This window comes from Martelella sp. HB161492 (assembly GCF_013184775.1).
GTDB lineage: Bacteria > Pseudomonadota > Alphaproteobacteria > Rhizobiales > Rhizobiaceae > Martelella.
Genome location: NZ_JAATVV010000006.1, coordinates 230,686 through 346,028, shown reverse-complemented (window position 1 = coordinate 346,028; position 115,343 = coordinate 230,686). Strand labels below are relative to the sequence as shown.

General features: G+C 60.3%; 97 protein-coding genes and 1 pseudogene (2 of these 98 only partly in view). 58 read left to right on the top strand and 40 right to left on the bottom strand.

Annotated elements, in window-relative coordinates; all coding sequences use genetic code 11:
- From HCK86_RS12465 to HCK86_RS12455, 3 genes are all read right to left on the bottom strand, one after another.
- Positions 1 to 248 carry the start of an ABC transporter permease gene (locus HCK86_RS12465; RefSeq protein WP_176084792.1) on the bottom strand. 736 nt of this gene lie to the left of the window's left edge, so 248 of the gene's 984 nt are visible here — the first part of the coding sequence; its start codon is at positions 246 to 248; the stop codon falls past the left edge of the window.
- Positions 245 to 1,756 (bottom strand): sugar ABC transporter ATP-binding protein, encoded by a 1,512-nt coding sequence (locus HCK86_RS12460; RefSeq protein WP_176084791.1) that lies wholly within the window; start codon positions 1,754 to 1,756, stop codon positions 245 to 247. The genes HCK86_RS12465 and HCK86_RS12460 overlap by 4 nt, the downstream gene beginning before the upstream one ends.
- Positions 1,757 to 2,551: 795 nt before the next feature.
- A complete protein-coding gene (locus tag HCK86_RS12455; RefSeq protein ID WP_176084790.1) occupies positions 2,552 to 4,567 on the bottom strand; it encodes a hypothetical protein in 2,016 nt (671 codons plus the stop codon).
- Positions 4,568 to 6,065: 1,498 nt separating this feature from the next.
- On the opposite strand from HCK86_RS12455, the gene HCK86_RS12450 reads away from it, so the two are divergent.
- On the top strand, positions 6,066 to 7,790 hold the full coding sequence (locus HCK86_RS12450) for a type I secretion system permease/ATPase (protein WP_176084789.1): 1,725 nt from the start codon (positions 6,066 to 6,068) through the stop codon (positions 7,788 to 7,790).
- 1 nt (position 7,791) lies between these two features.
- Positions 7,792 to 9,087 carry an HlyD family type I secretion periplasmic adaptor subunit gene (locus HCK86_RS12445; protein ID WP_176084788.1) on the top strand — a complete coding sequence of 432 codons (1,296 nt, stop codon included), beginning with the start codon at positions 7,792 to 7,794 and terminating at the stop codon, positions 9,085 to 9,087.
- 167 nt (positions 9,088 to 9,254) lie between these two features.
- Here the strand turns inward: HCK86_RS12445 and HCK86_RS24100 are convergent.
- A pseudogene (locus HCK86_RS24100) lies at positions 9,255 to 9,353 on the bottom strand (IS6 family transposase); the annotation flags it as partial.
- 29 nt (positions 9,354 to 9,382) lie between these two features.
- Positions 9,383 to 10,327 carry a LysR family transcriptional regulator gene (locus HCK86_RS12440; RefSeq protein ID WP_176084787.1) on the bottom strand — a complete coding sequence of 315 codons (945 nt, stop codon included), beginning with the start codon at positions 10,325 to 10,327 and terminating at the stop codon, positions 9,383 to 9,385.
- 133 nt (positions 10,328 to 10,460) lie between these two features.
- Between HCK86_RS12440 and HCK86_RS12435 the strand changes: the two genes are divergently transcribed.
- From HCK86_RS12435 to HCK86_RS12415, 5 genes are all read left to right on the top strand, one after another.
- The gene (locus HCK86_RS12435) at positions 10,461 to 11,432 is read left to right on the top strand and encodes an ABC transporter permease (RefSeq protein WP_176084786.1); all 972 of its coding nucleotides are present in this window, start codon (positions 10,461 to 10,463) and stop codon (positions 11,430 to 11,432) included.
- Positions 11,429 to 12,223, top strand: a complete 795-nt coding sequence (locus tag HCK86_RS12430; protein WP_176084785.1) for an ABC transporter permease — start codon at positions 11,429 to 11,431, stop codon at positions 12,221 to 12,223. Before HCK86_RS12435 ends, HCK86_RS12430 begins: the two co-directional genes overlap by 4 nt.
- Positions 12,224 to 12,259: 36 nt before the next feature.
- Positions 12,260 to 13,330, top strand: a complete 1,071-nt coding sequence (locus HCK86_RS12425; protein ID WP_176084784.1) for an extracellular solute-binding protein — start codon at positions 12,260 to 12,262, stop codon at positions 13,328 to 13,330.
- Positions 13,331 to 13,400: 70 nt separating this feature from the next.
- A complete protein-coding gene (locus HCK86_RS12420) occupies positions 13,401 to 14,522 on the top strand; it encodes an ABC transporter ATP-binding protein (protein WP_176084783.1) in 1,122 nt (373 codons plus the stop codon).
- Positions 14,522 to 15,208 (top strand): aspartate/glutamate racemase family protein, encoded by a 687-nt coding sequence (locus HCK86_RS12415; RefSeq protein ID WP_176084782.1) that lies wholly within the window; start codon positions 14,522 to 14,524, stop codon positions 15,206 to 15,208. The genes HCK86_RS12420 and HCK86_RS12415 overlap by 1 nt, the downstream gene beginning before the upstream one ends.
- A gap of 391 nt (positions 15,209 to 15,599) precedes the next feature.
- On the opposite strand, the gene HCK86_RS12410 is transcribed toward HCK86_RS12415, so the two are convergent.
- The 4 genes from HCK86_RS12410 to HCK86_RS12395 all read right to left on the bottom strand — a co-directional run bounded on the left by HCK86_RS12410 (position 15,600) and on the right by HCK86_RS12395 (position 21,713).
- Positions 15,600 to 16,835, bottom strand: coding sequence for an MFS transporter (locus HCK86_RS12410; protein ID WP_176084781.1), 1,236 nt, complete (start codon positions 16,833 to 16,835; stop codon positions 15,600 to 15,602).
- Positions 16,836 to 16,967: 132 nt separating this feature from the next.
- The gene (locus HCK86_RS12405) at positions 16,968 to 20,504 is read right to left on the bottom strand and encodes an AAA family ATPase (RefSeq protein WP_176084780.1); all 3,537 of its coding nucleotides are present in this window, start codon (positions 20,502 to 20,504) and stop codon (positions 16,968 to 16,970) included.
- A 398-nt stretch (positions 20,505 to 20,902) separates the two neighbouring features.
- Positions 20,903 to 21,229, bottom strand: a complete 327-nt coding sequence (locus tag HCK86_RS12400) for a carboxymuconolactone decarboxylase family protein (protein ID WP_176084779.1) — start codon at positions 21,227 to 21,229, stop codon at positions 20,903 to 20,905.
- Positions 21,230 to 21,359: 130 nt separating this feature from the next.
- Complete coding sequence (locus HCK86_RS12395; RefSeq protein WP_176084778.1) at positions 21,360 to 21,713, bottom strand: hypothetical protein; 354 nt, start codon at positions 21,711 to 21,713, stop codon at positions 21,360 to 21,362.
- A gap of 289 nt (positions 21,714 to 22,002) precedes the next feature.
- Between HCK86_RS12395 and HCK86_RS12390 the strand changes: the two genes are divergently transcribed.
- From HCK86_RS12390 to HCK86_RS12375, 4 genes are all read left to right on the top strand, one after another.
- Positions 22,003 to 24,297, top strand: a complete 2,295-nt coding sequence (locus tag HCK86_RS12390; RefSeq protein ID WP_176084777.1) for an FdhF/YdeP family oxidoreductase — start codon at positions 22,003 to 22,005, stop codon at positions 24,295 to 24,297.
- A gap of 52 nt (positions 24,298 to 24,349) precedes the next feature.
- Positions 24,350 to 24,988 carry a response regulator transcription factor gene (locus HCK86_RS12385; RefSeq protein ID WP_176084776.1) on the top strand — a complete coding sequence of 213 codons (639 nt, stop codon included), beginning with the start codon at positions 24,350 to 24,352 and terminating at the stop codon, positions 24,986 to 24,988.
- Between the two features lie 201 nt (positions 24,989 to 25,189).
- On the top strand, positions 25,190 to 26,167 hold the full coding sequence (locus HCK86_RS12380) for an MsnO8 family LLM class oxidoreductase (RefSeq protein WP_176084775.1): 978 nt from the start codon (positions 25,190 to 25,192) through the stop codon (positions 26,165 to 26,167).
- Between the two features lie 3 nt (positions 26,168 to 26,170).
- Positions 26,171 to 27,220, top strand: a complete 1,050-nt coding sequence (locus tag HCK86_RS12375; protein ID WP_176084774.1) for an MsnO8 family LLM class oxidoreductase — start codon at positions 26,171 to 26,173, stop codon at positions 27,218 to 27,220.
- A gap of 97 nt (positions 27,221 to 27,317) precedes the next feature.
- On the opposite strand, the gene HCK86_RS12370 is transcribed toward HCK86_RS12375, so the two are convergent.
- The 7 genes from HCK86_RS12370 to HCK86_RS12340 all read right to left on the bottom strand — a co-directional run bounded on the left by HCK86_RS12370 (position 27,318) and on the right by HCK86_RS12340 (position 34,686).
- Entirely contained in the window at positions 27,318 to 28,865 is a 1,548-nt protein-coding gene (locus HCK86_RS12370) for a Na+/H+ antiporter (protein WP_246739569.1), read from the bottom strand.
- Positions 28,866 to 28,911: 46 nt separating this feature from the next.
- On the bottom strand, positions 28,912 to 29,913 hold the full coding sequence (locus HCK86_RS12365) for an NAD(P)H-quinone oxidoreductase (RefSeq protein ID WP_176084773.1): 1,002 nt from the start codon (positions 29,911 to 29,913) through the stop codon (positions 28,912 to 28,914).
- Positions 29,910 to 30,461 (bottom strand): hypothetical protein, encoded by a 552-nt coding sequence (locus tag HCK86_RS12360; protein WP_176084772.1) that lies wholly within the window; start codon positions 30,459 to 30,461, stop codon positions 29,910 to 29,912. The genes HCK86_RS12365 and HCK86_RS12360 overlap by 4 nt, the downstream gene beginning before the upstream one ends.
- A 301-nt stretch (positions 30,462 to 30,762) precedes the next feature.
- Positions 30,763 to 31,131 (bottom strand): response regulator, encoded by a 369-nt coding sequence (locus HCK86_RS12355; RefSeq protein ID WP_176084771.1) that lies wholly within the window; start codon positions 31,129 to 31,131, stop codon positions 30,763 to 30,765.
- Positions 31,132 to 31,164: 33 nt separating this feature from the next.
- Positions 31,165 to 31,845: a response regulator transcription factor gene (locus HCK86_RS12350; protein ID WP_348641070.1), complete on the bottom strand. Its 681-nt coding sequence runs from the start codon at positions 31,843 to 31,845 to the stop codon at positions 31,165 to 31,167.
- Positions 31,838 to 33,397, bottom strand: a complete 1,560-nt coding sequence (locus HCK86_RS12345) for an ATP-binding protein (protein ID WP_246739568.1) — start codon at positions 33,395 to 33,397, stop codon at positions 31,838 to 31,840. The genes HCK86_RS12350 and HCK86_RS12345 overlap by 8 nt, the downstream gene beginning before the upstream one ends.
- A gap of 401 nt (positions 33,398 to 33,798) precedes the next feature.
- Complete coding sequence (locus HCK86_RS12340) at positions 33,799 to 34,686, bottom strand: aminoglycoside phosphotransferase family protein (protein ID WP_176084770.1); 888 nt, start codon at positions 34,684 to 34,686, stop codon at positions 33,799 to 33,801.
- A 345-nt stretch (positions 34,687 to 35,031) separates the two neighbouring features.
- Between HCK86_RS12340 and HCK86_RS12335 the strand changes: the two genes are divergently transcribed.
- From HCK86_RS12335 to HCK86_RS12310, 6 genes are all read left to right on the top strand, one after another.
- Entirely contained in the window at positions 35,032 to 35,874 is an 843-nt protein-coding gene (locus HCK86_RS12335; protein WP_246739582.1) for an alpha/beta hydrolase, read from the top strand.
- Between the two features lie 83 nt (positions 35,875 to 35,957).
- Positions 35,958 to 36,734, top strand: a complete 777-nt coding sequence (locus HCK86_RS12330; RefSeq protein WP_176084768.1) for a DUF1275 family protein — start codon at positions 35,958 to 35,960, stop codon at positions 36,732 to 36,734.
- A 22-nt stretch (positions 36,735 to 36,756) separates the two neighbouring features.
- On the top strand, positions 36,757 to 37,275 hold the full coding sequence (locus HCK86_RS12325; protein ID WP_176084767.1) for a DNA starvation/stationary phase protection protein: 519 nt from the start codon (positions 36,757 to 36,759) through the stop codon (positions 37,273 to 37,275).
- Positions 37,276 to 37,359: 84 nt separating this feature from the next.
- Complete coding sequence (locus tag HCK86_RS12320; RefSeq protein ID WP_176084557.1) at positions 37,360 to 37,671, top strand: hypothetical protein; 312 nt, start codon at positions 37,360 to 37,362, stop codon at positions 37,669 to 37,671.
- A gap of 88 nt (positions 37,672 to 37,759) precedes the next feature.
- Positions 37,760 to 38,335: an AraC family transcriptional regulator gene (locus HCK86_RS12315; RefSeq protein WP_176084766.1), complete on the top strand. Its 576-nt coding sequence runs from the start codon at positions 37,760 to 37,762 to the stop codon at positions 38,333 to 38,335.
- A gap of 84 nt (positions 38,336 to 38,419) precedes the next feature.
- The gene (locus HCK86_RS12310) at positions 38,420 to 38,602 is read left to right on the top strand and encodes a hypothetical protein (protein WP_176084765.1); all 183 of its coding nucleotides are present in this window, start codon (positions 38,420 to 38,422) and stop codon (positions 38,600 to 38,602) included.
- A 61-nt stretch (positions 38,603 to 38,663) separates the two neighbouring features.
- Here the strand turns inward: HCK86_RS12310 and HCK86_RS12305 are convergent, their stop codons facing one another.
- The 14 genes from HCK86_RS12305 to trxB all read right to left on the bottom strand — a co-directional run bounded on the left by HCK86_RS12305 (position 38,664) and on the right by trxB (position 53,333).
- Positions 38,664 to 38,909, bottom strand: coding sequence for a DUF2188 domain-containing protein (locus tag HCK86_RS12305; protein WP_176084764.1), 246 nt, complete (start codon positions 38,907 to 38,909; stop codon positions 38,664 to 38,666).
- A gap of 169 nt (positions 38,910 to 39,078) precedes the next feature.
- Positions 39,079 to 39,987: an AraC family transcriptional regulator gene (locus HCK86_RS12300; protein WP_176084763.1), complete on the bottom strand. Its 909-nt coding sequence runs from the start codon at positions 39,985 to 39,987 to the stop codon at positions 39,079 to 39,081.
- Positions 39,988 to 40,524: 537 nt separating this feature from the next.
- Positions 40,525 to 41,604, bottom strand: coding sequence for an ABC transporter ATP-binding protein (locus HCK86_RS12295; protein ID WP_176084762.1), 1,080 nt, complete (start codon positions 41,602 to 41,604; stop codon positions 40,525 to 40,527).
- Positions 41,605 to 41,650: 46 nt separating this feature from the next.
- Complete coding sequence (locus HCK86_RS12290) at positions 41,651 to 42,448, bottom strand: ABC transporter permease (RefSeq protein WP_176084761.1); 798 nt, start codon at positions 42,446 to 42,448, stop codon at positions 41,651 to 41,653.
- Positions 42,445 to 43,284, bottom strand: a complete 840-nt coding sequence (locus HCK86_RS12285; RefSeq protein WP_176084760.1) for an ABC transporter permease — start codon at positions 43,282 to 43,284, stop codon at positions 42,445 to 42,447. The genes HCK86_RS12290 and HCK86_RS12285 overlap by 4 nt, the downstream gene beginning before the upstream one ends.
- A gap of 108 nt (positions 43,285 to 43,392) precedes the next feature.
- Entirely contained in the window at positions 43,393 to 44,436 is a 1,044-nt protein-coding gene (locus HCK86_RS12280; protein ID WP_176084759.1) for an extracellular solute-binding protein, read from the bottom strand.
- A 29-nt stretch (positions 44,437 to 44,465) separates the two neighbouring features.
- Positions 44,466 to 45,275, bottom strand: coding sequence for a creatininase family protein (locus HCK86_RS12275; protein ID WP_176084758.1), 810 nt, complete (start codon positions 45,273 to 45,275; stop codon positions 44,466 to 44,468).
- Between the two features lie 96 nt (positions 45,276 to 45,371).
- Complete coding sequence (locus tag HCK86_RS12270; protein ID WP_176084757.1) at positions 45,372 to 46,901, bottom strand: amidohydrolase; 1,530 nt, start codon at positions 46,899 to 46,901, stop codon at positions 45,372 to 45,374.
- 306 nt (positions 46,902 to 47,207) lie between these two features.
- Positions 47,208 to 48,866, bottom strand: coding sequence for a GMC family oxidoreductase (locus HCK86_RS12265; RefSeq protein ID WP_176084756.1), 1,659 nt, complete (start codon positions 48,864 to 48,866; stop codon positions 47,208 to 47,210).
- An 80-nt stretch (positions 48,867 to 48,946) separates the two neighbouring features.
- On the bottom strand, positions 48,947 to 49,894 hold the full coding sequence (locus tag HCK86_RS12260; protein WP_176084755.1) for a sugar phosphate isomerase/epimerase: 948 nt from the start codon (positions 49,892 to 49,894) through the stop codon (positions 48,947 to 48,949).
- A gap of 228 nt (positions 49,895 to 50,122) precedes the next feature.
- Positions 50,123 to 51,232 (bottom strand): LacI family DNA-binding transcriptional regulator, encoded by a 1,110-nt coding sequence (locus tag HCK86_RS12255; protein ID WP_176084754.1) that lies wholly within the window; start codon positions 51,230 to 51,232, stop codon positions 50,123 to 50,125.
- Positions 51,233 to 51,593: 361 nt separating this feature from the next.
- Positions 51,594 to 52,025: an OsmC family protein gene (locus HCK86_RS12250; protein ID WP_176084753.1), complete on the bottom strand. Its 432-nt coding sequence runs from the start codon at positions 52,023 to 52,025 to the stop codon at positions 51,594 to 51,596.
- 12 nt (positions 52,026 to 52,037) lie between these two features.
- Entirely contained in the window at positions 52,038 to 52,361 is a 324-nt protein-coding gene (locus tag HCK86_RS12245) for a thioredoxin family protein (protein ID WP_176084752.1), read from the bottom strand.
- A 27-nt stretch (positions 52,362 to 52,388) separates the two neighbouring features.
- Entirely contained in the window at positions 52,389 to 53,333 is a 945-nt protein-coding gene (gene trxB / locus HCK86_RS12240; protein ID WP_246739567.1) for a thioredoxin-disulfide reductase, read from the bottom strand.
- Positions 53,334 to 53,542: 209 nt separating this feature from the next.
- Here trxB and HCK86_RS12235 point away from each other — a divergent pair, with 209 nt between their 5' ends.
- From HCK86_RS12235 to HCK86_RS12220, 4 genes are all read left to right on the top strand, one after another.
- Positions 53,543 to 54,193 carry a metalloregulator ArsR/SmtB family transcription factor gene (locus HCK86_RS12235; protein ID WP_176084751.1) on the top strand — a complete coding sequence of 217 codons (651 nt, stop codon included), beginning with the start codon at positions 53,543 to 53,545 and terminating at the stop codon, positions 54,191 to 54,193.
- Positions 54,194 to 54,434: 241 nt separating this feature from the next.
- Positions 54,435 to 54,932 carry a DUF2938 family protein gene (locus HCK86_RS12230; protein WP_176084750.1) on the top strand — a complete coding sequence of 166 codons (498 nt, stop codon included), beginning with the start codon at positions 54,435 to 54,437 and terminating at the stop codon, positions 54,930 to 54,932.
- Positions 54,933 to 55,156: 224 nt separating this feature from the next.
- Complete coding sequence (locus HCK86_RS12225; RefSeq protein ID WP_176084749.1) at positions 55,157 to 55,819, top strand: thioredoxin domain-containing protein; 663 nt, start codon at positions 55,157 to 55,159, stop codon at positions 55,817 to 55,819.
- Between the two features lie 119 nt (positions 55,820 to 55,938).
- Positions 55,939 to 56,835 (top strand): LysR family transcriptional regulator, encoded by an 897-nt coding sequence (locus HCK86_RS12220; protein ID WP_176084748.1) that lies wholly within the window; start codon positions 55,939 to 55,941, stop codon positions 56,833 to 56,835.
- A 17-nt stretch (positions 56,836 to 56,852) separates the two neighbouring features.
- On the opposite strand, the gene HCK86_RS12215 is transcribed toward HCK86_RS12220, so the two are convergent.
- A complete protein-coding gene (locus tag HCK86_RS12215) occupies positions 56,853 to 58,070 on the bottom strand; it encodes an MFS transporter (RefSeq protein WP_176084747.1) in 1,218 nt (405 codons plus the stop codon).
- Positions 58,071 to 58,341: 271 nt separating this feature from the next.
- On the bottom strand, positions 58,342 to 59,601 hold the full coding sequence (locus tag HCK86_RS12210) for a YbfB/YjiJ family MFS transporter (RefSeq protein ID WP_176084746.1): 1,260 nt from the start codon (positions 59,599 to 59,601) through the stop codon (positions 58,342 to 58,344).
- Between the two features lie 466 nt (positions 59,602 to 60,067).
- Here HCK86_RS12210 and HCK86_RS12205 point away from each other — a divergent pair, with 466 nt between their 5' ends.
- From HCK86_RS12205 to HCK86_RS12165, 9 genes are all read left to right on the top strand, one after another.
- Positions 60,068 to 63,121, top strand: coding sequence for an autotransporter outer membrane beta-barrel domain-containing protein (locus HCK86_RS12205; protein WP_176084745.1), 3,054 nt, complete (start codon positions 60,068 to 60,070; stop codon positions 63,119 to 63,121).
- 479 nt (positions 63,122 to 63,600) lie between these two features.
- Positions 63,601 to 64,623 (top strand): ABC transporter ATP-binding protein, encoded by a 1,023-nt coding sequence (locus HCK86_RS12200; RefSeq protein WP_176084744.1) that lies wholly within the window; start codon positions 63,601 to 63,603, stop codon positions 64,621 to 64,623.
- Entirely contained in the window at positions 64,620 to 65,705 is a 1,086-nt protein-coding gene (locus HCK86_RS12195) for an oligopeptide/dipeptide ABC transporter ATP-binding protein (RefSeq protein ID WP_176084743.1), read from the top strand. The genes HCK86_RS12200 and HCK86_RS12195 overlap by 4 nt, the downstream gene beginning before the upstream one ends.
- Before the next feature lie 48 nt (positions 65,706 to 65,753).
- Positions 65,754 to 67,241: an ABC transporter substrate-binding protein gene (locus HCK86_RS12190; RefSeq protein ID WP_176084742.1), complete on the top strand. Its 1,488-nt coding sequence runs from the start codon at positions 65,754 to 65,756 to the stop codon at positions 67,239 to 67,241.
- A 60-nt stretch (positions 67,242 to 67,301) separates the two neighbouring features.
- Entirely contained in the window at positions 67,302 to 68,246 is a 945-nt protein-coding gene (locus tag HCK86_RS12185; protein WP_176084741.1) for an ABC transporter permease, read from the top strand.
- On the top strand, positions 68,246 to 69,139 hold the full coding sequence (locus HCK86_RS12180; RefSeq protein ID WP_176084740.1) for an ABC transporter permease: 894 nt from the start codon (positions 68,246 to 68,248) through the stop codon (positions 69,137 to 69,139). The genes HCK86_RS12185 and HCK86_RS12180 overlap by 1 nt, the downstream gene beginning before the upstream one ends.
- A gap of 22 nt (positions 69,140 to 69,161) precedes the next feature.
- The gene (locus tag HCK86_RS12175) at positions 69,162 to 70,577 is read left to right on the top strand and encodes an amidohydrolase family protein (RefSeq protein ID WP_176084739.1); all 1,416 of its coding nucleotides are present in this window, start codon (positions 69,162 to 69,164) and stop codon (positions 70,575 to 70,577) included.
- Between the two features lie 88 nt (positions 70,578 to 70,665).
- Positions 70,666 to 71,862, top strand: coding sequence for an MFS transporter (locus tag HCK86_RS12170; RefSeq protein ID WP_176084738.1), 1,197 nt, complete (start codon positions 70,666 to 70,668; stop codon positions 71,860 to 71,862).
- Between the two features lie 46 nt (positions 71,863 to 71,908).
- On the top strand, positions 71,909 to 72,814 hold the full coding sequence (locus tag HCK86_RS12165) for an IclR family transcriptional regulator (protein ID WP_176084737.1): 906 nt from the start codon (positions 71,909 to 71,911) through the stop codon (positions 72,812 to 72,814).
- 216 nt (positions 72,815 to 73,030) lie between these two features.
- Here the strand turns inward: HCK86_RS12165 and HCK86_RS12160 are convergent, their stop codons facing one another.
- The 5 genes from HCK86_RS12160 to HCK86_RS12140 all read right to left on the bottom strand — a co-directional run bounded on the left by HCK86_RS12160 (position 73,031) and on the right by HCK86_RS12140 (position 80,231).
- Positions 73,031 to 73,384: a RidA family protein gene (locus tag HCK86_RS12160; protein WP_176084736.1), complete on the bottom strand. Its 354-nt coding sequence runs from the start codon at positions 73,382 to 73,384 to the stop codon at positions 73,031 to 73,033.
- The gene (locus HCK86_RS12155) at positions 73,381 to 76,008 is read right to left on the bottom strand and encodes a dipeptide ABC transporter ATP-binding protein (RefSeq protein ID WP_176084735.1); all 2,628 of its coding nucleotides are present in this window, start codon (positions 76,006 to 76,008) and stop codon (positions 73,381 to 73,383) included. The genes HCK86_RS12160 and HCK86_RS12155 overlap by 4 nt, the downstream gene beginning before the upstream one ends.
- Positions 75,995 to 76,981 carry an ABC transporter permease gene (locus HCK86_RS12150; RefSeq protein WP_176084734.1) on the bottom strand — a complete coding sequence of 329 codons (987 nt, stop codon included), beginning with the start codon at positions 76,979 to 76,981 and terminating at the stop codon, positions 75,995 to 75,997. The genes HCK86_RS12155 and HCK86_RS12150 overlap by 14 nt, the downstream gene beginning before the upstream one ends.
- A gap of 36 nt (positions 76,982 to 77,017) precedes the next feature.
- A complete protein-coding gene (locus HCK86_RS12145) occupies positions 77,018 to 78,511 on the bottom strand; it encodes an ABC transporter substrate-binding protein (RefSeq protein ID WP_176084733.1) in 1,494 nt (497 codons plus the stop codon).
- 73 nt (positions 78,512 to 78,584) lie between these two features.
- A complete protein-coding gene (locus tag HCK86_RS12140) occupies positions 78,585 to 80,231 on the bottom strand; it encodes an ABC transporter family substrate-binding protein (protein WP_176084732.1) in 1,647 nt (548 codons plus the stop codon).
- A 158-nt stretch (positions 80,232 to 80,389) separates the two neighbouring features.
- On the opposite strand from HCK86_RS12140, the gene HCK86_RS12135 reads away from it, so the two are divergent.
- The 10 genes from HCK86_RS12135 to HCK86_RS12090 all read left to right on the top strand — a co-directional run bounded on the left by HCK86_RS12135 (position 80,390) and on the right by HCK86_RS12090 (position 90,662).
- Positions 80,390 to 81,715 (top strand): aminotransferase class I/II-fold pyridoxal phosphate-dependent enzyme, encoded by a 1,326-nt coding sequence (locus tag HCK86_RS12135; RefSeq protein ID WP_176084731.1) that lies wholly within the window; start codon positions 80,390 to 80,392, stop codon positions 81,713 to 81,715.
- A 276-nt stretch (positions 81,716 to 81,991) separates the two neighbouring features.
- A complete protein-coding gene (locus HCK86_RS12130; RefSeq protein WP_176084730.1) occupies positions 81,992 to 82,708 on the top strand; it encodes a TetR family transcriptional regulator in 717 nt (238 codons plus the stop codon).
- 35 nt (positions 82,709 to 82,743) lie between these two features.
- Positions 82,744 to 84,249, top strand: a complete 1,506-nt coding sequence (locus HCK86_RS12125; RefSeq protein WP_176084840.1) for an ABC transporter substrate-binding protein — start codon at positions 82,744 to 82,746, stop codon at positions 84,247 to 84,249.
- 16 nt (positions 84,250 to 84,265) lie between these two features.
- Complete coding sequence (locus HCK86_RS12120) at positions 84,266 to 85,261, top strand: ABC transporter ATP-binding protein (RefSeq protein WP_176084729.1); 996 nt, start codon at positions 84,266 to 84,268, stop codon at positions 85,259 to 85,261.
- A gap of 2 nt (positions 85,262 to 85,263) precedes the next feature.
- A complete protein-coding gene (locus tag HCK86_RS12115; protein WP_246739566.1) occupies positions 85,264 to 86,274 on the top strand; it encodes an oligopeptide/dipeptide ABC transporter ATP-binding protein in 1,011 nt (336 codons plus the stop codon).
- Positions 86,274 to 87,212 carry an ABC transporter permease gene (locus HCK86_RS12110; protein ID WP_176084728.1) on the top strand — a complete coding sequence of 313 codons (939 nt, stop codon included), beginning with the start codon at positions 86,274 to 86,276 and terminating at the stop codon, positions 87,210 to 87,212. Before HCK86_RS12115 ends, HCK86_RS12110 begins: the two co-directional genes overlap by 1 nt.
- Positions 87,209 to 88,099 carry an ABC transporter permease gene (locus HCK86_RS12105; RefSeq protein WP_176084727.1) on the top strand — a complete coding sequence of 297 codons (891 nt, stop codon included), beginning with the start codon at positions 87,209 to 87,211 and terminating at the stop codon, positions 88,097 to 88,099. The genes HCK86_RS12110 and HCK86_RS12105 overlap by 4 nt, the downstream gene beginning before the upstream one ends.
- 71 nt (positions 88,100 to 88,170) lie before the next feature.
- A complete protein-coding gene (locus HCK86_RS12100; RefSeq protein ID WP_176084726.1) occupies positions 88,171 to 89,181 on the top strand; it encodes a fumarylacetoacetate hydrolase family protein in 1,011 nt (336 codons plus the stop codon).
- A 7-nt stretch (positions 89,182 to 89,188) separates the two neighbouring features.
- A complete protein-coding gene (locus tag HCK86_RS12095; RefSeq protein ID WP_176084725.1) occupies positions 89,189 to 89,908 on the top strand; it encodes an RraA family protein in 720 nt (239 codons plus the stop codon).
- A gap of 4 nt (positions 89,909 to 89,912) precedes the next feature.
- Positions 89,913 to 90,662 carry an alpha/beta hydrolase gene (locus HCK86_RS12090; protein ID WP_176084724.1) on the top strand — a complete coding sequence of 250 codons (750 nt, stop codon included), beginning with the start codon at positions 89,913 to 89,915 and terminating at the stop codon, positions 90,660 to 90,662.
- A gap of 34 nt (positions 90,663 to 90,696) precedes the next feature.
- On the opposite strand, the gene HCK86_RS12085 is transcribed toward HCK86_RS12090, so the two are convergent.
- Entirely contained in the window at positions 90,697 to 91,383 is a 687-nt protein-coding gene (locus HCK86_RS12085) for a TetR/AcrR family transcriptional regulator (protein ID WP_176084723.1), read from the bottom strand.
- 121 nt (positions 91,384 to 91,504) lie between these two features.
- On the opposite strand from HCK86_RS12085, the gene HCK86_RS12080 reads away from it, so the two are divergent.
- The 9 genes from HCK86_RS12080 (at position 91,505) to HCK86_RS12040 (ending at position 99,553) form a co-directional block, all read left to right on the top strand.
- On the top strand, positions 91,505 to 92,443 hold the full coding sequence (locus HCK86_RS12080; protein ID WP_210259901.1) for a polysaccharide deacetylase family protein: 939 nt from the start codon (positions 91,505 to 91,507) through the stop codon (positions 92,441 to 92,443).
- Positions 92,443 to 93,372: a polysaccharide deacetylase family protein gene (locus HCK86_RS12075; protein WP_176084722.1), complete on the top strand. Its 930-nt coding sequence runs from the start codon at positions 92,443 to 92,445 to the stop codon at positions 93,370 to 93,372. Before HCK86_RS12080 ends, HCK86_RS12075 begins: the two co-directional genes overlap by 1 nt.
- Before the next feature lie 28 nt (positions 93,373 to 93,400).
- Positions 93,401 to 94,822, top strand: coding sequence for an MFS transporter (locus HCK86_RS12070; protein ID WP_176084721.1), 1,422 nt, complete (start codon positions 93,401 to 93,403; stop codon positions 94,820 to 94,822).
- Between the two features lie 3 nt (positions 94,823 to 94,825).
- Positions 94,826 to 96,304, top strand: a complete 1,479-nt coding sequence (locus tag HCK86_RS12065; RefSeq protein ID WP_176084720.1) for an amidase — start codon at positions 94,826 to 94,828, stop codon at positions 96,302 to 96,304.
- Positions 96,301 to 96,501 (top strand): hypothetical protein, encoded by a 201-nt coding sequence (locus HCK86_RS12060; RefSeq protein ID WP_176084719.1) that lies wholly within the window; start codon positions 96,301 to 96,303, stop codon positions 96,499 to 96,501. The genes HCK86_RS12065 and HCK86_RS12060 overlap by 4 nt, the downstream gene beginning before the upstream one ends.
- An 83-nt stretch (positions 96,502 to 96,584) precedes the next feature.
- Positions 96,585 to 97,421 (top strand): transporter substrate-binding domain-containing protein, encoded by an 837-nt coding sequence (locus HCK86_RS12055; RefSeq protein ID WP_176084718.1) that lies wholly within the window; start codon positions 96,585 to 96,587, stop codon positions 97,419 to 97,421.
- Between the two features lie 31 nt (positions 97,422 to 97,452).
- Entirely contained in the window at positions 97,453 to 98,199 is a 747-nt protein-coding gene (locus tag HCK86_RS12050) for an amino acid ABC transporter ATP-binding protein (protein ID WP_176084717.1), read from the top strand.
- A 5-nt stretch (positions 98,200 to 98,204) separates the two neighbouring features.
- Complete coding sequence (locus tag HCK86_RS12045; protein WP_176084716.1) at positions 98,205 to 98,888, top strand: amino acid ABC transporter permease; 684 nt, start codon at positions 98,205 to 98,207, stop codon at positions 98,886 to 98,888.
- A complete protein-coding gene (locus HCK86_RS12040) occupies positions 98,885 to 99,553 on the top strand; it encodes an amino acid ABC transporter permease (protein WP_176084715.1) in 669 nt (222 codons plus the stop codon). Before HCK86_RS12045 ends, HCK86_RS12040 begins: the two co-directional genes overlap by 4 nt.
- 81 nt (positions 99,554 to 99,634) lie before the next feature.
- On the opposite strand, the gene HCK86_RS24220 is transcribed toward HCK86_RS12040, so the two are convergent.
- Entirely contained in the window at positions 99,635 to 99,757 is a 123-nt protein-coding gene (locus HCK86_RS24220) for a hypothetical protein (RefSeq protein ID WP_281409602.1), read from the bottom strand.
- Positions 99,758 to 99,972: 215 nt separating this feature from the next.
- Here HCK86_RS24220 and HCK86_RS12035 point away from each other — a divergent pair, with 215 nt between their 5' ends.
- The 9 genes from HCK86_RS12035 to cysG all read left to right on the top strand — a co-directional run bounded on the left by HCK86_RS12035 (position 99,973) and on the right by cysG (position 114,642).
- On the top strand, positions 99,973 to 103,962 hold the full coding sequence (locus HCK86_RS12035) for a molybdopterin-dependent oxidoreductase (RefSeq protein ID WP_176084714.1): 3,990 nt from the start codon (positions 99,973 to 99,975) through the stop codon (positions 103,960 to 103,962).
- 33 nt (positions 103,963 to 103,995) lie between these two features.
- Complete coding sequence (locus HCK86_RS12030; protein ID WP_176084713.1) at positions 103,996 to 104,592, top strand: ANTAR domain-containing response regulator; 597 nt, start codon at positions 103,996 to 103,998, stop codon at positions 104,590 to 104,592.
- Positions 104,589 to 105,806 (top strand): CmpA/NrtA family ABC transporter substrate-binding protein, encoded by a 1,218-nt coding sequence (locus tag HCK86_RS12025; RefSeq protein ID WP_176084712.1) that lies wholly within the window; start codon positions 104,589 to 104,591, stop codon positions 105,804 to 105,806. The genes HCK86_RS12030 and HCK86_RS12025 overlap by 4 nt, the downstream gene beginning before the upstream one ends.
- A gap of 265 nt (positions 105,807 to 106,071) precedes the next feature.
- Complete coding sequence (locus HCK86_RS12020) at positions 106,072 to 107,445, top strand: CmpA/NrtA family ABC transporter substrate-binding protein (protein WP_176084711.1); 1,374 nt, start codon at positions 106,072 to 106,074, stop codon at positions 107,443 to 107,445.
- A 40-nt stretch (positions 107,446 to 107,485) separates the two neighbouring features.
- Complete coding sequence (locus tag HCK86_RS12015) at positions 107,486 to 108,562, top strand: ABC transporter permease (RefSeq protein WP_176084710.1); 1,077 nt, start codon at positions 107,486 to 107,488, stop codon at positions 108,560 to 108,562.
- Between the two features lie 11 nt (positions 108,563 to 108,573).
- A complete protein-coding gene (locus HCK86_RS12010) occupies positions 108,574 to 110,337 on the top strand; it encodes a nitrate ABC transporter ATP-binding protein (protein WP_176084709.1) in 1,764 nt (587 codons plus the stop codon).
- Positions 110,338 to 110,340: 3 nt separating this feature from the next.
- On the top strand, positions 110,341 to 112,788 hold the full coding sequence (nirB, locus tag HCK86_RS12005) for a nitrite reductase large subunit NirB (protein WP_176084708.1): 2,448 nt from the start codon (positions 110,341 to 110,343) through the stop codon (positions 112,786 to 112,788).
- A 10-nt stretch (positions 112,789 to 112,798) separates the two neighbouring features.
- Positions 112,799 to 113,134, top strand: a complete 336-nt coding sequence (gene nirD, locus HCK86_RS12000) for a nitrite reductase small subunit NirD (protein ID WP_176084707.1) — start codon at positions 112,799 to 112,801, stop codon at positions 113,132 to 113,134.
- Positions 113,135 to 113,157: 23 nt separating this feature from the next.
- Positions 113,158 to 114,642 (top strand): siroheme synthase CysG, encoded by a 1,485-nt coding sequence (gene cysG, locus HCK86_RS11995; RefSeq protein ID WP_246739565.1) that lies wholly within the window; start codon positions 113,158 to 113,160, stop codon positions 114,640 to 114,642.
- A 158-nt stretch (positions 114,643 to 114,800) separates the two neighbouring features.
- On the opposite strand, the gene HCK86_RS11990 is transcribed toward cysG, so the two are convergent.
- Positions 114,801 to 115,343, bottom strand: the 3' portion of a protein-coding gene (locus HCK86_RS11990; RefSeq protein ID WP_176084706.1) for an oxidoreductase. The gene runs 285 nt beyond the window's last position; 543 of the gene's 828 nt are visible here — the last part of the coding sequence; its start codon lies off the right edge, out of view — the gene reads right to left on this strand; the stop codon is at positions 114,801 to 114,803.

The window sequence follows — 115,343 nt, the reverse complement described above, 5'->3', positions numbered from 1 at the left end:
GACAGGACAAACAAATTGCCCGACAGGGTGATCAGGGCCAGGCCGATTGCAACAACGCCCACCGGAGCACCGGTGTAGAGAATGGCGCTGATGTTGCTGGCCGAGGCAAAATTCGGCACGGTGAGAGCGGCCAGAATGATCATCGCCAACAGGATGAGCTGAATGACGGTCGCATGCATTCTTGCCGGTGAAAATGCGGTCATGCTGCGGCCCTTGGTGAAGACGGAAGTGCTCGAAGCAGATGTCATTGGACGGTCTCCTGTCGGCCGTGCAGAATGTCTTTCAGAATTTCATCGGAATCCGTCTCGTCATGCGGCAGATCGCGCACGATCCTGCCGCGATAGACGGTGACGATGCGGTCCGCGAGTTCCATGACCTCTTCGAGGTCCGTCGAGTAGAAGGCGATCGCCAGTCCCTCGCTCGCCAGCGCCTGCAGCCGGGCATAGATTTCTGCGCGTGCGCCGACATCGACGCCGCGTGTCGGTTCATTGAGAAGCAGCAGCTGCGGTTCGGTTGCCGCTGCTTTTGCCAGCGACACCTTCTGCTGATTGCCGCCGCTCAGGGTCGAAACCTGATGCGAAAGTCGTTTCTCATCAATCTGGAAGGCACGTGCCAGCGGCAGGGCCCGGCTCTTGCTGAGGCTTGAAGAGATCAGGCCGAACGGGCTGATCCTGTTCAGGATTTGCGCGGTGATGTTGATCTCGATGCTGGCCGTGAGGAACACTCCCCGCCCGGCGCGATCTTCCGCGACATAGGCAATGCCATTGCGATAGGCATCGGCGATGCTGCGGAGGGAAAGAGGCGTTCCATTCAGGCTCAGTCCGCCCTGAGATGGCTTGTGAAGACCGGCCATGGTTTCAAGAATGGTATCGGCACCCGAGCCAAGCTGGCCGACGATGGCGAGGATTTCACCCGGGCGAACCGAAAAGTCGACCGGGCCGAACCCGCCTGCCACGCCAAGGGTGCGGGCTTCAATTCGGGCCGGGGCTTCGGACGGGCTGACCCGTCCCGCACTCTTGGCTACATGCTCGACATCACGGCCGATCATGGCGCGAACCAGTGACTGTGGATCGAGGTCTTCGGTGTTTTTCGTAAAGATATGTTCGCCATTGCGGAAGACGGTAATACGGTCGGTCAGAGCAAAGATCTCCGCCAGGCGATGGCTGACGATAACAATCGTGGTGCCGCGGTCCCGCAACTGGCGCAGCACCGCGAAGACCTTGTTGATCTCGGCATCGGAGAGTGTTGCGGTCGGCTCATCAAGCAGCAGCACCTGCGACTGGCTTGCCAGGCCGCGCGCAATTTCGATCAGCTGCTGTTCGGCAAGTGTCAGGGTTCCGGCCGGCGTCCGGTGATCGACATGGTCAAGCCCGACGAGAGCCAGAAGCGCCTTCGTTTCCTGCGCGAGCCGGCCGCGAAGATAAAGGCCTGCCGTGGTTTTCCTGCGATTCAGCATGATATTGTCGAGCACTGAGAGGTGCGGGATGACCGACAATTCCTGGTGAACAATCGACAGGAGCGCGGGGTCCGGGCGTTCGCCGAAGGCAATCGCAATGCCGTCGATTGACAGACTTCCCTCATTGGGAATGACGATGCCGCCGAGAATCTTGATCAGAGTGCTTTTGCCGGCGCCGTTCTCGCCGCAAAGGCCGAGAATTTCACCCTTGCGCAATTCGAAACTGGCATCTTTCAGCGCGGCGACACCGCCATATCGCTTGCTGATACCCGCAGCCACCAGGATTGGTTCATGTGTCATGCAGACCCCTCGAACGGTCGCGGGGCTCTCTGAGGTCTTTTTCAGCCCGGCCCCGGGTTCATCGCCACACATTCAGCGATGTGTCGATCTGTCCTCATTAAGCGGGTTGGGCGGGCGGCGTGCTCTACGAATATTGCCAAGTTTTCGCCTCGGCGTGCCAAAAATGGCCAAGACCGAATGCCGAGACAGCGGCCCGACGTCGGGCCAGCAGTGCGCCTTGATGGCGAAGGTCATGTCGTCACGCGGCCCCTTTTGTTTCCGGATCATCATTGAACGGAAGGCTTTGGGGCCAAGATCTTGGGAGGCTGCAAGTCGGGGCAGCCTTCCATCCGCATGGAAATCGGGTAATCGCGCCCGAAAGAGCATTGCGTAGCCCTTAGAGCGCCGTGCATCCATTCGGATGCACCAAGGACGCTCTAACTTATTGAAACTACGCATCGTGCTTGTCGAAAATCGATTCCGACTTTCGGGCCGATGCTGTAGACACCGAATGCATGGCAGGGGCCGCATGGGGCGATATGAACTGGTTGCGGTGCGATCGTCATCATGCTGCGACAGCTGAAGCTGCACGGCATGGCACAGGCCGTCGGCGAGCTGACCGGGCAGACGCCGTCCGCCTGTGGGCCGATCCTGCGGCCGAGATGACCGCATGATCAGAAGCGCAAGTGCCCATCTGCGGCAAAGCGCAGAGACATTGGCAATGCCATCGATCCCTTGAGATCAGGCCTGCGGCAGCGCATGAAAAAGCCGTGCGGCCGGTTGCGGCCGCACGGCATGGTCTTTCAGGTCTGATGATCAGGCGAACATGAAATCGCTTTCCGTCAGATGCTGGTTTTCCTGCAACTGGATGGTGATTTCGCTACAGTTTCCGTTGTCCAGAACAGCGCAATAGCCCAAACCGTAAACCTCGCGATATTCAATATGGTCCCGAAGAGTATCCCAGCTGTTGAAGATACCATCTAGGCTTTCTAGGCCTTGCAGCCTTATCGTGTCTTCGCCTTGTGCAAAATCGGTGATGGTGTCATGGCCAAAACCATTGAAGGGGTTCTCTAGGATCTCGTCGATGGTTTGGGCATCTGGAGACCGCGTGAAGACGAACACATCATTGCCGGCGCCGCCCGTGAGCGTGTCATTACCGCGACCGCCGTTGATCGTGTCGTTACCGCCACCGCCGTTGATCGTGTCGTTACCGGAGTCGCCATAGATCCTGTCGTCGCCATTGCCGCCAGAAACAGTGTCGTTGCCATCGCCGGCATAAATGAAATCAGTGCCCCATGTGCCGTAGATGATGTCATTGCCGCCGTAAGCGAAGATTTCGCTGCCGCCGGTTGCTGCATGTTTATTTGCCTGGCACTCCCCATTGCTGTCCTGCAGCCAGTCACTCGGTTTGCCGCCGAAGATCAGTTCGCTTCCGTCGCAGCCGACAACGACAGTATTTGCGCCGCAATCGTGACCGTCGTAGATGGAGCCTCCCATTTTGACGCCGTTTTCGCCCAGAACATAGTATGTGTCGCCATTGCGCATCGTGTTGATCATAGCAGTCAGGTCATCATGATTGCCAAGGCGATCGTCAAACAGAGATTTGATACTGTCTGAAGTCAGCTGAATTTTGTCGTTTTCACCGTCACCTTGGGTCATCATGTAGATCGCGCCGTCAACTTTCTTCACGACAATCGTTGAAGCGATCGTGCTGTTGAGGATCTGATTTTTTAGCACTTCTGTATCATAGCCCGCGCGCAACGTCTCACCATGCGCAGCTGCGATATCTTTGATATCGGTCAAGATGCCTTTGTCGAGCTGGATGACGGAGACAATATTTTGCTCGTCATTTCTGAACACCAGATTGAAGGTGTCGTTTAGGCCCTGCCCTTCTTCGTTGGTATAAGGCTGAGGACCATCGCTCGCATTGCAGAAGGCCTGGATCAGCTGATCATGCTGAAGATCAAAATCGAGGATCCGTACATTGCTGTCTAGGTCGCTGTTGTTCCCTTCCGACTTACCTGCGAAAGCATAGTTGAGGCTGCGGGAAACCTCTCGCGTTCCGAAGTTGATGGCATTGATAATATAGCCCATCCCCTTACTGGCCAACCCGGTACCGGGGCTTAAGCCAAGCGCATCCTGAATCACATCGAGAGCGAATGTAACCGTTCCCAACCCTGTATGATTAGAGATGGGTGGCTGAAAGGGTTCGTCCTGAAGGGTGATGACGAATGTATCGTCGCCGGCGCCGCCCGTGACGGCGATCCGGCCTGGATGTGCATTGGTGTTTTGTGTGACGACGATATAGTCGTCCCCGGCGCCGCCGTCGATATCCGCATAGCCGCCGTCGTGGCAATATATGCTGTCATTGCCATCACCGCCGTCCACCGTCGTATGATGGGACTTGTCATGCGAGCCCCTAAATCTGGCTATGTCGTCTCCTGTTCCCAAATCTACATGGACAAAGGGAATTTTCCAGGAGCCCAGACCGTCGTAGATATCATTGCCTGCCCCCAAATCGAACGCACAAGCATAACTGCAGTCATTGTCCTCGAAATGTACTTCATCTCCCCCAGAGGATCCGATGAATTTGAATAGAATTCGGGTGCCGTTTTTCCATTCATCATAATAGGGGTTTGTATCGCTATTGACTGTGTCACTGTATTCCGTGTGGTCAATATAAACCTTTGCCTTGTCATGCTCCCGCGTGACCTTGCCGTCTGCATAAGTCGAATGTCCCAAATCGAGATCAGTAATCTCTAGGTCTCCGTCAAAATGCATCGTAAAAAAGTCAGTTCCGTTGTCGTATTCAAGATCTGTGTGTCCTGACATTTTAACCTCCCTGTTGCTCACAATTCCTCTTGCGAGCCATCTGTTTGCTTCCACTCCTGCCTAGACGAACGCAGTGTGCGTCTGCGGCTTGCCCGTTGAAGTGGCAGCGCCGGAGTGGAGAGGAGGGCGCTGCCTGGCGTGACACGGCTTCCGGGCCCCGGCCTTGCCGGTGCCCGATGCGTGTCCCACCGATTGATGCCGGCATATTGCTTTGGGCCGGCTGGCCTGTTGCGGCGGCCGGCTTCAGCCGGGCGCAACAGATCGTTCTGACAAGCGCCGTCATGGGCGCTGCCGGATGCTCCCGCTTCAGGGGACTGGCTTGCGATGGTCAGGGCGGATGCGACAGACTTTGCCTGTGACGACGCGAATGCGCCTGCGCATGACTGTCCGCTGGCAAAGGCGCTGCCGCCACGGCCCGTTGCAGTGGCCCGGTATTCGGATCAGGCTCTGCGAACAGAGTATCAATGAGTATTGATCTTTTGTGGGTCATGTATAACCTCACTTTCCGGAAGCCGGAACAACATCACCCTTTGCCTGGCGATTTGTGAATACAAGGCTGTCGGAGCGTCTGAAGCCCTTCCGGTCGGGGTGCTCTGCAGGCTGTTCATGCGACCTGCTCAACCCTTTTTCCAGGTCTTTATATAGGTATAAAATAATAGAGCGTCAATTATATTGACGATATAAATTTGCAGTACCTGTATTTGGGGGGGCATCCCCCGGAGGCATGGGCCCGGGCGTCATTGCATTTTCCGGTCTGGGCTGTACCGACAAAGCCTCTCTGCCATCGATACGATTTCTGTCGACGTGCTTCCATCTCGATCTGCTTGTCCAGAAAATAAATAACGACATGATAATAAACGATAAATATAGTTCGCCTCTCACTATCCACCTGTGAAAGGCCGGCCGACAGCGCCCTTGCATTGTCTGATCGCCGCCGACATCCGCCCTGGCCGGATGGCTTGGCGACCGTGCATGCCGGCGATGACTTTGTCCTGTCTCCGGGTTCAGGCGGAAGATTCATCACGGGCAATGACAGCGAGTTCCGGCGCCGGTTCGGGCAGATTTCCCTCTGGCCCTGATTGCCGGCAAGGCGCAGCCGGTGTCGTTGGGCCGGCCGCTGCCGCTGCGCGGCCGACAGGGCGCGGCGGCAATCTGAGGCGGATGCGGGGTATGATGCAGCATGTCTTTGTAAATATTCAACTTAATGTATAAAATGAATGTATATTATATAATAGCTATTTTTGACACATTTAGAACATTTTTTATTCCTATTTATTGATCATGTCAGGTCGATGTTAAATATAAGTCGCGAAAAAGCGTTTTCGCGCCGATCTGAACTGAATTCGACAGGACCGATGACGGCATAAGCGATGTCGCCCGGTGCTGCGATCGACGGACTGGTGCCCGGCCCCGGGGCATTCAGAGCCTTTCGCTGGCATTCAGGCGGATGAACCATCCGTTCCGGCAATCGGGTCCCGTCCGAGACGAGGGCCTTTTCATGTTCACGAACAAGCAAACGAAAAATCATGAGCTTCGCGCCGCCATCGCCGCCTCGCGCGAGGCCTTTGGCGGTGTGGCGGTGTTCAGCGCCGTGGTCAATGTGCTGGCGCTGACCGGAACCCTGTTCATGCTGCAGGTCTATGACCGCGTCATTCCCGGCCGTTCGATGGCGACGCTGACAGCGCTTTTTATTCTCATCGTGCTCCTCTACGCGCTGATGGGTGTTCTCGACAACGCCCGCGGACGGGTTCTGGCCCGGATCGGGGCGCGGTTTCAGGACCGGCTCGACGCCAGGGTGTTTCGCGTCGTGCTGGAACGGTCACGGGTTCCGGCAATCCGGCAGAAACCGGCGGCAGCGCTTGACAGCCTCGCCGTGATCCAGGCGTTTCTGGCCTCGCCCGTGCCTGGTGCGCTGTGCGACCTGCCATGGGTCCCCTTCTTTCTGGCGATCATGTTCGGCTTCAACTTTTGGCTCGGCCTTCTCGGTGTTGCCGGGCTTGTCATTGTTGCCGTGCTTGGCATTGCCAATCAGTGGCTGACAGCACGCAGGAATGCGGAGGCTGCCCGATTGAAGCAGGAGGCGGAATCGGCCACCGAGCGTGCCCGCAAGCAGGTGGAAACCCTTCGCGGACTGGGCATGACGGGTCCCTTTCAGGAGCGCTGGCGGTCACTGCGCACCAAAGCGCTGGAAGCCAGCCTGGCCACGTCCGATGTTTCGGGCAGGCTGCTGTCTGCCTCAAAGGCGATCCGTCAGTTGTTGCAGTCATCGGCGCTGGCGCTGGGGGCTGTTCTGGTTCTGGCGGGCAATTTCCACGCCGGTGCGATGATTGCCTGTTCCATTCTGCTGGGTCGTGCGCTTGCGCCTGTCGAGCAGGTGATCGGGCAATGGGCTCTGGTCCAGCGTGCCGGCCGCTCCTGGCAGACATTGTCCCTGCTGCTCGAGGAGGTCGGCGATCAGGCGGAACGCATGCCATTGCCGCGGCCGCAGGCCCGCCTTGATGTCGAGGCGATATCGGTTGTCCCGCCCGGTGAGCGCAAGCCCGTTCTCACCAATGTCAACTTTTCGCTGGCGGCAGGCCGGGCACTTGCGGTGATCGGGCCGTCGGCGGCGGGAAAGTCGTCGCTTGCCCGCGCTGTTACGGGGCTGTGGCCGGCAGGCGCCGGCGTCATCCGGCTTGGCGGCGCCGATATCCGTGAATATGACGAAGACACGCTTGGTCGCTATTTGGGCTATTTGCCGCAGAGCGTGGTTCTGTTTCCCGGAACAGTGGCTGAAAATATTGCCCGCTTTACCCCTGACGCCGATCCGGCGGCCATTGTGCTTGCCGCCGAAAAGGCCGGGGCGCATGAGATGATCCTCGGTCTGCCGATGGGCTACGATACACCGCTGACGGAAGGCGATGGGATCATGTCCGGCGGCCAGCGCCAGCGTCTCGGGCTGGCGCGCGCGCTGTTCGGCGATCCCTTGCTGCTCGTGCTCGACGAGCCTAATGCCAGCCTCGATGATGAGGGGTTGATGGCTCTCAACGGCGCCATTTCCTCCGCCAAGGAGGATGGCAGGGCCGTCATCATCATGTCGCACCGCCCCTCGGCGCTTGCCGCCTGCGACGATGTTCTCGTTCTCGAGCGGGGCCAGCAGCGCGCTTTCGGCCCGCGCGACGAGGTGCTTCAGCGTTTTGCTCGCGCCCCGGTTCAAAATGCAGTTGCTACGGGAGGGCACTGAGATGTCCGATAAATGGTCTTCCAGGCGAATTTTGCGGTTCGGTTTTCTGGCTCTGGCCCTGGCCGCCGGTGGTATTGTCGTGTGGGGCTTTTCCACCGAGATCGGCGGTGCGGTGATCGCTTCAGGGCAGGTGGAGGTTCAGGCGCGCCGTCAGGTCATCCAGCATCCCGATGGCGGTGTCGTGGCGGAAATCGATGTTCATGATGGCGAAAAGGTGAAGGCCGGTCAGCAGCTCATCCTGCTGGACGATACGATGCTCAGCGGCCAGCGCCAGATTCTCAGGCGCCAGATCTTCGAGGCTGAGGCCAGTCTGGCCCGGGCGCAGGCTCAGGTTCTCAGTCAGGAGACCTTGACATTTTCCAGCGATCTTCAGGCTGAAGCCGATGCGGATCCCGATCTTCAGTCGGTTCTTGACGGCGAGCAGAAGCTATTTGCCGTCACGGCGGAATCGAATGATCTGCTGAAGCAGCAGCTGGCACGGCAGCAGGAGCAGGCCGATGCGATGATCGCAGCCTCGGAGGAAGAGGTTGCGGCTCTGCGAAGGGCACTCGATGTCGCGCATGAAGAGCTTGAGCGCTATCAGGGCCTGCTTGATCGTGGCCTGACCCCTGCCAATGTCGTATCAAGCCTGAAACAGCAGTCGGCATCGCTGGAAGCGCAGATTGCCGATCTGAAGGTGACAATTGCTGAGACTGAAGGCAATCTTGCCAGCGATAAGGTTCAGCTTCTGCGGGTCACCTCCGATGCGCGCAAGTCGGCGCAGTCCGAAGTTGCGCAGATCCGTCCGCAGCTGGCGGAGCTGAAGGAGCATCTTGCCGTTATCAATACGGAATATGGCCGGCTTTCGCTGCGTGCACCGATGGATGGCACGGTCTATGACATGAAAATGTTCACCGTCGGCGGCGTCATTCAGCCGGGTGCCGAAGTGGCAGCCATCGCTGCGGCGGATGAGCCCTTCGTGCTTGCCGTCAAAGTGTCGCCGGCTTCGATCGACCGTGTTCATGTCGGGCAGGATGTGATCTTGAAGTTTCCGAACTTTGACAGCCGGACGACGCCGGAATTCAGCGGCACAGTGCGCATGATTTCCGCCGACACGCTTGTCGAGGAAAAGAGCGGTTCGACCTATTTCCGGGTTGAAATTGCGCTGGATCCGGCTTCGCTGACAACGGCCCGGACGCTGGGGCTTATGCCTGGCATGCCCGTACAGGCCTTCGTTCAGACGGGCGTGCGCAGCCCGGTGACCTATCTTCTGAAGCCGCTCACGGACTATTTCGACCTGGCCTTCCGGGAGGAATAGTCGCTCTGTTGCAGATCGTCATCGCGGCAGAGAGAAAGCCGTCTTTTCGGTGTCAGGCGGTCTGACCTTCGAGATTTTGGGCGACGAACGCGCCGGCTTCGGTCGGCGCGTTCGGTTCAGTGGCGCATGCATGTTCAACAATGCCGACCTCTCCATGGTGTCACCCGTCAAAAAGCACGCATGAGGTCGAAACCATTGCGCGTCGCACAGGCTGTTTTCAGGGTCTTGAACCCGCGCTCTGGCTTGATCGGCAGTTTCAGCTTTCCATCCGCGACCATGCCGGTCTCGGACAGGTTCACTGCGGGGCGTCGGTCCGGTCTGGCCTCGCCCTTGCGAGCGAGGCTTCGATCTCTTCCTTCATCGCCTCGGCGACCATCCGTCCGATGCGGGAGGTGGTCTTGCGGGCGTCGATGGCAACGGTCAGCGTTTGCGGATCGGCGCCTTCATCCCGGACCGGCCGGAACAGCAATTGCCCGGCGGCAAGTTCGGGCGCGGCGTCGAGTTCGGAGGTGAAGGCGACATGGCGGCCATTGCCGGCGAGCTGCTTGACGAGCTGAAGCGAATTGGTGACCACCGCCTTTTGCGGATCGGTGAACAGCCAGCCGTAATGCGCGTCGAGGTAACGCCGGATCAGCAGCGCCTTGCTTTGCAGCGCGATCGGATAGCTCGTCGCCTCCTGGAGGCTGACCGAGGACCGCCGTGCCAGCGGATGGGATGGCGCGATCACGCAGCCGAAGGGCAGTTCCGTGGTCCAGACGAAATGGATGTCGCGGCGCGGCGTCAGGTTGAAGATTGCCGCGATATCGGCGTCGCCGGCAAGAAGCGCGGTCAGCGCGTCGTCGGGACTTGCGATCTCGACCTCGAGCGAAATCCGCGGTTGCTCGCGCGACAGGCGTTCGATCAGGTTCGGCAGGAAGCCATTGGCATGGCTGTCCATGGCGACGATGCGGATATGGCCCTGATCGACACCCTGCAGCTGCCTGATTTCGGTGACGGCCCTGCGTTCGTCTGATCGCCAGCGCCGCGCCAGCGTCACCAGCGCGTCGCCGGCCGCCGTCAGCCGCATGCCGCGCGGCAGGCGTTCGAAAAGCTCGACGCCGAGATCCTGTTCGAGAAGGAGAATCTGACGGTCGATCGCCGAGGCGGCAACGTTGAGTTCCTTCGCTGCCTTCTGGATCGAACCCGAACGGGCGACCTGATCGGCATAGCGAAGCGAGGCTGGAACGAGGGAAGCGCGCATCTGAGCATCCTAATTTTTCGAATGCACTATTGCTCAATCTGTTCTGGACGGCAACGCTCTTTTCGCTGATCATCTGTTTCAACGACAGCAAGACATACCCCGTCACCCTTCAGGAAGAACCCAGGATAGGCCGATGACCAATGGCACCAGCCATGACGCGCCCGCGACCTCCGCCCTGACCGGCCTCACAAGCGCCGGATCTGCAGGCAAGGGCGTGGCCGCCCGCAGCCGGGCCGGCGTCTTCGCCGGGACGAGCCGCACGGGTCTGCTGCTCGTCGCGCCCGCCGTCCTGTTTCTCGGTGTGTGGTTCTTGTGGCCGGTATTCTCGATGATCTGGCTCAGCGTCTCGGCCCATACCATCGACGGTGTCACGGTCGAGGGGTTGACGATCGAGAACTATGTCCGCCTGTTTTCGACCGACCTTTATGTGCGCATCCTGATCCGAACGGTTCGGATCGCGCTCATGACCAGCCTGTTTGCTGCGCTCTTTGCCTATCCGCTGGCGATCGCGATCGCGCGGGGCGGTCCGCAGCTGGCGCGTATCGTCACGATCACCATCCTGTCGCCGCTGCTCGTCAATGTGGTGATCCGCTCCTATGGCTGGCAGACCATCCTCAACAAGACCGGCGCGCTTGCCTGGGTGCTGAAGCTGGTCGGGATCAGCAATCCGCCGGTCCTGCTCTACACCGAATGGGCGGTGCTGATCGCCTGCGTTCACGTCTACCTGCCATTCATGGTGATGCCGCTCGCTTCCGCGATCGCGCGTATCGACCGCACGGTGGAAGAGGCAGCGCGGGTTGCAGGCGCGTCGGCGGCGACCGTGTTTCGCCGGGTCACGTTTCCGCTCAGCCTGCCAGGCCTTGCGACCGGGGCCTCGCTGGTGTTCTCGCTGAGCGCGGCGGCCTATGTGACACCGCAGATCCTCGGCGGAAATTTCTCACCGCTGCTCGGCACGCTGGTCGAACAGCAGATCCTGACGCTTAACGACTGGCCCTTCGGCGCGGCGATCTCGACCATGCTGATCGCCATGGTTCTGGCCTCGAACCTACTCTTCCTCAAGATTGTCAACCGGCGTTTCGCCTCATGGACGGCAGGTGCGCGATGAACGAGACTGTCAGCCCGCTTCTTAAGATCGTTGTCGCGGTCATACTGGCCCTTGTGGTGGCGCCTCTGATCGTACCGCTTTTGATGTCGGTTTCCGATACGCCCTATATCGTGTTTCCGCCGCAGAGCTTCACGCTCAAATGGTATGGCGTCGTGCTCGCCAATGCGGATGCACGCGGCAGTTTCCTGTATTCGCTCGAACTTGCCGCGATCGTCACCACGCTCTCGCTCGCTCTTGGCATTCCCTGCGCCGCCGGTCTGACGCGCTACCGCCTGCCGGGCCAGGATGGCGTGCTCGGCCTGATCCTGTCGCCGCTGATCGTGCCGCTGATCGTCACCGGGGTCGCGCTGCTGCAACTCTTCTCCATGCTCGGCTCACGCGCCACGCTGATGCAGATGGTCATCGGCCACATGGTGGTCTGCCTGCCCTATGTCATTCGCTCGGTCTCGGCGAGCTTCGTGCTGGTCGACCGCAATCTCGAGGATGCCGCCGCCGTTCTCGGCGCGCCGCCGCGCACCGTTGCAGCCCGGGTGATCTGGCCGCAGGTGCGACCGGGCATCATCGCCGGAGGCATCTTCGCCTTCATCGTTTCCTTCGACGATTACCCGATCTCGATGTGGCTCGCCGACGGCAACCACTTTCCGATCCCGCTCTACCTCTACACCGTCATCGAGCGCTCCTTCGATCCGTCGATCGCCGCCATTGCCTCGCTGATGATCTTCTTCGCTCTCGTTCTCGTGCTTTTCATCGAGAAAATACTCGGCATCAGTCTTGCCAGGCTGGCGAGCTGATCCCGTTTTCGACCAAACCAAAAAGGGGAACTGAACATGACCAACATATCCAGACGTACCTTCGGCAAGCTCGCACTCGGGACGGCCGCTCTCGCCGCGCCGATGAGCTTCGTGCGCAACGGCTTTGCGGCCGGCAAGGAAATCCAGATCGGCATCTGGGGTGGCTCGCAGGGCGAATTCGTCCGCAAGGAGATCATCCCGGCCTTCGAAAAGGATTTCGACTGCAAGGTCACCCCGGAAGAGGGCTTCACCCTCGCCAATGTCGGCAAGATGCGCGCCACCAAGGACAATCCGAAATATTCGGTGATGTTCATCGATGACGTCGCGATCCCGATCTGCAAGACCGAGGGGCTGATCGAGCAGCTTCCGGCCGACCAGATGCCGGCACTCGCCAATCTCTATCCGCGCTTCGGTTTCGACGGCTGGGGAACGGCGCTGGCGATCTCGGTCGCCAGCATGTTCCACAACACCTCGGTCACGCCGCCGGCGAGCTATGCCGAGCTGTGGGGGCCGGACTATAAGGGCCAGCTGAAGCTCGTTAGCCCGAAGAACACCCCGTCCGTGTTCTTCCTGATCGTCGCCGCCGCGGTCAAATCCGGCAAACCCTTCGCCGAGGCGCAGTATCTGATCGACGACAGTTTCGACAAGGTCGCCGAGCTGAAGCCGAATGTGATGAACCTGTTCGACAACGGCCCGCAGGCGGCGGCCGAGATCGCCCAGGGCCAGGCCGAGATCGGCCTTTTGGAACTGTCGAAATACATCTATCCCTATACGGCCAAGGGCGCGCCGGTGACCATGAGCTTCCCCAAGGAAGGCAGCTTCGCCGGCAATAATTGCCAGGTCCTGGTCAAGGATTGCCCGAACCGTGATGTTGCCGTCGCCTTTATGAACCGGATGCTGGAACCCTCGGTGCAGAAGGCCTTCTCCGAATATGCCCTGACCGCGCCGCCGGTCTCCGGCATCGAATTTTCCGAGGAGACCCTGAAATATATTGCCTATCCGGTCGAGGAAATGGACAAGCGCGGCCTCTTCACCCCGGACTGGGAATATATCAACGCCAACCGTTCCGCCTGGACGGAAAAACTCAACGCCATCTTCGCCGTCTGAGGCGATCCGGCGCAATAGCGCCGGCCCGTCGTCGGGCCGGTGTCCAAGGCATCAAGAGAGGGTGTGAGCGATGGCTGCAATCATGGAAGAAGAGCGGCGCGGCGCCGAGATAAGGCTTACCGGTCTCAGCCGCAGCTATGGCGACAACAAGGTCGTCGCCGATGTCGATCTGGTCGCCGGCGGCGGCGAGGTTCTGGCGCTGCTCGGGCCTTCGGGCTGCGGCAAGACCACGACCCTGCGCATGATTGCCGGCCTGGTGAGGCCGACATCGGGCGAGGTCGCGATCGACGGGGTTGCGGTCACGGCGTTGCCCGTCCACCAGCGCAATCTCGGCATGCTGTTTCAGAACTACGCCCTGTTTCCGCATCTGAACGTGCTCGACAACGTCGCCTTCGGGCTGACCATGCGCGGCATGGCGAAAGGCGAAGCGGCCGCAAGGGCCCGCCAGGCGCTGGCGCAGGTCAGGCTTTCCGGCTTCGAGGAGCGCATGCCCGCGGCCCTTTCCGGCGGGCAGCAACAGCGTGTCGCGCTCGCCCGCGCGATCGTCTACCATCCGCGCGCCCTGCTTCTCGACGAGCCCTTTGCGGCGCTCGACAAGAAGCTGCGGGAGGAGATGCAGATCGAGGTGCGTCAGCTTGCCAATGAACTCGGCCTGACGACGATCATCGTCACCCACGACCAGGAGGAGGCGCTGGTGCTGGCCGACCGGATCGCGGTGATGAAGGGCGGACGGATCGAACAGGTCGCCGACGCCCGGGCGATCTACGAGCGGCCGGCCACCCATTTCGTCGCCGACTTCATCGGAAGCTCCAATTTCCTGGAAGCCACGATTGTCGAACTGAGCTGGGGGCGAACGACGCTGCGCGATCGCGCCGGCGTGTTGCTCGAAAGCGCGATCGCCCACGATGCCGGGCGCGGCGAACAGGTTACCCTTGCCGTGCGCCCGGAAAACGTGCTGCTCAGCCCGGCGGGCGATGTTGAAAACGGGCCGGGGCAGGAAAGCAATGTCTTTTCCGGCAAGGTGCTGCGCACCGTGTTCAAGGGTCAGACGCTTTCGGTCTGGCTGGAACGACCCGACGGCGGCGAATTCATCGCGACGCTTTCCGGTGGAACCGGGCCCGGCCCCGGGCCGGGAGAAAAATGGACCGTGCGCTTCTCGCCCGAGCGCAGCCTGATCGTGCGGAACCACTGATGGAACGGGCGCAGCCAGACCGCAGGGCGATCGGCGTCATTCTGCCGTCCTCGAACCGGATCGTCGAACGGGTGACCCATCAGGTCCTGCGCGATCATCCCGAAATCGATGCGTGTTTTACCCGGGTGCCCTATGCCGGCGCCGCCGATGGCGGCTATGACCATGATGTTCTCCTCGCCGCCGCCGCCCTGCTCGGCGAGGCGCGCGTTGACGTGATCGTCTGGAACGCCACGCGCGGCGCCTTTCTCGGCTTCGATCACGATCGCCGCCTGTGCGCGGCGATCCGGCGGCGCACCGGTACGGACTGCCTGACGGCCGCGCTTTCGACCGCCGACTATCTCCGGCGGCGCGGCCTGACGCGGATCGGCCTCGTTGCCCAGGGAAAGGCCGAGGAAGTGACCCGGCTGACGGCGACCTTCGCCGCGGAAAAGATCACGATCGCAGCTGGCAGCCATCTCGGCGTGACCGAGAATTTCGACGCGGCGCTGGTGTCGCTCGAAGCGCTGGAGAGGCAGGCGGTGCGGCTCGCGGAGAAAGGCGGGCTTGACGCCATCCTGATCTGGAGCACCAATCTGCCCGGCCATGTCGTCACCGCCAGGCTTTCCGCCAGTCTCGCCATGCCGGTTCTCGACCCGACTGAAATTGCGATCATGCATGCGCTTGATCAGCTCAATGCTGAAAAATAGCTGACGATCTGGTGTTGCGCGCCGAGATCCTGTGGCACTTCGAACCCGTCCGTCGAGATAGGTGGGGGCGGCGCAGACCACGTAATCGAGCGCACAAAGCCTTCTTGCTTTCAGTCGGGAGTCTGAAAGCGCGCCGCCACGGATGACGCAGTCGACACCTTCGCCGATGCGCTGGTTGTCCTTTCGACGAGCTTTATGCCGAGACGCGCCTCGAGATCCCGGATCAGCTTGCTGACCGAGGAGCACGGCAGATTGAGGCACATCAGCCGACATTTTCCGCCCGGCCCTGCTTTGCCACTCAAACCGGGGCCAAGCTTTTGTTCGGGTATCTGAATTGCCGTGTGGATCGATATCATGACGAGGGAAACGCCGGTCCTGACCCCCTCGCGGTTCACGTCTTTTCATGCGCGCCGTCGGATGCCAGACGCTGGTGCATGCGGATCCAGAAGATCGCTGCCGAGACCAGTGCCAGCGCGATGACGACACCGCCATAAATCATGGCGGTCCTTTCGAGACCAAAATGCGGGACGGCAAGCCCTGCGACGATCACGGGAAGGGAAAAGGCGAGATAGCTTTCGATGTAGAAGGTCGAGAGCAGGCCGGCCCTGTCGTCGGCCTCGGCGCGCGGCAGCAATTCACGGAAGGCGCCGGAAAAGGAGGCTCCGAAACCGACCCCGGCGAGTGCGACACCGGCAAACATGAGCGGGACCGAGGGCAGGGACATGGCGCCAAGGGCGAGTGCCATGCCGATGGCGAGTGCGCTGGCACCGGCAATCAGCGCCCGTTCTGCGGCAATCCTGCCGAGCGCTGCAACAGCGATTGCTGCACCAGCCATCAGCGTGGCGACAACGAGCGTTCCTGTCAGGGGCGCATGTCGTCCCTCGGCAAGCTCCACAAGGGCAGGCATCAGCGAGAAGTTCAGTCCACCAAGCGCCCAGCCGGCAATATTGACCGGTGAGACATGAAGAAAGCTGCGCTGTGCAGGCTTGGGCAGCTTGAGTTCCGGCAGCAGTGAGTGAAGCGCACCCGGGCGACGTTTCGTTGTTTCGGGCATCCAGAAAATGACAATGGCCTGAAGCGCGGAGAGGGCCAGCAGAATGAGATAGACAAGTTCTGTCGGCGCCGGCGCGAAACGCACGAGCAGACCTGAGCCGATTGCGCCGAAGAACAGGCCGACAAAGGCGGTGACGCTGTTGATGATCGGTCCGAACCGGCGGTCGGTGTCAAGGATCGCCGCCCCGAGCGCCGTTGTGGCCATGCCTGTGCCAAAGCCCTGAACCGTGCGGGCCACGCCGAGTTCCAGCGCGGAATGCGCGGTGACGAAGAGCAGCATGGCCAGAACATTGGTTGCTGTCGCAACGAAGATGACAGGGCGACGCCCGACGAAATCCGAGAGTGCTCCGACCGTCAGCAGCGCTGCAAGCAGGCTGAGCGCATAGGCGGCGAAAATGAGCGTCAAAGCCCCCGGACCGAGCCGGAACGCGCTCTGGTAATGCAGGTAAAGCGGTGTCGGCGCTGCAGCGCTTGCAAGGAATGTTGCCGCCGTCACACCGCTATAGATTGTCATCACACGGTTGGATAGCTGAAACCGCCGCCGGGCGGGCGGATCAATCGAAAGGCAGGTCATCGTGAACTCCATTTTCTGCTTGGCGTGACCCACATTTGACGGCCGCCAGGAAAATGGTCTTGTCAGGATATCTGGAAAATGGACGGTTTTGTCGAAACCACCATGCGTTTGGCGCAAGGCCTGCGTGGGTAGTCAGGGCGCCGGAGGGTCCTCACCAGCACTTTGCGGCATGGCTGTCAGCGGCAGGCTCAGAACCATGGTCGTCCCGGCTGCACTGCTTTGGCCGATGCCAAGGCTGCCGCCATGAATTTCAGCGATCGTCTTGCAGATCGAAAGCCCCATGCCGAGACCGCTGTCCTTGGTGGAGAAGAATGGATCGAAAATCCTGTCCCGCACCGCCTCTGCAATGCCGCTGCCAGTGTCGCTGACCAGGAGCCTGATATCGGATCCGTGAATTTCCGAGGCAACTGCCAGAGCGCGGCGCCCGGATTTGGCCCGCATCGCGTCCAGCGCATTCGTCATCAGATTGAGGACAATCTGCTGGATCTGGATGGAATCGGCAAACAGCCCGCCATCAGCGGCAAGCGCGCATGTGATCGTCACGCCTTCTGCCCTTTCATCGCGTTCGACGATCGGCAGGACCTGGTTGACGATCGCGCTCAGATCGACAAATTCGAGATTGGCGGGGGACTGCTTGGCCAGGGAGCGCAGCGCCATGACAATGCCGCTCGCGCGCATGCCGGCCTGTTCGATCCGGGCGAAATTGCTGGCGGCCTTATCAAGCTGCGGTGGCTTGTGCTGCAGCCAGCGCGCGCCTGAATTTGCATAGGTTACAATGGCCGAGAGCGGCTGGTTGACCTCGTGAACGATGGCGGCGGCCATGCTGCCGAGAATGGTGACATGTGCGTTCCGGATCAGGTCGGCACGGGCATCCATCTGCGCCGCCCGGTGCTGTTCCTGTGCATCCGGTTTGCGCTTGTCGTCGCAATCGGTGGCGAAAAGCGCGGTGAATTCCAGCTGGATCTGCTCGGATTTGGGCTGCGCACCCCATCGCCTGTAATAATGCTGCGCCTGACGCAGATGCAGGCGGGCGGCGGAGAAAAGGCCAGTCTCAAAGGAAAGCCGCCCGGCGCGTTCATGCGCGAATGCGATTTCATGCAGAAATCCGGCATTGCCAGCGGCTTCGATCGCCTGCTCGTAGCAGCGGAGTGCATGGATCGTCTCGCCGTTGGCGCGGTGGGTTTCCGCATCGAGAAGGGCCTGTTTGCTGGCGAAGGTCAGCGGATTGCCGCGCGCAAGCCCTGCGATCACCGCACGGTCTGCGCCCGGATCGCACCCCAGCATGATCTGGCAGAGTGCGGCATGGAAATGGAGATCGGCAATGTGAATATGGCCCGGAGTGGTCCAGGTCCATTTGCGGGCCTGCGTCAGGAAATGTGATGCCGTTTCGAGCCGGCCATGATGAAAGGCGGCAATTCCATCAAAAAGCGGCCCCCAGAAGCTGAGCGGCGACATTTCCGATCCCGACCGGATCAGTGCGGCATCGCCGGCTGCCGCTGCTGTGATGTCGGTGCCTGCGAGCTTCTCGACGAAACGCTGCTGCAATTCAAGGATCTTGATGACATCGTCAAACCCCACGCCGCGCGCCAGCTCCAGTCCGCGCTCGATCTCGCTGCCGACTGTCCTGAGTGGCGCGCCCATGGCCAGAAGGTCGGAAACCACATGGTTGGCGGCATAGCAGGCCATGCTGACATCGCCGCTGCGCTTGCCATGATCATAGGCCTCCCTGGCGCGCATCAGCGCATAGGAAAGCGGTTTCAGCCAGACGCTGACCTGATCCAGCGCAACCAGAGCCGAGGTGCGATAGGCCTGAAATGAACGGGCCTTGGAAAGCGCAACGGCGGCTTCGGCCAGGCCGAGCGCCGTTTCATAGGCCGCATATTCGCCGGCAACGCAGACACCGCACCAGGCGAGGCCGTAGCAACTGGCTTCGCAGACGCCATAGCGCGCGGAAAGTTCCACGATCTTTGCGACATGCAGGCATTTCAGGCCATCATCGGAAAAGAACGAGGATTGCAGGGTTGCCAGCAGATCCATCGCCACGATGATCTTCTCGTCGGTCAGAAGGGGCGCGTTTTCGAAGCCATCCGCCACGAGTGCGTCATAGGCGGCGATGGCGGCGCTGAATGCTGCTGCGATCTCTGGTTCGTCAGGCTTGCGCGACAGGTGGATATCGAGGCAAGCAAGGCCATCAAGCGCAAGACTGATGGCCCGTTCATAGGCGCCTCTCAAGATCAGCACCCCGGCCTTCAGGCGCAGGGCGCGCGCCTGATCGAGGGGCGATCGGGCGAGGGCTGCAAGTCTTTCGAGCGCGTCATCATGGATGGCCGCGCCCTTGATTTCCACCAGTATGGCACAGCGCAGCAGTTCGAAAGTCCATTGCAAAGGCCCTTGCGGTTCACTCTCACCGAGAAGCGAAAGTCCCTTCTCGGCATAGCAAAGTGCCGCATCCAGAGAGCCGGCCGCCTTGACCACCTGCGCTGCCTTGAGCAGGACGGCAAGCATGGCCCCGGAATGGCCGCGCAAGGCAGGAGCGTCGGCGGCATTGACGATATGTCCTGCGGCAGCAAGCTGCTGTGCGATCGGCGGATTTTCCGCCTCGATCATGCTGCAGGCAATCATGGCATGAAGCCTGGCGCGCTGATCGCAGGCAAGCCCGGTCAGAACATGTTCGCGCAGCCTGTGATGCTGAAACTGGATGGCTCCACCCTCTATTCGGACAAGGCCGTTCTGGATGGCCGGGAACAGCAGATCATCAAGTCTCTGGTCGGAAATCCGGCCAGCCGCGGCCAGCAGGCGCTGGTCGCTCGAAGCGCCGATACAGGCAGCAAGCTGCAGGATCTGTCGGGTCTCCTCCGGCAATTGGTCAAAATGGCCGGACATGAGTGTTTGAATGTCCCAGTTCTTCTGCGCAGACAGAAGGACGGTCAGGTCCTGCCGCCCTTCCTTTCGAGAGAGATCCCGCAGGATCAGGCGAATGTGAAAGGGATTGCCACTGGCCACGGACTGAACGAGGCGCGCCACCGGTTTCAGCCCATCGCCAAAGCGCTGCGATGACATCATGTCTTCCACCGCATTGGGCGGCAGGCTCAAAAGGTCCAGCCGGGTGGTGCGACTGGCTGCATGTTCCAGCATGGAGCCGGGCTGGCCGCTGACGATGCCCTGTCCGTCATCCGTGCGGATGGCGCCGATCAACAGGATATTCTTCATCCCGTCTGCAGCAAATGCGCGCAAAAACGCTGCCGATGCCGTATCAAGCCACTGAAGGTCATCAATGAAAATCACAAGCGGAGCAGCGGCAGAGGCCTTTGCCTGAATGGCCTCGGTCAGGCGGGCGCTGAGTTGCGCCGGCGAATCCGACAGGCTCGCATCCGGCGAAAGGGCCAATCCCTCCATTTCCCCTGGCTGGCAGATGCTCTCCAGAATCCTGAAGACCGGGCCGTAGGGAACATGGCTGGACATGTCTTCAGTCCTGGCGGCGGCAAAACGGGTCGTAACCCCGGCGCTGGCAAAGGCCTTTACCAGTGCAGTTTTGCCGATACCCGTTGGCCCCCGGACCAGCACAACTTCGCCGTCGCCGGTCTGGCTTACGCGTTCTAAAGCCTCCTGCAGCATGGCAAGTTCGGTTTCGCGCCCGAAAATCTGCCGGTCTCCAAAGAAGTAGGTCATTCCATTCCGGTCTGGTTGCGTGAACAGAGCTGAAGAGACACTCCCTGTTGCACCGCGTCAACCAAATCCCTACTGCGGCTGAAACTCTTGATGCCTATTGTACAAAAGACAAACATTTCCTTCAAAAAGTGCCAGATTGCGGACAAACTCATGTGCGCGGGGTGGAACAGCTGCCCCTCCGTCGTCATCCCCGTGCTCGTCACGGGGATCCAGGCTCTTCATAGCATTGGATTATAAGAGTCTTTTGCCGTGCAGATGCGCGGCGGATGGATATCTGTGTCAAGCACAGATATGACGCCAGTGGGGATTGGAAAGCTTTGTCGACAGTCTGACATCTTCTTCAAAAATAGCGTCCGTCGCTTCTTCGGAAAAACGGATTGCTCCGACCGGGCATGACCTCACGCAGCATCAAGCATGCCCAGCGTCTGTCTTGCGACAGACGAGGCGCTGATTGCGGCCGGAAAGCCACCATAGAAAGCGAGATGGGTGATGACTTCGCTCAGTTCCTGTTTTGATGCACCGTTTTTGACAGCGCGCCGAAGATGGGCGGCAAGTTCTTCCGGCCGGTTCAGCACAATCAGTGCTGCGACAGTGATCAGGCTGCGATCGTGTTTCGACAGCCCTTCGCGCTCCCAGACCTTGCTGAACAACGGGTCGTCAATGAAATCGGCCAGTGCCGGCGTGAAGGCGCGCGCCATGTCGCGGGGACGGATCGGTTCTGTCATAACAATGCTCCTGTCTTTGGTGCAGTGCAAAAGTGCGGCCAGGTCCGGATGACCGGCAGCAGCGGTCTTCCGGGCCTTTTTCGTTGGTTCGGATCTGCGGCACGTCGCACGCGCCGGGGCTTCCGTCTGTTCAGCGCAGCCAGAAGGTCATGCTGCCATCGGCGGCCCGTTGCGCATTGACGACGTCGTTGACGTCGATGCCACGTTCATCCATGCGCAGCATCAGCGGTTCGTTGGCGCGGATGGCGGCCTGGACCAGCTGGACAGACCCGGCCGAGAGCGGAAGGCCGTCAACATCGGCAAAGTCATCGTCATTGTTGGTATCGGACAGGCTCCTGACGTTGAAGTTCTGATCGAAGGTTGCCAGCGTCTCATCGAGATGGGCTGGCCAGTTCATGGCGGCGCCATCGGCGGCGTAGGATGCGCCGGCAAAGGACATGGTTGCAAAGGCCGAGGCAATAAGGATTTTCGAGATGCGGTTCATGATATTCTCCTGTGGGTCGATCGGGTTTGCCGCCCCGTTCTGCCGGACGGCCTCAACACTGGCCGCCTGTTGTGCGGCAGGGGAAAGATATGTTCCGTGGCGGCGTCCGAATATCATACGGATGTGGATCGCGACCTGGACCTAGGTCTGTGCCGGTACATCCGGTTCAGGCATTTCGCCGGTCCGGTGGCCGGTGTCAGCCCGGTCGCTTATGACCTACATCTTTGTATAGCTTTGCCATGTGCCGTCGCCTGCTAGGCTCGGGCTTCACTAACGTGTGGAGAGTGCCATGACGAAGAAGCGCCCGGACGGTATCAAGGCCTATCACGAACCCGCAGGTGGCTGGGGGGCGCTGAAGGCGGTTGCCGCGACGCTTGCACGCCAGCAGGTGGAAGTGCAGGGAACCGCAACCCTTCTGAAGGCGAACCAGCCGGAAGGTTTTGATTGTCCGGGATGCGCCTGGCCGGACCCGAAACACACCTCATCCTTCGAGTTTTGTGAAAATGGCGCCAAGGCCATTACCTGGGAATCGACGGCAAAGCGGGTGACGGCGGATTTCTTCGCCACCCACAAGGTCGCAGAGCTCTGGCAATGGAGCGACCATGCGCTCGAAGATCAGGGCCGCCTGACGCATCCAATGATCTACGATGCCGAAAGCGATCGCTATGAGCCGATCGAATGGGAAGACGCCTTCGCCCTGATCGGCAAGGAACTGAATGCGCTGGAAAGCCCGCATCAGGCGGAATTCTACACATCCGGGCGCGCGTCCAACGAGGCGGCCTTTCTGTTTCAGACCTTCGTGCGTGCCTTCGGCACCAATAATTTCCCCGACTGTTCCAACATGTGCCATGAGGCGACAAGCGTCGGCCTGCCGCAGTCCATCGGTGTTGGCAAGGGAACCGTGACGCTTGAGGATTTCGACCAAGCGGATGCGATCTTCAGCTTCGGCCATAATCCCGGTACCAATCATCCCCGCATGATGACGACGCTGCATGAGGCTTCCCGCCGGGGCGTGCCGATCGTGGTCTTCAACCCGTTCCGGGAGAGGGCGCTGGAGAAATTTGCCGCGCCGCAGAACCCGGTCGAGATGGCGACCTTCTCCTCGACCGCAATTGCGTCATCCTATCATCAGGTGAAAACGGGCGGAGATCTGGCCGCGCTCAAGGGCATGATGAAGCTGATCTTCGAGCGTGATGACGCGGATCGCGCCAAGGGCGGTCCGGGCGTTCTCGATCATGATTTCATCGCCGGCCACACGACCGGCATCGATACGCTGCGCGATGATATCGGGCGGACCAGCTGGGAGGATATTCTCAGCTACTCCGGCCTCACCCATCATGCGATCAGCTGCGCGGTTGATGTCTATCTCAACGCCAAAAACGTGATCCTGTGCTATGGCATGGGCCTCACCCAGCACGCTCATGGCACCTGTAATGTTCAGCAGGCGGCCAATCTGCTGATGCTGCGCGGCAATATCGGGCGGCCCGGCGCCGGCATCTGCCCGGTGCGCGGTCACTCCAATGTGCAGGGTGATCGCACGGTCGGCATCACCGAAATTCCCAATGACAGCCTGCTCGATGGCATGGAGCGTGCCTTTGGTTTTCGGCCGACGGCGGAGAAGGGGCATAATGCCATTGAGGCGGTCGAGGCGATTGTCGATGGCCGCTCAAAAGCGCTGGTCTGTCTCGGTGGCAATCTTGCCGTGGCCATGTCCGATCCCGCCTTGACCTTTGCGGGCATGCGCAGGCTCGATCTTGCGGTCCACATCGCCACCAAGCTCAATCGCTCGCATCTGCTGACGGCGAAGACCAGTATCGTCCTGCCATGCCTCGGCCGTACCGATCTCGATACCCAGGCCAGCGGGCCGCAGGCGGTGACGGTTGAAGATTCCATGTCCATGGTCCACGCCTCGCGCGGCTTCCTCAATCCGCCTGGCCCGCGGCTCAAATCTGAACCGGCCATCCTTGCCGGCATCGCCGCGGCGACGCTGGGGGAAAAATACGGGATCGACTGGGCCGGGCTGGTTGCCGATTACGACCGCATTCGCGACAAGATCGAGATCGTCTTTCCTGACTTTTTGGATTTCAACCGCAAGATCCGCGTGCCGGGTGGCTTCCGCCTCCATGTTCCGGCCTCTAGGCGCGAATGGCGGACCAAATCCGGCAGAGCCAATTTCCTTGTCGCCTCCGGTCTCGATGAGGATCCGCGTCTGAATGATCCCGAAACACTGGTTCTGGCGACGATGCGCAGCCATGATCAGTACAATACGACGGTCTATGGGATGGATGATCGTTATCGCGGCGTCTTCGGCCGGCGCGACGTCATCTTCATCAGTGAGGCCGATCTGCAGGCGCGCGGTCTTGCCGATGGCGATCTGATCGACGTCGTTGCGATTGCTGACGGCGGGCCAGGGCGGGCGGTGCGTGGCTATACCGCCGTTGCCTATGATCTGCCGCAGGGTTCGGTTGGCGGCTATTATCCCGAAATGAACGCGATCGTGCCGCTCAGCCATTTCGATCGCCGATCCGGCACGCCGGCCTATAAGGGCGTGCCTGTTCAAATCATTCGCTCTGAAACCGCGTAATCGTGCCCATGGCATTGACGGCATACTGCAGAACGTTGGAAAGTCCGGCGTGATGGTTCGTTCTTCTCAGTCCAGCAAACGTCCCCCGGAACCGGTCGTCCATATCATTGATGACGATGCGTCGCTGCGCGAGTCACTGGTCGATTTCTTTGCCGCGCTGGATATGCCGGTTGTCGCATTTGCTAACACCGCGTCCTTTCTTGCCGAAGCGACGCCTGAGGCAGGCTGCATTCTGCTCGATATCCGCTTGCCGGGGCTGAACGGTCTTGAACTGCAGGCGCATCTGAACGAGCGGGGCAGGAAAATGCCGATCATCTTCATGACCGGCTTCGGCGATATCCCGATGACCGTTCAGGCGATGAAAGCTGGCGCTTCCGATTTTCTGACCAAGCCCTTCAGCGACAGGGATCTGCTGGAGGCGGTCCGTGTCGCCTTTGCCCGGGATGCCGAACGGCGTGCGGCGGTCGCACAAAGCGAGGCCCATCACAGCCGCTATCACGCGCTGACACCACGGGAGCAGGAGGTCATGCGGCTGGTGGTGCACGGCCTGATGAACAAGCAGATCGCCTATGAACTCGGGATTTCCGAAGTCACGGTCAAGCTGCATCGCGGCAATGTCATGCGCAAGATGGATGTCCGCTCGCTGGCGGATCTGGTGCGGATCGCCGAAGGTCTGGCGCTCGGCAAATAGGCAGGCTGTACACGCCTGGAGCAACCATAGGTGCAGCTCGGCTAAACCCTCGTATAGTTATGGCGGACCGCTGGCGCGCATAAACTTCACCACAGCATCTCCCGGCTCATCCGGGCTGCCCCGGCGACCATCCCCTGCTGAAACCGGCCACGTTCTGCCGGTTTCAGACCGGCAGTCGCCACCTTCCTGAAAGGATATGTGGTGAAAATCTCGATACTTGAACAATCAGCCCTGTCAGAAGACAGTACGGCTGCAGATGCCATCCAGAATACTGTCTGGCTCGCCCGCGAGGCGGATTATCTCGGCTATGAGCGGTTTTGGCTTTCCGAACATCACAATATGCGCATCCTTCAGGGGGCATCGCCTGAGGTTCTGCTCGCCGCGGTCGGCGCGAAGACGGATCGGATCCGTCTCGGCTCGGGCGGTGTGATGCTGCCCAATTACAGCGCCTACAAGGTTGCCGAGAACTTCCGCGTGCTTGAAGCTCTGTTCCCGGGGCGTATCGATTGCGGTATCGGCCGGGCGAGCGGCGGTGATCCTCAGGCAACGCTCTTTCTCAATCCGCCAAAGGGGATCGATTTTCCCGATCAGGTTGCCCAGCTGGAGCGGTTCTTCCACGGTGGCTATCCCCAAACCACCGCCATGCCTGATGTCACCGGCGCGCCGCCTCTCTGGCTTCTTTCGGCCGGCGGCCATCCCGACAGCGGCCGGCTGGCCGCCGAAAGAGGGATGGGGCTGGCGATCGCGCTGTTCATCAATCCCGCAGCGACAGAAGCGGCGGTCCGACGCTATCGTGAGACTTTCCGGCCCTCGCCGGAATTTCCTGAGCCGCGGGTACTCATCGCGCTGAATTGTGTCACCGCCGATACGACAGAAAAGCTCGCTGACATGAAGAAGGCGTCGGATTATTTCCGGCTCATGCGCGACAGCGGTACCTATCCGCAGGCGGTTCCGGCCCCCGATGGCCTGAGGACGCTTGTGTTTTCGGACCGACAGGCGACCTATCTCGGCATGATTGCCAATCGCGAGGTGACAGGGCTGATCGATGACGTTGCTGCCGGGATCCGTGCGCGCGCGGCGGCCTATGACGCCGATGAGGTCATGCTCACCATGATGACCTTCGATATCGAGGACAAGGTCCGCGCCTTCCACCAGATTGCCGACCGGCTTGTGGCGTAGACCATGAACAAGACGCTTACACTTTCCATTCTCGACATTGGCCCGATCCGTTCCAACCAGTCCGCCTCCGACTGCTTCAGTTCCATGCTCGAACTGGCCAGACTTGGCGACGCAATCGGCTATCATCGCTACTGGCTGGCCGAGCACCACAATGTCGCTGCGGTTGCCGCCAGCCAGACGGCAAGCTTCGCGCCGGTTGTCGGGGCATCGACGCAGCGGATCCGGATCGGAGGCTGCGTCTTGCTGGCGCATTATCCGCCCTTTCTGGTCGCCGAACAGATGGGGCTCGTCGAAGCCTGCTTTCCCGGCCGGGTCGATCTTGGCATCGGACGGTCAACCGGCACGGACTGGGCGACAGGGTCGCTGTTGCGCGGTGGCACTGAAATGAAATCCGACGAGGCCTATCTCGGGGACCTTGCCAGCCTGATCGCAATGAACAGGCCGGACGGTCTGAAGGTGATGGAGGGCGGCCGTGCGCTGTCCTTCAAAGCTGTTGCCTCTGCCGGCAGCGCTGCGGATATCTGGATCCTGGGAACATCGTCCTATTCGGCCGCCATGGCCGCAGAACTGGGATTGCCCTACGCCTTCGGCTATCATATCCGCGCGGAAGGCGCCAAAGAGGCGATCGGGCTCTATCGGGAACGCTTCAGGCCGAGCCCTTATCTGGCGGCGCCGAAAGTCCTTGTTTCGGTGATCGTCGTGGTCGGCAGCAGTGACGCGGAGGCTGAGCGTCTGGCAAGGCCGCAGCTCTTTTTCATGTCCGCATTCCGATCCGGAGAGCCGGTTCAGCCGCAGATGCTGGCGGAAGACGCCGATGGGCGCGCATTCCCAGACCGCTATTCAGAACTGGTGCGCATGTTCAGGCGCTCGTGGATCATCGGCTCACCGGATCGCGTTGCGGACGATATTGCCCGCCTGGCGCAGGCGCTCGACGTCTCCGAGATCATGATCAATCCCGTGGCCGCGGCCTTTGCTGATCAGGACGTGCGGCGCGCGCCCAACCGCGAATTTGCGATCAGCGCGCTTGCTGAGCATTTTCCGCAATCAGCATAGGTGCTCTCGGACCGGAACGGGAGACAGAGGCTGCCCGAAACGCCTTTCGGGCGGCCTCTTGTTGCGCCCCGGAAAAGCGGGCGGAATGGCCGGTCGCTCAGGCCCCGCCCTTCCACGCGGCATCGTCGCGCTGCCGCAGAATGGCGATTTCCTGCAGATCCAGATCCTCCTCGATACGCTCCATGACGCTGTCGGAGATTTGGCCACGGCGATACAGCCGCAGCATTTCCCTGCGCCCCACGCTGAGCGCCGCGAGCCGGGCTTCGAAATCTCCTTTGCCGGGGAGGGCGGTCTTGGCGCCCCGCGCTGAGGGCCGCTGCTGCGCGGCATGATCGGCGAATGCCCTGCGCTGTTTCAATGCGATCTTCCGGCGCGCCAGTGCCTCTTCTCTGGCGCGGGTCGAACTGGTCTGCCTTGTGATGGAGGGAAACAGGCCGATGAGCAGCGGCAGCGTTGTCGCCTGCACCAGCACCGTCACCAGGATCACGCCGAAAGCCGATGCCAGGATGAGATTTCGGCCGGGAAAGCTCAGCGGCAGGGACAGCGCCGCGGCGAGCGTCACCACGCCGCGCATGCCGGCCCAGCTGACAATGATGGTCATCGGCAGCGAAGGGCGTTCTTTCGAAGAAACGCCGAACCGCTGGAGAACGGAAAGGCAGAGGTCTGATCCCACAAGCCAGACAAACCGGGCAACGATAACGCTCAGCACGACGCCTGCGACCGGCAGGGCCAGACGATGAAGCCCGTCAGCGACGGTGGAAAAACCCGCGAGAGCCTGCCGCAGCGCCATACCGATCAGCACGAAGAGCAGCGATTCCAGCAGAAAGACGAGCACCCGCCAGAAGGCTTCGGCGCGCATGCGGGTTCGAGCCGAATAGATTTCGTGCTGCTGCCAGCCCAGCATCAATCCGGTGGTCACCGTTGCCAGAACACCCGAAAAACCCAGCCGGTCCGACAGCATGTAGGAAACGGTCGCCAGAAGCAGTGTGCCGGTGACGATCAGCTCGCTATTGCCGAAACGCCGGAGCAGGTTCAGGGCGATCCAGCCGAAACCAAAGCCGAAGGCGATGCCGCCAATCGCGATATGAAGAAAGGAGCCAATCGCCTCGGGCAGGCTGAAGGTTCCACTGATGGCTGAGGTGACGGCAAAGTGAAACAGGACCAGGCCGCTGGCATCATTGATCAGGCTCTCGCCGGTCAGGACGGTTGAGACCCGGTTGGGAAGATTGAGCCGGTCCAGCACCGCCTTGACGGCGACGGCATCGGGCGGGGAAACGACGGCACCCAGGGTGAAGGCCGTGGACCAGGGCAGGTCCGGCCGTATCCAGTGAACGACGCAGGCTGTTGCGAGTGTTGTGAAGACAACGGCGCCGACGGCAAGTGAGGTAATGGCGGCAAAATACTGTTTGAAATCCAGCCAGACCGTCTGATAGGCGCTGCTGAGAAGGATCGGCGGCAGGAAAACCACCATCACCAGATCGGGATCAAAGGTGACGACGGGCAGCGTCGGGATGAAAGCCAGCGCCAAGCCGCCGAGGATCAGCGCCGCGGCGGCAGGCAGGCGGAAATAGCGGGCAACCAGCACCAGTGCGAGGACCGCCATCAGCAGGACAACCAGAACGTCGTAATCCTGCTCGATGGACATGGAACGGGCCTCGCTGTCGACGGGTGAGGAAGGGGCGGGCGGCCTTTCAGGGGCCGCAGGCCTCATGGTCGATCGTCAGGACGATCTTGCCGAAACCGTGTCCGGCCTCCATCGCCTGATGGGCTCTGGCGGCCTGATCGAGCGGGAAGCTCTGCCAGATGACGGGTTTGAGACGCCCATCGGCAAACATCGGCAGGCCGTTTTCGGCAAAGCGGCGCACCATTGCGCGCTTCTCCTCCATGCTTCTTGATTTCATCACCGTGCCGATGATGCGCAGGTGGTTGTGGAGCAGTAGGGCCAGCGGAATTTCGGCCGTGTCCTCACCACTGAGCAGCCCGACCTGGACCAGCCGTCCGCCGGGGCGAAGACTGCGAAGATTGCGGCTGAGATAGCCGCCACCGACGAAATCGACGATCACATCGACGCCCAGACCACCCGTCAGCGCGTGAAGGCCTGCCTCGAAATCCTCGGTCCGGTAATCGAAGACCGCCTCGGCGCCAAGTGCCATCACCTGCTGTCGCCGGTCCTGTGATGCCGTGGCGAACACCCGCGTGCCGAGCGCGTGGGCGATCTGGACGGCGGCCGAGCCGATACCGCCGGCGGCGGCATGAATGAGGACCGAACAGCCGGGGCTAAGTTCGCCCAGATGGACAAGCGCCTCCCAGGCGGTGACAAAGGATTCCATCACCGCTGCGGCTTCGATGAAGCCGAAACCGTCAGGGATCGCGACCGCCATGCCACGATCGACCCGCGCATACTGGGCATAGGCACCGCCGCCGACGATCGCCATGATCCGGGCACCCGGCATCATATCCGTCACGCTATTTCCGGTCATCAAAACCTCTCCTGCAACTTCCAGCCCCATCAGCGGGCTTTCGCCATAGGTCTGTCCGCCGTAATAGCCCTGACGCTGAAGCAGATCGGCCCGGTTGACGCCAAGCGCTTTCACCTTCACCAGCAGGTCATCCGGACGGATTTCCGGTTCGGGGACGTCAGCAAGGCGGAGCACATCCGCCCCGCCAAACTGATCGAACGTGATCGCCTTCACTTTGCCGATGCCTTTGCCCGGGCCTTGCGGGCGATGCTTTCGGCAAAGAGCGGTGTTTCGCGGTGGTTATGGTCACCGCTGGCGGCCTGACGGGCGGCGGATGCCTCTTCGAAGGTCTGGCCATGGGCTTCGATGAAGGTCATGAAAACATCGGTCGGGTGGCTTGTGACGCGATTGGTGTAGCGCGTGCGGTTGCCGTCAATGGCCTCGGCGATCAGTTCCCAGATCACATTGACCTGCGTGCGTTCGCCGGTGGGGGTGAACACGTCGGAGATGGAATTCATCCGGCAATAGGAGGGTGTGGCCTCTTCGGCAACATAATGCTGGATCACCAGTCCGGTTCCGATTTTCTCGACATTGATCGACATCCGCCGGCCGTCATCGGTGAAGGTTGCGCCGCAGGAAATGTGATCGGGCGGGCAGCAGCGCTGATATTCCGCTTCCGGCAGGTTGAAGAGCCAGTCTGCGATATCGATCTGATCGAGGGGAATGTCGAGGTCGTGCGAATAGGCCGAAAACGACAGCTGCTTGTCGGTGAGAGCTTTCATGGTCTTGTCCTTTCCCTGGGGATGGCAGAAGCGGGACGCCGGCCGGTTCTGGCGACATCTCATCTTGCTTGCCTTTGATTGGTGGCGCCCGCTCTGTTGTTCGGGCTGTGTTGAGATTGGCACCGGAAAGGAGCTGCCTCAATCATACCTGAAGCAGCCAGACCTATGCTTTGGTTTGTGATGCGCTGAGGTGAAAGCCGCCGCCGGGAAGACATCGAAAAAGGGGGATGAAGGCGCACGCGCCTGCAGCCGCGATCGCGCCCATTGGCGGCTCACGGGCGAAAATCCTGTCAGCTGTGCGCTAGGCCTCGATGGCCTTTTCGATGAAGCTGATCAGAACGGTCAGATCGACAGGCTTGCCCAGAAAGGCGATCGCGCCGCCCTCGAGTGCAGCGGTTCGCGTACGTTCGTCGTGGTAGGAGGTCATGAAGATCATCGGTGGACGATCGCGCTCCTGATTGAGCCGGCTTTGCAGTTCCAGCCCGCTCAGACCGGGCATCTTGACGTCAACCACCATGCAATCGACCGACGCGCGTGGCTGGAAGCCGAGAAAGGCTTCTGCCGATGCGAAGAGGCAGCTTTCATAGCCAAGCGATTTCACCAGGTCATCGAGAGCTTCCCGGATGGCCAGATCATCATCGACGATTGCGATTAGCGCAGACTGGGTCAAGATAGTGCGACTTTCATGCCGTGCGCGCCGAGGTCAGACGGCGCGTATTACTGATGGTTTTGACGTTGGCGGAGCAAGACCGTGACTTGCCTGTTCGGCGTTGCGGACCAGCTCGGCGACGGATTTGACCTGCATTTTCCGCATGACATTACCGCGGTGCAGCTTGACCGTGATCTCGCTGATTCCAAGCTCGAAGGCGATCTGCTTGTTCATCAGGCCCTGTACGACCCGTTCCATGACCTCGCGTTCGCGTGGTGTCAGCGTTTCGAAGCGGCTGTTGACCTCCTGATGGCGGTCCCGTTCGCGGCGGCTGGCGGCATCGCGTTCCACCGCGGCCAGGACAGCATCAAGAATATCCTGATCACGGAACGGTTTTGCCAGAAAGTCGACCGCGCCGGCCTTCATCGCCTGCACACTCATGGAAATATCGCCATAGCCCGTCATGAAAATGATCGGATGAGTGCTGCCCTCCTGCGCCAACTGCGACTGGAAGTCGAGACCGCTGACGCCGGGAAGCCTGACATCAAGAACGATGCAACCCGGTTGTGACAGATCTGCCTCGGCGAGAAAGGCATCCGGACTGGCAAAGGCCTGCGCGGCAATCTGGACGGACTGGAACAGGTCGACCAGTGATTCCCGCATGGAGAGGTCATCATCGACAATATAGACGACGGGCCCCCCGGCTTTTGGCTGCGCATTCTTTCGTTCACGCACTGGCTGTCTCCTTCGGCAACGTGATTTCGAACAGAGCGCCGCCGTCCGGATGGTTCCGTCCGGTGATGGTGCCCCCCCTTGCTTCGATCGTATTCCGGCAGATCGAAAGACCTATCCCCATGCCATCCAGTCTGGTCGTGAAGAAAGGCGTAAACAGCTTCTGCATTGCTTCCGGGCTCAATCCTTGTCCCGTGTCGTGCAGCGTTATCGAGATGGTGTCGCGCTCGGCATCCGCATGCAGCGATATCGCCAGAGCCCGGCGATCCGGTGATGTAGCCTTTATGGCCTGAATGGCATTGGAAATGAGATTGATCAGCACCTGCTGGAGTTCGAGGCGGCCGCTGCTTATGACCGGCACGGCGGCATCATGCGTGAATTCCACCGTGATCGCTTCACGCTGAAGATCATATTTCATCAATGTCAGCGTATCATCGACGAGCCGGATCAGGTCGAGGGCCTGGGTTTCGCCGGGTTGCGAAAACAGCATCGACCGCGTGTTCCTGAGAATATCGCTTGTGCGCTGGCTGTCCCGTGCAATCCGCTCGGCGGAACGCCTGGCAGCCTCCATGTCCGGTGGGTCGCGATCGAGCCAGCGCAGCAGCGTCTGGGCGTTGACGGCAATGGCGCCGAGCGGCTGGTTGAGTTCATGGGCAAGCGAGGCGGAGAGCGCGCCGACCGTCGCCGCGCGCGAGGCACGGGCCAGTTCTTCCTGGGCCTTGGCCAGCGCGTGTCTGGCCTGTTCGCGCTGGGTGATGTCGACCATGCTGACCACTACCCGGTCATAAGCGACCTGTTCTTCGGGAAAGCTGATGCTCAGAAGAACGATCTTCGGCTCGCCGACATCATTCAGGACCTCTGCATTGTCCTCGAAATAGCTGGCGCCATTCATGATCGCCTGCAGCAGCGATACGAAGGTTTCGCTGTTGAGCGGAATAAAGTCGTGCATGGTGGCGTCGGAGGCACTGGTTGCCGATGAGCCGAGAAGGTCGATTGCCGCATCATTGGCGGCGACGATCTCGATCATGCCGATGCAGCGATTGATGAATTGGGGATCCTGTCTGGCAACGGTGCGGACATCGCCGAAGCCTCTGGCTTTCAGGTCCATCAGATAGGTGCGGAGTTTCGAATAGTCGCGCTCCCACAGCGCCACGCGGGTGCGTTCGAAGATGGAACGATAGCGCCCCTCGCTCAGTCTGAGGGCGGCATTCGTCTCGAGCAGCGCGAATCTGGCGCGGTCATTGCGCAGCAGCAGCGTGGTCGTCAGCCCGAGGGCCACCAGCGCGACGCCGAGGCGCAGAAAGGTCTGAAAGGTCGGATCGCTGGCATGGGTGAGAAAGAAGGAAACGAGCGCAAGAACCAGAAAGATGACGGAGAAACGGATGAGGCCGGTGCGGCTGACGGCCTGGGAGGCGAGCAGAAGCGCAATGGCATAGAGAACGGCGATCGCGCCCTCGATATCGGTGAAGGTGTCGACGGTAAAGATCACCGCTGCAACCAGCACCGTTGAGGTGGCAAACAGGCGTTCGTGGCGGCCTGCCTGTTGCTGTGCCAATGTCCACTCCAATCCCTGCATCATCAATGGTCTTGCCTTTCCCTTTCAAGCCTATCGGTTACGGCAGCCCGGCGGACCTATACAAAGGTCTAGTCAAATGCGTCACGCTGCGTTGAGGGCTTCACGCCACCGCTTGAGGCTTGTGCAGGAAGGCCGCCTTTCCTAGGGGGAAGAAAGGCGGCCTTCGCGCAAATTGCGGATCCGTCCTGATCCGGAGGGAGGGGAACCCGGATCAGGGTAACGTTTCCCGCGATCACCCCGTCGGCGGCACGATCGGGGCAACAGCGACAAGGCTACAGCTTTTCCTGCAAGATGCGCCCTATACGTGGGTTTAGGCACGCTGGACATGGGTTTGGGCCGAAGGCGGTTCGGGGCCTGAGCGAGTTTCAGGCTGCCCGGCGCTAAACAAGGAGATCAAGTCTCGACAGGGTGAGCCTGCACTGCCGGCAAAGCGGTTCGTTCCTGCCGCCGCGATAATAACTCAGGGCGATGACAGCGCCGTAGAGCGCCCAGGCCTTGCCGCGCAACCAGTCTCCGTCACCTGCTTCCAGGGTGTTTCTGAATTGATGCCGGGCTGATGGGCTGACCCAGAACCATGCTGCCGCATAGTCGGCCGCAGGGTCGCCGACGGCGGAAAGCCCCCAGTCGATCACGGCGGAAAGCCTGCCATCAAGGGCGAGAAGGTTATCGGCCTTCAGATCGCCGTGCAGCCAGACGGGCTGACCGCGGTGGGTTTCCGCCAGTGCCGTGTCCCAGAGACGCCGCGCCGGGCCTGTATCGATTTCATCGGCAAGGATAGTGATGGCGGCAAGTGTGCGCTCGGACATCTCGGCCAGTGGGACACCGCGCGACATGTTGGCTGTGCCGGACCTCGGTGCACCGATGGTTGCCTTTTGATGCAGCGAGTTCAGAAAAGCGGCCAGCGCCACCGCCGCCGCATCGGCATCCGCAATGTTTTCAGGCGTGGCAGGTGTGCCGTCAATCCAGTCGAATATCCCGAAGGGGCAGTCCATGCCCAGATCTGCATGCCCCCGGTATCGCAATGTCGGTGTCGCAAGAGGCAGGTCGCTGAGATGCGCAAGCCAGTCGAGTTCCTTGGTGATCAGCGGGATGGCCGCCGCCCGGCGCGGAATGCGCAGAACAAGGGTTTGGCCGATACGGTAAAGAGCGTTGTCAGTCCCGGTTGTGTTGATCTGCTGCACCGGTCTACCCGCCCATAGCGGCGTGTGCCTGCCAAGCAGGTCATGAATCAGCGCGTCGGTTACGGCAAGGTCATCCTCATGCATCATGCCGATCCTAAAGCAGATCAGTATTGCTGCAATATGACCCGATCAGCGCTTCAGCCCGAACGTCCGGTGATCAACACAAAACATTACGATTGTCCAAACCGCGCGCGTTTTTGACAATCGCCAGTTCGCGCTCCCGGCTAGCGTTCCACCTGTCAGTCCAGCCGATGGGCTCGCCGCCATTCAAAGGAGACGCAGGTGAACAATGCAACGCAGTTTTTCCTCTCACGCCGGCAGGTGCTGATTGCCAGTGCCTCCGTCTCCACCGTTGCGGCCTTGCCGACATTTGCGATGGCGCAGGAGCCTCAGAACCAAACAGCGCAGAACCAACCCGAAGGAGCGAGCCAGATGGCCGAGAGCTTTATCACCACCAAAGATGGCGTCGAGATTTTCTACAAGGATTGGGGGCCGAAGGATGCCCAGCCGATCATGTTCCACCATGGCTGGCCGCTTTCCAGCGATGACTGGGATGCGCAGATGATGTTCTTCGTCAACAGGGGCTTCCGTGTTGTCGCCCATGACCGTCGCGGCCACGGTCGCTCGGCGCAGGTGAGTGACGGACACGATATGGCGCATTATGCCGCCGATGCCGCAGCCGTCACGGAAGCGCTCGATCTGAGGAATGCCGTTCACATCGGCCACTCCACCGGCGGCGGCGAAGCGCTTGCCTATGTGGCCCGCTACGGCCAGCCGCAGGGCCGCGTTGCCGGCCTCGTCATGGTGGCGGCCGTGCCGCCGATCATGGTCAAGACCGAAAGCAATCCCGGCGGCACGCCGATCGAAGTCTTCGATGATTTCCGCAAGCAGCTTGCGGCGAACCGGGCGCAATTCTTCCTCGATGTCGCTTCCGGCCCGTTTTATGGCTTCAACCGGCCCGATGCGAAGGTCTATCCGGGCGTGATCAACAACTGGTGGCGTCAGGGCATGAATGGCAGCATCAAGGCCCATTACGAGGGCATCAAGGCCTTTTCGGAGACCGACCAGACAGCCGATCTGAAGGCCATCACCGTGCCGACGCTGATCCTGCAGGGCGATGACGACCAGATCGTGCCCTACAAGGATGCCTCCGAGCTCCAGGCAAAGCTGGTGCCGGGCTCGACACTGAAGATCTATCCGGGCTTCCCGCACGGCATGCTGACAACCCATGCCGAGGTTCTCAATCCTGACATTCTGACCTTCATTCAGGATTGATCGTAGAGGCCGCTTCCATGGCGGGGCATTGCCGTCATGGAAGCAGGGCCGACAGCCTTACCCGCTTCTGATGGAGTCATTCCATGTCCCGGTCTTCGATCGCATCGGTGCTGAGCTTCAATGGCGGCTATGTCGACACGATGGGCTTTGTCGCCCTGAACGGGCTCTTCACCGCCCATGTCACCGGCAATTTCGTGACCCTGGGTGCTACCCTCGCAAACGGGACCGGTGGCGTGCTGGCCAAGCTTCTGGCGCTGCCGGTTTTTTGTATCACCGTGCTGCTGGCGCGCGCTTTCGGCGACTGGATGCAGAGGCGCAGGATTCAGGCGGTACCGGTCTTTCTGGCGCTCAAATGCGCGCTGTTTCTGCTCGCCGCGCTCCTCGCTGTCGTGCTGCCGCTGCATGATCGCGCCGGCGACGCATCCGTGCCGCTGGGCATGGTTCTGGTGGTGGCGATGGCGATCCAGAATGCGCTGCATCGCACGCATCTGACCGATCAGCCGCCGACGACGCTTCTGACCGGAACCACAACGCAGATCATGCTGGACCTTTCCGACGTCCTCTTCGGCGACAGAACGAAGGGGCTGCCCATCTATCCGCGGCTCATGCCGCTGATCCGGGCGCTCGTTCTGTTCGCCGCCGGATGTGCGGTTGCGGCGCTGGCATACCGGGTGTCGCACCGGTTCTGCTTCTTCATTCCGCCGCTCACCATTGCCGCAGCCTTGATGCTCAGCTGGCGCGAAGAGAGGCCGGTTCCACACAAAGCCCGCCCGGCCGCCGAAGCGGATGACAGGGTCGACGAGGCCCTGCGGGAGAGCTTTCCGGCCAGTGATCCGCCGGCAAGCGGGCGTTTTGACTAAATCTCAACAAGGAGACCGAAAGATGGATAGTAATACTGCCGCACGTCGCAGCGCATCGCTTCACACGCCGTCGGGGCTTGGCGTCGAGGCTGCAAGGGATATCACCGCCGGTGCGAACGCACTGCTGGCCGATATTTTTGCCGTGTTCCTGAAAACCAAGAATTTTCATTGGCATATGTCCGGCGCCAGTTTCCGCGACTGGCATCTGATGCTCGATGATCACGCCGATGATCTGCTGGCCATGACCGACCCGCTTGCCGAGCGCGTGCGCAAGCTCGGCGGTCTGACGCTGACCTCGATCGGCGATATCGCCGCAAAGCAGCGGATCGCCGACAATGACGCCGAATTCGTCCATCCGCACGAAATGCTGGCGGAGCTGCGATCCGACAACGCCGATCTGGCCGCCCGCATGCGCGCGCTTCATGGCGTCTGCGACGAACATGGTGACGTCGCCACGGCGAGCCTTCTGGAGAACTGGATCGACGAGACCGAAAAACGCATCTGGTTCCTGTTCGAAATCCTGCGCGCCACCAACGCCTGACGGTGCCAGACTGCCGGACGGATGCGCTCCCCTCCGCGTCCGTCCGGTCTTTTTGGGTCGGCGGGCACCGCATCCGGACCGCAAATGGCGGATTTTGGGCTGAGCAAGGAACAGTTGCCGGCGGTTGTCGAGCCGGACGGCCATATTCTGGTGCGTCCCGACCTGATGACGCTTGTCGATCAGCTCGGCATCGCCGAAGAACCGGCGGCCGGGACGGTCTCGGCGTCGCGACCAGGCATCTTCGCGATCGGCGATGTCAGAAACGGCTCAGTCAAGCGCGTCGCCTCCGCCGTTGGCGAAGGCCTTGCTGGCCGTGGTGCAAGCCACGGCCTTTCTGGCGCGACCCGCAGACCTATACGCGGGTATAAGGCCGGACAAACGAATGTCTGGCATTGACGAACACGAGTGTAATTCAGTCGACTGCTACTCTCGGTCACCATCGGAGCATCGAATTTGCCGATCAACCATCTCCGAGGAACTGACCATGACCTATCCCGATCCAACGCTGACGTCGTTTGCCACAGTTGAGGCAATCTTTGCCGATCCCGCCTCCGCGGGCGTTTCCAAGCTTATCGGTCAGGCGCTGCTGCTGAACGGAAACGATCGCGGCAAGGCTCTGACCTGCCTGAACCAGGCGCAGCAGATCATGGCGAAAGGCCCGGACGAGGCGGCGGACAGAACGCCGGCGGCGAAGCCGGTGGTCGCTGCAAGGGGCGGCCTTGCACCTTGGCAGGTCTCCAAGGTAAGGCGTCATATCGAGGAAAACATCGACGAAACGATTACACTCGTCAAACTGGCAGGCCTTCTCGGGCTGAGTGTCAGTTATTTTTCATCCGTTTTCAAAGTGAGTTTCGGTGTTTCGCCCCATGCCTTCATTATCGCCCGGCGGGTCGAAAAGGCGAAAAGAAGCATCGCGCTGACAGATGCACCGCTTTCGGAAATCGCCCTTGACTGCGGCCTGTCCGATCAGGCCCATCTTTCGCGTATTTTTCGCCGTCACACCGGCGTGACGCCGACAGACTGGCGGCGTGCTTCGATCCTGGCCGCACAGCCTCGATGATTTCAGGACAACGTTGCTGACTGCCCGCTGTGAGACGGCCACGCCGTCCGGGCGCCTGTTTCATACCCCAAAGGAACTTGATCCATGACCAAGAATGACACGCAGCTTCCACTTCGCGACGGCATTGAAAGCCTGGCGGAACCGGTCGACCTTGAACGGATACTGCCCGGTGAGAAGTTTCGCCGTCCCCGGACCATCAAATTGACGCTCCCCGTTGCCCTTGGCGGGCTTCTGGTCGCCATGACCAATGACATGCAGCAAAAATGAACCGGCCGGCCGGACCGCAGGCCCTGAAAGCCCGCGGCCCGGTTCGCAATCGTCGGCCAGGTCATTCGATATCGTCAACAACAATGGTCTCGGGCCGATCGCCACCATCGGCATATTCGCGATGCCATTCGCCATCTTCCGTTTCATAAAGAATATGGGCATCCCTGCCGCCGGCGCGCTGCTTGGCGGCAGCCGAACGCGCCGCCGCAAGGGCAGCCTTATGCGTGGGGAATGTCTCCGACCAAGCCTCCTCCATCCGGTAGGCATAGCCATCAGCGTGCAGGCCGACATGATAGATAACGGTCATCAGCGTGTCCTTCCCGTTCGTGTCTGGGCTATCCGGCGCGGAAGCCTTGTCGGAAAGCAGACTGCAACGCCCGCCGCATGTCTTGTCAAAAGTGATTTTTCCGCTCGCCGCTGCAGATATTTCAGACCTCAGGTCAAACGCATGAATTGCCGGGGCCTGTGGCTTTCTCTCAGGCGGTTCGCCGCCAGAGGCCCGGTGTTGCACCGGTCGCTCTGGTAAAGACGCGGGTGAAGTGGCTTTGATCGGAAAAGCCGCAGGCTAAGGCGATTTCGGCAAGTGAGAGCGTCGAGGAGCGCAGCAGTTCGCAGGCCCGCGAGACGCGCGCATTCAGCAGCCACTGATAGGGTGTCATGCCGGTCGTCTCACGGAAGGCATGGATGAAATAGCCGCGCGACAGATTGCAGGCGCGCGCGACCTCGAGAACCGAGATGTCGCCATGCAGATTCTCGCTCAGAAGGTTCTTTGCCAGGACCTCGTGTGCCCGGGACAGTTTCCTGCCGGGAGCTGCTCTACGCGTCGCGCCGCCGTAACGCTGGACGATATGCGTGCCGATGGCTGTGGCCAGCTGATCGACAAACAGCTTGCTGCTCTCGCCTGGATTCTCGATCGCGGGGGCCATGGCCTTGACCAGGCTGGCAAGGACGGTATCGGTTTCCGCTGTCTTGAGCTGAAGCTCGGTCACCGTGGCAAGATCGCTCTCCTGAGCGATATTTTGCAGTGCGGCAGGTGAAATCTCCAGAAGCAGGAAGTCAAACGGGCCGGCGAGATCCGCCTTGTAGGGATCGGCCAGATTGCGGATGTAGAGCCCGTCTTGCGGAAAGACGAAGCTGGCAGCGTGATGCGCGTGAAAGATCCGCCGCCTGTGTCCGCTGGCCATGGATACCCCGATGGCAAAACCGCGATTGCTCGCATCTGTCGCGACCTGGCTGAGGTGCTCATCTTCGGCACTCTTGCGGAAGAAGCTGATATCGCCACCACGAAGGCTCTGGTTTGTCGAGAGTTGGCTGAACGGGCAGCCAAACGAGTCAATGGTCTTTCCCTGATGCGGCGCAGTGGCTGAAGCCAGATTCTGGAGCATTGTCTCTTCCTCGACGGGTAACGTCAGAAAATGAAGGCGTCGTGTCTTTGGCGATTCGGCAGGCAGCTCAAGGTCATTGCCGGGTTCATGACCCAAGCAGCCATTCTTTGAAATGAGAACATCAGAAAAGGCCAACAAGCACGCTGTCTGGACGGCCACGCCAGATTCCAGCAACAATGACAGGAAACACGAGTTATTTGCTCAGGTCAAATCACCAGGGTGTTGATGAGATGCTTTCACGCAGATTTGCCGCCCGCTTGGCCACAACGGTCAGTCCGACCTGGCCTTGTCGGAAAAAAAGTGGCAGCGCGCCGGAAATGGCGCATGCACTGAGCGGCGAGGGAAATCCCGAATTTGCCACCACGACAAAGGTGGCCGGCGCGCGAACGTTGTCGTTTATCGGGAAGACGGCAAAAGCGGCTGATCGCCAAAGCCGTCTCGCATGGGACTGCTTTGGCATTTTTTTCGCGTTCTCTTTGGCGCCGGTGAGATCATGCTGGTCTTGGGGACCGGGGCCGCATCAAAGACCTGTCGTTGTCATCCCAGCCGGCGTCCGTCTTCTGTGTCGAAGATCGGAGGCAAGGTTTGCAGGTAGATATGACCCGGTGTTGACGGAAGGGTGTCGGAGCGCCCGAGCCGAACGATCAGTTTCTGCGTTCCGACATCGACATGAACGAGCCGCTCGGCCCCCAGATATTCGACCGTTCTGATGGCGCAGGGCAGTGAGGCAAGGGCGCCTTCGGCAGAAAAGCTCAGCTCTTCCGGCCGCAGACCCAGGTGATATTTCCGGCGCTTGATCTCGGCGAGCTTCTGACTGAGGTGAGACCCGGCGTCCCAGTTTGTGTCTTCGAGCCGGTAGCCGCCGTCGACGCGACGGGTGACTTCGAGCAATGAAGCAGGTGGTGAGCCGACAAATGTCGAGACGAAAGCATGTTGCGGCTGTTCGTAGATCGCCTGAGGTGCATCGTGCTGAAGCACGTGACCATTGTTGAGCACTACGATGCGATCGGCGAGCGTCATGGCTTCGGCCTGGTCGTGGGTGACCATGATCGTCGTCAGCCCGGTGCGATTGTGAAGCTCGAGAAGCTCGGCGCGGACGCTGGTGCGCAACACGGCGTCGAGATTGCTCAGCGGCTCATCCAGCAACAGAAGTTGCGGCTTGATCGCCAGCGCACGGGCAAGAGCCACACGCTGCTGCTGGCCGCCGGACAGCTCTGAGGGCATCCTTTCTCCCAGATGCGTGAGTTTCACCAGATCAAGAGCCTCTTTGACATTAGCGGCAATCTCGGTCTTGGCGACCTTGCGCATACGCAGCCCATAGCCGACATTCTCGGCAACGGACATATGCGGAAACAGGGCATAATTCTGGAAGACCAGACCGATACCGCGCCGGTTGGCCGGGACATCGGTGATCGTTTTTCCGTTCAGTTTCAACATTCCGCCATTTGGCTGCAGCAGACCGGAGATCATCCGCAACAGGGTCGTCTTGCCGCAGCCGCTCGGGCCAAGCAGAGCCAGAAACTCGCCTTTCTGAACGTCCAGTGAGACGGAATGGAGCACTTTGGTGTCACCATAGGCCTTCCACATATTCTCGATGGAAAGATAAGTGTCGCTCACGTTCTTTGTCCTTTATCGCAGTGCTGATATGTGGCGGGTGAGAGAATTAGAGGCGGCTTGACCAACGAAACATCCGTTCGCCGATAAGAACCAAAGCAACGGCGACCACCACGAACATGGCGCTGAGTGCCACCGTTGTCGGATCAATGCCCTGGCTGCGCATTTCCGAATAGACCCTTACGGGATAAGTCAGATAGCGCGAGCCGGCGATCAGGACCGATACCGTGACTTCATTGAATGAGGTGAGGAAGGTGAAAACCGCACTTGTGAGGAGGCCCGGCCAGATCAGAGGCAGGGTGATTGTTCGCAGGACCTGGCTTTGAGAGGCGCCGAGGCTGAGTGCAGCACCTTCAAGTGTTTCATCGAGCTGGCTGAAGGTCGTCATCATGATCCTGACGGCGAAGGGCAGACAGAGTGTCGTATGGGCCAGGACAAGGCCGATCAGCGAGCCGCCGATACCGATCCGCGCGTAGATCTGCGTCAGGCCGACGGCCCAGACGATATGCGGAAGCGCCAGAGGAGCAAGGAGCAGGCCCTCGGTCGCTGCCTTGCCGCGAAACTCACTCTTGATGAGCGCGCGCGCCGACAAGGCGCCGATGATGACGGCAAGCGCGGTGGAAATCGTTCCGACGATCATGCTGACTCGCAACGCCGCTGCATATTCCGGTCTGCTAAAGGCGGCAACATACCATCGCAGGGAATAGCCTCGCGGCGGAAAGCGGAACGCTTCTGAAGCATTGAAGGAGGAGAGGAAGATGACAAAGATCGGCGTCAGAACGACGATGAAGCCAATGATGATGATGGCGATCCAGACAAGATCGATCAAGCGACCGTGTAGTTTCATTTCTGGGCTCCCGACCAACGCTTCAGCGCGAATGTGACAAGGGCAAGAATGATCAGCATGACCACCGCCAGAGCAGAGGCGAACGGCCAGTCATTGACCATGGCCACCTGTTGATACATCACGGTCCCGAATGTCGGTGTCTTGCCCTGACCGAGAATTTGCGGCGTCACAAAGGACGTCACGGCGGCAAAGAATACCAGCACGCAGCCCGCCAGAATGCCGGGCATGGCAAGCGGCAGGATAACGGTTCTCCAGATCTGGAACCCGTTTGCGCCGAGGGAGTGGGCTGCCAATTCCATGTCGCGGGGCAAGCGGCTGAGTGTCGTCACCAGCGGCAGGACCATGAGCGGCAGAAAGGCCTGAACCAGGCCGATCAAGACGCCGGTCTCGTTGCCGAGAAAATGGATCGAGCTGTGAATGAGACCGAGCGATTTCAGCGCACCGTTGACAAGCCCGAGAAGGCTGAGAAGATTGACCAGACCCAGTGTCTGCACCAGCGCACCGCTGATCATCGGTGTCAGGATCAGAATAATGAGCAGGCCGCGCGCCTTTCGCGCCCGGTGGGAAATCCAGCGTGCAATCGGCAGGCCGAAAGCGAGGCAGATGGCAACCGTTGCCAGGCCGATCAGAAGCGTGCGCCAGACCACTGACAGAAAGAAGCGGTCAGTCAGAATACGAATGTAGTTCTTGAGCGTGAAACTCGGATCGAGGAGCAGCGAGCCTTCCTTTTGCGACCAGAAGCTGGTGACTGTCAGAAAGGCGAAAGGCAGTATGAAAACGGCGAGCGTCAGGGCAATGCCCGGCAGCAGAAAAATCGTCGTCTTGGCTTTTGTCATATATTTGATCCCTGAAACCGCGATGCCTTTGCCAGAGGCCGGATCGTCGCGACCATGAGTGCCGCGACGATCTTTGTTTCCGCCGAAGGGGGCGGCGGGAAATCCGGCTCAGTTGCCGAGAATTTCCTTGTTCCAGCGATCGGTCCAGTCGCTGCTGTGGCTCATGACATAGGGCCAGTCGAGCTGCACAAGGCTGTTCACTTCTTCGGGCGTATCGATGACCTTTTCGGAGATCTCGGGCGACAGCTTGACGTTCTTGTTGGTCGGCCCAAAGAACAGCTTGTTGGCATAGGCCGTCTGCGTGTCGACATTCAGGGCCAGTGCGGCGAAGCGCTTGGCGAGCTCGGGCTGCGGGCTGTTGGCGACGATGCAGAGCATGTCACGCACCAGAACCGGGCCTGGATCCGTCGGGAAATGGAAGGCGACATTGTCATAGTTGGGCAACGATGCCATCGCGTAGCCGCCGATGATCGGCGCAGCGGCAATCTCACCGGAATCGACAAGGCTCAGCAATTCGTCGAGATTGCCGTAGGTCAGCGGAACCGGGGTCAGTTCCTTCAGTTTGGCGAAGGCTGCATCCGGATCATGCTCATCGGTTCCTGCGAGGCGAGCGGCAATCGCCAGAAGGCCGTTGGCTTCAGCTCCGGGGAAGGGCGGCAGGGCAATCTTGCCCTTGAACTGCGGATCCCAGAGGTCTGACCATTCTGCCGGCTTCTTGATCATGTCCTTGTTGTAGACAATGCCCAGCCCGTTCAGCGACATGGCATAGCAGCCCTGGTTCATGCCGGGCCAGATGTCCTTGTAGAAGGATGCGTTTTCATCTGGTGCAACCACGATGCCGTCTTTTTCAGCCTGGGGAGCCTGGAAAATGTTGAGGAAGGCGACATCCATGGTCGGATTGTCTTTCTCGGCATAGAGCTTTGCAAAACGATCGCCGGTTCCACCGAGAAGAAGTTCAACCTTGGCGCCCGTTTCCTGCTCAAGAGGGCCGACAACATGGTCGCGGATCAGCTTTTCAATATCGCCACCCCAGACGCCGACCACCAGGGTCTTGCCTTTGAAATCCTGGTCGGCGAAGGCGCTCTGGCCGACAAGTGCAGCACTGGCGGCGCCGACGATCACGAGTGATTTGAGAAGTTTCGCTATTTTCAATTTCGTTCACCTCTTGAAGATTGTTGTTCTCAGTTTTTCGGCTTGCTTTTGAGAAGATCGTTCGCCGATGCGATCTCGGCCAGAATGCCCGCCAGGGCTTTGGCTGCATGATTGACCAGCATGTGACCCGCTTCCGGCGTGGCTGCGCGTGCATCACCGCAGGCACCGAATGGGTTGAGGTCCTGGCTCATCCAGCCATAGCCGGCCGTGCGTGATCCGCCGGGGCCGGCGCCAAGATGCTGGAAGCGCTCTTCGTATCCGATGGCGTTGGAAACGAAATCACGGATCTCAACCTGACTGACCAGTTCGGGGTGAAGCGCCATCATGATCGAGGTTTCAATCGCGCCGGCATGAATGTCGAATTCAAGATGCGGGAGATTGAAGAGCCCTGAGGGGATCCCGGCATCGCCACGACTGGAAAAGGCGACGAGCATGTCATGACGCGCGCGCATTTCGAGCGCCAACGGATAGAGCAGAGACTTGTTGCCACCATGGGTGTTGTAGATGAGGACGCGGCTGATGCCGGCGGCGTGCACGCGCTCCAGTATCACTGTCAGATAGTCAAGCAGAAGCTGGGTCGACTGCGATAATGTTCCTGCGAATTTGAGGTGTTCCGTTGAAACGCCAACGGCTTGCTCGGGAAGGACCAGCGCGGTAACACTCTCATCAAGAAAGCTTCCTGCCCGGTGAATGATGCCACGATTGATCAATGTGTCGGTACCGACCGGCAGATGCGGTCCGTGCTGTTCAATGGCCGCGATCGGCAGGATAGCCACCGCATTGGTCGGCAAGTGGTCGAATTCTCGGGTTGAGAGATCCATCCAGTTCATCAAGGGCATGTCGATTTCCACATCCGGTTCCGATTGTATTGGCGTATTCAGTGTTGTGGTGTCCGAGGGGCCGTCAGTGCCGTGCTCCGCCGCATTGTCTCCGTCTCAGCGCACGGCCTTGCTCGCAGGTTGGAGGCGAACGCGTGGTCCAAGACCGATTTCCCGCTCGGTCGCCTTCGCATACATCTGGTCGAGAAACGGGCGGACGGTGGCTGCGTGGCGGGTCATTTGCGGGCATTCTTCACGCAGGAACCGGTCGGCGGCTTCGGCGATTTCCCCGCGCAGCGCCTCCTCGTCGACACAGCAGAGCTTTCGATCCTTCATGACGACCTTTCCGGCGATAATGCTGGTCTGAACCGCTTCCGAACTGGCGCTGAAGGCAATCTGCTGGACCGGATCGTGAAGCGGCATCAGGCCCCATTCATGGCGGTCGAGAAGAATGATATCGGCCTGCTTGCCCACCTCGATTGATCCGACGGCATCGCCCATCAGTCCCGAGCGGGCGCCGCCATGCGTGGCCATCTGCATGACGTCATGGGCACCAATCCATTCGGAATAGTCAAAAGTGCCGATCTTGTGAACCATCGACGCGGCCTTGAAGGCCTGGAACATGTCTGCCGTATCAGCCGAGGCAACGCCGTCGCAGCCAAGTGCGACATTGACACCGGACCGCAAAAGCGTTCTGACCGGTGACACGCCGGAGCCAAGCTTGAGATTGGCCAGCGGATTATGCGTGATCGAACAACCGGCGTCGCCCATCATCTCGATGTCGCTCTCGGTGAGCCAGATGGCATGATTCATCGTCAGGCGGTGCGTGAGGCAACCGACATCTGCAAGAAAACCGACGAGGGTCTTGCCGTATTTCTCTTGCCCCGTGACGGCCTGGGTCTTGGTTTCCAGAACATGGCAATGGATTGGCAGGTCGAGGGAGCGCGAAAGATCAGCCACCGCGCCAAGCAATTCCGGCGAGCAGCGTTGCGGGCCGCAGGGTCCCAGAATGATCCGCATATTATCCTTTTCATGCCAGCTGTCGCGGAGCTGGTGAAAAAGCGCGATCTGGTCCTTGGGGCCGGGCACGGGCAGAGCATCGAGCGTCTGCACCAGTGCTTCAGGCATGATGTTGCGCAGGAAGGGCAGGCTGTCGCAATAGCCTTCGTCCCACATGGACGCTGTGATCCAGCCACGCAGACCGAGATCCCGATAGGCTGAGGCCGTCGCGTCAACAGCGTCGGGCGTGAAGGCGAGGTTGAGGACGTCGTCTTGAAGCGTGGTGACCCCGGAGCGGATGGAGACGATACCGACCAGCATGGCGCGCAGATATTTGTCCCGCCAGGTCATGTGCGGGACATGGGCCGGCGGATAGACTTCCGAAAGCCAGATTTCGAGCGGCAGATTGTCGTAGCGCCCCATCTCGAAACCCTCGTTCGAATGCATATGGGCGTCGATGAGGCCGGGCATCACGATGCGGTTGGCCGCATCTATGGTTTCAAGGTCCGGAAGCGCTGAAGCCTGTTGGGAAAGGTCTGCTCCGACGGCTGCGATCGTGTCACCACAGATAAGAACGTCGCCCCGCTCCAGCACCGTTTGATGAATGTCATTTGTGACGATGTAGCCATGGCGGATCAATCGGTTCATGCGCTTCCCTTTTGAACGTCAGGATTGGTGGTCAATGCGGTTCAATTGGGACAATGGAGGATCTCAATCCGTCCGGCAGAACGCCTGCGGCCATGGCCATCGCCTGGCAGCCGCTTTGTCTCCTGTTTCAAGTGTAGCAATTTTCTGGCATTATTGAAGTCAAAAAATTGCGTTTTAGTAATTATTTTTGCGCAAAAATAGCGCAATGTTTTGTCATCTTGCCCAGAAAACGTCCAGATTGCCCCTGTTGCGCTCCAGCGCGCCCAGGCAAGATGTCGAAGATCCGTGATGGCCGGTGGCGTCGTGCTAGTGCAGCCGGCCGGCCCGAAGCTCTTCACCAAGATGGCGGCAGGCCCGCAGTGTCAGTGCCATCACGGTCAAAGTCGTGCCGGCAACGCCACAGGTCGGAAAGGCACTGGCGTCGGTGACGAAGAGGTTCTTGACGTCCCAGCTCTGGTTCCACCGGTTCAGCACCGATGTCTTCGGGTCTTCCCCCATGCGGGCGCCGCCGGATTCATGAATTGCCGAGCCCATGGTCACCGTGCGCTTGAACATCAGGCGAAACATCAACCGGTAGAAGAGCGGCAGATCGGGATAGGCGCCACGTCCGGTTTCTTTCAGCCCGAGCGGTGAGCCGACGAATTCCAGACGTCCGCCGACCCCGGTGACGATCTCTTCCAGCGTGGCTATTTGCTGCTTGAGCAGGGCGCGGTCTGCCTCGCTCATGCGGCAGGTGATGTGCGCGATCGGAATGCCGAAGGCATCGCGCCGTCTGGCATTGATCGTTATGTGATTGTCGGGCGAAGGCATCATCATGCCGAAGCCGAAAAAGTCGAGCCGCGCCGGTGCGCTGGCTGCAACCGGCTTGCGGCCAACGCTGATCTGGTAGTCAAAACGGTTTGTGGCATAGCCGTTCTCGCCGACGAAACGGGGAATGAAAACACCACTGAGCGGGGCGTAAAACGGATCTGGCGGCAGGCTGTCATCACCTGAAAATCCGGTCATGTCGGGATATTCGCCGGACGCGATGCAGGGGAGCTGGTCCATGAAATAGCGCCCGAGAAGGCCTGACCCATTGGCAAGTCCGGCGGGATGTTCAGTCGATGCTGAGTTCAGCAGCAGGCGAAGGCTTTCGATCGGGGAGGCGCATAGAACAACGGCGGCGGCACGGATGGTCCGTCTGCTCTTGTCATGGCGGTCGATCAGCTCGGCACCCGTTGCAAGGCCGGTTTCTGCGTCCGTGAGAATGCGGCTTGCGATCTGATTGTAGAGTACGGTGAGGTTGCCGCTTGCCAGAGCCTTTTGCATGGGTTTGGCAATGCGTGAGGGGTCCGGTGCCATATAGCGCCAGGACGTGACGCGTCGCCCTGGCCATTTGCCTTCAACGCGCAGCTTGAAGCTTTCTTCCGCCGGGGTGATCTTTGCGGGTCCGGCAAAATCCCCATCCGGCTGGGTCGGCACGCCGTCCGGATTGCCGTAGACTCCAAGTGTTCGCTCGACCTCACTGTAAAAAGGGGCGATTTCATCGTAGCTGACCGGCCAGTCGACGCCGTCGCCACTGCGAGAGTGCAGGCGAAAATCATCGTCCGACCAGCGCATCAATACCCGGCCGAAGGTGTGCAGTCGGCCCCCGGCCTGCCTGCCCCGAATCCAGTGAAACGGTGCATCGGCCGGGGTCGTATAATTGTTCTGGCGATCATTGACAAAAAGGTGGGCCATGCTCTCGGAGAAAAATGCCGCCCGGGACTGAATATGCTGCCCTTTCACGGTTGCCCTTGCCCGTTCCCAGAAGTTGATCGGGTCTGGCGGTTCCTTGGCTTTGTCCGGGTCCAGGTCTTTCGGTCCGATTTCGGGTCCGGCCTCCACGAGGACGACTTTCAGGCCTTGCGCCGTGAGCTCTTGAGCCGCGAAGGAGCCGGCAGCTCCCGATCCTATGACCATAGCGTCGAAGCGTGTCTCGTTCATTTGGTGTCTCCTGCATGGCGCAGACATACGCCGCGCCAAAGATCCGGCACGGCGAGGCGCTGAACTGGGAATGTTTCTGCTTAATTCTGGCTGGCAAGCGTCTGAAAGAACGCGATGCCCTTGCGAATGGCGGCGGCCGGGTCAGCTGCGGCATCGAGCTCAAGAATGTGCCAGTTTAGCGCGTGGCGGTCGCGCATTCTTGAAAGCCAGGCCTTCCAATCGACCCGGCCGGCGCCGAAATCACAGAAATAGGGCTGATGGCGCAGGAAGATGTCGGCATCAATGGGCGTGTCTGCGGGCATCGGCCCGATGGCATCTTTCCAGTGTGTGAGAACAATGCGCTCACGATAGCGATCGATGACCGAAACAGGATCGCCACCCATAATGAGGATATGCGATGAATCCGGGCAGAAATGAACATAGGCCGGATCGGTCAGCATCATCATCAGATCAATGTCACGGGGCATGGCGAAGATTGAATGCGATTCGGTATGCAGGGCGAGGCGGACGCCGTGGTCGGCCACGGCAACGCCGAGCTTGTTAACAAAATCGGCGACGACCTGCGCGGCAGCAAGGTCGTAGATGCGGGCCGGGCGGTCACCAAGCGTTTGTCGCATCGTCAGTCCGGCTGCCATGACATCGGCGCCGCTGGCGCTGAGAAATTCCGCGTAGCGTCTGGCCCGCTCCAGGAGTCGCTCTGTGGTTGCCCTGTCCGATAGGTCATGTCCTTCTGCCAGGTCTGAGAAGAAACCACTTGCCACCGAAAGGTTTCGCGACCCGAGCGCCTCGGCAAAGCGTGTCACGGAGCCGAATGTCGAAACCGCTTCGCTCCAGTGAAAGGGCGAAAAGGTCAGCTCTATCCCCGTGACACCCGATGCAGCGGCCGTGTCGAGTGCTTTGTCCCAAAAGGCGGCGGGATCGGCGCGGGCGATATCGCGAATGCCGGCCTCGCTGTCACAGCCCCAAAAACCTGGATGGTTGAGTGTCACGAAATCAACGCCGAAGCGGAAATCTGGTTGGCTGGTCATCGTTGTGGCGCTTTCACAATGCGGTCTGTGAGACGGATCGGTGCCCCAGACAGTCCGGTCGACACGTCAGAAAATTCGAAGTCAGCGCAATATCCGGATAAGGATGCGTCAAAGTCAATACGCTAATAAAAATTTGCGCTAAATTTGCGCAATTTTTTATGAAAAGCATGCTGGAACCGACCACAATCGGTGTGGTCGGACACGGTGCTGCGGATGCTGGCAGATGGTTCAGCTTCTGGCGGCTTGGGTTTCACGCGATCGTGCCGGCATGGGCGGCGCAACAGTTTCCCCGGGGGTGAGCGCGACCGGCACGATCACATCGCTGGTTGCGCCATTCAGGTCCGCCATCCGTTCGACCATCAGCTTCATGGAGTTGCGGGCCATGGTTGCGAGCGGCGTACGCACGGTGGTCAGCCGTGGCGAGATGAGCGATGCAGCCTCGATATCATCAAAGCCAACCACAGACAGGTCCCCGGGCACGGAGACTTTTTGCTGTCTTGCCGCCATCATAATGCCGATGGCAATGCGGTCGCTCGCGGCGAAGACCGCGGTCGGTGGATTTGTCAGTTCAACGAGATGCGGGAGGATGGCCTGACCGTATTGCTCACTGAACTCACCCATGCGCACAATCTGCCCGTCCGGATCGATGCCGGCACGGGCAAGAGCATCGCGCCAGCCCCGGAGCCGTTCTTTCGTCGAATGCAGCTCGGCGATGCCGCCGACAAAGGCGATTTGCTGGTGACCATGGTGGATGAGGTGGGAGGTTGCCTGATAAGCGCCAGAATAGTTGTCGACCATGACGCAATCAACAGGGAGATCGCCCTGGAACTTGTCGTCGAATATGATGACGGGCACCCCTTTTGCGATGATCGAACGCAACAGCTGCGGTGCAATCAGCTGTCCTGACGTGATAATGCCATTTGCAACGCCTGAGGCGAAAAGCTGCATGCACTTTGCCTGCTGAACCGGGCTCTCGAGCGCCGAGGTGACCAGTACATCCATGTCATAGCTTGCAGCCGCCTTGACGACTTCGTCCATGATGGTGCCAGAATAGCCGTCGGCTGAATTCGGGATGATCAGCCCGATCACAAGCCTCTTTGGCGGCGCCGTCGTATCACCTGACATAAGGGGCTTGGCGCTATCGTAGCCGACATGCTTCATGGCTGCTCGGATTCGTTGCTCCGTTTCAGCCCGCAATGAGATATCGTCGCGCAAAAATCGCGAAACCGTCGAGACCGATACGTCGGCCAGTTCCGCTATGGCCCGTAAAGTCGGACGCTTCATCGTTTTCACCTCGTCGTTAACAACGGGCATATACGTTGCGCCAGGTTTGCGCAACAAGAGGTGTCGAAATGAAACGAACAGTGCGATGCCGTGGAACGTCTCTGTTGACCAGGGGGAGCTTACGGAGTCGGTACCCTCACCCAGCGGCGGTGCCTATCCGCATCGGCAACGCGCCTTTTCGGAGCCGAAAATGGGTCATCCGGCAACTGGAAGAACGGATCAGAACGCGTGAATGCCGTCGCCAGTTGAAGCGGGGCCTCCGGCTCTGTGCGCAGGCTACGATCTGGTTCTGCCGGATGGGGTGGCGGCGGGACCGCGATGTCGTGGTCGCGGCCCCGGCTGGGCTCTTCAAAAATGGATATGAAGGGCCGGACAATTGGCGCGCCGATAGATGATCTGACGCGCCCAGCGCGGATCAGGGCGCAATCGAGATATTTGCCTTGGCATGGATCGAAACGCCCGCCTTGCGCGCCAGGTTGCCGACAGCGCAAATCTTGTCCGCAGTCTCGACGGCGCGCTGCGCAGCTTTGATATCCGCGTCGCTTGCGGCCTGTTTCAACTGAAGGAGGGCTGTGTGTTCAATCGAGAAGGCCTCGTCGGTCGCGACCGCCGACGTCTCCACGGCAAGTGTTTCGACGGGGATTTTCTTGTTTGCCGTGATGGCGCGCAGGGTCGCTGTGAAACATGCCAGCGTGGAAGCCGTGTAGAGCTGCTTCGGATCGGCGCCCGCGCCGCTGCCGCCGAGGTCTGCCGGAATGCCGATGGTAACATCCCAGCCGTCGCCGGAAATCTTGCCCTGACCCTTGAAATCACCCTGCCATGCAGCGGTCAGTTTCATCTCTGCCATTGTCTTGTCCTTTCAGGCTGCTGCCTTGATTGCGGCGGTATAGCGTTCCTTCGGGTTGAGCCCGACAACGCCTTGAACCGGCTTGCCATCCTTGAAGATGATCACCGTTGGAACGGAGCGGATGCCAAAGGCGCCGGCAATTTCAGGCGCGACATCGATGTCGACTTCTGCAAAGGCGGCATCATCCTTCAGTTCTGCCGCAACATCGTTGTAGATCGGCTCCAGGGCGATGCAGGGCCTGCACCAGGTTGCCCAGAAACGAAGCACCTTCACCGAGCCGGTGCCTTCCATGAAGCTGTTGAAATTATTGCTGTCGAGTTTGGTAACGTTGGACATGAATGTCTCCTTGGCGTTTCGGTATTGTCACGCAGCGTGCTGATCCGGCAGGCCGGCAAGATATTGCTCGGCCTCAAGGGCTGCCATGCATCCCTGGCCTGCAGCCGTTACCGCCTGGCGAAACCGGTCGTCGGCGACGTCGCCAGCGGCAAAGACGCCCGGTATCGTGGTCGCCGTGCTGTCGGGAGTGGTGCTGATATATCCGCCTGGTTTCAGTGCCAGCTGACCGGCGAAGAGAGCGGTTGCCGGACTGTGGCCGATGGCAATGAAGACGCCATCGGTGGCGATCTCTTTCAGATCGCCGTTGCGGGTATCGCGAAGCTGAACACCGGTGACGATCCGGGGCGTCTCAGTCCCGGTGATCTCGGCAATTTCTGCGTTCCAGATCACCTCGATCTTCGGATGGGCAAAAAGACGTTCCTGCATGACTTTCTCTGCGCGCAGACTGTTGCGGCGATGAACCAGAATCACCCGGCCAGCGATGCCTGCAAGAAACAGCGCTTCTTCGACGGCGGTATTGCCTCCGCCCACGACCACCACTGTCCGTCCCCGGTAGAAAAATCCGTCACATGTGGCACAGGCAGAAACGCCACCGCCCTGGTAAAGGGTTTCAGACGGCAGGCCCAGCCAGCGCGCTTTGGCGCCGGTGGCAATGATCAGGGCAGAGGCGGTATATTCAGCGCCGCTGTCACAATGGAGCCGGAGCTCCACATCAAGGTCGGCCCTGGTAACAAGGTCCGAGACGATCTCTGTTCCCATCCTGACCGCCTGATCGCGCATCTGCTCAACGAGCCATGGCCCCTGAATGGCGTCGGCGAAACCGGGATAGTTTTCAACATCCGTGGTGATCGTGAGCTGACCGCCCGGTTCCAGTCCCGTCAGAAGCAAAGGAGACAGCCCTGCGCGCGCGGCGTAGATGGCAGCGGTGTAGCCGGCCGGACCGGCGCCGATAATGATTAGCTTTCTGTGCATGACCTTGCCGTTCATTGTGCTAAAGGTCATATATGCGCTTGGCAGAGCGGTTTAAGTTCTATTTCAATATCAATATATATTCTGAAATAGAATTAATTGGCGCGTCATATCTTGCCGAGCCGGTCCAGAAGGGCGCCTTACGCAATCAGGACCTGACGCCTCCAGGCGGGACGTGAGATTAAGATATCGAGATAACAGCAGCAGAGCAGATGAGCGACTTCAATCTGAAATTCTATCAGGACCTGAGTGAACACGCCAAAGCGCTGGCAAACGCACACCGGTTGCTTTTGCTGGATCATCTTGGTCAGGGAGAAAGGTCTGTTGAGCGTTTGGCCGAGATCTCCGGACTGTCCGTTGCCAATACCTCGCAGCACCTGCAGCAGTTGCGCCGCAGCGGTTTCGTCCAGTCACGCCGGGATGGCAAGCATGTTCTGTATCGTTTGGCCGAGGGTCCGGTGATGGATGTCATTCAGGCAATGCGACACTATGCAGCCTTTCAGCGTGCGCTTCAGGACGATCTTCGCCAGGACAGTATTGCCTCCCCTGAAACACTGGAGGCAATTTCCCGCGACGCACTGATCGAACTCCTGAACACTGGCAGTGTGACGCTTCTCGATGTCCGTCCGGAAGAAGAATACCGTCTCGGACACCTGCCGGGGGCGACCAACATTCCGGTCGCCGATCTGGCGCATCGTATCGCCGAACTGGACACCGGACGGCAGGTGATTGCCTATTGCCGTGGCCCTTATTGTGTCCTGTCTTCCCAGGCAGCGCTGCTGCTTGCCAGGCAAGGCTTTCATGTTCGACGGTTTCCAGATGGTGTCGCCGAATGGCAGGCCGCCGGGCTGCCAACCGAATAGTCGTCGTCTGTTTCTCTTTTTGACAGGTTTCTAGCGCAAGCGAGCCACTCCAGTCCATCTGTGCCGCAGGAGCCTTGAATGCTGCAGCTTGCCAGATGGCTCTTGCAGTACGATCAATCATTCAATAAAATATTTGAATGATTGACTTATGGCGATCGTGACGATTCCCGGCCGCTAAGGCAGAAGGCAGAAAGATCTGCCCATCGGCCAGGCCTGAACAAAGCAGAGGACAGAAACGGGCATGAGTGATGTAATCCTCTTTTCACTGGTTGTCGGAATTGGCGCGACAATTGCGCTTGATATCTGGGTCATGATCGTCAAGTGGGTGACCGGAATCCTGCCGACCAACTGGGGCGTTGTCGCCCGCTGGCTGATCGGCTTGACCCAGGGGCAATTCATCCTGAACGGCGCCGACACCACACCGCCCAGTGCCGGACAGCGTGCCCTTGGCTGGGCTTTTCATTACGTCATCGGCATCAGTTACGCCGTTTTGCTTCTGCTGTTCTGGGGCAGCGGCTTCATTCACCACCCGACCGTCTGGCCTGTCGTCATTATCGGCTTTCTCGCCAGCACGCTCGCAGGCATGTTTATTCTCTTTCCCGGTCTCGGGGCCGGCGTCATGGCGCATAAACTCCCCAACCAGGCCGTCATGCTGCTCTACCTCGTTGTGGCCCATGCCATTTTCGCGGCGGCCCAATATGGCCTCGCCAGCTGGGTTGCCAGCGCTCTATCTTATTGAATCTGCGCATTTTTCGCGTTGCGGAGCAGAACGCAGTCCGAAGGCCGCTTCAATCTGTCACGCTTGCGACCCTATTATTCAATAAGATAGTTGAATGACGGGTTGGCGACTGCTTTCGAGGCCATCAGCTATGGTCTGGACTCCTTCACCTTGCGATGGCGCTTTGCTCCCGGTTCAGATCAATTGCACCGCTCAGGCAAGCGATCGCAACGAAAGGATCAGCTATGATCACCATTCACGGCAGCTTCTGCGATTTTTCCAAATACCGATTTCCTGCGATCCTGACCGCGCTGGGCCTGATGGTGCTCGCATCACAGGCGATTGCCGGTGATGCCGATCTTTCCGCGGCCGCCGGGCGGGCGGATCGGCCAGAGGGGAGCAGCACCGCCGCTGTCACGCTGGTCGAGTATTCGTCCCCCACCTGCAGCCATTGCGTCGCGTACCGGACCACGGTGGCACCGCGCATCAACGAGGCGTTCGTGCAGACCGGGAAAATCCGCTATCTGTTTCGTCCCTTCGTCCGCAACAATGTCGACATGGCGATTTTCATGCTGGCTGAAGGGCAGAGTGCAGAGAATTACGACCAGTTCGTCGCCTCCTTCTATGCGCATTATGACGATCTGATCAATGCTCAGGACCTTAACCAGACACTGAGGTCGATTGCCGCGGAAAATGGTATATCGGATGCGGAATTTGACCGTCTGGTCACCAATGAGGACGCGTTTCAGGCGCTTCGCAGCCTGACGGATCAGGCCGTCGATGATTTCGACGTCCAGGGAACGCCATCCTTCTTCATCAATGGCGCAAAAATTGTCGGCGGCATTCCCTACGACGAGATGAAAGCACATCTGGACGATGCCATTGCCAAGGCGAATGCAGCGGACTGACCTTCGACCGCTCGCGTTCGGGCGCTGCATCCATTGCCGTATCCACGCATGACGGCTATATTAATTCCAGAACTGAATTGAAAGAAATTCCATTCTGGACTTTATGGAGCGCGGATATATTGGAAATCAAGGAGCTGCGCTGTTTCATACGCGTTGCCGAAACGCTGAATTTCAACAGGGCTGCCGAGCTTTTGAACATGTCTCAGCCTGTTGTCACCAAGACCGTTGCACAGCTTGAGCACAAGCTCGGCGTGAAGCTTTTCGAGCGCACGACACGGCGGGTTTCACTGACAGCGTCAGGTGTTGTCTTGCGACGCGAGGCCGACGGCTTGCTCAGGCATCTCGATGAAGTGCAGCGGGCGGTGCGACATGCGATTGCAGAAAAGAGCGGTCGCTTTTCCATTGGCGTCACGCCGCTGGCGATGCAGACGGTTTTCCCGCAGGTGATCCGCGGCTTTCGCGTTTCGCATCCCGAGATCGAGGTCTCAATTCGCGAGCTGCCGACGGATGCCCAGTGTCAGGCCTTGCTGGCGGCGGATATTGATGCCGGCTTTCTGCTGGCACCGGCAAGTGACCCGGAACTCGACATGCGCGAGATCCATGCGCAGAAAATGCGCCTGGCTGTTCCCGCCTGCCATCCGCACATGAAGGGCTATGCCGGTGGCCCGCTTCCGCTTTCCGCTTTCGCCAGCGACACCTTTATCATCCCGCCGCGCGCTCAGAATCCAGGTGTTCATGACGAGATCATTCGCGCCTGCGCCGTTTCCGGATTTCGGCCGCGTGTCAAGGACTGCACGGAGGGGCAGACCTGTCTCTGCCTGGTCGAGGCGGGCATGGGGGTCAGCTTCGTCAGCAATCGGATCGATTGTGCGACCAGTGATGACATGCATATTGTCGATCTGGAAGAACCGGCGCCCGTCCTCAGTGTTGCTCTGGCCTGGCGGCGCAACGATCCTTCCCCTTTGCTTGAGACCCTCCGCGCATTGGCCGTGGATGCAGAAAAGGCGGCCGCATAAGGACCGCCCCTTCCTTTTCAGGCCGTTGCGAGATCGTCGGGGCATTCGCCGCCATTGCCATCACGCAACCGGGCACAATGGCGTCTGTCGATCGTGGCGCTGACAAGTGCCAGCAGCAGTCCGGCGAGAACGACAATGCCTGCTACCGGGCCGGTCATTGCCAGTCCCAGATGATTGACGACCATGCCGCCACCGCCGGCGCCAAGGGCGATGCCAAGATTGAAGGCCGATATATTCATGCTTGACGTCGCATTGATGGCGCGCGGTGCAATCAGCGCGGCCTGCCTGACGGCATAAAGCTGCAGGATTGAGACAGAGCCGAAAGCAACAATGCCCCAAAGGATGACCAGAGGCGTAACAGTCCAAAGATTGCCTGAAAGTGGGATCAGGGCAAGGAGAGCGGCAGCCATGATGGCATAGATGCCGAGCAGAACCGGCATGGCGCCCGTTCTGTCAGCAATGCGCGCGCAGATCAGGTTGCCGATCGCCACGGCGACACCGTAGAAAAACAGCAAGGTTCCGATGCCGTTTGGCGTCATGCCCGTGAAGGTTTCCAGGATCGGAGACAGATAGGTAAAGGCGACGAAGGAACCGCCATAGCCGACGCAGGTGATGGCGAAAAGCAATGTCAGACGTGGTTTGAAGACCACCGACAGCTGCTCTGCAAAAGACGCGGAGACGGGGCGTTCCAGATCTGCCGGAAGCAATGCGATGAGCGCGACGAAGGATAGGAGCCCAATCCCCGTCACAGCAAAGAAAGTCGCACGCCATCCAAATGCGTTGGCGATGAACGCGCCTGCGGGAACACCGGAAATCAGTGCGAGCGTGATCCCGGTGAACATGGTGGCGATCGCTTGCCCCGCCTTGTCCTTCGGCACGAGTTGAGCCGCGACCACGGTTGCGATCGAATAGAAGACCCCTTGAACAATGCCGGAGAGGATCCGCCCGAAAAGCAGAATGGAAAAGCTGGGTGCCAGCGCCGAGACCAGGTTCGCCGCCATGAACAGCCCCATCAGGGCCAGCACAAGCTTCTTGCGGTCGAGGCGGCCGGTAAGCGCCGTCAGCAAGGGGGCGGCGACCGCAACAGCCAGAGCATAGATGCTGACGGTCAGGCCGGCGGTGGCAAGGCTGACATTCGTATCCTTGGCAATCTGAGGCAGAATGCCGACGATGACGAATTCTGCCATGCCAATAGCAAGGGCGGCCGCAGTCAGCGCCCAGACTCCGATAGGCATTGTAGGTTCTCCGTTTTGTTGATGCGCGCCGGCACGGCGCGCTTTGGCACATCGGATCGAAAATCGGAATCGATTTACGAAAAGAACGATGCGTCGATTCCATAAGATCGAGCGTCCTGCTGCGTCCAAAAGGACGCACGGCGCTCTAGGTCGGAGTTCCTATCGTGCTTCGTGATCGCTGATAAATTCCAATTTGAAATTATTTTTAATGCATTTTTCCGTTGAGATTCGATCGTTCTTGCTCTCAAAGACGATGGAGCAAACGGCCGCTTCAGAGAGCGGTGTCGCGAATTGGCCATTTCCAGGCCAGGAACAGAAAGATTGCCGCACCCGTCAAAAGTGCTGCTGCGGCAATTCCCAAAGATGTAGCAAAGCCAGCTTGCTGCGTAGGTGAGAAGCCTAAAATTGCATCGACAAGGGGAGGGCCGGCGATCTGCCCGATACTGAACAGCGCGGTCAGCATTCCCATATAGCGCGCCGCATGATGCGGGCGAAGTCGCGTGACCTCACGCATTGTGTAGAAGTTGATCGCATTGAAGGGGAGCCCGGCCAATATGCTGCTGACGAAGAAGCCGGAGACGGTGGGCACGACCATGGCTCCAAAGACGCCCAGGGCCTCGATCACGTAGCAGAATGTCAGGGCGAGTCGCGGATCGCGCAGCCAGTCCGTGCGAACGACGATGAGAGATCCCGTCACGGCAGCTAGCCCAAAAGCCGGCCAGAACAGATCCAGCCAGGATGAAGCCGCAGGCGGAAGGGTCGCTCGGGCAATCACCGGGAGAAATGTCGCTGTCACAATATAGCCAAAGCCGGCCAGGCCATAGGCAATAGAGAACAAGGTCATTTCGGCTGCGTTTTCCGGGAGGTCATCATGCGCGGATATAGAAGTCGCTCTGTGGACATAGGGCACCTCGCTGGTTCTGAAGACTTTCCATACCAATATGGTCAAAAGAGCGGATATCAGTGCAAAGCAAATCCATCCGGCATTCGATTGCCACCCAAGTTGCACCATGCCGGAAACCGCAAGACCTGACAGGGCTATGCCAAGGCCAACGCCTGTAAACATGATACTCCCCAAGGCGGGCCGCCCCTTCGCGGCAAGCAAGCCAAGACACCATTTTGATGTGTGGACGAGAACCACCGCACTCACCAGACCCGCCGCGAAGCGGAAGCCAATCCATCCAAGGTGGTTTCTGAAAAGCATGCCAGCCGTCAGCAGGACGGTAAGCGCCAGACCCCATCTGGTCAGGGCTGCGCTGGACCAGAGCCGCGGTAATCCCATGCAGAGCATTGCACCGGCGAGGTAACCCAAATAGTTGGCGCTCGCGAGTGTTGTTCCCAGCGACAAATCCAGCGAACCGTCATGGATCATCATTGGCAGGATCGGCGTGAACGCGAAACGGCCAATTCCCATCGCAATTGCGAGCGACACGGCGCCGCCGAGGGCTATCGTCCAGGACGACAGGGGCGGGGCGGGTGGCCAGGCGTCGACGGGTTCGGCCGATCGTCGTTTGTCGTCGTGACCGTTCATTCCGGGATCTCCGCTGTGTCTGGATTTCTCTTTCCGACTAAAACATGTTTGAGACAGAGCCGGGTGGCCATGGCTCGCGCTCTGGACGGCAGGCCGGCCGGCGATGACAAGATTGCCATGCAGATTGCCCCGTCCGGGACCGGACAGCTCTTGCCGCTCGAAATTTGCGGCGGAAAAAGCGGGTTACGCCGGCTGCATTCACCATCCGAAAGGTAAGAAGGTCTGGATCATTCAACCGTTCTATTGATTGATGTCATTATTGACAAGTCCGAACATCGGCGATGTCATCTTAATCTGAATTGCTTACATGGGAGACATCATGCGCCCTAAAGTTGCACGATTGCAACATCAATAAATGTTGTTTTTACATTGCAAATTCTTTTGGTGATTGCTCTTATCGAGAGTGTGTATGTTCGATTGCATTCAACCAATGAGAGCAACAATGCGATCGACAGAGATACTCCGCTTGGCAACCGGCGCCGAGCCATTGCCGCTCCTGGCCTCCGTGGCACTGGCCACCCTGGTGGCTTGCGGTGCAGGCGTCGCGAAGGCCGAAGACGGGGTCTGTGGCGACGTGATTTCCGCCACGACTGCCGTTGAATGTACCATGTCGAATTATCCCGGGATCACCTATGTCGAGGGCGGCACGATCGAGCTCAAGAACCCGGCAATGACTGTGAACGGCGATATCACGATCGGGGCGATCAGCGACAACTCATCGCTCGCGAGCCTTTTGATGACCCAATACCTCACGGTGAACGGAGATATTCTGGCCCAATCCAAGCTGGGAAAGGCATCGGTCAAGATTACCGACGGAAGCAGTTCTGACGCCACGGTAAACGGCTCGGTTCACGCCTTGGCGACTGTATTGACCGATGCCACTATCACCATGACAGGCGGGACGGTGACATTCGCGCAGGACGGAGCCGCTGCGCTTGCGGCCTTGGCCAGCTACGGCAATGCCAGCACAACCATGTCTGGCGGCAGCGTCATAACAACCGGCAATTTATCCCCCGGCGTGGCGAGCGAAATCGACAATATCGCGAGTACCGGCACGGTGACACTGACCTTGGAGGGAGGTGCCATTACAACCAGCGGCACGGCAAGTCATGGACTTTCTGCCCGTAACGTCGGGGCGGGCGAAGTTTCGATTTCCATGACTGAGGGCACGATCCAGGTGTCTGGAACGGACAGTCTTGGTATCGGCGTTTCCAACAGCGCCAACAGCAAGTCGACGAAAGTTGACCTTTCCAGAGGGCTTATCACTGCGAGCGGTGACGCAAAGGCCGCCATTGGCATCCCCTCTGACAGCACGGTGACGACCATTTCCGACAATATCCGTATCACTATCGGCGCAGAAATGGTTGTTGATGCATCGGCTGCAAGCAACGGTTATTCGATCTGGAAAGGTGCCGAGGGCTGGGCGCGCTCGTTCATCGTCAGCACATCGGGAACGGTTACAGGTGCCGCGATGATGGGGAGCGGCGACTCCACATTTGCCATATCAGGTGGAACCTTCACTGGAAATGTCTATGGCGACTACGATCAGTCCCGGGATCCCGCGACGCTGCCGACCGATCAGGGCCTCGATCTATTTTTGTGGTCTGGCGGGGCCTTCTACGGCACATTCTTTGGCCAGGGCAGTGGTGATGCAGCCTATTTCGGCTCAGAAATCGCTAACGAGCAACTGCAACTGCCTGACCCTTCAACCTATGCTCTCGATGGCGGCGATGCCGATTCTGCTTCCGATTACCTGCAGTATCAGGGGGTCACCGGCAAGATCGATGCATCAAGGCTGACGAACTGGGAGGTGATCTATCTTCAGGATTCCGCAATCGAAATGAGCGGACGCCTTGATCTCGACACGACTGGCTCCAGTGGTTTTGGCGATCTGTGGATCGCAGGGGGCTCAACCCTGACGATTGACACAAGCGCGGGTGACAGCACACTCAACGGCAATGTTCAACTCGTCAGCGATATGGTCATCGAACCCCGTGTTTCCGTTTCCGCTTCCGGGCTCTCCGAATTTCAAGTGAAAGGTTCTGGCCAGGTTACCGTCGGTGGCAATTTCATGCTCGGTGGTGGAACGCTCAACCTTGCCGATGGCGTGACACACACTTCGCTCCTGGTCAGCGGAAACTATACCGGCAATGGCGGCTCGGTTGTTCTTGATGTCGACTTTCACCGGATGTCGTCTTACACGATATATGGAAGCGATACGCTTTCTCTCAACGGACAGGTCTCCGGTTCGACTACGATCTCCATCAATGCCGCCAATTCCGGTAATCCTGTCGGCGGGTACACGCTGCTGATCGCGCTCGACCCAGCGGACCTGTCGTCGGATAACGCCTTTGTTCTTGAAGGGGGGATATATTTTGCTTCGGTCTACGCCTATCAACTCGTGCTGAACAAGAATACGAGCGTCTATGCCCCCTATCTTAGCTTCGGCTACTATCTGTCATCCTCTGGCCGTGTTTCTTTCGAGGAAATTCAGACCCTCGATTTCAGCGACAGCCGCAACCTGCGGCAATGGATTGCGGCCGGCGTGACGCTGCAGCCTTATGTGCCACTTTACGAAGCTTATCCATCGGTCGTTCTCGACATGATGCGGATGCCGTCGCTTTCCGGGCGAACGGGCGGGCGCTACGACCATGGCACAGCGCTTTCGTCCGGCCCCGCTTTGGATGCCGTTTGGGGGCGCGTCCATAGCGCGTTCAGTCACAACGATCCGCAAGACAGCACCACCAGCTATGACAGTGATCTCTCGCAGTTTGAACTGCAGACCGGGTTGGACGGCCTTCTCGTCGACAATGATGCCGGCATTCTGGTCGCCGGTCTGACGGGCAGCTACAGAAATGGCGAAGCAACTATCCATTCCCGTTACGGAGACTCCAAAATCCGCCCGACGGGATGGGGCTTGGGCGCCACAACCACCTGGTTTTCAACCGGCGGCTTCTATTTCGACGGACAGGCCGATATGACCTGGTTCACCAGCGAGCTGAAGGCCGACGACCTGGTGTTTTCCCCGGAAGACAGCGATGCCTTCGGTTACGGTCTCTCGGCGGAAATAGGCCAGAGCATCGTGGTTGCAGAGGGTGTTTCACTGACGCCGCAGGCGCAGCTTTCCTTTACCTCCGTCTCCATTGACGGCTTTACGGGCGCCTATTCCGACAAGGTGGATTTCGACCGCGGACAGAGCCTTCTTGGCCGTGTCGGGATTGAGCTGGAAAAGGCCAGCGCGTGGCAGGATGCGGCGGGCCGGGCCCGTTCGGCACGCCTCTACGGGACCGCGGGCCTCAGTCATGAGTTTCTCGGCGAGACGAGCGCGACCGTTTCCGAGCTCTACAATTTCACCTCGCAACCCGATGACTGGTCCGGCGATATTGCGCTCGGCATGTCCTACGACTGGCGGACCGCCAAGCTACACTTCAGTGCCTATGCCGAACTTGCCGCCTCTTCAGGACTCAACAGTGGTTCCTATGGTTATGGAGGCAATATTGGCCTCAAGATCAAATGGTGATGCACTGAAATCAGCCTAAAAGAGCATATTTTGAAGTCACATACAGCTGTTGCCATCAGTTGACGGCTGACGTGTCTCGCGTTGGTACGGCCAGCTGGGCCGATGAGACGAAAGCGCGTCCGAGAACATGATCGTCGTTGTTCACGGCAGATGAACGTGCCAACCACCTCTCTGCGCCTTTTGATGTTCAGCCTCCTGTCTGAGGATGACGACCGCGGAAGGGCATGCCTTTGAGTGCGGCGGCTTTTGAGCGTGAAAATATTTCATAATATAAAATATTCAATATTGACTAAAATCAGGATGGTCGAGATTTCGGCAAATATCGCTGAAATTGCGAATTGTTGCTCAAAAACGGTGCAAATCGATGTTTTTCGACTGAATTTCATGAAATTTTCGCGGATCGCTATTTCACAACACGAAATTTCGTGAATACTTCTTGCATACAATGAATTCCGAACGGCTTTCACTGCAGGAGTATGATGTTGAATCGACCAGATGATCACGCGGGCGAAGCCGTGCTTGAACTGCGCGATCTGTGCATCAGTTTTTCCGGCCCGGACATGCCCGATATCGTCGATCAGGTGTCCTTTTCGGTCCGTAGCGGTGAAATGCTCTGCATCGTCGGCGAAAGCGGTTGTGGCAAGAGCCTGACGTCGCTGGCGATCATGGGGCTGCTGTCGGCGCCGCGCATGGCCGGCGAAATCAGGGTTGCGGGGCAGGATTTGCTCAAGGTCAGCGAGCGGCGGCGCGAGGATATCCGTGGCAACGAGATCGCGATGATCTTTCAGGAGCCGATGACGTCGCTCAATCCATCCTACACCGTCGGCTATCAGATTGGGGAGGCGATCCGGCGCCATCGTCCGGGAAGCCGCGCAGACATCAGGGACGAGGTGATCGACATGCTGCGGCGGGTCGGTGTTCCGGCGCCCGAACGGCGTTTTCACGCCTATCCGCACCAGATGTCCGGCGGTCAGCGCCAGCGCATCATGATTGCCATGGCGCTGATCAACAATCCGAAACTGCTGATCGCTGACGAGCCGACCACGGCCCTGGATGTGACCATTCAGGCCCAGATCCTCGATCTGATGAAAGAAATGCAGCGTGAAACCGGAACCGCCGTGGTGATGATCACCCATGACCTGCGCGTGGTGGCCGAGGTCGCCGACCGGCTTGTCGTGATGTATGCGGGCAGGATCGTCGAAAGCGGCACGACGGAGGCGATCTTCGAGGATCCGCAGCATCCCTACACGATCGGTCTGTTCGGTGCGATGCCGACGATGGGCGCGCGCGCCGGGCGGCTGGCCACGATCGACGGCAATGTTCCGGCGCCGGCCGATTTTCCTGTTGGCTGTCGTTTTGCGCCGCGCTGTCCCTTCGCCTCGGCGCGCTGCTTTGCCGAAAAGCCGCCGATGACGGATCTCGGCAGCGATCATTCAGTTGCCTGCTTTCATGCGCCCATCGAAGAGAACACGACGGCAATCGCCCTGGAGCCTTCCGCATGACTTCCGAAATCATCCTGCGCGCTGATGGCGTCAGCAAGACCTTCCTCAGCCGCACCAATCTCTTGAAGGCGCCACGGCCCGTTCATGCGGTCAGTGCGGTCAATCTGGAGATCCGCCACGGAGAAACCTTTGCCATTGTCGGCGAGAGCGGTTGTGGCAAGTCGACACTGTCGCGCCTGCTCTTGGACCTCATCGCCCTCAGCGAGGGACGGGTGGTGTTTGAGGGCCAGGATGTCGCTGCGCTGAAGGGCGGTGCCAAGCGCGCCTTCCGCCGTCAGGCGCAGATGATTTTTCAGGACCCGTTCTCCTCGCTCAACCCGCGCATGACCGTCGCCGAGATCATCGGTGAGCCGATCTGGCTCGAGGGCCGCCTCAGCGGCAAGGAGCGTCGCAACAAAGTGCTTGATCTCATGGCCCGCGTCGGGCTGAGGCCGGATCAGGCGGATCTCTATCCGCATGAGTTTTCCGGTGGACAGCGCCAGCGTATCGGCATTGCCCGCGCGCTCGCCGGTGATCCGAAGCTCATCATCGGCGATGAGCCGGTTTCCGCACTGGATGTTTCGGTCCAGGCCCAGATCATCAATCTTCTCGAAGATCTGAAGCACGAATTCGGACTGACGATGATCATCGTCGCCCATGATCTCGTCGTCGTGCGCCATATGAGCGATCGCGTCGCGGTCATGTATCTCGGTCAGATCGTCGAGATCGGCCCGGTGGAAGACCTCTATGGTGCGCCGCTTCATCCCTACACGCAGAGCCTGATGGCGGCCGTTCCCGTGTCGTCGCCCGCCGCGCGGCAGGCGCGTTCGGCCGCCGAAGGGGATCTGCCGGATGCGGCCAATGTCCCTTCCGGCTGCAGCTTCCATCCGCGCTGTCCCTTCGCGCGGGAACGGTGCCTGACAGAAGTCCCGCATCTTCGCGATGTCGGAAATGGTCACCAGGCAGCCTGTCATTTCTATGCCGAAATCCGACAATCTCGCCCGAAGGCAGCAGCGGAGATGGCCGTCCCGTCAAAGCTTGAACAGCGCCTGCAGCTCTATCGCGCCCGGCAGGCGCTGACCCCCGAGACCCTCCCGGACTGAAACTGAAACGCATCAATATCCCATAAAGCAATGAAAGGAACAGCTCGTATGAAATTGTCCGTCAGTGCCATTGCGCTGCTTGCCACGATGGCAGGCGCCTCGGCCGCTCTCGCCCAGGATATCACCATCGGTTTGCAGGATGATCCCGATCTTCTCGATCCGGACCGCTCGCGCACCTTCGTCGGCAAGGTCGTGTTCCAGTCGATGTGCGATACGCTGGTCGATGTCGATTCCAATCTCAAATATGTGCCCGAGCTTGCAACCAGCTGGGATCTTTCCGACGATCAGAAGGATCTGACCTTCCATCTGCGTGATGGTGTAACCTTTCAGGACGGGACGCCGTTCAATGCAGACGCCGTCAAGGCGAATTTCGATCGCTCGATGACGCTTGAGGGCAGCCTGCGCAAGGCCGAGCTGATCTCGGTCGACAATGTCGAGGTCATTGATCCTCTGACCGTGACGCTCCATCTCAAGGCCCCTGACAGCACGCTGATGTCGCAGCTGACCGGTCAGCCGGGCATGATGCTGTCGCCGACCGCCTTCGCCAAGGATGACTTTGCCCAGAATCCGGTCTGCGTCGGCCCCTACAAGTTCAAGGAGCGTGTCCAGAACGACAAGATCGTGCTGGAGAAGGATCCGACCTATTACGATGCCGACCATTTCCACTTCGACACGGTGACCTATATGCCCGTGCCGGATGCAACGGTTCGCCTTGCCAATCTGCGCTCCGGCGCTTTCCAGTTGATCGAACGCGTGGCCCCCAGCGATGTTGCTTCGGTCAAGAATGATCCGGAACTCGGCTTTGCCACCGTTCCGAGCCTTGGCTGGCGCGGCCTTGAAATCAACCTGAAGGGCGACAGCCCGATGGCGAAGGATGTGCGGGTCCGTGAGGCCTTCGATCTCGCGATCGACCGCGATGTCATCAATCAGGTTGCCGGTCAGGGGTTGCTGCAGCCCGATTTCCAGCCCTTCTCGCCGCTCCATTTCGCCTATGACGACAGCCGCTCGCATCCGCGTGATGTCGAAAAGGCCAAGGCGCTGCTGAAGGAGGCCGGCTACGAACATCCGACGGTCGAGATCATCTATGGCAACAACACGCTGATGCAGCAGGTGATGGAACTGATCCAGGCCATGGCGGGGGAAGCAGGCTTTGACGTCAAGCTCAAGGCCAGCGAGTTTTCCGCACTGCAGGCCGCCCTTGCCGATGGCAATTTCGACATCGGCCAGGCCGGATGGGCCGGACGCGTCGACCCCGACGGCAATTTCTCCAACTTCGCCCTGTGCGGCAGCTCTCTGAACGACACCGGCTATTGCTCGCCGGAGGTTGACGCACTGTTTGCCAAGGCGCGCGAGACATCGGACGAGGCCGAGCGCAAGGAATACTACAAGCAGTTCATGGATATCATGATGCAGGAACGCCCCTACATCTTCCTCTACAACGAGCTGTGGGCCTACGCCTATTCCGACAAGCTTGAGGGCTTTGTTCCCTATTCCGATGGCGTCATCCGCCTGAAGGACGTTTCGCTCGCCCAGTAACCGCGACCAGACGCGGCGCTCCGGCCCGTGCCGGGGCGTCGCCATCGCCGAAGATCTGTCATGCTCAATCTCCTGCTTCGCCGCTTACTCATCGCCATACCGACGCTTTTCATCGTCTCTGTCATCGTGTTTTTGATGCAGAAACTGATGCCGGGCGATCCTGCCCTGATCTTTGCAGGGGAGGAACGCGATCCGGCCGTGCTCGCGCTTTTGCGGGAACAGTATCATCTCAACGATCCGCTCTGGGTTCAGTATGGTTACTGGATCAGTGATGTGCTGCACGGAAATCTCGGCCACTCGCTCAGAACCGAAGTTCCGGTAACGACGCTGATCGCCCAGAAATTGCCGGTGACGCTTCAGCTTTCCGCCGCAGCCATGGTGCTGGCCATACTGATCGGCATTCCTGCCGGCATCTTTGCCGCCACCCGCAAGGGCACAGGCACCGACTATGTGGTCAATGCCTTCGGTCTTGCCGGCATGTCGATCCCGAATTTCTGGCTCGGCATCATTCTTATCCTTGTTGTCGCCGTGCATCTGAAGTGGCTGCCCTCCGGTGGCTTCGTGTCGATCACGGAGGATCCGGTCAGGTTTCTCAAGCTGATCATCATGCCCGCTTTCGTGCTGTCGACGCCAATTGCGGCCTATCTCATGCGTCACACCCGGTCAGCCATGATCGAGGCGCTGCGCTCCGACTATATTCGCACTGCCCGGGCCAAGGGGCTGCGCCGGCCCGCCGTTGTGCTCCGGCATGGCTTCCGCAATGCGCTGATGCCGGTGGTCACCATGGTGACGCTGCTGTTCGGCGAGCTGATGGCCGGTGCGGTTCTGACCGAGCAGATCTTCACCATTCCAGGCTTCGGAAAGTTGATGGTCGATGGCGTCTTCACCCGTGATTACGCCGTGGTGCAGGGCGTCGTGCTGTGTACGGCCATCGCCTTCATCCTGCTCAATCTGCTGGCAGACATGCTCTACATCCTGATCAATCCGAAACTGAGGAAGGGCTGATGAGTAGCACTTCGAACGCTTCCGCACCTGCTGCCGCGCCTTTGGCCGGACGGCCCTCTGTCAAGCGGCGCAATCGCAGCCTTGAGCGCTTCCTGAAGAACAAGGGGGCCGTTGCCGGTCTGATCGTCGTACTGGTTCTCGTGCTTCTGGCGATCTTTGCCGGTGTCCTGTCGCCCTATGATCCGGTGAAGCCGGATTATCTGGCCGTGCGGCAACCGCCGAGCCTTGTTCATCCCTTCGGAACCGACGAGCTTGGCCGCGATATCATGACACGCATCTTCTATGGTGCGCGTGCCTCGCTGATGGCGGGCGTCGTTTCCGTCTGTGTTGCACTTGCCATCGGCACGCCGCTTGGCCTCATTGCCGGCTATTTCGGTGGGATGCTGGATGCCTGCATCTCACGTGTTGCAGAAGCGGTGCTGGCCATTCCCTCGCTTGTTCTGGCAATCTCGATCGCCGCCTTTCTCGGGCCCTCGCTCACCCATGCCATGATCGCCATCGGCCTTGCCGCCACACCGATTTTCATCCGCCTCGGGCGCGGACAGGTGCTTGTCACCAAAACCGAGGATTATGTGGAAGGCGCAAGAGCGATCGGTCTGCCGCATCGCTGGATCATCATCCGCTATGTGCTGCCCAACATTCTGCCGCCAATCATCGTGCAGGCGACGATCTCGATTGCGACGGCGATCATCTCGGAAGCCGCGCTGAGCTTTCTCGGTATCGGTCAGCAACCGCCGAACCCATCCTGGGGGTCGATGCTGAACACCGCCAAGAATTTTCTCGAACAGGCGCCATGGATGTCGATCTTTCCAGGTGGAGCCATCTGTCTGATCGTGCTCGCCTTCAACCTGCTCGGTGACGGGCTGCGTGACGCGCTTGATCCGCGCGGCTGATTTCTCAAAGGAAGATGAAATAATGACCAAAACGTTCATCCGTAACGCCACCGTCATCACCATGGATGGCAAGGACCGGATCTTGAAGAATGCCGGTGTGCTCTTTGAAGATGACGTCATTGTCGCGGTCGGCACAGACATCGTTCCCGGCCCCGATGTCGAGGTGATTGACGGCACGGATCGCATTGTCATGCCAGGCCTGATCAACGGCCATATCCATATGTGGCAGACGGCGGTGCGCGGTTTTGGCGTCAACTGGACCGGGATCGAGCATCACCTGCACATGCAGACGGAATGGGTGCCGGTCTATCAGCCGGACGACATGTTTCAATCCGAATATGTCGGCGCATTGTCGCTGATCAGCGGTGGTGTCACCAGCGTGTTCGAATGGTGCCACGGCAACCGCACGCCCGACCATTCCGACGCGGCCATTGCCGGGCTGGAACGCGCCGGCATCCGTGCGCTTTTTATTCACGGAACGGTCAAGACGCTGCCGCGGGAAGGGGAAGTGCATTTCTCGCAGGTTCCGCATCCGGCGGAAGAAGCGCGCCGGCTGCGAAAGCGTTATTCTTCCGATGGCGGCATGATGAGCCTCGCGCTCGGCATTTTGGGCCCCGACTACTCGCCGGTCGAGGTCTGCGCAAAGGACTTTGCGCTTGCCGCCGAACTCGACCTCTGGTCCAGCGCCCATTATTCCGGCCGCAAGGGCAAGGTCGATGGCGGCTATTTCACCCTTGCTGAAAAGAAAATCCTCGGCAGCCGCCACAATGCGGTTCATGGCAATGCCATGTCCGATGACGAGATCAAGCTTCTGATCGCGACAGGAAACACGATTACCGCCACCGCAACGACCGAAATTTCCGGCGGCTCCAAGGCGCCGCTCATCAGCCGCGTTCTCGAAGCGGGCGGCCTGCCGGCGATCGGCAATGACAGCGAGACGGCAACATCCGGCTCGATGCTGGCCGCCATGCGCGAAAGTCTGGCGATCGATCGGCTGTTCCGCAATATCAAACGCGATGCAGCGGCAAAGACCGATGCGCCCGCCGCGACCAATGCCGTCTATCGCGGCATGCCCGTCCCCCCGCGCAAGAGCCACGACACCTATGATGCACTGAAATGGGCAACGATCGGAAATGCCCGCTCCATGGGGCTTGATCACCGGATCGGCTCGCTCGAGCCGGGAAAGCAGGCTGATATCGTCATGATCCGCGCCAATGACATCAATCTTGTGCCGGCGATTGATCCCGTTGATGCGGTGGTCGCCTTTGCCGATGCCGCAAATGTCGAGACCGTCTTCATCAATGGCGTGGCGCGCAAGGTTGACGGCGTCCTGACCGATGCTTCCGCCGCTTCTGCCGCCGCTGCCCTTCGCGAGCGCACGCTGCGGATTCTGGCTGAAAGCGGCCGTGCGGCACTGGCGGAAGAGCGCTTCAGCTAAACAGCGCCGCAGACATCGGGACGGGCCACGGCCCGTTCCTCTTTCCTTTCCCGGAGCCACATGGCTTCCCTTACAAGGCACTTCCAGCATGGCAGACAACGCGACGGTCACACCCGGCAGGACCATATGGCTTATGGCCGTAACGGCGGGTACGGTCGTTGCCAATAATTATTACAATCAGCCGCTTCTGGGTGAAATGGCAGCCGATCTGTCGATTTCGGATCAGGCCGCCTCCTGGATCGCAAGCGCCACGCAGATTGGCTACGCGCTCGGGCTGCTTGCGCTTCTGCCATTGGGCGACCGGGTGGACCGGCGGCGGATGATCAGCCTCATGCTGTGCCTTTCGGCCTGCATGATGGTGCTGTTTTCCCTTGCCGGAACCTATGCGCTTGTCGTGCCGCTTGGTTTTCTGATCGGGCTTACCAGTATCGTGCCACAGATCCTGCCGCCGATCGCGAGCCAGATCGTGCCCCCTGAAAATGCACCTTCGGCTGTTGGCAAGGTGATGGCCGGGCTGCTGCTCGGCATTGTCTTGTCGCGCTTTGTCGGTGGGTGGCTGGGTGATCTGATCGGCTGGCGGCAGGTCTATCTTCTCGCTGCCGGGATTATGATTGTCCTGATGATCGTGCTTCGTCTCAGCCTGCCGGCCTTTGCCCCGACCTTCAAGGGGTCCTATCTGGATCTGATGGGCAGTCTGAAGACATTGTTTCTGCGGCATCAGCTGCTGCGTTCGATCTCTTTTGCTGCGGCCCTGCAATTCGGCGCTTTCAGCCTCTTCTGGACGACGCTTGCCTTTCATCTGAGCGCCATGCCCGGTCACTATTCGGCCCGCATGGCTGGAACCTTTGCGCTGGTCGGCGCCGTTGGCGTCATCGGGGCGCTGGCGACAGGCCGGGCCGTCTCCCGCTTCTCCACCCGCCAGGTGCTGGTCTTCAGCGGGGCGCTGATGCTGCTCGCCTTCGTCCTGTTCATGGGCGCGACGCGCTCGCTCGTGCTGATGGTACCGGCGGTGATCCTTCTCGATCTCGGCATGCAGATGAGCCATGTGACCAGCATGTCGACGATCCTTGGCATCGACCGGCAATCGACCAGCCGGCTGAATACCGTCTATATGGTAACGCGTTTTGCCGGCGGGGCGCTTGGCACGGTTGCTGGCGGTTTTGCCTGGCATTATGGCGGCTGGCTTGCGGTGACGGTGGTCGGAGCGCTGTTCTGCCTGGTTGCGCTGTTGATCAATGCCGGGGCTTCAAGTACGGCTGAAGGGCCGATGATCGATGCGGTCTGATTTGGCGAGGGCGGGGCGCCCCATTGAAAGCGACAGGTTTTAAGCGATGGACAGAAATACATTCGGCTATCCTGCCACGCCCCGCCGTATCGAGCCCGCCGACATCACGACGGACAAGACACAGGTCGTGCTCGACGGTGGCGAACGTCCGCGTGACGAAAAGGACGATCAGCCTGGTGCCGGCGCCGGCAATGGCGAAGGGGTCACGATTCAGTCCGTCGATCGCGCCCTGTCGATCCTCGAATATATTGCGGCTGCCACCGAGCCATTGAAGCTTCAGGACATTGCGCAGGATCTCAATCTCAAGACGCCGACCTGCTACCATCTGCTCAACTCATTGGTAAAACGGGGCTTTGTGACGCGAAATGCCCATCCGCGGACCTATCATCTCGGGCCGCGGATCGGCGAAATGGCCCGCCAGGGCAGCGCGCATTTCGACATTCGCCGTGCCGCCCTCCCGCATCTGATGGCGCTGCGCGATCAGATCGGTCATACGGTCTGCATGGCTGTCTTCTCCGGAACCGAGCTGACAATCGCCGCCGAGGCCGGCCGTGCCGATGGTGTTTCACTCAGCAATTATCAGACCCAGTTCGCCGCTGCGGCTCACGCAACGGCGCTTGGCAAGGCCATCCTCGCATGGCTGCCCGAGCCGGAAATTGCGCGGGTGGTGGCCGATCGTGGTCTGACGGGCTTCACCGATCTCACCATGGTTTCCCTCGGTGATCTGGTTGAAAGCCTGAGGCAGGTTCGCCGTCATGGTTTTGCGGTCGACACGGGAGAGTTCCGGCTCAACGTCATCAGTCTTGCCGTCGCTCTGCGCGATCCGGGCGGTGGCGTCATCGGTTCGCTTGGCTGCCTTCTGCCGCGCGACGGCGACGATCTTTCGATGCTGCGCGACATTCGATCCCAGGTGAGCACTGCGGCCAAGGCCGTCTCCGAACTGCTCCGTTAGAGCGCCGGCGTCCTTTTGGACGCACCAGGACGCTCTATGTTATTGAATCGACGCGTCATGCGCGAGGGCTGTGTTTCCAAAAATCCATTGATGATCGAACGACACGCCGAGAACTGTCACCGGTCTGGCTGATGAGCGGCTTCAGGTAGCGGCATTTTTGGGGCTCGGTGCTGCGAATGCCGGCGGCCGATTTTCGTCAGGCCTGGGGAGCCGCAGTTATGGCAAGGACGCCAGAACCTGAATTTCGACCTTGATATCGGGATGAGCAAGCCGGGCCTCGACGGTGGCACGAGCGGGCGCGCATCCTTCCGGCACCCAGGCATCCCATACGGTGTTCATCTCGTTGAAGGTCTCGATATCGCTCAGCCAGATATTGACCTGGACAAGGTGGCGGTTGTCGGTTCCGGCATCTGCCAGCAACTCATCGATACGCTTCAGTATATCGCCTGTCTGTTCGGCGACCGTGCGCCCCTCGCGCTTCGCCGCTGTCATACCGGACAGGTGCACATTTGTGCCATTGATGACGATCCCGCTCATGCGGGGTTTGACGTGAATGCGGGTCAGACTCATGCTGGATCTCCAGAAAGCGGGCAGGCGGGAAGGGGGGAATGTTCATTGGGCCAGGCAGGCGGGCGTTGACGCAGGCGGCGTACACGCTCCGCCTCTGGATCAGGGATCGGCACGGCGTCGATCAGCTGGCGGGTATAGGGATGGCGGGGCGCCGAAACGATCTGCAGGCTTTCGCCCATTTCGAGCATCTGCCCGCCAAACATGACGCCGATGCGATCGGCAAGCTCGGCAACGATGGCAAGATCATGCGCCACCAGCAGATAGGAGACGCCGAGTTCGCGGCGCAGCTCGCCCAGCAGCGCCATGATGTCCTGCTGGATCGAGACATCGAGAGCCGAAACGGGTTCGTCGAGAACCACAAGCTTCGGATCGAGCATCAGCGCCCGGGCAATGGCGATGCGCTGACGCTGACCGCCGGAAAATTCATGCGGAAAACGGCTCAGGGCCGATGACGGAAGGCGCACCCGGTCCAGAACCGCCAGTGCGCGGCGATGCGCATCGCCTGCGATCCGGTGAATACGCAGCGGCTCCGCCAGAAGCGCGCTCACGGTCATGCGCGGGTCGAGCGAGGAATAGGGATCCTGAAACACCACCGACATGTGACGGCTGGCTTGCCGCCGCGCCAGCGGTGTCGAAAGATCCATGCCATCGAAGATAACGCGTCCGGCCGATGGCGGGTATAGCCCCAAAACCGTATTGAGCAATGTGGTCTTGCCCGATCCGGATTCACCGACAATGCCGAGTGTTTCGCCGGGCATCAGGTCAAAGCTGACATTGCAGAGCGCATGAATGGTGCGATCGCTGCCGCGCTTAGTCTTGCCACGTGGCTTGAGAAAATGCCGCGACAGCCCATCGAGGCGCAGCAGCGGATTACCGTCGAATTGTCGCGGCTCTCGCTGCATCTCGGCCACCCTGTCGAGGCGTGGCGCAAGCTGCAGCAGCCTGCGTGTGTAGTCATGCTCAGGCGCCTGAAACAGGGCGCCAACGGCACGCTGCTCGACAATCCTGCCTTCGCGCATGACGGCGACACGGTCGGCAATGCCGGCAACAAGCGCCAGATCATGCGTGATGAACAGCATGGCCGCGCCAGTCTTTTCCCGGGCAATGCGCAGGGCGTCCAGCACCTGGGCCTGCACGGTCACATCCAGCGCCGTGGTCGGTTCATCAGCGATGATGAGGTCGGGCGTGTGGATCATCGCCAGCGCGATGACGATGCGCTGGCGGATACCGCCCGACATCTGATGCGGATACTGGTCAAGCCGGCTCTGCGGATCACGGATCGCCATCAGCGTCATCAGTGCGACGGCGCGCCTGCGGCTCTCGCTTCGCGACACCCGCCCGGCGGCCTGCATGGTTTCATGAAACTGGGCGCCGATCGTCAGGATCGGATTGAGGCTGGTCGAGGGATCCTGCAAAATCGTGGCGATGCGCTGACCGCGATAGCGGCGCCACTCGGAAAAACCCAGCCCAGTCAGATCCTTGCCATCGAATGTGATCGAGCCGCTTGCCCTGCTGCCCGCAGGCAGAAGACCGGCGATCGAAAGCGATGTGAGCGATTTGCCCGAACCGCTCTCGCCAACCAGCGCCAGCACTTGGCCGCGACCGATCTCAAGCGATACCCCATCCACCGCTGGCCTGACCGCGCCGTCAAAATGCACGGTGAAGTCGCGGATCTCGACAAGCGCAGCGGCCGTCCCGGCCGGCGCTGCCGTGGCCGTCTGGCGCCGCCGGCGACGATGGGCGACGAGCGGATTGGTGGGTGTTGCGCGCGGATTGAGGGCATCGCGCAGACCTTCGCCGAGATAATTGATCGACAGAACGATCAGGATGATCAGGACGCCTGGTGCATAGAACAGCCAGGGGCGGGTCAGAACCGCCGTCTGGGCATTGGAAATCAGGAGGCCGAGCGACGTATCGGGCGGCCGGATGCCGAATCCGAGGAAGGACAGGCCCGTTTCAGACAGGATGGAAACGCCGACAAGAATTGCGGTCGCAACGATGATCTGGTCGGCAACATTGGGGACCATGTGGGTCAGCATGATCCTGACCGGCCGCGCGCCCATCACCCGTGAGGCCTTGATGAAGGGCATTTCGCGCAGGCTGAGCGAAACGCCACGCACCAGGCGGGCGACAGAAGTCCAGTAAAGAGCAGCCAGAACCAATGCGAGCCCCAGCCACGACACACCGGAATTGCCGACCGCATTGCCGAGAAAGGCAGCGAGGGCGATCGTCGGGATGGTGAGCACCAGATCGACGAGCCGCATGATGCCGGCATCAACCATGCCGCCGAAATAGCCGGAAACGATCCCGATCAGTGTGCCGATCAACCCGGCGACAAGGGCCACCGTTCCTGCAATCAGCAGCGATTGCTGCATGCCGCGGATCGCCATCGCCAGCATGTCGCGGCCGAGCGTATCGGTGCCAAGCGGATGCGCCCAGGATGGCGGCCTGGAAAGATCCGGCGTGATATCCTTGTAGCCATAATGCCAGAGCGCGGGACCGAGCACTGCAACAGCGACGAGAAGCACCAGGATGACAAGGCCGATCATGGCCATCGGATTGGCGCGAAAGCGCTTCCAGGCCAGAACAAGACGAGAGGGGGGGCGGGTATCAGGCCTGGCCATAGCGGACCCTGGGATCGATGAGCGCATAAATGATATCGGCAAGAAGATTGAACAGGACGACGGCAAAGGCGGCGACCAGCAGCCAGGCCATAACCGCATTGGCATCGCGATTGGCGATGGATTCCAGCAGAAAACCGCCCATGCCGCGCCACTGAAACACGGTTTCGGTGATGATGGCGCCGGAAAACAGTGCCGGCAGATCGAGCGCAATCACGGTGACAATCGGGATCAGTGCGGGGCGGATGACATGTGTCGCGACGATACGCCGGCGGGAGAGCCCGCGCAGAACCGCAAAGCGGACATGATCGCTCGAGAGTGAATCGACCACCGAAGCGCGCTGATAGCGGCTCCAGCTGGCAAAATGAATCATGGTCAGCACGATGGTCGGCAGGATCAGGTGGCCCGCCATATTGGCAAGAAGCGGCAGTAGCTGCGTCGGCGCGGGCACGGAAACATCGCCGACGGTGTAGAAGATGCGGGCATGGGCCGCCTTGTTGAAGGCAATGCCCAGCTGCTTCAGCAGGACAGCGAGCCAGAAGGATGGCAGAGCGATCAGAATGAAAGCCGACGTGGAAATGACATGGTCCGCCGCCCGGTTGCGGTAGAGCGCGGCGATGGTGCCGGCGACGAGCGCCAGCAGGCTGGCGATGACGATTGAGGTCATCACCAGCCTGAGCGTGACCCAGACGCGCGGTGCCAGTTCCTGGCCGATATTCTGGTTAGGTTTCACCGAGGGACCGAAGTCACCGTGCAAAACCCCGGTGACCCAGCGGAGATAGCGCGTCGGAATCGGCTGATCGAGGCCGAGGCGCACCTCTTCGGCATGGATGACCGCTTCCGAGACCGGCGGCTGCTGGTCCCTGAGTTCGCCAAGCGGATCTCCTGCCATGGCAACAAGGCAGAAGACCACGAAAGTCGATGCTATGAGGATGAGCAGGCTGTTGAGCAACCGGCTTCCGATCAGCACAAGCATGGTGTCGTTCCCGTTCTCACAGCATCACTTTCCTTTTTATTGTTCCGCGACCGGGCGAATCCGGCCCCAGTGCCACCAGGGGATCGAATAATCGAGCTGGTCAGCCCAGCCGAAAAATCGCTTCGAGCGGGCATAATAGGTGCCGTACCAGAGAAGCGGAACGAACTCACAATCGCGCTGCCAGACCTCTTGCAGGCGACGGTAGTGAACGCCGCGTTCCGCCCGGCTCATCGCGCTGCGGCCAGCGGCATAGGCGGCATCGGCATCCTTGTTGTGATGCAGGCCCATATTGTTGAGGCCGGTCGAGGAATATTTGGTGGAGGTGATGTCGATATCGGGCGCCATGGTGCCGCCGACGATGATCAGATCGAAGTCATGCTCCCGGCGGATGCGCCTGGACCAGTCCACCGAGGTCAGGCCTTCATGCTCCACAGTGAAGCCAAGGGCGCTGAGGTTGCGGGCGACGATTGCCGCGAGCGCGCGGTGGCCATGGAAGATTTCCATGAAATAGAGCCTGATCCTGCCGCGCGCGCCCGAGGCATCGCGGGTAAGGCCGCTTTCATTCAAAAGCTGCTCGGCGCCGTCCAGGTCAAAACCGGGGGCCCTGGCATCGGGATTGAAGGCCCAGCCCACCGATTCCAGCAGATAGTGGTCCCAGGCAAAGCTGGTCCCCGGATCGGCGATCTTTGCGATATCGGCACGGTTGACGGCCTTGGCAATGGCCTCCCGGCGCCGCTGGTCGGCCCAGAGCGGGCTGCCATGATTGAAGTCGAGCAGCGCCATGCCCGGCCCCTTGTTGCGCATCAGTTCGACATTGTCCGCACCATCGATCAGGTGGAGACGGTCATAGGTGAGGGTATCCTGCGGGAAGAAATCCGCTTCCCCGCGCACCACCATTTTCACGCATTCATCGCGATCGGGCTGGATCTTCAGGATCAGGCGATCGATCTCTGGCTGCGGTCCCCAGTGGTTCTTGACCTTTTCGAGAACGATCTGCTTGCCCTTTTCCCATTCGACCAGACGGAAGGGGCCGGAGCCGACAGGCTTGAGATTGTGCGGATTGGTATCCCAGTCCGTACCCTCGTAGAGATGGCGCGGCAGGAAATGCGAGAAGATGAAATTGCCAAGCTGCACCAGAAATCCGGAATTCGGCCCGCTCAGATGATAGTCCACGGTATAATCGTTGACGGCGACGATATCCTCGACATCGGTGAGAAACATGGCCCCGGTATAGCCCATCTTCTTGGCATGCAGATGCGTATAGGTGACATCATGGGCGGTGAAGGGCACGCCGTCCTGCCAGCGCGCCGCCTGATTGAGATGGAAGCGCCAGCGACGCGCCCCGTCCAGCATTTCCCAATGGGTGGCGAGATCCGGATAGGAGCCGTCGAAATTGTACCACTCGGTCAGAACCATGCGGTTATAGATGTTGTTGCAGACCAGATAGCCGGCCGAGGCGGTGTAGTTGCGGTGCACATCATTGAAATGCACCGCGTCGTGCGGGGTCGCGACGACGAAGTCGATGCTCATGGTGAGATCTTTCAAGAAAGGATGGCGGATGCGGAGCCACCGTCATGCGGCTGGCTCCGCCTAGTTTTCGCGATCAGTCGGCCTTCAGGCCCCAATCCGCGATGTTCATCGTCGTGCCGTATTTGGAAGGATTGACGAAGATATTGGCATAGCTGTCGGAGTAGACGGCCATGTTGGTGATCGGGAAAAGCGGAACGACGATCGCATCCGACAGAAGCGCGCGGTCGAGTTCGTTGGTCAGTTCGGCCGTCTTGGCGTCATCCAGCGTCACCGAAATTTCGTCGACCAGCTTGTCCACGGTCGGCGAGGAATAGCCGAAATAGTTGCGCGCGGCACCCGTCTGGTACCACTGGGCCAGCGACAAGGCGCCAAGATCCAGTGCTGTCGCCGTGGCATAGATATCGAAATTCCCGGCCTTGGCTTCCGGCGTGTAGCGTGAGCGGTCGGCTGCGTCGATGGTCGCGGTGATGCCGATCTGGGCCAGTTCCGACTGGGCCAGCTCGGCCAGCTGAACGCGGATGGGATCGGCCGAATAGGTCAGGATGTCGATATCGCGCAGCAGATTGCCATCCGGCGTATGCAGCTTGCCGTCAACAAATGTGTAGCCGGCGTCTGTCAGAAGCGCTTTCGCACCTTCGACGTCACCCGTGCCGACCCCGGTCGCGCCGGTATTGTCCTGAAGCTCTTTCTGGCCCGGAATATAGGCGGTACTGGTCATCGGTTCGGCATCATCAACATACTGGCCCACCGTGCGGCGGGTCATGTCGGCAATGTCGAGAACCTTTGTGATCGCCTTGCGCAGCGCAAGATCGCCCATCACATCACCATTGGCCTTCAGCGAGAAATGATAATAGGTCAGCGTCGGGCCGATCTCGACATTGACGCCGAACATCTGGTTTGCCTGCTCCACCGTATCGAGCGTCGTGCCGCCGTAGACGGCGTTGATCTCGCCGTTCTCAAGCGCAGTCAGCTGTTCGGAAACCGATGTGATGTAGCGGGTACGGATGGTATCGAGATGAGCGGGCGAGCCATACCATTTCGGGTTCTTCACCATCGTCATGGCGACACCGTCCTGATAGTCACTGACCATGTAGGGGCCGCCCGAGACCTTCGGCACATTCTCCGACAGGCCGACATTGAAGGAGGTTGCGAGATCGCCATAGCTTTCGGCGACATGCGCCGGGAGAATGAAGGGAAACAGCGTCTTCCAGGGTGCGAAGGGCTTCGCGAAGGTGATGCGGACGAGCTTGCCCGTATCATTGGTCTCGATCGAGGAGACGAGATCATAACCCTGGGTGAATGCAGCCTTGCAGTCAGGGCAGGCGCGCGGATCCTGCACCTTCTGGGTATATTCGAAATCCTTGACCGTGATCGGCGTACCGTCGGACCAGACCGCATCATCGCGGATGACATATTCCACCACCATCGGGTCCTGGCTCACGACCTTGGCCGAGGTCAGGAAATCGGCGTTGACACTGACGCTGGCATCCGTCCCGGTCACGAAGGGATGCGGATAGAGCGGCCATTGCTGCTGGCGGTTGGTGGTAATATCACCAATCGCCGAAACCGGGTTCCAGTTCGGCGGCGAATTGGTTGAGGCGATGGTCAGCTCGCCGCCCTCCTTGACAGCAACCACATCTGCGGCGCGGACGGCAGCGGCTGATAAAGCGAGTGCAAGCGAGAGAGCAAGCACGGAAGATGAATTACGGACGGAAAACAACAGCGCTTCCTTTCCCTGAAATGGAGGCGTGAAAATCGATGGTGAGACAATCCGGCGCTGCCATTTTGTTGTGCAGTGCCTATTTGAAGGCTAGTGCTCGACTTTTGTTTTGGTCAATATATTTATGTTCACAAACATAATATTTTGAAGACATGACCATGCTTGACCAGATCGTAAAACGCGTTGCGATGCGCAATCCGCGCGCACTCAGCCGCACCATCATGGAAATGGTGGCCGAAGGCACGATTGCACCGGGGACCCGAATGCCGACGGTGCGCGCCGTCGGCCAGGCGCTCGGCATGAGCACGGCAAGCGTGGCCGCCGCCTGGCACGAGCTTGTGGACTGGCGGGTGCTGGAAACGCGCAGGCGCGGCGGTACCGTCGTTCTCGGTCCCGCTCTGGCTCCGCGCGCCACCCGCTACGATGTCATGATGAAGGCCTCCGAGGGGATTCCGCTCAACCTCGGTCATCTGACCCCGGACCCTGCCATCCTGCCGCCTCTGCAGCGCGCCTTCATGGCGGCACTTGCCTCGCCGGGCATCAATGAGGCGACGCCGACCCCCATCAGTCTGCCGCTGCGGCAGGCGGTGGCGCCGCTCTGGCCGTTTCAGCCGCAATCGATGATGGCCACCCATGGCGGCATCGCTGCAGCCGAATTGGCGCTCGCCACCACGGTTCGCCCTGGCGACAGGGTGATCGTCGATCAGCCGACGATCTCGCGTATTCTCGACATTTGCGAAAGCCTTGGCGTCAAGCCGGTTCCGGTCACCTATCGCGATGGCGGGCCTGATCTTGACGAACTATCCCGCGCACTGAAGCAACGGCCGGCGGCCTTCCTCTACCAGCCGGTCGGAAACCATCCGACCGGCTTCTCGGTCACGCCCGCATGGATCGAAAGCGCCGCCGCACTGATCGGCGACAGCCACATGCCGGTGATCGAACTGGTTCAGACCCCGCTTCTGCATCAGCGTCCCTGGCTGTCGCTGGGCGCAAAGCTGCCGCGCAGTGTCATTCATGTTCATTCCTATAACTTCTTCGCCGGCACGGATATGCGTCTCGCCGTCGCCGGTGGCAGCGACTATTACATCGACCGCATGTGGCAGAGGCTCACCTTTTCCTCCGGTTGGGTGAGCCATATTCTTCAGGATGCACTGGCCTTCCAGTTGAGCGATCCGGTGGCCAAGGCCGAGGTGGCAGACTATGTCGCGCTGTGCCGCAGCCGGCATGCGCGCATGCTCTCAGCCTTGCGCGCCGTCGGCTTTGACCTGCCGGAGACGGACGGACCGGCAATCTGGCTGCCGGTTCCCGACGAATATGTCATCACCAACCAGTTAACCAGCCGGGGGGTCGTCGTCCATCCCGGCAGCTATTTTTCCGTCACTCCGCTGGAGTCGGACCATGTGCTGATAAACGGGACGGCCCTGAACGGAAATCAGGATGACATCGCTCGCCTGATCCGCTCGATCTTTACCAACTGGGACTGACGCAATTGCCATCGGCTCCGATGATGGAGGCGTTCACGGGAGGCTTCTCGGCGGCCTTTCCCGGTCGGAAAGCGCATCAGCGCTTGGAAAAAATAAAACAAGCGTTTTGAATTTATTATCATATTGATTTTGAAACTTTTATTTGAAACATCTGTTCATATTAACGCTTGTCTGATGGATTTTTGGGGCGATATGGCGGTTGTCTGGCTTGACGATATCCAAAATTCCTGCTCTTAAATCAAAAAAATAAAACAAGCGTTTTATTGGAGGGGCGCCGTGGACACCGAAATCATGAAAGAAGAAGCCTCTTCAGAAATCGATGTAAAACAACGACTTCTCGATTCAGGCATTACCCTGTTCGGCATACGCGGCCTCACCGGACCGACGGTTCGCGAGATAACGGATCGGGCAAAATGCAATCTTTCGGCGATGAACTATTATTTTGGCAGCCGCGAGCGTTTCCTGGAGGCGGTTCTGGTCCATGTCTTCCAGCCGATCCGGCGCCGCCGTGACGCAACGCTGAAAGCCGCCATCGAGCGCCATCCGGACCGTCCGGTTCCCGTGCACGAGCTTGTCGAGGCCTGGATTCTGCCGCTTCTGGAAGCACCGCGGGATGAGGATGGCGGACGCATTGTCGTTCGGTTCATCCAGCAGCTCTGGGCTGATCCGGCCGGCCGGCCGCTCAATTTCGTCCAGCATTCCTATGATTATGGTGCCTTCAGCTATATCGACGCCTTCTGTCGCTCGCTTCCGTCTTTCACCCGCGCCGAGATCGTCTGGCGCTATGAAATGATGCGCGGCGCGGCGCTGCACGCCCTTGCCGACTGCGATCCGATCTCCCCGACCTTCAAGCGGCTGATGACAGATCAGCCCGGCATCGATGTCGAGCAGACCGACCTCGTACGCCGGCAGATCGTCAGCTATTGCGCCTCCGGCTTTGTCGCCCAGCCCCTCTGGGCGACGTCAAATCTCAAAGAAAAAGAGCAGGGATAACCCGTGCCAAAAAACTCCAGAAACAGGAACACAACATGCTCCCCGCAAACAGACGCCAATTTCTCAAGGTTGCCGCCGCCGGCGGCATCGCCGCCGTTCTTCCATGGCAGCTCTCGCAGGCTCTCGCCCAACAGGTGAAAGAGCCGCTGATCTTCGGAACGCTTTACGGTTTCACCGATCTCAATCCGCTGACCAAGCTGGTCCATTCCTTCCAGTACATGATCTTCGACGGTCTGACGGCCATGGATCCGGCAACGGCGGAAGCGGTGCCTAATCTCGCCGCGCGCTGGACGCAGAATTCGGACACCGAGATGGTGTTCACCCTGCGCGATGACGTCAACTTCTCCGACGGTTCGCCGATGACGGCGGACGATGTCGTCTTTTCCATCGAGACCGAGCTCAGCGAAAAACTCTCGCATTCTTCGGTGCTTGCAACGATCGCATCGGCCGAGGCCATCGATGCGCATACCGTACGCATCACCACCAAGGGACCGGATCCGCTGCTCACCAAGCGTCTGGCACTGCTCTTCGTCGTCAGCAAGGCAGCCTATGCGGCAGCGGGCACCAAGCAGTTCGGCCTGAGCCCGGTTGGTACCGGTCAATACAAGATGAAGGATCTCACGCCCGGTTCGTCCTTTTCGCTCACCGCGGCCGAGGGCAACTGGAAAGGGGCACCGGCAACAAAGAACGTCCGTTTTGATGTCTATGCCGACGGAAACGCGCTGCTGGCGGCGACCGAGACGGGGCAGATCGATGTTGCCCAGCAGCTTCCGACCGACGCCACGGCCGGCATTGATGGCTATGATCTCGCCAAGATTGCGGTCGGATCGCCCTTCCTGCTTCAGCTGAAGACGACGGAACCGCCCTTTGACGACAAGCGCGTGCGCCAGGCGGTCAACATGGCGATCAATACGGACGCCATTCTCCAGGTCATCATGCAGGGGGTCGGAACAAGGCTTCAGGGGCAGCTGCCGGGGCCGGATTGCGTCGGCCACAATCCGGACGTGACCGATTATCCTTACGATCTCGACGCCGCCAGGAAGCTGATGGCCGAGGCGGGCTTTGCCGATGGTTTCGACACCGAACTGGTCGGCCAGCAGCGCGACCGCGCTCTGCTCGAGGCGGTGGCCGGGGAGCTCGCCAATATCGGCATCCGCGCAACGGTGACGCCGCTTGAATATTCGGTCTGGGTCCAGGCCTGGCGGCAGGGTACGCAATGGCCGGTCTTCGCCAAGGGGCTCGATTATTCGCCGCTTTACGATGCGGACCAGTCCTATCAGTGGGTGACCGCCGGCGATGATGGCCGGAAGGGATGGATCGACCCGCACTGGGATGAGATGCTCGCGGCATCGCGCGTGACGCTCGACCCCGCCAAGCGGCTCGATATCCTGCATCAGATGGCGTCTTATCTGCACGATGAGGCACCGTTCATCTTCCTCTATTCGCAGCAATGGCTTGTCGCCAGCGCCGAAGGGATGTCCGGGCTGAAGCTCGATACCGGCAAGTTCATCAATGCCGCCACGGCTTCGCTTCCGGCCTGATCACAGAGCAAAACTCATGAAAACGCAGCAGGCTGAACGCCGCGCGACCGACATTGTCGATCTCGTGGTCGAGGATCTACGGGTCTCTGGCCCCGATCATGAAATCGTGCACGGGATCTCGTTTTCGGTGCGACGGGGAGAGATGCTTGCCATTGCCGGGGAATCCGGCTCCGGCAAGTCGGTCTCCTGTCTTGCCGCCATCCGCCTGCTGCCCGACAACCTGAAGACCTCCGGCTCGGTGGTCTTTCGCGGCGCAAACGTTCTGGAAATGAGCGAAGCGGAGCTCAGGGCCTTTCACGCCACTGCAGCCCGCGTCGTCTTCCAGGATCCGTGGAGCGCGCTCAATCCGATGATGACCATCGGTCAGCAGCTGGAGGAATCGGCTCTGTCGGCGGGCAGCCGAAACCGTGCTGCCGCGCGGTCCGCGGCGATCGAGGCGCTGGAACTCGTCAACGTCTCCGACCCGGAGCGGCGCATGGCCCAGCGCCCGCGCGCCCTTTCGGGCGGGCTGTTGCAGCGGGTGGTGATCGCCATGGCGCTGATCGGCAATCCGAGCCTGCTGATCTGTGACGAGCCGACGACCGCGCTCGATGCCAGCACCGAAACGCAGGTGATGGACCTGCTTCTCGAACTCAACCGCAAGCTTGGCACCTCGGTCATCCTCACCACCCATGATCTCGGTCTGATCGGCGATTATTGTGACCGCGTTGCGGTGATGTATGCGGGCCGGTTGGTCGAGACCGGGCCCGTTGCGGACACCTTCTCTAATCCGCGCCATCCCTATACCCGGGCGCTCCTCGGCGCGATGCCGGGCACGGCGCATGTCCCGCCCTTTTCCGATCTTGCCACCATTGACGGACAACCGCCGGCGCCAGGTGCGCGGATCGCCGGCTGCGCCTTTGCACCGCGCTGTCCCTCCGCTTTCGACCGCTGCCGCAAGGAGCGGCCGCCGCTTAGGGCGGTTGCTGGCGCGGATGAGGCCGGCGCGGCCTGCTGGCTGAGCGAGGTATGACAATGACTGATAACACAGCCGACACTACGGAAAGAATGCCGCCGCGTCCGGTGATCGAGACCGTCGATCTTCGCACCCATTTCCGGATTGGCCGGGGCAAGGTGCTGAAGGCGGTTGATGGCATCAGCCTGTCGATCCTGCCGGGTCGGACGCTGGCGCTGGTCGGTGAAAGCGGATCGGGAAAGAGCACCTATGGCCGCACGATCGCCCAGCTCGAAGGGGCGACCTCCGGCGCCATCCTGCTCGAAGGCCACGATATCGCCGGGGCGCGCGGCCGTGAGCTGCGCCATGTCTATGAACGCCTGCAGATGGTGTTCCAGAACCCGATGACCTCGCTCAGCCCGCGCTTTTCAATCCGCCGCACCCTGACGGAGCCGCTCAAGCTGCACAAGCGCGGCGATGCCACCGAGCGCGAGGCGCGCGCCCGCGCCCTTCTTGCTCAGGTCGGCCTGCGCGAGGATTTTCTCGGCTCCTATCCAGGCCACATGTCCGGCGGCCAGCGCCAGCGCATCGGCATTGCCCGCGCTCTGGCGCTGGAGCCGAAGCTGATCATCGCCGATGAGCCGACCGCCTCGCTCGACGTTTCGACCCAGGCGCAGGTGATCAACCTGATGCTGAAGCTCCAGCGCGATCTCGATCTCGCTTATCTCTTCATCACCCATGACCTCAGGATCGCGCGCCATATCAGCCATGACACGGCGGTCATGTATCTCGGCAAGGTGGTCGAGAAAGCGCCGACGGCATCCTTGTTCGCCGCCCCCGCCCATCCCTATACCGCGGGCCTCGTCGCCCGAAGACGGCCCGGCGAAAAGGCCGGGCTGACCGGCTCCGTGCCTTCGCAGATCGACCGTCCGGCGGGCTGTCATTTTGCCGGGCGCTGTCCGCTCGCAACGGATCTCTGCCGCCGCGAATATCCCGAAATGCGCATGTGGCAGCCCGGCCATATCGTCGCCTGCCACCGGGCGGGCGAGATTGCCAACGTGATGCCGCCCGCAGCGCCGGAGGCCGTGTGATGAACGAGAATGTCACCTATTTCGCCATGAAGCTGCTGCGGGTCGTGCTGACCGTTCTCGGCATCATGACGATCCTGTTCTTCATGCTTCAGCTCGGCTCGGACCCGGCGGCGATCATGGCCGGGCCGGGGGCGACTGACGAGATGATCGCGGCGACACGTGTCCGGCTCGGGCTCGATCAGCCGGTCATCCTGCAATATGTCACCTTTCTGCGCGGCATCGTCACCGGCGATTTCGGCCTGTCCTTCGTCTATCAGCAGCCGGCGCTCGGCGTTGTGCTGCGCTCGGTTCCGGCAAGCCTTGCCATCGTGCTGCCGTCGATCGTGCTGTCGGTCATTCTCGGCATCGGCATCGGCGTGGCGGCGGCGACCTCGCGTTATCGGCGCATTTCGAGCACGATCATGACCGTTACCTTCCTCGGTCAGGCGGTTCCCTTCTTCTGGCTCGGCATCGTGTTCATGCTGATCTTCGGGCTCAAGCTGCGCTGGCTTCCGGCCGTCGGCAGCGGCGGCATCGAGCACCTCGTCCTGCCGGTCGCCGCCATCACAGTGTCCCATCTTGCAGCACTGTCGCGGCTGACGCGGGGCGAGGTCAGCGACATGCTGCACCGTCCCTTCGTCACCACGGCGCGCTCCAAGGGCTTGAGCCGCGGTCGGGTGATCTGGCGGCACGCGGTGCCCAATGCGCTGCCGCCGGTCGTCTCCTGGTGCGCGCTCACCTTCGCCTTCGCCATGGGCCAGCTGCTGATCGTGGAGCCGCTCTTTGCCTATCACGGTCTCGGCTATCTGGTGATCTCGGCGGTCAAGGGACAGGACTTCCCGCTCGTCGAGGCCGGGGTCTTCGTCATCGCCACGATCGTGGCACTCGCAACGGTTCTGGCCGACATCGTCAACGCCATGATCGACACCAGCCTGAAGAGCAGGGGGCAAAAGGCATGAGCGATGAAACCATGAACGCCACGGCCGTCTCTCCCTCCTTCGGCAAGAGGCTCGTTGACCTCTACCGCAACCTCGGTCCACGCATCTTCGCGACGGCGCTTCTTTCGGTCATCGTCATCGTGGTGATCGCCGCGCCGCTTTTTGCGCCCCATGATCCGATCGTGCAGAACCTGATGCTGTCGCGCCGTCCGCCGGCCTGGCTTGGCGGCAGCTGGGACTACCCACTCGGAACCGACGCCTTCGGGCGCGATCTCTTAAGCCGGCTGATCTATGGCGGCCGGATATCGCTCTTCGTCGCACTGATCGCGGCGACCATTTCGATGGTCATCGGTACCCTGCTCGGCCTTCTGGCCGGCTGGTTCGAGGGGCGGACGGGGGCCTTCATCCTCGGCCTTGCGGATGTGAAGTTCTCCCTGCCTTTCTATGTCGTTGCCGTCTCCATGGCCGCGACCATAGGGCCTGGCATGCAGAACCTCATCATCCTGCTGGCGATCTGGGGCTGGCCGAATTATGCGCGCACCGTCGCCGTCGTTTCGGCCCAGACCCGGCGGCTCGATTATATCGCCGCCTCGCGGATGCAGGGCGCGGGGACCGCGCGTCTGATCCTCACCCATATCCTGCCGCGTTGCCTGAGCGTCGTCGTGATCATCTGGTCCGGCATGGTCGGCAGCTACATCCTCGTCGAAAGCGCGCTCAGCTTCATCGGCCTCGGCGTGCAGGTTCCAACCTTCTCATGGGGCTCGATGCTGTCGAGCGCCCAGAGCGAACTGCGTCGTGCCTGGTGGATTGCGATCTTCCCGGGCGCGGTTCTCACCACCGTCATCGTCTGCGTCTTCCTGACCGGCGACCTGCTTCGCGATCACCTCGACCCCAGCGCGAAGCGCTGACCGAGCGCTGACGAAACATAAATGCGCGAAGCGCTGACCAAACCACAATCTTGTCTGAACGGAGTACTGAAATGAAACTAGCAACCATCGAGATCGCCGGAATGCAGCGCGTTGCCGGCTCGCTGGACGGCGAGACGCTCTTTGATCTCGTCCGCCTGTCGGAGGATTTTTCGATCGGCCCGAAGGGCTTCCCGGCAACCATGATCGATCTGTTCGAATCCGGCCAGATGATGGACGCTTTCGTCGAAGCCTGCGAAAAGGCGATCCCCTCGGCCGCCGGCGCTCCCTATGCCTATGCGGCGGCTGACGTCACCTGGTGCGCGCCCGTGCCGAAGCCCTCCAAGGTCGTCTGCGTCAATTCCAACCGCCCGACCTCCAATGTCGAGCAGATGGAGCCGCAATATGGCGGCGGCTGGCCGCGTGCGATCTTCTTCCTCAAGGCGCCGAGCGCCATCAGCGCCAACAAGGGCACGCTCGAGGTCTTCAGCGAGATGAACTCGAAGATCCAGCCCGAGGGCGAGCCGGCGGTGGTGATCGGCAAGCGCGCGACCCGCGTGAAGGCGGAAGACGCGATGCAGTATGTCGCCGGCCTGTCGCTGATGAACGACGTTTCCGCCTCGCTCTTCGGCCTCCAGGACGCCGTGGTGATGATGATCCCCGGCAAGGACGGGGCGAAGGAGAAGTTCATCAACCGCGCCATGGCCCGCTCCAAGGGCGTCGATACCTTCGCGCCCTTCGGACCGTTCATCGTGCCGATCAAGGATATCGGCAATCCGGAGGATGTCCGCGTGACGACGCGCATCTACCATACCGACGGCACGGTCGACACCATCCAGGACGGCACCATCGGCGAGCAGCGCTTCCCGATCGGCGAGATCATCGAGACCATCACCCGCAACATGACGCTCGAACCGGGCGATGTGATCGCCATGGGCGCACCGAACATGGCGCCGGGCTATTATCTGCGTCGCGGCGACCTCGGCCAGGAAGACGGCGGCAGGATCGAACTCGAGGGCACCGGCATCGGCACGCTGTCGAGCAATATCCGCGTGCGCAGCCTTGCTGCCCTTGCGGCCGAGTGAGGCAGAAATGACGATCGAAAACACGGCGGCGCTGAAAGCGCCGCCCTTCCAGAAAGTTCCGCCACGCATCGGTTCCGCGCCGGAGGCGGCGGATGAGGCGGCCATCGCCTTCCTGAAGACCAGGGCCGCCGCCGATATTTCGGATGTTGTCGGGCCGCTCTATACGCTCGACCCGGCGATCCGGGCGCTGACGCCCGCCGGTGGCACGATGGTTGGCCAGGCGGTTACGGTCAAGGCGGCCCCCGGCGACAACCGCGCCATCGTCGGTGCCATGGGCTTTGCCGGCAAGAACCAGGTTCTGGTCGTCGACTGGCGCGGCTATGTCGGGGCCTGCGGCTCGGGCGCGCTGTCGCTGGCCACGCCGGTTGCCAACGGGCTCGCGGGCGTCGTCATCGATGGCGCCTGGCGCGATCTTGCCGAAGTCGAGGAACTCGGATTGCCGCTTTTCGGGCGCTGCAGCGCGGTCTATTCGCCGGCCAAGGCGCATCTCGGCGAGGTCAATGTCCCGGTCCATTGCGGTGGCGTCGTCATCGAGCCCGGCGATCTGATCGTCGGCGATGGCGAGGGTGTCGCAGTGATCCCGGCGCGCCATATCGGCGATGTCGTCGCGATCCTTGCCGCCAAGAAAAGCGCCGACGTGTCGCCGGAAGCCCTGCGCGGCCGCGCCGAGGCGCGCCATGTGGCCTTCCTAGCCGATATCGAGAAGGCCGGCGGCGGAAAGGTCTGATCCGGTGCACCTCCTCCTGATCCCCGGCATGTGGCAGGGAGGCTGGGCCTTCGGGCCGGTTCTGGACCGGCTTGCGGCCCGTCCTCTTCCCGACGGCCTTGCCGTCAGCGCCTGCGACCTGCCCATGGCCGCGGGGACAGGGCTTCTTGACCATTTCGAGACACTTCTGGGTGATGCGGCCGCCAGTCATGGCGAGCCGCTGATCCTCGTTGCGCACTCTTATGGTGGTACACCGGCCATCATGCTTGCCGATGCAATGCCGGAGCGTGTGGCAGGCCTGCTGCTGGTCGATGCGGCTTTGCCCCGCGACGGGTTTTCCGTGATCGACGGCTATCCCGCGGCTCACCGGGAGCAGCTGAAGACGCGGCTTTGCGGTAGTGGACGCAATGCCGTGCTTCCGCCGCGCAGGGCCGTCGAACTCGGCATTTCGGATCCCCGCGCGGCCGCGGAGTTCGACAATCTTGCTCGCCCTTTTCCCTTTCTGGCGATGAGCGAGCCTGTTTCGCTGACAGGGCGCTGGACCCGGGTCACCCATCGCCGGGCGATCCTCGCTGCCCTTGGGCCGCGCGGCGGGGCTGAAGCATGCGCCGCCTATCGGGCGGCCTGTCTGGAGGCGGGGATCGGTGTCGAGGTCTGGGACTGTGGCCATCAGGTCATGAACGAACGGCCCGATCTGCTGGCAGAGGCGATCTGCTCACTCGTGGCAGACTGTCTGGCAGACTGTCTGAACGAGAGACCACGCCCCGTGGATTGATGTTTCGGCAACCCGTTCTGCCACGGTTGCCGGATCAGACCGATTTGCAAAATCCGGCAAGAATCATGTCGATCACTTTCTGCACGGCGGCTTCGTCGAGCCTGAAACACGGCTCTGCCGGCAGATCTTCGTTGGGTTCGATCATCAGATGCTCGAACCGCCGCGAGACCGGATCGAGATTGGCAAGCATATGCACCGATGCGCCGCGCGCAAATTCATAGTTCCAGACGATTTCCGCCAGCGACAGCGTCGGGAAGGTCCGTTGCATCGCCTGTATGAAACGGCGTGCCGCATGGCTGTTGATGTTGAAGTTGTCGTAGCCCGCCCGCGCATCGACGCGCATCTGGAAGACATTGCGGACATAAAGGCTTCCGCCATCAACGGAGCGTGACATGGTCAGGATGGGCTCGATCAGCGCTTCGAGAATCTGGCGCGGCTGCAGCACCTTGTCCGCGCTTTTCATCTCCATGTCGTTAAGCCGGGCGAGGCGCTCCCGGTTGACATCGCCGGTTATCTCCTGCGTGGCGAGCCGCACCAGCGCATCCTTCGACTGGAAATAGTAGTTCACGGCGGCGGTGTTGGCGCCGGAGGCATTGGTGATGTCGCGCACCGTCGTGCTCTTCGGTCCCTTGCGGGCGACCAGCTCCTTGGCGACATTGAGAATGATATCGCGCGTTTCATTTCGGCGCGATGCGCTTTCTGCCTCGTCCTGCTCCGTCATGATGTTCCTTTCCCTCCCGGATTGCCCTGCTGTAGCCAAAAAAAACCGCTTGCGCCACTCTTTGTTTGAAGCTAACGTTTAAAACTGTTGTTTCAATTGTATGTTTTACGGGACTGCCATCATGGCCAAGGATAACCTGGCGCTTCAAGATCAGCTTGATACCGGTCAATATCGCTATGCACCGATGCGGGGCAGGCCAAAGCTCGTCTGGCCAAACAATGCGCGTCTGGCATTCTGGCTGGCACCGAATATCGAGCATTATGAGTGGCTTCCGCCGATCAATCCGAACCGCAATCCCTTTCCGCGCGTCAATCCGGATGTGCTGAACTATTCGGTACGCGATTTTGGCAACCGTGTCGGCTTCCGCCGGCTGGCAAAGGAAATGAGCAAGCGGAACCTTCGCGGTTCGGTCTCGCTTTCGGTCTCGGTCTGCGATCACTATCCGGATATCATCAGGGAATGTAACGATCTCGGCTGGGAGCTCTTCAGCCACGGCATCTACAACACGCGTTATTTTTACGGCATGACGCTGGAAGAACAGCGCCAGGTCGTGATCAATTCGCGTGAAACGCTGGCAAAGGTCGGCCAGCGCCTCGATGGCTGGCTCACCCCCGCCATCACGCCGAGCATCGAAACCCAGGAAATCCTGGCGCAGGAGGGCGTGCGCTACACGCTCGACTACTTCCACGACGACCAGCCGATGCCGCTTGATCTGAAGTCCGGAAAGCTGATCACCGTACCCTATTCCATCGAGATGAATGATGTTCCGTTCGTCGTCTGGAACAACGCGACACCGGACGAAATCTTCCTGTCACTCAAGGCGCAGTTCGACCGGCTCTATGCCGAGGGTGCCGAAAGCGGCCGCGTGATGTGCTTTGCGCTGCATCCCTTCGTCTTCGGACAGCCGCACCGTATCGACGCGCTCGCCGAATTCCTCGACTATGTCAAATCGCATGATCAGGTCTGGTATCCAACGGCCCGCGAGATTGCCGACTGGTATTACGAAAACCACTACGACACGATGAAAGCCTGGCTCGCGAGCCTTGAGGGAGCGTTCTGATGACCCTGCCGACCGGACCCTCCTATCTCGAAACACCGATGCGCCGTCAGGCCGCCATGGATCATGATTTCTACGCCTGGCGCGACAGCTGGAGCGAGGCCCGCCTCACCCTGCCGGGCAATGCCAGGCTTGGCATCTGGATCCAGCTCGCCGTTGAATGGTTCCCGCTCAATATTTCCGGCAAGCCTTTCCTGCCGGTTGGCGCACCCTATCGCCCCTGGCCCGACACCCAGACCTATACCCAGCGCGACTATGGCAACCGCATCGCCATCTACCGCATGCTGGATGCACTCAAGGCCCGCGGCCTCAAAGCCAGCGCCTTCATCAATGCCCGGGTCGCCGAACGCTACCCGATCCTGATGAAACATGTTCTTGCCGACGGTCTGGAGATCGTCGCCGCCGGTCTCGACGCCGGGGCCATTCACCACGAGGGGCTTGGCGAGGCGGAAGAAGCGCGGATGATCGCCGATGCGCTTGCGATCTTCAAAACCTTCGGCGTCACGCCCGATGTCTGGCATTCGCCGTCCTGGTCGCAATCGACCCGCACGCCGGGTCTTCTGAAGGAGGCGGGCTTTGCCGCCATGGCCGACTGGGTCAATGACGAGGCGCCCTATCTCTTCAACACGGGCGCCGGCGAAATCATCGCATTGCCGACCTCCATGGAACTGTCGGACCGGGAAATGCTCGCCATGCGCAAGCACCCGCTTCAGGATGTCGAGAAGAGTTTCATCGCCGCAGCGAAACGCCTGCTGGCGGAAGCCGACGAAAGCGGTTTTTCCCGCCTTCTGACGATCAATGTCTCACCGTGGCTCATGGGGCAGCCTTACAGGATCGCTGCCTTCGAGCGCATTCTCGATGCAATTTTCGCCCTGGAAGGAACCGTCGACCTCGATGCCACGACCATTATCAACGCCATGAAGAAGCCCTGACCGGCTTCACGATCCGCCAAAGACCCAGATGACCATTGTCTCCACCTCCACAAGGGAGGGCGGCCTGATGCTGCTTTCCCTGGCGATATCGACTGCCTTCCTGATGGAAGGGCTCGACAGCACCATCATGGTCGCTGCGATCCCGGCCATCGCGGCGGATTTTCATATCGAACCGCTGCGCATCAATCTGGCGATCTCGGTCTATCTGATGACGCTGGCGGCGGTCATTCCGGCAAGCTCCTGGCTCGCGGATCGCTTCGGCGCCAAACGCACCTTCCTGCTGGCCATGGCGCTGTTCATGCTGTCCTCGCTTGCGGCAGCCTTTGCCCAGAACCTGACGCAGCTCGTCTTAATGCGCGCGCTGCAGGCCGTCGCCGGCGCCCTGATGACGCCGGTCGGGCGGCTGCTCCTCATCCGCTCCGCCCCGAAGGACCAGCTGGCAAACGCCATCGCATGGATGTCGATGCCGGCGCTGATCGGCCCGGTTCTGGGGCCTCTGCTCGGCGGCTTCATCGTCACCTATGCCTCCTGGCCGTTCATCTTTCTGGTCAAGATGCCCTTCGGCATTCTCGGCATGATCTTCGCCGCCCGGCTGCTGCCGCCGGATGAGCCCGGAAAGCGCTACGATTTCGATCTGCTGGGCTTTGCCTATTGCGCCGCTTTCCTTGGCGCCGTGCAATTGCTGCTCGATCAGCTGGTCCATCGTTTCCTGTCGCCCGTGGCGATCATTGCCCTGATCATCCTTCTGCCCGTTGCAGCGCTCGCCTATCTCCGCCATGTCCGGGGACGGCCGATCCCCGCCCTCGATCTCAGCCTGCTGAAGCTCAAGCTCTTCCGGATCGGCTTCTTTGCCGGGGGGCTGTCGCGTCTCGGTTTCAACGCTCTTCCCTTCCTGTTCCAGCTGCAGCTGCAGCTCGGTTTCGGCTGGTCGGCGGCCGACGCGGGCAGTGTGGTCTTCGTCATTGCGGCAAGCGCGATCCTTCTCAAACCGATGATGCGGCGCGCGCTCGCCCGTTTCGGCTTCCGCATCACCCTGGTCGGCAATGCCATGCTGGGGGCGGCAATCACCGCCGTCCTCGGCTTTGTTGGCCCGGATACGCCGGTCGCGGTGATGGTTGTGCTGGTGTTTCTGTTCGGCGTGATGCGTTCCCTGCAGTTCAACACCACGAATACGCTGCTCTTTGCCGAAATTCCGCGCGAACGCCAGAGCGCCAGCACCTCGCTCGGCGGCGTCGGCCAGCAGCTCTCCATGGGGCTTGGCATTTCGGTGGCTGCCGTTCTGGTGGCGCAGTTGCAGGCCTTCGGATTGAGCATTGCCGCCGAGGCGATCTCGGTTGCGATCTTCATTGTTGCCGGGCTGACCGCCCTGTCCGGTCTTTTCTTCCTCCGACTGAACCAAGCCGATGGCGCTGACGTGAGCCGCCACAGGGCTGCGAATGCAAGGAACTGAGCGATGCTCGAAGAAGAAACCACATCCGATCGGCGCGACGGGGACCTGGCAGGTCTCACGGTTGCGGAAGGATCACGCCGCATCGCAACGGGCGATATTTCCCCCAGCGCGCTTCTGGACGCCATCCTTGCCAGGATTGATGCCGTCGATGGCGTCATCCATTCCTATCTGCGCATGGATCGCGAGGCTGCGGCAAAGGCCGCCGAAGCGGCAACAGGGCGCGCTCAGGCCGGAAGAAGGCTCGGCCCGCTCGACGGCATTCCCTTTGCGGTCAAAGACAATATTTATACATCCGGCCTTCCCACGACGGGCGGTTCCCGTGTGCCGCAACGCCACGACCCGGCCACCCATGCTACGCTGGTTGCCCGGTTGCAAGCGGCGGGCGCCGTGCTGATCGGCAAGGCGAACACCTGGGAATATGGCACGGGCACCGGTTCAGTCGAATTCGACCTTGACGCACCGCCGGCCCGCAACCCCTGGAACCCCGGACATTTCACCGGCGGTTCCTCGACCGGTTCGGCCGCAGCCGTTGCCGCCGGCACGGCCGCCTTTGCCATCGGCACGGATACCGGCGGCTCGGTGCGTCTCCCGGCCGCCGCCTGCGGTCTCGTGGGCCTGAAACCGACCTTCGGCCGCATCAGCCGCCACGGCGTGATGCCGAACTGCTGGAGCTTCGACACGCCCGGCCCGCTGACGCTGACGGTCGAGGATGCGGCGATGATCTATGACGTTATCGCCGGTCATGATCCGCTCGATCCCGAAAGCCTGACGGCGGCAGTCGAGCCGACCCTTCCCGCATTGAAAGAGGGGATTGCCGGACGGGTAGTCGGCTTCGTCAAGAACCTCGATCCCGGCGGGGCGCCACCGGAACCTTCGATTGTCGACGCGCTGTCGCGCAGTGCTGCTGCGCTGCAGGCCCACGGCGCCATCGTCCGCGAGATCGAGCTGCCCATTGCGCCATCCGAATACCGCGCCATCAGCATGCCGATCAACCGGAGCGAAAGCTTCTCGATCCACGAACAGGACTATCTCGAACATCGCCACCTCATGGGCCGTTCGCTTCGCGAGAAGCTGGAGATGGGCATGTATCTCAGGGCCGCGGACTATATCGCCGCCCTGCGCCAGCGCCGCATTCTGGCGGCGAGAACCGATGCGGTTTTCTCGGACGTGGACATTGTGCTGCTGCCGATGACCTATCGCACGGCACCAGACATCCATGATCGCGAGGCGGTGATTTCCTTCACCACCGGCTCGGCCGGAAGCCCGTTCTCGCTGACCGGCCATCCGGCGCTGGCCCTGCCTGCGGGCTTTGATCAGAACGGCCTGCCCATATCGGTGCAGCTCGCGGCCGGATACCGCCAGGAGGCCCTGCTGCTGCGCGCTGCCTTCGCGCTCGAGCAGGCACTGACCCCCGAGCCGGTACGGGCAGAACCGTCACATATTCTCGCCGGTGCGCCGGCAGCCATGGAGCAGGCACGATGACAGACAATCAGGACAGGATGCGTGTCGCGGTGGAAGCGATCTGGATCGGTTGCGGCGAGACGCCGCCAAGCGGTCAGGCGCTCGAGACCGCAGCCGTCTCGCTGGCCGGAGCCCTGAAAGCCGGCAGCAAAATTCCACGCGTTCTGGACAAGACCCTTTCACCACTGGTCGGACCAAGACGCGACCTGGACCCATAAGAAGCATCACACCGGGATGAAACACCCAACCGCCCTCAATTCGAGACAATGAGCGACCAACAGAGAAACCAAGGGGAATACCAATGAAGACCATTTATGCTCTGGCAACGCTGCTTGCCCTTGCTTCCACCTCCGCCATGGCTGCGGAGCCAGCGCTCAAGAGCGCGCTTGACGGCAATGCTCCGCCCTTTGCCCAGCCCAAGATGGACGGGTCGATCGAAGGCCTGACCGTCGACATGACCGCCGAGATCTCAAAGCGTCTCAACCGCGACATCACGATTGACGCCATGTCGTTTTCTGCCCTCCTGCCGGCGCTGCAGGCCGGAACCTATGACATGCTGTCCGTGCCGCTGACGGTGACGCAGGAACGCTCCGATGCCTTTCTGCTGACCGAAGGCATCTGGTCGGGCGACCTTGCTTTCGTGATCCCGGCCAATGCGCCGGCGCTGACGAGCTATGACCAGCTGAAGGGCAAGGTCATCGCCGCCAACAAGGGCAATGCGGATGAGAAATGGGCCCGTGAACAGGCCGACAAGATCGGCTGGACAATCGAGTCCTATGCCTCGCTCACCGATGCGGCCCAGGCCGTGCAGGCCGGTCGTGCCGATGCGGCGATCATGAACGTGCCGACGGCGCTCACGCTCGCCAAGAAGAACCCGGCGCTGAAGGCTGCCGATCTTCGTGAATCGACCGGGCGCTACTTCTCCTATGCCATTCCGAAATCATCGCCCGAGCTGCGCCAGCAGGTCGAATATGCGATCGAATGCATCAAGGCGGATGGCACGGCCGCGAAGCTTTACGACAAGTGGCTTGGCGAAGTGCCGGCAGAAGGCTCGCTCGAGGTGACGCCGCAGCCCGGCATCGGCCCGGTCGGTCTCGGCAATTATGATCCGACGCCGCACGAACTGACCTGCAACTGAGCCCGGCGCCAACAATCTGAGGCCATAAGTCATGTCGACAACGACCGCAAAATCCATCCTCGAGATCCATGCCCTCTACAAGTCCTTCAACGGGACCGAGGTGCTGAAGAACATCAATCTCCGCGTCTATGAGGGGGAACTGGTGTTTCTGATCGGACCTTCCGGATCGGGAAAATCCACGCTTCTGCGTTGCTGCAACAGGCTGGAGGAACCGAGCGATGGTGCGATCGTTGTCGATGGCGTCAACATTACCGCGGTGACAACGGACATCAACCAGATGCGCCAGCGGATCGGCATGGTGTTCCAGCAGTTCAATCTCTATCCGCACATGACGGCGGAGCAGAACGTCATGCTGGCACTGCGGCGGGTTCAGAAGAAATCGCTCGCCGAGGCCCGCGAAATTGCCCATCGCGAACTGGAACGCATGGGGCTCGGCACCCGTCTCACCCATTATCCGAACCAGCTTTCGGGCGGTCAGCAGCAACGTGTCGCCATTGCCCGCACGCTGGCGCTCGGCCCCAAGGTGATGCTGCTGGACGAACCCACCTCCGCGCTCGATCCGCAGCTCGTCGGCGAGGTGCTGCAGGCGATGCGCGAACTCAAGGACGAGGGCATGACCATGCTTGTCGTCAGCCATGAGATGCGCTTTGCCCGGGAGGCTGCGGATCGCGTCGCCTTCATGGAGGCCGGTCAGATCGTCGAGCTTGGCACGCCGGCCGAGCTGATAGCCCGCGGGCCGGAAAGCCGGGCCAGTCAGTTCCTCGCACACGGACACTGAAGCCCATGGATCTTTCAGGCCTCTCAGACCTCTTTCTCAATCCTGCTGTCGCACGGGAATATCTGCCAGACCTTCTGCGCGGCGCCTGGATCACAATCTATGTCTCCGTCGCGGTCATCGGCGCCGGGCTGGTTTTTGGTCTTGCCCTTGCCTTGCTGCGGCTCGTCTCGCATCCGGTGATCGTCTGGCTTATCCGCTGGTGGGTCGACTGCTTTCGTGCCGTCCCGCCGCTTGCCGTGGTCCTGCTCCTCTATTTCGGACTACCGAGCATCGGCATCATGATGTCGGCGCCCTGGGTCTTGTGGCTGACATTGACCTGCATTCTGGCAGCCTTTGCAGAAGAAATCTTCTGGGCCGGCATTTCCGCCGTTGGCCGCGGTCAGTGGGAAGCCGCCAGATCAACGGGTTTGACGAGTTCTCAGACGCTTCGTGACGTGGTCCTGCCGCAAGCCTTCAGACTCTGCGTCCCGCCTCTGACGAACCGCGCGCTCGCCATTTCGAAGAATACGGCGCTTGGCACCGCGATCGGCATGCCGGAACTTCTCAACGAAGCCCAGACCGCATTGTCCTTTTCCGGCAATGCAACACCGCTCATCCTGGCATCGCTCATCTATCTCATCATCTTCATACCGCTGATGAGTCTGGCCGGCTATTTCGAAAAACGTATGTCCTGGGGCGCGCGCCGATGACCGAGCTTATCGATCAGTTCTTCAACCTCGACATCATGCGACAGGCGCTGCCCTATCTCTTGATAGGCCTCGTGATTACCCTTGCGCTGACAGCCATCCTGGCGCCACTCGGCACAGGGATCGGCCTTGCGCTGGCGCTTGCATCCGACAGTCGCAGCCCGGCTATCCGCTATCTTGTCAGGGGTTGGGTCAATGTCTTCCGAACCATGCCGCCGCTGGTGCTGATCATCGTCACCTTCTCGGCGCTTCCCTTTCTCGGGCTTCGCCTTCCGGCCATGGCCTGCGTCGTGATTGCGCTGCTGCTCAACAACACCGCCTATTATTGCGAGATCATCCGCGCCGGTCTGGAATCGGTTTCGCCGGGACAATCCGAAGCGGCACGTTCCACCGGGCTTGGCAGCTTTGATACACTCCGCTTCGTGGTTCTGCCGCAGGCGCTGCGCAACGTCCTGCCGGATCTGGCGTCAAACACGATCGAAGTGGTCAAGGCGACCTCGCTTGCCTCGATCGTCGGTGTTCATGACCTGCTCTATGCGGCAACGACGATCCGCTCGGTCACCTTCAATACCTCGGCATTGACACTGGCAGCGGCAATCTATCTGCTGATCCTGCTTCCGGCTGTTCGCCTGACGACGCGACTGGCCCGCAAACCCGAACAGGCATGAGCCAAATTTCCGGAACAGCCAACCCAGCCAGGTCGGTTTCCGGCCTGTGACGGTGAGGCGCCGTGAGGAGCATTGCCAAGGTTACCGTGCATTTTCCTGCAGCCGGCGCAGGCAGCGAACAACCAGGATCAGCCCGCCGGAAACAGAAATATGGAAGGGCCCGGCGGCGGCATCACGGACCAGGCTTGCAACCTTGGCCACCATAGCCTATTCTCATGACCGGATGTCCAACGGCGGGCATTTTATCGCGAAGCTGCGGATCTTTGATCGTTCTTCTGGAACGTTTCAGATGATGCCGTGGCTTTTTTGTTTTTCAACGTAATCCGCGACGAAAAACGATGCCGCCGGTTGGATTCTTTCGCCCACAAAGCCATCGCTTGTTCACGTTCGCTGATTTGCACCTGAGGTGGCAATCTGCCATGGGCGTCAATTCGGAAAAGTCTGCCTGTCCCTATTGCGGCGTCGGTTGCGGCGTCGTCCTTTCGGTAAAGGATGGCAAAATCACCGGCATATCCGGTGACAGGTCCCACCCTGCCAATGGCGGACGGCTTTGCACCAAGGGGAAAACGGCGCATCAGGCGATATCGGCGCCCGGCAGGCTGGAAGCGCCGCTTGTGCGCAGCCGCCGCGATGAACAGAGAAGACCCCTTGCCATGCCGGAGGCAATTGCCGAGGCGGCAAGGCGGCTGAACCGGATCGCAGACCGGCATGGACCTGATTCTGTTGCCCTTTATGTGTCCGGTCAGATGTCGATGGAGGCGCAATATCTGGCCAACAAGCTCGCAAAGGGCTTTCTGCGCACGCGCCACATCGAATCCAATTCGCGTCTGTGCATGGCCAGTGCCGGTACCGGCTACAAGCTTTCCCTTGGCGCTGATGCTCCGCCGGGTTCCTACGACGATTTTGACAAGGCCGATCTCTTCTTCGTGATCGGTGCGAATATGGCCGATTGCCACCCCATCCTGTTCTTGAGAATGATGGACCGGGTCAACGCCGGTGCCAAGCTTGTCGTTGTCGATCCGCGGCGCACTGGTACCGCCGAGAAGGCTGATCTGCATCTGCGGCCAAGGCCCGGGACCGATCTCGCCCTTCTCAATGGCCTTCTGCAGATGATCGTCGAGGCAGGCGCGACGGATCAGGATTTCATCGACCGCTTCACGACGGGCTGGGACGAGATGCTGGGCTTTCTTGCCGACTATACGCCCCAGCACGTTGCCTCGATAACGGGCATTCCCGTTTCAGAACTTCATCAGGCCGCCCGAATGATCATCGAAGCCGATGCCGTCATGAGCCTCTGGACCATGGGGCTCAATCAATCGGTACAAGGCACGTTCAATACCAACGCAATCTGCAACCTGCATCTGGCGACCGGCAAGATCAGCAAGCCGGGTTCCGGGCCGTTTTCGCTGACCGGCCAGCCAAATGCCATGGGTGGGCGCGAAATGGGCTATATGGGGCCGGGCCTTCCGGGCCAGCGCTCGGCGCTGGTCGCCGAGGATCGCGCCTTTTGCGAAGAGAGATGGGGTCTGGCTGCGGGCACAATTCGCGCCGAGGCAGGGCGCGGTACGATCGGCCTTTTCGAAGATATCGAGAAAGGCGAGGTGAGGGCGATATGGGTCATCTGCACAAACCCGGTGGCCAGTGTTGCAGGGCGCGAAACCGTCCGGCGGGCGCTGGACAAGGCCGACCTCGTCATTGTTCAGGACATCTTCGCCGAGACAGAGACGACCGCCTATGCAGACATTGTTCTGCCTGCGGCCACCTCGTTCGAGGCCGATGGCGTCGTCGTGAATTCCGAGCGGAACATGACACTGACCCGAAAAGCAGTTGCGCCGCCCGGTGAGGCAATGCCGGACTGGCAGATCATCGCAGCCATTGCCTGTGCCATGGGCTATGGTGACGGCTTCACTTATGCGAGTGCCGCGGATGTTTTCGACGAAATTCGTGGCTTTGCCAATCCGTTGACCGGATATGACATTTCTGCCGCCAGTCATGAGCGCCTGATGGAAGGCCCGATCCAGTGGCCAGCGGCATCGCCCAGTCTGGAGCGGCGCAATCCGCTTCGTTACCGAACCCCTGAAGGGGGTTTTCGCTTTGCAACGCCAGACGGGCGGGCCCGGTTTCTGCCGCGCCCGCATGTTGGCCCTGCCGAACAGCCTGATGACGAATTTCCGTTCATTCTGAACACCGGGAGACTTCAGCATCAGTGGCATACGATGACGCGCACGGGAAAAGTTGACGCACTCAGAAAACTCAACGCAGCGCCTTTTGTCGAAATCCATCCGCGCGATGCCGTTGCACTCAACCTTCAGGCTGGCGACAAACTTGAAATAAGGTCGCGCCGGGGGCACGCAATCCTGCCGGCCGTCGTTACGGATCGCGTCGTCGAGAAAAGCCTGTTTGCACCATTTCACTGGAATGACCTGTTTGGCGAAGGCCTTTCAGTCAATGCTGTGACCGGTCATGCAACAGACCCCTATTCCCTGCAGCCAGAGTTCAAGGTAACGGCGGTGCGGCTGGCCCGTGTCCCGACAGCGAAACCGGCGGTCGATGGCCATGCGCTCATGGCAGTAAAGCCGGAGCTTGCCGGCATTGCTGCGGCTTTGGGGGTCAATATGGCCGACCCACTGCCGCTGGATGAGACCGGACTCGGCTGGCTGAAAGGTTTTCTGATCGGGCTTCGAGCACGTAAGGATGGCACAGTTCCAGCCATTCCCGATGACGCACCGCTCTCTCAACCCGCGCGTCTTGTCGTCAGCGGCATGCTGGCAGGCCTCTATGCCTCTGCCGCCAAACAGGCGATGCCCCTCGATGAGGATGAACTTTGCATTTCCTTTGCATCGCAGACCGGTACGGCTGAAGCGCTCGCATCCGAGCTTGCCGAGGGGCTTCGGGCGGCTGGCAGGCAGATCAAGCTGTTGTCGCTTGATGACCTTTCGCTGGAGGCGCTTTCGGCGTCGCGCCGGCTCATTGTCATTGCAAGCACGTTTGGCGATGGTGATCCCCCGGATAATGCTTCGGGGTTCTGGGCCGATCTCATGGGCGGAAATGCCCCGGATCTCAGCGCTCTGACCTATCAGGTGATCGCACTCGGCGACAGCACCTATGGCCAGTTCTGCGGCTTCGGTACCAAGCTCGACGCCCGTCTCGCCGCGCTTGGCGGCAAATGTGTGAAACCGGTTGAGAAATGTGATGCGGGCGAGGAGGAGCGGGCGGCGGCGGCGGCCGAACACGCTGCCAGCGCCCTTTCGGAACGGGGCGCGCGAACAGTCTCTGCTGTTGAAAAGAAGGCGCCGCGCCGCGCCCGCAGGCAATTGATCAAGACGCAGTTGACGCTCAATCGCCTTCTCAGCAAACCCGGAAGCGCAAAGGAAGTTCGCCAGTTCGGTTTCAGCTGTGGGGGCGATCTTTCCTATGAAGCCGGCGACGCGCTTGGTGTCGTGCCGCGAAACTGCCCGGCACTCGTAGCGGAAACCATCTCTGCGCTTGGTCTTGATCCGGAGATTGCAGTCCCGACGCCTCTGGGCGAGACAACGCTCACGGCGGCATTGGGCAGGACCTATGAGATCGCGCGACCGTCGCCCGAATTTCTGTCCTGGTGGGCGGAGCGCTGCGGCGATGCGGCGCTTCGGTCAATGCTCGGTGCAGACGACCAGACTGCACGCGATAAATGGCTCTGGGGGCGCCAGGTTGCCGACATTGTTTCGGCATTTCCCGCGCAGGTGGATGCCGCGGAATTCGTCGCGCATCTGAAGCCTCTTTCCCATCGGCTCTACTCCATCGCCTCCAGTCCCAAGGCGCATCCCGACATGGTTCACCTGACCGTTTCGGTTTTGCGGCATGCGCATCACGGGAACCCGCGCAAGGGTGTTGCGTCGACATTCATGGCGGACAGGGCTGACACGGACGCCGTTGAGGTTTTCGTCCAGAAACAGGCACATTTTCGCCCGCCCGCCGACCCTGATCGCGGTGCAATCATGGTCGGTCCTGGCACAGGCATTGCGCCGTTTCGGGCTTTCCTGCAAGACCGGCAAGCCAGCGATGCCAGGGGTGGGAATTGGCTGTTTTTCGGTGAGCAAAATCGCGAGGGCGGTTTCTATTACGAGGATGAAATGCAGGCTTGGCTCAAGAGCGGGCACCTCAACCGCATCGAAACGGCCTTTTCCCGCGATCAGGCGGAGAAGGTCTATGTTCAGCACCGCATGCTGGAGAATGGAGCCGATGTCTGGGCCTGGCTTCAGGACGGGGCGCATTTCTATGTCTGCGGCGATGCCGGGCGCATGGCCAGGGATGTCGAACAGGCGCTGCTGTCAATCGCCGCAACCCATGGCGGCCTCGATGGCGATCGGGCCAAAGCATGGTTGCTGCAGCTTACAAAGGAGAAGAGATATGCTCGCGATGTCTATTGACGGCATGCTTTGCATCGGCTCTTTTCTTCGATCATGAAGCCCAGCGACCTCACGATCCTCGTCATTGATGAAAATGCCATTCGCGCCTCGATTATCGAAGAGGGGTTGCGGCTGGCAGGGCACACAAATGTCACGGTGACCCATGAGCTGGTTGGTGTTGCCCGGCTGGTCGAGCGGATCATGCCCGATGTCATTGTCATCGACATAGAGAACCCCAATCGGGACATGCTTGAAAGCTTCTTCATCCTGTCGCGTTCGGTGCGCCGGCCGATTGCCATGTTCGTTGACCGCTCGGATACCAACGAGATCCAGTCTGCGATCGAGGCCGGTGTGTCTGCCTATGTTGTTGATGGGCTGAAGAAGGAACGGGTCAAGCCGATCCTTGATATGGCGATTTCGCGCTTCAATGCCTTTTCTCGGATGGCGCAGGAGCTTGAAGAGGCCAGGAGCCAGCTTGAAAATCGCAAGGTGATTGATCGCGCCAAGGCCATCATTATGAATTCACGCGGGCTGGATGAAGCCGAGGCCTACGGCATGTTGCGGCGCGCGGCGATGGATCAGAATCGCAAGATCGTCGAGATTGCCCAAAGCTTGATCATGACCGCGAGCCTTCTGGAGAAGGGCCCATGACAGATATTTCCATCGGTTTCGTTCCTCTTCTCGACAGCGCGATTGTCATTAGCGCAAAAGAGAAAGGCTTTTTCGCCGAGGAGGGACTGAATGTTCAGCTGACGCGAGAAACATCGTGGAGCGCCATCCGTGACAGACTGGCCGTGGGGCATCTGCAAGGTGCGCATGTTCTGGGGCCAATGCCAATTGCTGCCAATCTCGGCCTGTTTCCGCTTTCACCGCAACTGATTGCCCCCATCGCGCTCGGCCTTGGCGGCAACGCGATCACCGCCTCGGCGGAACTGGCAGAGGCGATGGCGGCGCACGGTGATGACGGCTCGCTGGACGCGGCTGCCTCGGGGCGCGCGCTCAGGGCCGTCATCGAAGAGCGCAAGGCGGCAGGCCGACCGCCTTTGCGTTTTGGTGCCGTTTATGTGTTCTCCGGGCATAATCTGGAACTCAGATACTGGCTTGCTGGAAACGGGATCGATCCCGATCGTGATGTCGAGATCGTCATACTGCCGCCCCCCTTCATGCCGGATGCGATGGCCGCCGGCACGATTGATGGCTATTGCGCCGGTGAGCCCTGGAATACGATTTCTGCCCGCCGCGGCATTGCCCGGGTGGTTACCGTCAAGCCGAAGATCTGGAGATCAAGCCCGGAAAAGGTTCTGGCGCTCTCCGCGCGCTTTGCCGAGGAGCATCCGGATACAATACAGGCGCTTCTGCGGGCGCTTTATCGCGCGGCAAACTGGTGCGGCAGGCATGAGAACCATGCGGAACTTGCCGAGATCCTCTCCCGCCCGGCGCATGTGAATGTCGCGCGGGAGGTTCTGGAGCCACTGCTTGACGGCATGCTCGCCGTGTCTGCCACAGGCAGCCGCACTGTTGAGGACTTCTTCATTACCGATCGCAAGGCCGCAACCTTTCCATGGCAAAGCCATGCGCTCTGGTTCTACAGCCAGCTCGTGCGCTGGGAACTTTGCAGTCATTCACCGCGCAATGTCGAGATTGCCCGCAACAGCTACCGCCCGGACCTCTATCGTCAGGCCCTTGCCCCCCTTGGCGCGCCGCTGCCGGGGGCAAGTCTCAAGGTCGAGGGCGCGCTGACCCGCCCCGAATCCGTTGGCGCCAGTGCCGCCGGTCTGGAACTTGGTCCGGATGGTTTCTTCGACAGCCAGATTTTCGACCCTGACCTGATTGATCAATATATAGCCAGTCAGCGAAAAGGGTAGGTCTGGCACGTGCAGGCAGCGACAGTTGATGGCATTTTTGCACAAAAAATGATCATGTTTCATGTCTGCAAAAAAATAATGCCTTTCTTCCGTTTTGCGACTTGTCGTGAAAAGGCTTTTATGGTTATCTAAAATACAGAATTCGCGTCCAACGAAGGGCGCATGGCAACGCCGCCAACAAACTCACGGACCTTTATGGTCGGGGCTTTGTTTGGCGGTTTTTTTGTTTTTCCCCACATCAAATCATATCACTCAGGAGGACGCGATGCGCCAGTTCCTTTGCACTGCCACTATGCTCTGTTCGACGTTCCTGACGGTGGCGACCGCTCAGGCAGACATGCTCATCCCTGAAAAAGATGAGTTGACGTTCGGCTTCATCAAGTTGACCGATATGGCGCCGCTCGCCATTGCCAAGGAAAAGGGTTTTTTCGAGGATGAAGGCCTTTACGTGACGCTGGAACCGCAGGCGAACTGGAAAGTTCTGCTCGACCGGGTCATCACTGGCGAGCTTGATGGCGCGCATATGCTGGCCGGTCAGCCGATCGCCTCGACAATCGGCTTTGGCACCAAGGCAGACATCGTCACCCCCTTCTCCATGGACCTGAACGGCAATGCGATTACGGTTTCCAATGCGGTCTGGGAGCAGATGAAGCCGCATCTCGAACTGGGTGCCGATGGCAAGCCGGTCCACCCGATCAGCGCCACGGCGATGAAGCCGGTCGTCGATGCCTATCACGATGCAGGAAAGCCCTTCAACATGGGCATGGTTTTCCCCGTCTCGACGCATAATTACGAGCTGCGCTACTGGCTCGCCGCTGGCGGCCTGCGGCCAGGATATTATTCACCCAATGATATTTCCGGCCAGATCCAGGCGGATGTCCTGCTCTCGGTAACACCGCCGCCGCAGATGCCCGCGACGATGGAAGCTGGCACGATCGTTGGCTATTGCGTCGGTGAACCGTGGAACCAGGCTGCCGTCTTCAAGGGTATTGGCGTTCCGGTTATCACGGACTACGACATCTGGAAGAACAACCCCGAGAAGGTCTTTGGCCTGACAAAGGAATTTGTCGAAGACAATCCGCAAACCACGCTCGCCATTACCAAGGCCTTGATCCGCGCCGCAAAATGGCTGGACGCTGACAACAACGCCAATCGGCAAGAGGCGGTGGAAATTCTGTCCCGCCCGGAATATGTCGGCGCCGATGCCGAAGTCATCGCTGCTTCGATGACTGGAACTTTTGAATATGAGCAGGGCGATCTGCGCCCGGCCGAGGACTTCAACGTCTTCTTCCGCTACAACGCGACATATCCTTACTACTCCGATGCCGTCTGGTACCTCACGCAGATGCGTCGCTGGGGCCAGATCCCGGAATTCAAGGATGACAGCTGGTATGATGACGTTGCCCGTTCGGTCTATCGTCCGGATCTCTATCTGCAAGCGGCGGAGCTTGTGATCGAGGACGGCAATGCTACGCGCGACGAATTCCCGTTCGATACGGATGGCTATCGTGACGTCACGGCGGATTTCATTGATGGCGTCGCTTACGACGGCCGCAAGCCCAATGAATACATAGACTCCCTGAAAATCGGCCTGAAGGGGCACCAGAGCATCGAAGGTGTTGAGGTCGTCGGCCAGTAGGGCCGACGCTTCCATCCCTGCAGCCGAGAGGAACAGCAAGATGACGATTGTGACTGAGCCATTCGACGCGGAAGCGACCGCCCGACGCGAGCGACGCATCGCCAAGATCAACGGGATCGCCCGGTTTGCAAGGCCTTTCGGTCTTGGTTTCACCGTGCCGCTGATGAAACTTGCCGTCGGCGATACGCCGGCGGAACAATGGGAGGACCTGAAGCAGACGCTGCTGGTCCCCCTGATCGGCATTCTTGCCTTTCTGCTGGCCTGGGCCGTGCTGGCGCCGCGGGTCCAGACATCGCTTGGCGCGATTCCGGGTCCGGCAGCGGTCTGGGAGCAGGCCGGCGCCCTTGTCGACGACTATTTCGCCGAACAGGAGAAGGCCAGGGAGTTCTATGCAAGACAGGACGCGCGGAACCAGAAGCTGATCGAAGCTGGCCAGGCCGACCGTGTGAAGGTTCGTCCCTATACCGGCCGCCCAACCTATTTTCATCAGATTCTGACCTCGCTGCTGACGGTTGGCCTTGGCTTTGTGATCGGCACAGTCATTGCCATTCCGGTCGGGATTGCCTGCGGCCTGTCGAAAACCTTCAATGGCGGCATCAACCCGCTGATTCAGATCTTCAAACCGGTTTCGCCGTTGGCCTGGCTGCCGATCGTAACGATGATTGTCTCAGCACTTTATGTCAATCCGAGTGATCTCCTGCCAAAGTCCATGGTGATTTCGGCGGTGACTGTCACGCTCTGTTCGATCTGGCCGACGATCATCAATACGGCCTTGGGCGTTGCCTCGATCGATCGTGATCTCGTCAATGTCGGCAAGGTGCTGCAGCTGTCGACATGGACCACGATCCGCAAACTGGTGCTGCCCTCATCGCTTCCCCTGATCTTCACAGGACTGCGTCTTTCCCTTGGCGTTGGCTGGATGGTGCTGATCGCTGCCGAAATGCTGGCTCAGAATCCGGGCCTTGGAAAATTCGTCTGGGATGAATTCCAGAACGGTTCGTCCAGCTCGCTTGCCCGCATCATGGTCGCCGTCTTCACGATTGGCATCATCGGCTTCTTCCTCGATCGGGTCATGTTCGCCCTGCAGTCAGCCTTTACCTACTCAGCGAACCGATAGGACAACGAACCATGGCCGCAATTCTAGAACTCAGAAACGTCGCCAAATCCTTCGGTGCTGGAATCCACAGAAACGATGTGCTCAGCGATGTCTCCCTTGCCGTCGAAGAAGGCGAATTCATCGCAATTCTTGGATTTTCCGGTGCAGGAAAGTCGACTTTGATCTCAATGCTGGCCGGGCTGTCCAGACCTGACAGTGGCGACATCCGTTTTCGCGGAATGCCCGTGGTCGGCCCTGCTCCGGAGCGTGGCGTTGTATTTCAGAATTACGCGCTGATGCCGTGGCTGTCGGTGACGGCCAATGTCGCCCTTTCCGTTGATGCGGTGCATTCGGACAAAAGCAAGACAGAGCGTGCCGCGCTGGTTGAGACATACGTTACCATGGTCGGGCTGTCCCATGCGCGGGACCGCAAGCCGGCCGAGCTGTCCGGAGGCATGCGGCAGCGTGTTTCGGTCGCCCGCGCATTGGCGATGCAGCCGGAGCTCTTGCTGCTCGACGAACCACTCTCCGCGCTTGATGCACTGACGCGTGCGAAATTGCAGGACGAGCTGGCCGAAATTTCGCAGGTGGAGAAAAAGACCATCGTTCTTGTGACGAATGATGTCGACGAAGCCATTCTCCTGGCTGACCGCATCGTACCCTTGACGCCTGGCCCGAATGCAACATTTGGTCCGTCATTCAAGGTTGACCTGCCGCGTCCACGCGATCGCGCGGAGATGAACTCCGACAAGGCCTTCATCCGGATCCGCGGAGAGGTCACCCAGTATCTGATCGATATCAGTACTGCCGGGAAGGCTGCAGCCGAGATGGTGCGGACGATACCGGACATTCTGCCCATTACGCTCTCGAGAACCACCAAGCCCTTGCCTGCAGCCTATGCCGCACGCGCGGGCTCATCGATCGAGGATCGTTATGTGGAGTTCTCGGATGTCGTCAAAACCTACCCGACGCCGAAGGGGCCGCTGACTGTGGTTGACGGTTTCGAGCTGAAGATGCGCAAGGGCGAGTTCATTTCGGTGATCGGCCATTCGGGCTGCGGCAAGTCCACCGTTCTGTCGATGGCGGCGGGTCTCAACCCGATCAGCTCCGGCGGCATCATCCTCGACGGGCGCGAGGTCGCCACAGCCGGTCCCGACCGTGCCGTCGTCTTCCAGGCACCATCGCTGATGCCCTGGCTGACCGCCCGCGAAAACGTCGCGCTTGGCGTTGACCGGGTCTATCCGAAGGCCAGTCCGGCAGAGCGGAGAGACGTTGTTGAGTATTATCTCGAGCGGGTCGGACTTGGCGATGCGATGAACCGGAATGCCTCGGAGCTTTCCAACGGCATGAAGCAACGCGTCGGCATCGCACGTGCTTTCGCCCTGTCACCCAAGCTCCTGCTGTTTGATGAGCCGTTTGGGATGCTCGACAGCTTGACCCGTTGGGAATTGCAGGAAGTGCTGATGGATGTCTGGTCGCGTACGAAGGTGACGGCCATCTGCGTCACGCATGATGTGGACGAGGCGATCCTGCTCGCTGACCGGGTGGTGATGATGTCAAATGGACCACGTGCAAAGATCGGAAATATCATGGAGGTTGATCTTCCGCGCCCGCGATCGCGCAAGGCCCTGCTCAGCCACCCGGACTATTACGCCTATCGCGAGGAGCTGCTCGAATTCCTCGAGGCCTATGAGGGCGGCGCCAATCCGGATGAAGCGCAGCTGTCCGCCATTCGTGAGAAGCGGGCGGCCCGTATCGCCCGTCAGTCATCAGATCAAATTCAGGCAGCGGAGTGAATCATGGCTGAGAAACTCGTCATCATCGGAAATGGCATGGCTCCCGGGCGAATGCTGGAAGAGCTGCTTGAGCGGGCGCCCGGCCGCTATGACCTCACGATCTTCAATGCAGAGCCGCGCGTCAACTATGACCGGATCATGCTCTCGCCCGTGCTGTCAGGCGAGAAGACCTATGAAGACATCATCATTCACGATGATGATTGGTATGCCTATCATGGCATTGTGCTGCACAAGGGCATCCGAATCGAGAGCATTGATCGCACGGCCAAGACCGTGATTGCCGAAAACGGCCAGAAAGTCGCCTATGACAAGCTTGTCATTGCGACCGGTTCGGCGCCGTTTATCATTCCCGTGCCAGGCCACGACCTGCCCGGTGTCCTTGCCTATCGCGATCTGGATGATGTTACCGGGATGCTGGAGATTGCCGGAAACGGCGGCGATGCCGTCGTCATCGGCGGAGGTCTGCTTGGTCTGGAGGCTGCCTATGGCCTGAAGCAACGCGGCATGAAGGTCACCGTCATTCATCTGATGGATACCATCATGGAGCGCCAGCTCGATCCGCCCGCCGCCTATCTCCTTGAAAAGGCTCTGCGTGAGCGCGGTATCGACATCATCACCAAGGCAAACACCAAACGCATCCTCGGTGAGGCAGATGTTGAGGGCGTTGAACTTGAGGACGGCCGGGTCATTCCAGCGCAGATGGTTGTCATGGCGGTCGGCATCCGCCCGTCTTCTGCCATAGCGAAGAATGCCGGCATCGCCGTCAATCGCGGTATTGTTGTCGATGACGGCATGGCCACGAGCGATCCTTCCATTTTTGCTCTCGGCGAATGCGCCGAACACCGCGGCATCTGTTATGGCCTGGTGGCCCCGCTCTACGAAAGCGCGCGCGTTCTCGCCGATCGGCTGTCGGGAGGCTCTGCCGAATATCACGGCTCCGAAGTCAATACGAAACTCAAGGTCACGGGCATCAAGCTTTTCTCGGCAGGAGACTTTGCCGATGGGCCGGATCGCGAAGAGATCGTGTTGCGTGATGCCACGCGCGGTGTCTACAAGCGCGTCATCCTCAAGGACAACCGGGTCATCGGCGCCGTTCTTTACGGCGAGACCGAGGATGGCGCCTGGTATTTCGACATGCTGAAGCGCGGCACGGATGTCAGTGCCTTGCGAGAGACACTGATCTACGGTCAGTCCTATCAGGGTGGTGGCACTGCCGATCCAAAGGCGGCCGTTGCAGCCTTGCCGGATGACGCGGAGATCTGCGGCTGCAACGGTGTCTGCAAGAGCAAGATCGTCTCCACGATCAAGGACAAGGGGCTGGCTTCGCTCGATGACGTCCGCGCCCATACCAAGGCCTCGGCGTCCTGTGGAAGCTGCACGGGGCTCGTAGAGCAGCTCATGGCGATAACGCTTGGCGATGCCTATAACCCCGCTGCCGTCCAGCCGGTCTGCGGGTGTAGCGAACTCGGCCATGACGACGTTCGTCGCCTCATCCGGGCCAAGGGATTGAAGACCATTCCCGCCGTCATGCAGGAACTGGAATGGAAGACATCCTGCGGATGCGCGAAATGTCGTCCGGCGCTGAATTATTATCTCGTCTGTGACTGGCCTCACGAATATGCGGATGACTATCAGTCGCGCTTCATCAACGAGCGCGTGCACGCCAACATCCAGAAGGACGGTACCTATTCTGTGGTTCCGCGCATGTGGGGCGGTGTCACCTCGTCGACAGAACTGCGCGCCATCGCCGATGTGGTCGACAAGTTCAACATACCGACAGTCAAATGCACGGGTGGCCAGCGCATCGATATGCTCGGCATCAAGAAGGAGGATCTTCCCGCCGTCTGGGCCGATCTTGGCAAGGCGGGCTTTGTTTCCGGTCAGGCCTATGCCAAGGGGTTGAGAACAGTGAAGACCTGTGTTGGCAGCGACTGGTGCCGTTTCGGCACGCAGGATTCCACGGGGCTCGGCATAAGGCTGGAAAAGTTCATGTGGGGGTCGTGGACGCCGGCAAAGGTAAAACTTGCGGTCTCGGGCTGCCCGCGCAACTGCGCTGAGGCCACCTGCAAGGATGTTGGCGTCATCTGTGTCGATTCCGGCTTCGAGATCCATTTTGCCGGTGCGGCCGGTCTCGATATCAAGGGCACTGAAGTGCTGGGCATGGTGAAAACGGAAGACGAGGCGCTGGAGCACATCGTCGCCCTAACCCAGATGTACCGCGAGCAGGGCCGCTATCTGGAGCGGATCTACAAATGGGCCAAGCGGGTCGGCTATGACGAGGTCCGCGCTCAGATCATGAACGATCCCGAGAAGCGGAAAACCTACTTCGACCGTTTCGTCGAAAGCCAGAAATACGCACAGGTCGATCCCTGGTCGGAACGTGTTTCCGGCAAGGACAAGCATGAATTCAACCCGATGGCCGTTGTCGGCCTCAGCCAGGCTGCCGAGTGAGGAGAGCGACATGTCCAGTGATTTCATTCCTATCGGCACAATCGATGACATTCCCCGCCGCGGCGCACGCTGTGTGCGGACGGCCTATGGCAAGATCGCGGTGTTCCGCACTGCCGACGATCAGGTGTTTGCAATCGATGATCAGTGCCCGCACAAGGGCGGCCCGCTTTCTGACGGCATTGTCCATGGCAAGGCCGTGACGTGTCCGCTGCATAACTTCGTGATTTCGCTCGAAAGCGGCTCAGCGCTTGGTGCCGATGAGGGCGGCGTGAATACCTACCCTGTCCGGGTCGAAGATGGCCGTCTGTCCATCGCCCTATCCGTTCTGCCGCTTGCGGCAGAATAGAGGTTTCGAGAGAGGGCTAGAAAATGCTCAAGGAAATCAAGCAGAGTGCCAGCAAGACAGCACGCATGGATCACCTTTCAGTGCTGCCGGTTTTCTTCAAACTCGAAGGCAGGCAGGTCGTTGTCGCCGGATGCGGGGATGCTGCGGCCTGGAAGGCGGAGCTTCTTCTGGCTGCCGGCGCAGAGGTGCATCTGTTGACCGGCGGCAAAGCGCTGTCGCAGGCCTTTGCGGCAATTGCCGGGCATGAGCGTCTGAGCGTCTTTGAGGATGGCTGGCGTGATGCTGACTGGACATCGCTCACTCTGGCGCTTCTTGAAACCGAAAGCGATGGCGAGGCGGCGGCCTTCGCAGCCCGCGCCAGCGCTGCAGGCGTGCCGGTGAATGTGATTGACCGTCCAGACTATTGCAGCTTCCAGTTCGGCTCTATCGTCAACCGTTCGCCGGTCGTTGTCGGCATATCGACCGATGGCGCCGCTCCGATCCTCGGACAGGCAATCCGGCGCAGGATCGAGACGCTGCTGCCGAAGGCGCTTTCGCAATGGGCAGAACTTGCCATGCGGATCAGGCGCACCGTTGGCGACGTCCTATCGCCCGGCAACGAGCGCCGTGCCTTCTGGGAGCATTTCGTCGACAGGACATTCTCAGCCCCGCAGGGGCCAGACGGTGATGACGAGCGCAACCTTGTCGGTCAGGCACGACGGCTCGCCAATGCCACCGGACAGGGCAGCGTGACGCTGGTCGGTGCGGGGCCAGGGGATCCCGAACTGCTGACACTGAAAGCTGTTCGGGCGCTGCAGGCCGCCGACATCATCCTCTTTGATGACCTGATCTCCGCCGAAATTCTCGAACTCGCCCGTCGCGAGGCCAAGCGCATGCTGGTTGGCAAGCGTGGCGGCCGGGCAAGCTGCCGTCAGGAAGACATAAACCGGATGATGCTGAATTTCGCCCGCGACGGCAAGCGTGTCGTCCGGCTGAAATCAGGTGACCCTTCGGTGTTCGGCCGCTCCGGCGAAGAGATCGCGTCTCTTGAGGATGCCGGCATTAAGGTGTCCGTCATTCCCGGCATCACCGCAGCCAGTGCGCTTGCTGCCGGCACCACGACATCGCTGACCCATCGCGATTGTGCCCAGTCGGTCCGCTTTGTCACCGGCCATTCGAAGAAAGGTGTGCTGCCCGATAACGTCGACTGGCGGGCACTGGCCGATCCGACAACGACGACGATGTTCTATATGGGCGGGCGAACGGCCGATCAGATCGGCACGCGGCTGATGGCGGAGGGACTTTCACCGCATACGCCGGTGCTGATCGCATCCAATATTAGCCGGCGCGATGAGAGACGCTGGCACGGTACGCTTGCCCGCCTGCCAGAGGGCATGGCCGAGATTGGCTATGACAATCCCGTCCTGTTCGGCGTTGGCGGCGTTTTCGCCCGCGCAAGCGCGAGATCAATGCCGACCAGCCTTTCGCCACCCGTAACGGTGAACCCGGATATTGCCTCTTGCGGTTGAAATCGCGGGTGACTTCTACCGTTTCATCAAGGGCGGAGCGCACCGTAACGCGGTCGCTGTTTCTGAAACCGCCGGCAGAAGCGGAAGATCGGTGTCTTCCGGTTCTGCGACGAACGCGCCCAGGGCGGTGCGGGGAGGGCACTGCCGGTCGGCCCGTTTCAGCCGTCCGTCGACACGGTCAAATCTTCCCATTCTGCTATTTCCTGTCGCAGCCGTTCGATCCGATCCGTAACCAGTTTGAGTGCATCGCTGCCGAGCAAAAGCTGTGGCGGCGGATTTTCTGCCTCTACGAGCGTCATCACGGCGGCGGCCAGTTTTTGCGGATCGCCAAGCTGTTTGCCACTCTTGTCCTGACGCGCTGTGCGGATCGGGTCGAAGAGCGCGTCATAATCCGCGATTGAGCGCTCTGTGCGGATCATGGAGCGGCCTGCCCAATCCGTCCGGAAAGAGCCGGGGCACAATGCTGTGACATGGACACCGAACGGCGCCATTTCTGCCCTCATAACTTCGGAAATCCCCTGAAGCGCGAATTTGCTGCCGCAATAATAGGCAATTCCGGGCATTGTGATCATGCCGCCCATGGATGTCACATTGATGATAAAACCGCGGCGGCGTTCACGAAAGCGCGGCAGGAAAGCTTTGGCAATGGCAACCGCGCCGAACAGGTTGACGTCGAATTGCTTGCCCATCTCATCAAGCGG

Excerpts from the sequence above, each read along its gene's own strand:
- HCK86_RS12460 (WP_176084791.1), bottom strand. The coding sequence starts at position 1,756 with ATGACACATGAACCAATCCTGGTGGCTGCGGGTATCAGCAAGCGATAT.
- HCK86_RS12455 (WP_176084790.1), bottom strand. The coding sequence starts at position 4,567 with ATGTCAGGACACACAGATCTTGAATACGACAACGGAACTGACTTTTTT.
- HCK86_RS12450 (WP_176084789.1), top strand. The coding sequence starts at position 6,066 with ATGTTCACGAACAAGCAAACGAAAAATCATGAGCTTCGCGCCGCCATC.
- HCK86_RS12445 (WP_176084788.1), top strand. The coding sequence starts at position 7,792 with ATGTCCGATAAATGGTCTTCCAGGCGAATTTTGCGGTTCGGTTTTCTG.
- HCK86_RS12440 (WP_176084787.1), bottom strand. The coding sequence starts at position 10,327 with ATGCGCGCTTCCCTCGTTCCAGCCTCGCTTCGCTATGCCGATCAGGTC.
- HCK86_RS12435 (WP_176084786.1), top strand. The coding sequence starts at position 10,461 with ATGACCAATGGCACCAGCCATGACGCGCCCGCGACCTCCGCCCTGACC.
- HCK86_RS12430 (WP_176084785.1), top strand. The coding sequence starts at position 11,429 with ATGAACGAGACTGTCAGCCCGCTTCTTAAGATCGTTGTCGCGGTCATA.
- HCK86_RS12425 (WP_176084784.1), top strand. The coding sequence starts at position 12,260 with ATGACCAACATATCCAGACGTACCTTCGGCAAGCTCGCACTCGGGACG.
- HCK86_RS12420 (WP_176084783.1), top strand. The coding sequence starts at position 13,401 with ATGGCTGCAATCATGGAAGAAGAGCGGCGCGGCGCCGAGATAAGGCTT.
- HCK86_RS12415 (WP_176084782.1), top strand. The coding sequence starts at position 14,522 with ATGGAACGGGCGCAGCCAGACCGCAGGGCGATCGGCGTCATTCTGCCG.
- HCK86_RS12410 (WP_176084781.1), bottom strand. The coding sequence starts at position 16,835 with ATGACCTGCCTTTCGATTGATCCGCCCGCCCGGCGGCGGTTTCAGCTA.
- HCK86_RS12405 (WP_176084780.1), bottom strand. The coding sequence starts at position 20,504 with ATGACCTACTTCTTTGGAGACCGGCAGATTTTCGGGCGCGAAACCGAA.
- HCK86_RS12400 (WP_176084779.1), bottom strand. The coding sequence starts at position 21,229 with ATGACAGAACCGATCCGTCCCCGCGACATGGCGCGCGCCTTCACGCCG.
- HCK86_RS12395 (WP_176084778.1), bottom strand. The coding sequence starts at position 21,713 with ATGAACCGCATCTCGAAAATCCTTATTGCCTCGGCCTTTGCAACCATG.
- HCK86_RS12390 (WP_176084777.1), top strand. The coding sequence starts at position 22,003 with ATGACGAAGAAGCGCCCGGACGGTATCAAGGCCTATCACGAACCCGCA.
- HCK86_RS12385 (WP_176084776.1), top strand. The coding sequence starts at position 24,350 with ATGGTTCGTTCTTCTCAGTCCAGCAAACGTCCCCCGGAACCGGTCGTC.
- HCK86_RS12375 (WP_176084774.1), top strand. The coding sequence starts at position 26,171 with ATGAACAAGACGCTTACACTTTCCATTCTCGACATTGGCCCGATCCGT.
- HCK86_RS12370 (WP_246739569.1), bottom strand. The coding sequence starts at position 28,865 with ATGTCCATCGAGCAGGATTACGACGTTCTGGTTGTCCTGCTGATGGCG.
- HCK86_RS12360 (WP_176084772.1), bottom strand. The coding sequence starts at position 30,461 with ATGAAAGCTCTCACCGACAAGCAGCTGTCGTTTTCGGCCTATTCGCAC.
- HCK86_RS12340 (WP_176084770.1), bottom strand. The coding sequence starts at position 34,686 with ATGATGCATGAGGATGACCTTGCCGTAACCGACGCGCTGATTCATGAC.
- HCK86_RS12335 (WP_246739582.1), top strand. The coding sequence starts at position 35,032 with ATGGCCGAGAGCTTTATCACCACCAAAGATGGCGTCGAGATTTTCTAC.
- HCK86_RS12330 (WP_176084768.1), top strand. The coding sequence starts at position 35,958 with ATGTCCCGGTCTTCGATCGCATCGGTGCTGAGCTTCAATGGCGGCTAT.
- HCK86_RS12325 (WP_176084767.1), top strand. The coding sequence starts at position 36,757 with ATGGATAGTAATACTGCCGCACGTCGCAGCGCATCGCTTCACACGCCG.
- HCK86_RS12320 (WP_176084557.1), top strand. The coding sequence starts at position 37,360 with ATGGCGGATTTTGGGCTGAGCAAGGAACAGTTGCCGGCGGTTGTCGAG.
- HCK86_RS12315 (WP_176084766.1), top strand. The coding sequence starts at position 37,760 with ATGACCTATCCCGATCCAACGCTGACGTCGTTTGCCACAGTTGAGGCA.
- HCK86_RS12310 (WP_176084765.1), top strand. The coding sequence starts at position 38,420 with ATGACCAAGAATGACACGCAGCTTCCACTTCGCGACGGCATTGAAAGC.
- HCK86_RS12305 (WP_176084764.1), bottom strand. The coding sequence starts at position 38,909 with ATGACCGTTATCTATCATGTCGGCCTGCACGCTGATGGCTATGCCTAC.
- HCK86_RS12300 (WP_176084763.1), bottom strand. The coding sequence starts at position 39,987 with ATGCTCCAGAATCTGGCTTCAGCCACTGCGCCGCATCAGGGAAAGACC.
- HCK86_RS12290 (WP_176084761.1), bottom strand. The coding sequence starts at position 42,448 with ATGAAACTACACGGTCGCTTGATCGATCTTGTCTGGATCGCCATCATC.
- HCK86_RS12285 (WP_176084760.1), bottom strand. The coding sequence starts at position 43,284 with ATGACAAAAGCCAAGACGACGATTTTTCTGCTGCCGGGCATTGCCCTG.
- HCK86_RS12275 (WP_176084758.1), bottom strand. The coding sequence starts at position 45,275 with ATGCCCTTGATGAACTGGATGGATCTCTCAACCCGAGAATTCGACCAC.
- HCK86_RS12270 (WP_176084757.1), bottom strand. The coding sequence starts at position 46,901 with ATGAACCGATTGATCCGCCATGGCTACATCGTCACAAATGACATTCAT.
- HCK86_RS12265 (WP_176084756.1), bottom strand. The coding sequence starts at position 48,866 with ATGAACGAGACACGCTTCGACGCTATGGTCATAGGATCGGGAGCTGCC.
- HCK86_RS12260 (WP_176084755.1), bottom strand. The coding sequence starts at position 49,894 with ATGACCAGCCAACCAGATTTCCGCTTCGGCGTTGATTTCGTGACACTC.
- HCK86_RS12250 (WP_176084753.1), bottom strand. The coding sequence starts at position 52,025 with ATGGCAGAGATGAAACTGACCGCTGCATGGCAGGGTGATTTCAAGGGT.
- HCK86_RS12245 (WP_176084752.1), bottom strand. The coding sequence starts at position 52,361 with ATGTCCAACGTTACCAAACTCGACAGCAATAATTTCAACAGCTTCATG.
- trxB (WP_246739567.1), bottom strand. The coding sequence starts at position 53,333 with ATGCACAGAAAGCTAATCATTATCGGCGCCGGTCCGGCCGGCTACACC.
- HCK86_RS12235 (WP_176084751.1), top strand. The coding sequence starts at position 53,543 with ATGAGCGACTTCAATCTGAAATTCTATCAGGACCTGAGTGAACACGCC.
- HCK86_RS12230 (WP_176084750.1), top strand. The coding sequence starts at position 54,435 with ATGAGTGATGTAATCCTCTTTTCACTGGTTGTCGGAATTGGCGCGACA.
- HCK86_RS12225 (WP_176084749.1), top strand. The coding sequence starts at position 55,157 with ATGATCACCATTCACGGCAGCTTCTGCGATTTTTCCAAATACCGATTT.
- HCK86_RS12215 (WP_176084747.1), bottom strand. The coding sequence starts at position 58,070 with ATGCCTATCGGAGTCTGGGCGCTGACTGCGGCCGCCCTTGCTATTGGC.
- HCK86_RS12210 (WP_176084746.1), bottom strand. The coding sequence starts at position 59,601 with ATGAACGGTCACGACGACAAACGACGATCGGCCGAACCCGTCGACGCC.
- HCK86_RS12200 (WP_176084744.1), top strand. The coding sequence starts at position 63,601 with ATGTTGAATCGACCAGATGATCACGCGGGCGAAGCCGTGCTTGAACTG.
- HCK86_RS12195 (WP_176084743.1), top strand. The coding sequence starts at position 64,620 with ATGACTTCCGAAATCATCCTGCGCGCTGATGGCGTCAGCAAGACCTTC.
- HCK86_RS12190 (WP_176084742.1), top strand. The coding sequence starts at position 65,754 with ATGAAATTGTCCGTCAGTGCCATTGCGCTGCTTGCCACGATGGCAGGC.
- HCK86_RS12185 (WP_176084741.1), top strand. The coding sequence starts at position 67,302 with ATGCTCAATCTCCTGCTTCGCCGCTTACTCATCGCCATACCGACGCTT.
- HCK86_RS12180 (WP_176084740.1), top strand. The coding sequence starts at position 68,246 with ATGAGTAGCACTTCGAACGCTTCCGCACCTGCTGCCGCGCCTTTGGCC.
- HCK86_RS12175 (WP_176084739.1), top strand. The coding sequence starts at position 69,162 with ATGACCAAAACGTTCATCCGTAACGCCACCGTCATCACCATGGATGGC.
- HCK86_RS12170 (WP_176084738.1), top strand. The coding sequence starts at position 70,666 with ATGGCAGACAACGCGACGGTCACACCCGGCAGGACCATATGGCTTATG.
- HCK86_RS12165 (WP_176084737.1), top strand. The coding sequence starts at position 71,909 with ATGGACAGAAATACATTCGGCTATCCTGCCACGCCCCGCCGTATCGAG.
- HCK86_RS12160 (WP_176084736.1), bottom strand. The coding sequence starts at position 73,384 with ATGAGTCTGACCCGCATTCACGTCAAACCCCGCATGAGCGGGATCGTC.
- HCK86_RS12155 (WP_176084735.1), bottom strand. The coding sequence starts at position 76,008 with ATGGCCAGGCCTGATACCCGCCCCCCCTCTCGTCTTGTTCTGGCCTGG.
- HCK86_RS12150 (WP_176084734.1), bottom strand. The coding sequence starts at position 76,981 with ATGCTTGTGCTGATCGGAAGCCGGTTGCTCAACAGCCTGCTCATCCTC.
- HCK86_RS12145 (WP_176084733.1), bottom strand. The coding sequence starts at position 78,511 with ATGAGCATCGACTTCGTCGTCGCGACCCCGCACGACGCGGTGCATTTC.
- HCK86_RS12135 (WP_176084731.1), top strand. The coding sequence starts at position 80,390 with ATGCTTGACCAGATCGTAAAACGCGTTGCGATGCGCAATCCGCGCGCA.
- HCK86_RS12125 (WP_176084840.1), top strand. The coding sequence starts at position 82,744 with ATGCTCCCCGCAAACAGACGCCAATTTCTCAAGGTTGCCGCCGCCGGC.
- HCK86_RS12120 (WP_176084729.1), top strand. The coding sequence starts at position 84,266 with ATGAAAACGCAGCAGGCTGAACGCCGCGCGACCGACATTGTCGATCTC.
- HCK86_RS12115 (WP_246739566.1), top strand. The coding sequence starts at position 85,264 with ATGACTGATAACACAGCCGACACTACGGAAAGAATGCCGCCGCGTCCG.
- HCK86_RS12110 (WP_176084728.1), top strand. The coding sequence starts at position 86,274 with ATGAACGAGAATGTCACCTATTTCGCCATGAAGCTGCTGCGGGTCGTG.
- HCK86_RS12105 (WP_176084727.1), top strand. The coding sequence starts at position 87,209 with ATGAGCGATGAAACCATGAACGCCACGGCCGTCTCTCCCTCCTTCGGC.
- HCK86_RS12100 (WP_176084726.1), top strand. The coding sequence starts at position 88,171 with ATGAAACTAGCAACCATCGAGATCGCCGGAATGCAGCGCGTTGCCGGC.
- HCK86_RS12095 (WP_176084725.1), top strand. The coding sequence starts at position 89,189 with ATGACGATCGAAAACACGGCGGCGCTGAAAGCGCCGCCCTTCCAGAAA.
- HCK86_RS12085 (WP_176084723.1), bottom strand. The coding sequence starts at position 91,383 with ATGACGGAGCAGGACGAGGCAGAAAGCGCATCGCGCCGAAATGAAACG.
- HCK86_RS12080 (WP_210259901.1), top strand. The coding sequence starts at position 91,505 with ATGGCCAAGGATAACCTGGCGCTTCAAGATCAGCTTGATACCGGTCAA.
- HCK86_RS12075 (WP_176084722.1), top strand. The coding sequence starts at position 92,443 with ATGACCCTGCCGACCGGACCCTCCTATCTCGAAACACCGATGCGCCGT.
- HCK86_RS12070 (WP_176084721.1), top strand. The coding sequence starts at position 93,401 with ATGACCATTGTCTCCACCTCCACAAGGGAGGGCGGCCTGATGCTGCTT.
- HCK86_RS12065 (WP_176084720.1), top strand. The coding sequence starts at position 94,826 with ATGCTCGAAGAAGAAACCACATCCGATCGGCGCGACGGGGACCTGGCA.
- HCK86_RS12060 (WP_176084719.1), top strand. The coding sequence starts at position 96,301 with ATGACAGACAATCAGGACAGGATGCGTGTCGCGGTGGAAGCGATCTGG.
- HCK86_RS12055 (WP_176084718.1), top strand. The coding sequence starts at position 96,585 with ATGAAGACCATTTATGCTCTGGCAACGCTGCTTGCCCTTGCTTCCACC.
- HCK86_RS12050 (WP_176084717.1), top strand. The coding sequence starts at position 97,453 with ATGTCGACAACGACCGCAAAATCCATCCTCGAGATCCATGCCCTCTAC.
- HCK86_RS12045 (WP_176084716.1), top strand. The coding sequence starts at position 98,205 with ATGGATCTTTCAGGCCTCTCAGACCTCTTTCTCAATCCTGCTGTCGCA.
- HCK86_RS12040 (WP_176084715.1), top strand. The coding sequence starts at position 98,885 with ATGACCGAGCTTATCGATCAGTTCTTCAACCTCGACATCATGCGACAG.
- HCK86_RS24220 (WP_281409602.1), bottom strand. The coding sequence starts at position 99,757 with ATGGTGGCCAAGGTTGCAAGCCTGGTCCGTGATGCCGCCGCCGGGCCC.
- HCK86_RS12035 (WP_176084714.1), top strand. The coding sequence starts at position 99,973 with ATGGGCGTCAATTCGGAAAAGTCTGCCTGTCCCTATTGCGGCGTCGGT.
- HCK86_RS12030 (WP_176084713.1), top strand. The coding sequence starts at position 103,996 with ATGAAGCCCAGCGACCTCACGATCCTCGTCATTGATGAAAATGCCATT.
- HCK86_RS12025 (WP_176084712.1), top strand. The coding sequence starts at position 104,589 with ATGACAGATATTTCCATCGGTTTCGTTCCTCTTCTCGACAGCGCGATT.
- HCK86_RS12020 (WP_176084711.1), top strand. The coding sequence starts at position 106,072 with ATGCGCCAGTTCCTTTGCACTGCCACTATGCTCTGTTCGACGTTCCTG.
- HCK86_RS12015 (WP_176084710.1), top strand. The coding sequence starts at position 107,486 with ATGACGATTGTGACTGAGCCATTCGACGCGGAAGCGACCGCCCGACGC.
- HCK86_RS12010 (WP_176084709.1), top strand. The coding sequence starts at position 108,574 with ATGGCCGCAATTCTAGAACTCAGAAACGTCGCCAAATCCTTCGGTGCT.
- nirB (WP_176084708.1), top strand. The coding sequence starts at position 110,341 with ATGGCTGAGAAACTCGTCATCATCGGAAATGGCATGGCTCCCGGGCGA.
- nirD (WP_176084707.1), top strand. The coding sequence starts at position 112,799 with ATGTCCAGTGATTTCATTCCTATCGGCACAATCGATGACATTCCCCGC.
- cysG (WP_246739565.1), top strand. The coding sequence starts at position 113,158 with ATGCTCAAGGAAATCAAGCAGAGTGCCAGCAAGACAGCACGCATGGAT.